Source organism: Paenibacillus glycanilyticus (genome assembly GCF_023715145.1).
Taxonomy (GTDB): Bacteria; Bacillota; Bacilli; order Paenibacillales; family Paenibacillaceae; genus Pristimantibacillus; species Pristimantibacillus glycanilyticus_A.
This window is the reverse complement of record NZ_JAMBNP010000008.1, coordinates 115,344-230,686: the sequence shown is the minus strand read 5'-3', so window position 1 is coordinate 230,686 and position 115,343 is coordinate 115,344. Positions and strand designations below refer to the sequence as shown.

Annotated in this window: 104 protein-coding genes, 1 pseudogene and 1 riboswitch (1 of these 106 only partly in view); of the genes and pseudogenes, 90 read left to right on the top strand and 15 right to left on the bottom strand. The window is 49.8% G+C overall.

All coding sequences use genetic code 11. From position 1 onward, the window contains the following. A protein-coding gene (locus M3194_RS21675) for a hypothetical protein (RefSeq protein ID WP_251656167.1) crosses the window boundary here: on the top strand, positions 1–515 show its 3' portion. Its footprint begins 619 nt before the window's first position; the window shows 515 of its 1,134 coding nt (coding positions 620–1,134); its start codon lies off the left edge, out of view; the stop codon is at positions 513–515. A 16-nt stretch (positions 516–531) separates the two neighbouring features. Continuing rightward, positions 532–2,847, top strand: coding sequence for a type IA DNA topoisomerase (locus M3194_RS21670; protein WP_251656166.1), 2,316 nt, complete (start codon positions 532–534; stop codon positions 2,845–2,847). A gap of 82 nt (positions 2,848–2,929) precedes the next feature. Here the strand turns inward: M3194_RS21670 and M3194_RS21665 are convergent, their stop codons facing one another. Next, positions 2,930–3,673: an HAD family hydrolase gene (locus tag M3194_RS21665; protein WP_251656165.1), complete on the bottom strand. Its 744-nt coding sequence runs from the start codon at positions 3,671–3,673 to the stop codon at positions 2,930–2,932. A gap of 141 nt (positions 3,674–3,814) precedes the next feature. Here M3194_RS21665 and M3194_RS21660 point away from each other — a divergent pair, with 141 nt between their 5' ends. Next, positions 3,815–3,952 carry a hypothetical protein gene (locus M3194_RS21660; RefSeq protein ID WP_251656164.1) on the top strand — a complete coding sequence of 46 codons (138 nt, stop codon included), beginning with the start codon at positions 3,815–3,817 and terminating at the stop codon, positions 3,950–3,952. Between the two features lie 128 nt (positions 3,953–4,080). Here M3194_RS21660 and M3194_RS21655 read toward each other — a convergent pair whose 3' ends face one another. Then, the gene (locus tag M3194_RS21655) at positions 4,081–4,305 is read right to left on the bottom strand and encodes a hypothetical protein (RefSeq protein WP_251656162.1); all 225 of its coding nucleotides are present in this window, start codon (positions 4,303–4,305) and stop codon (positions 4,081–4,083) included. A gap of 162 nt (positions 4,306–4,467) precedes the next feature. Between M3194_RS21655 and M3194_RS21650 the strand changes: the two genes are divergently transcribed. The 12 genes from M3194_RS21650 (at position 4,468) to M3194_RS21595 (ending at position 15,375) form a co-directional block, all read left to right on the top strand. After that, positions 4,468–5,193, top strand: a complete 726-nt coding sequence (locus M3194_RS21650) for a phosphonate ABC transporter ATP-binding protein (protein ID WP_251656161.1) — start codon at positions 4,468–4,470, stop codon at positions 5,191–5,193. Beyond that, positions 5,190–5,702: a GNAT family N-acetyltransferase gene (locus M3194_RS21645; RefSeq protein ID WP_251656160.1), complete on the top strand. Its 513-nt coding sequence runs from the start codon at positions 5,190–5,192 to the stop codon at positions 5,700–5,702. Before M3194_RS21650 ends, M3194_RS21645 begins: the two co-directional genes overlap by 4 nt. 16 nt (positions 5,703–5,718) lie before the next feature. Then, entirely contained in the window at positions 5,719–6,330 is a 612-nt protein-coding gene (locus M3194_RS21640) for a DUF3298 and DUF4163 domain-containing protein (RefSeq protein ID WP_251656159.1), read from the top strand. Positions 6,331–6,377: 47 nt separating this feature from the next. Continuing rightward, positions 6,378–6,674 (top strand): hypothetical protein, encoded by a 297-nt coding sequence (locus M3194_RS21635; protein ID WP_251656158.1) that lies wholly within the window; start codon positions 6,378–6,380, stop codon positions 6,672–6,674. A gap of 126 nt (positions 6,675–6,800) precedes the next feature. Further along, entirely contained in the window at positions 6,801–8,432 is a 1,632-nt protein-coding gene (locus M3194_RS21630; RefSeq protein WP_251656157.1) for an amino acid permease, read from the top strand. 297 nt (positions 8,433–8,729) lie between these two features. Continuing rightward, positions 8,730–9,419 carry an MOSC domain-containing protein gene (locus M3194_RS21625; RefSeq protein WP_251656156.1) on the top strand — a complete coding sequence of 230 codons (690 nt, stop codon included), beginning with the start codon at positions 8,730–8,732 and terminating at the stop codon, positions 9,417–9,419. Next, entirely contained in the window at positions 9,416–10,417 is a 1,002-nt protein-coding gene (locus M3194_RS21620) for a phosphotransferase (RefSeq protein WP_251656155.1), read from the top strand. The genes M3194_RS21625 and M3194_RS21620 overlap by 4 nt, the downstream gene beginning before the upstream one ends. A gap of 58 nt (positions 10,418–10,475) precedes the next feature. Beyond that, on the top strand, positions 10,476–11,396 hold the full coding sequence (locus tag M3194_RS21615) for a polysaccharide deacetylase family protein (RefSeq protein WP_251656153.1): 921 nt from the start codon (positions 10,476–10,478) through the stop codon (positions 11,394–11,396). A 42-nt stretch (positions 11,397–11,438) separates the two neighbouring features. Continuing rightward, positions 11,439–11,936: a YcxB family protein gene (locus tag M3194_RS21610; protein ID WP_251656152.1), complete on the top strand. Its 498-nt coding sequence runs from the start codon at positions 11,439–11,441 to the stop codon at positions 11,934–11,936. A gap of 22 nt (positions 11,937–11,958) precedes the next feature. Then, positions 11,959–12,918 (top strand): AAA family ATPase, encoded by a 960-nt coding sequence (locus tag M3194_RS21605; RefSeq protein WP_251656151.1) that lies wholly within the window; start codon positions 11,959–11,961, stop codon positions 12,916–12,918. A 10-nt stretch (positions 12,919–12,928) separates the two neighbouring features. Then, positions 12,929–14,041: a DUF58 domain-containing protein gene (locus M3194_RS21600; RefSeq protein ID WP_251656150.1), complete on the top strand. Its 1,113-nt coding sequence runs from the start codon at positions 12,929–12,931 to the stop codon at positions 14,039–14,041. Next, a complete protein-coding gene (locus tag M3194_RS21595) occupies positions 14,038–15,375 on the top strand; it encodes a DUF4129 domain-containing protein (protein WP_251656149.1) in 1,338 nt (445 codons plus the stop codon). Before M3194_RS21600 ends, M3194_RS21595 begins: the two co-directional genes overlap by 4 nt. On the opposite strand, the gene M3194_RS21590 is transcribed toward M3194_RS21595, so the two are convergent. Continuing rightward, on the bottom strand, positions 15,376–16,353 hold the full coding sequence (locus M3194_RS21590) for a YpdA family putative bacillithiol disulfide reductase (RefSeq protein WP_251656148.1): 978 nt from the start codon (positions 16,351–16,353) through the stop codon (positions 15,376–15,378). A 208-nt stretch (positions 16,354–16,561) separates the two neighbouring features. Here M3194_RS21590 and M3194_RS21585 point away from each other — a divergent pair, with 208 nt between their 5' ends. From M3194_RS21585 to M3194_RS21575, 3 genes are all read left to right on the top strand, one after another. Continuing rightward, on the top strand, positions 16,562–17,095 hold the full coding sequence (locus M3194_RS21585) for an ADP-heptose synthase (protein WP_251656147.1): 534 nt from the start codon (positions 16,562–16,564) through the stop codon (positions 17,093–17,095). A 309-nt stretch (positions 17,096–17,404) separates the two neighbouring features. Beyond that, positions 17,405–19,150, top strand: a complete 1,746-nt coding sequence (locus M3194_RS21580) for an ABC transporter ATP-binding protein (RefSeq protein ID WP_251656146.1) — start codon at positions 17,405–17,407, stop codon at positions 19,148–19,150. 18 nt (positions 19,151–19,168) lie between these two features. Further along, on the top strand, positions 19,169–20,977 hold the full coding sequence (locus M3194_RS21575) for an ABC transporter ATP-binding protein (protein ID WP_251656145.1): 1,809 nt from the start codon (positions 19,169–19,171) through the stop codon (positions 20,975–20,977). Here the strand turns inward: M3194_RS21575 and xerS are convergent. Continuing rightward, positions 20,974–22,071 carry a tyrosine recombinase XerS gene (gene xerS / locus M3194_RS21570; protein WP_251656144.1) on the bottom strand — a complete coding sequence of 366 codons (1,098 nt, stop codon included), beginning with the start codon at positions 22,069–22,071 and terminating at the stop codon, positions 20,974–20,976. The two genes, M3194_RS21575 and xerS, sit on opposite strands and share 4 nt — an antisense overlap. 288 nt (positions 22,072–22,359) lie before the next feature. On the opposite strand from xerS, the gene M3194_RS21565 reads away from it, so the two are divergent. The 12 genes from M3194_RS21565 (at position 22,360) to M3194_RS21510 (ending at position 37,580) form a co-directional block, all read left to right on the top strand. Then, positions 22,360–22,971 carry a cell wall hydrolase gene (locus tag M3194_RS21565; protein WP_251656218.1) on the top strand — a complete coding sequence of 204 codons (612 nt, stop codon included), beginning with the start codon at positions 22,360–22,362 and terminating at the stop codon, positions 22,969–22,971. Positions 22,972–23,179: 208 nt separating this feature from the next. Further along, entirely contained in the window at positions 23,180–23,854 is a 675-nt protein-coding gene (rpiA, locus tag M3194_RS21560) for a ribose-5-phosphate isomerase RpiA (protein WP_251656143.1), read from the top strand. Positions 23,855–23,886: 32 nt separating this feature from the next. Continuing rightward, entirely contained in the window at positions 23,887–24,636 is a 750-nt protein-coding gene (locus tag M3194_RS21555; RefSeq protein WP_251656142.1) for a metallophosphoesterase family protein, read from the top strand. A gap of 76 nt (positions 24,637–24,712) precedes the next feature. Next, positions 24,713–24,915, top strand: a riboswitch (cobalamin riboswitch). Between the two features lie 149 nt (positions 24,916–25,064). Next, the gene (locus M3194_RS21550) at positions 25,065–29,588 is read left to right on the top strand and encodes an S-layer homology domain-containing protein (RefSeq protein ID WP_251656141.1); all 4,524 of its coding nucleotides are present in this window, start codon (positions 25,065–25,067) and stop codon (positions 29,586–29,588) included. Between the two features lie 69 nt (positions 29,589–29,657). Then, positions 29,658–30,599 carry a DUF4430 domain-containing protein gene (locus tag M3194_RS21545; protein WP_251656140.1) on the top strand — a complete coding sequence of 314 codons (942 nt, stop codon included), beginning with the start codon at positions 29,658–29,660 and terminating at the stop codon, positions 30,597–30,599. Continuing rightward, on the top strand, positions 30,596–31,489 hold the full coding sequence (locus tag M3194_RS21540) for an energy-coupling factor transporter transmembrane component T (RefSeq protein WP_251656139.1): 894 nt from the start codon (positions 30,596–30,598) through the stop codon (positions 31,487–31,489). Before M3194_RS21545 ends, M3194_RS21540 begins: the two co-directional genes overlap by 4 nt. Next, positions 31,462–33,132 carry an ABC transporter ATP-binding protein gene (locus M3194_RS21535; RefSeq protein ID WP_251656138.1) on the top strand — a complete coding sequence of 557 codons (1,671 nt, stop codon included), beginning with the start codon at positions 31,462–31,464 and terminating at the stop codon, positions 33,130–33,132. Before M3194_RS21540 ends, M3194_RS21535 begins: the two co-directional genes overlap by 28 nt. After that, positions 33,114–33,848: an ECF transporter S component gene (locus M3194_RS21530; protein ID WP_251656137.1), complete on the top strand. Its 735-nt coding sequence runs from the start codon at positions 33,114–33,116 to the stop codon at positions 33,846–33,848. Before M3194_RS21535 ends, M3194_RS21530 begins: the two co-directional genes overlap by 19 nt. 58 nt (positions 33,849–33,906) lie before the next feature. Then, a complete protein-coding gene (locus M3194_RS21525; protein ID WP_251656136.1) occupies positions 33,907–34,518 on the top strand; it encodes a LysE family translocator in 612 nt (203 codons plus the stop codon). A 156-nt stretch (positions 34,519–34,674) separates the two neighbouring features. Next, positions 34,675–34,893: a cold-inducible protein YdjO-related protein gene (locus M3194_RS21520; protein ID WP_251656135.1), complete on the top strand. Its 219-nt coding sequence runs from the start codon at positions 34,675–34,677 to the stop codon at positions 34,891–34,893. A 78-nt stretch (positions 34,894–34,971) separates the two neighbouring features. After that, positions 34,972–36,930 carry an ATP-dependent DNA helicase gene (locus tag M3194_RS21515; RefSeq protein WP_251656134.1) on the top strand — a complete coding sequence of 653 codons (1,959 nt, stop codon included), beginning with the start codon at positions 34,972–34,974 and terminating at the stop codon, positions 36,928–36,930. Between the two features lie 194 nt (positions 36,931–37,124). Further along, positions 37,125–37,580 carry a GNAT family N-acetyltransferase gene (locus M3194_RS21510; protein WP_251656133.1) on the top strand — a complete coding sequence of 152 codons (456 nt, stop codon included), beginning with the start codon at positions 37,125–37,127 and terminating at the stop codon, positions 37,578–37,580. A gap of 67 nt (positions 37,581–37,647) precedes the next feature. On the opposite strand, the gene M3194_RS21505 is transcribed toward M3194_RS21510, so the two are convergent. Next, on the bottom strand, positions 37,648–38,526 hold the full coding sequence (locus M3194_RS21505) for a LysR family transcriptional regulator (RefSeq protein ID WP_251656132.1): 879 nt from the start codon (positions 38,524–38,526) through the stop codon (positions 37,648–37,650). A gap of 122 nt (positions 38,527–38,648) precedes the next feature. Between M3194_RS21505 and zwf the strand changes: the two genes are divergently transcribed. From zwf to fsa, 3 genes are read left to right on the top strand one after another with little or no spacing between them, the layout of a single operon-like run. Further along, entirely contained in the window at positions 38,649–40,154 is a 1,506-nt protein-coding gene (zwf, locus tag M3194_RS21500) for a glucose-6-phosphate dehydrogenase (protein ID WP_251656131.1), read from the top strand. After that, entirely contained in the window at positions 40,132–42,126 is a 1,995-nt protein-coding gene (tkt, locus tag M3194_RS21495) for a transketolase (protein ID WP_251656130.1), read from the top strand. The genes zwf and tkt overlap by 23 nt, the downstream gene beginning before the upstream one ends. Positions 42,127–42,148: 22 nt before the next feature. After that, entirely contained in the window at positions 42,149–42,817 is a 669-nt protein-coding gene (gene fsa, locus M3194_RS21490; protein WP_251656129.1) for a fructose-6-phosphate aldolase, read from the top strand. A gap of 59 nt (positions 42,818–42,876) precedes the next feature. On the opposite strand, the gene M3194_RS21485 is transcribed toward fsa, so the two are convergent. Further along, a complete protein-coding gene (locus M3194_RS21485) occupies positions 42,877–43,494 on the bottom strand; it encodes an NUDIX hydrolase (protein WP_251656128.1) in 618 nt (205 codons plus the stop codon). A gap of 109 nt (positions 43,495–43,603) precedes the next feature. On the opposite strand from M3194_RS21485, the gene M3194_RS21480 reads away from it, so the two are divergent. The 8 genes from M3194_RS21480 to rbsB all read left to right on the top strand — a co-directional run bounded on the left by M3194_RS21480 (position 43,604) and on the right by rbsB (position 50,869). Further along, positions 43,604–44,770 carry a chromate transporter gene (locus tag M3194_RS21480; RefSeq protein ID WP_251656217.1) on the top strand — a complete coding sequence of 389 codons (1,167 nt, stop codon included), beginning with the start codon at positions 43,604–43,606 and terminating at the stop codon, positions 44,768–44,770. Between the two features lie 104 nt (positions 44,771–44,874). After that, the gene (locus M3194_RS21475; RefSeq protein ID WP_251656127.1) at positions 44,875–45,117 is read left to right on the top strand and encodes a hypothetical protein; all 243 of its coding nucleotides are present in this window, start codon (positions 44,875–44,877) and stop codon (positions 45,115–45,117) included. 91 nt (positions 45,118–45,208) lie between these two features. Next, positions 45,209–46,204, top strand: a complete 996-nt coding sequence (locus M3194_RS21470) for a LacI family DNA-binding transcriptional regulator (RefSeq protein ID WP_251656126.1) — start codon at positions 45,209–45,211, stop codon at positions 46,202–46,204. Beyond that, positions 46,192–47,070 (top strand): ribokinase, encoded by an 879-nt coding sequence (gene rbsK / locus M3194_RS21465; RefSeq protein WP_251656125.1) that lies wholly within the window; start codon positions 46,192–46,194, stop codon positions 47,068–47,070. Before M3194_RS21470 ends, rbsK begins: the two co-directional genes overlap by 13 nt. A gap of 1 nt (position 47,071) precedes the next feature. After that, positions 47,072–47,470 carry a D-ribose pyranase gene (rbsD, locus tag M3194_RS21460; RefSeq protein ID WP_251656124.1) on the top strand — a complete coding sequence of 133 codons (399 nt, stop codon included), beginning with the start codon at positions 47,072–47,074 and terminating at the stop codon, positions 47,468–47,470. Positions 47,471–47,485: 15 nt separating this feature from the next. Further along, positions 47,486–48,967, top strand: a complete 1,482-nt coding sequence (locus M3194_RS21455) for a sugar ABC transporter ATP-binding protein (RefSeq protein ID WP_251656123.1) — start codon at positions 47,486–47,488, stop codon at positions 48,965–48,967. A 1-nt stretch (position 48,968) separates the two neighbouring features. After that, positions 48,969–49,937, top strand: a complete 969-nt coding sequence (gene rbsC / locus M3194_RS21450; protein WP_251656122.1) for a ribose ABC transporter permease RbsC — start codon at positions 48,969–48,971, stop codon at positions 49,935–49,937. A 14-nt stretch (positions 49,938–49,951) separates the two neighbouring features. Then, positions 49,952–50,869, top strand: coding sequence for a ribose ABC transporter substrate-binding protein RbsB (rbsB, locus tag M3194_RS21445; protein ID WP_251656121.1), 918 nt, complete (start codon positions 49,952–49,954; stop codon positions 50,867–50,869). 119 nt (positions 50,870–50,988) lie between these two features. On the opposite strand, the gene M3194_RS21440 is transcribed toward rbsB, so the two are convergent. Continuing rightward, the gene (locus M3194_RS21440) at positions 50,989–51,894 is read right to left on the bottom strand and encodes an alpha/beta hydrolase (RefSeq protein WP_251656120.1); all 906 of its coding nucleotides are present in this window, start codon (positions 51,892–51,894) and stop codon (positions 50,989–50,991) included. Positions 51,895–52,095: 201 nt separating this feature from the next. Here M3194_RS21440 and M3194_RS21435 point away from each other — a divergent pair, with 201 nt between their 5' ends. From M3194_RS21435 to M3194_RS21420, 4 genes are all read left to right on the top strand, one after another. Then, the gene (locus M3194_RS21435; RefSeq protein WP_251656119.1) at positions 52,096–52,770 is read left to right on the top strand and encodes a Crp/Fnr family transcriptional regulator; all 675 of its coding nucleotides are present in this window, start codon (positions 52,096–52,098) and stop codon (positions 52,768–52,770) included. 161 nt (positions 52,771–52,931) lie between these two features. After that, a complete protein-coding gene (locus tag M3194_RS21430; RefSeq protein WP_251656118.1) occupies positions 52,932–54,347 on the top strand; it encodes a spore germination protein in 1,416 nt (471 codons plus the stop codon). Next, a complete protein-coding gene (locus tag M3194_RS21425; protein ID WP_251656117.1) occupies positions 54,325–55,482 on the top strand; it encodes a Ger(x)C family spore germination protein in 1,158 nt (385 codons plus the stop codon). The genes M3194_RS21430 and M3194_RS21425 overlap by 23 nt, the downstream gene beginning before the upstream one ends. Continuing rightward, positions 55,479–56,564: a GerAB/ArcD/ProY family transporter gene (locus M3194_RS21420; protein WP_251656116.1), complete on the top strand. Its 1,086-nt coding sequence runs from the start codon at positions 55,479–55,481 to the stop codon at positions 56,562–56,564. The genes M3194_RS21425 and M3194_RS21420 overlap by 4 nt, the downstream gene beginning before the upstream one ends. Before the next feature lie 83 nt (positions 56,565–56,647). Here the strand turns inward: M3194_RS21420 and M3194_RS21415 are convergent, their stop codons facing one another. Genes M3194_RS21415 through M3194_RS21405 form a run of 3 tightly spaced genes read right to left on the bottom strand, consistent with a single transcriptional unit; the run spans position 56,648 to position 58,122 of the window. Then, positions 56,648–57,133, bottom strand: a complete 486-nt coding sequence (locus M3194_RS21415; protein ID WP_251656115.1) for a DinB family protein — start codon at positions 57,131–57,133, stop codon at positions 56,648–56,650. A gap of 16 nt (positions 57,134–57,149) precedes the next feature. Then, positions 57,150–57,446 (bottom strand): putative quinol monooxygenase, encoded by a 297-nt coding sequence (locus M3194_RS21410; protein WP_251656114.1) that lies wholly within the window; start codon positions 57,444–57,446, stop codon positions 57,150–57,152. A 13-nt stretch (positions 57,447–57,459) separates the two neighbouring features. Beyond that, positions 57,460–58,122 (bottom strand): type 1 glutamine amidotransferase domain-containing protein, encoded by a 663-nt coding sequence (locus M3194_RS21405; protein WP_251656113.1) that lies wholly within the window; start codon positions 58,120–58,122, stop codon positions 57,460–57,462. Between the two features lie 370 nt (positions 58,123–58,492). On the opposite strand from M3194_RS21405, the gene M3194_RS21400 reads away from it, so the two are divergent. The 10 genes from M3194_RS21400 to M3194_RS21355 all read left to right on the top strand — a co-directional run bounded on the left by M3194_RS21400 (position 58,493) and on the right by M3194_RS21355 (position 65,050). Then, entirely contained in the window at positions 58,493–59,371 is an 879-nt protein-coding gene (locus M3194_RS21400) for an amino acid ABC transporter substrate-binding protein (RefSeq protein ID WP_251656112.1), read from the top strand. A gap of 19 nt (positions 59,372–59,390) precedes the next feature. Then, positions 59,391–60,062, top strand: coding sequence for an amino acid ABC transporter permease (locus tag M3194_RS21395; protein ID WP_251656111.1), 672 nt, complete (start codon positions 59,391–59,393; stop codon positions 60,060–60,062). A 72-nt stretch (positions 60,063–60,134) separates the two neighbouring features. Then, positions 60,135–60,890 (top strand): amino acid ABC transporter ATP-binding protein, encoded by a 756-nt coding sequence (locus M3194_RS21390; protein ID WP_251656110.1) that lies wholly within the window; start codon positions 60,135–60,137, stop codon positions 60,888–60,890. 246 nt (positions 60,891–61,136) lie between these two features. After that, positions 61,137–61,586 carry a DUF1572 family protein gene (locus tag M3194_RS21385; RefSeq protein WP_251656109.1) on the top strand — a complete coding sequence of 150 codons (450 nt, stop codon included), beginning with the start codon at positions 61,137–61,139 and terminating at the stop codon, positions 61,584–61,586. Positions 61,587–61,733: 147 nt separating this feature from the next. Further along, on the top strand, positions 61,734–62,057 hold the full coding sequence (locus M3194_RS21380; RefSeq protein ID WP_251656108.1) for an NIPSNAP family protein: 324 nt from the start codon (positions 61,734–61,736) through the stop codon (positions 62,055–62,057). Positions 62,058–62,080: 23 nt separating this feature from the next. Beyond that, positions 62,081–62,626: an NAD(P)H-dependent oxidoreductase gene (locus M3194_RS21375; RefSeq protein WP_251656107.1), complete on the top strand. Its 546-nt coding sequence runs from the start codon at positions 62,081–62,083 to the stop codon at positions 62,624–62,626. Continuing rightward, positions 62,623–63,252: a DsbA family oxidoreductase gene (locus tag M3194_RS21370; protein WP_251656106.1), complete on the top strand. Its 630-nt coding sequence runs from the start codon at positions 62,623–62,625 to the stop codon at positions 63,250–63,252. The genes M3194_RS21375 and M3194_RS21370 overlap by 4 nt, the downstream gene beginning before the upstream one ends. Before the next feature lie 97 nt (positions 63,253–63,349). Continuing rightward, positions 63,350–63,973, top strand: a complete 624-nt coding sequence (gene wrbA / locus M3194_RS21365; RefSeq protein ID WP_251656105.1) for an NAD(P)H:quinone oxidoreductase — start codon at positions 63,350–63,352, stop codon at positions 63,971–63,973. Between the two features lie 26 nt (positions 63,974–63,999). Beyond that, the gene (locus M3194_RS21360) at positions 64,000–64,737 is read left to right on the top strand and encodes an SDR family NAD(P)-dependent oxidoreductase (protein ID WP_251656104.1); all 738 of its coding nucleotides are present in this window, start codon (positions 64,000–64,002) and stop codon (positions 64,735–64,737) included. Between the two features lie 58 nt (positions 64,738–64,795). Beyond that, positions 64,796–65,050: a tautomerase family protein gene (locus M3194_RS21355; protein ID WP_251656103.1), complete on the top strand. Its 255-nt coding sequence runs from the start codon at positions 64,796–64,798 to the stop codon at positions 65,048–65,050. A gap of 298 nt (positions 65,051–65,348) precedes the next feature. On the opposite strand, the gene M3194_RS21350 is transcribed toward M3194_RS21355, so the two are convergent. Continuing rightward, positions 65,349–65,837: a polysaccharide deacetylase family protein gene (locus tag M3194_RS21350; protein ID WP_251656102.1), complete on the bottom strand. Its 489-nt coding sequence runs from the start codon at positions 65,835–65,837 to the stop codon at positions 65,349–65,351. Positions 65,838–66,209: 372 nt separating this feature from the next. After that, on the bottom strand, positions 66,210–66,788 hold the full coding sequence (locus M3194_RS21345; protein ID WP_251656101.1) for a TetR/AcrR family transcriptional regulator: 579 nt from the start codon (positions 66,786–66,788) through the stop codon (positions 66,210–66,212). Between the two features lie 143 nt (positions 66,789–66,931). Between M3194_RS21345 and M3194_RS21340 the strand changes: the two genes are divergently transcribed. The 7 genes from M3194_RS21340 (at position 66,932) to M3194_RS21310 (ending at position 73,364) form a co-directional block, all read left to right on the top strand. After that, positions 66,932–67,483: a quercetin 2,3-dioxygenase gene (locus M3194_RS21340; protein WP_251656100.1), complete on the top strand. Its 552-nt coding sequence runs from the start codon at positions 66,932–66,934 to the stop codon at positions 67,481–67,483. 54 nt (positions 67,484–67,537) lie between these two features. Continuing rightward, complete coding sequence (locus M3194_RS21335) at positions 67,538–68,407, top strand: alpha/beta fold hydrolase (RefSeq protein ID WP_251656099.1); 870 nt, start codon at positions 67,538–67,540, stop codon at positions 68,405–68,407. Positions 68,408–68,772: 365 nt separating this feature from the next. Further along, positions 68,773–69,960: an MFS transporter gene (locus M3194_RS21330; RefSeq protein WP_251656098.1), complete on the top strand. Its 1,188-nt coding sequence runs from the start codon at positions 68,773–68,775 to the stop codon at positions 69,958–69,960. Positions 69,961–70,094: 134 nt separating this feature from the next. After that, the gene (locus M3194_RS21325; RefSeq protein ID WP_251656097.1) at positions 70,095–70,793 is read left to right on the top strand and encodes a DsbA family protein; all 699 of its coding nucleotides are present in this window, start codon (positions 70,095–70,097) and stop codon (positions 70,791–70,793) included. Between the two features lie 301 nt (positions 70,794–71,094). Beyond that, positions 71,095–72,042 carry a ring-cleaving dioxygenase gene (locus M3194_RS21320; protein WP_251656096.1) on the top strand — a complete coding sequence of 316 codons (948 nt, stop codon included), beginning with the start codon at positions 71,095–71,097 and terminating at the stop codon, positions 72,040–72,042. Between the two features lie 119 nt (positions 72,043–72,161). Continuing rightward, complete coding sequence (gene wrbA, locus M3194_RS21315; RefSeq protein WP_251656095.1) at positions 72,162–72,770, top strand: NAD(P)H:quinone oxidoreductase; 609 nt, start codon at positions 72,162–72,164, stop codon at positions 72,768–72,770. Between the two features lie 147 nt (positions 72,771–72,917). Then, a complete protein-coding gene (locus M3194_RS21310) occupies positions 72,918–73,364 on the top strand; it encodes a MarR family winged helix-turn-helix transcriptional regulator (RefSeq protein ID WP_251656216.1) in 447 nt (148 codons plus the stop codon). A 58-nt stretch (positions 73,365–73,422) separates the two neighbouring features. Here M3194_RS21310 and M3194_RS21305 read toward each other — a convergent pair whose 3' ends face one another. Continuing rightward, positions 73,423–75,696, bottom strand: coding sequence for a glycoside hydrolase family 127 protein (locus M3194_RS21305; protein ID WP_251656094.1), 2,274 nt, complete (start codon positions 75,694–75,696; stop codon positions 73,423–73,425). Between the two features lie 171 nt (positions 75,697–75,867). On the opposite strand from M3194_RS21305, the gene M3194_RS21300 reads away from it, so the two are divergent. The 14 genes and pseudogenes from M3194_RS21300 (at position 75,868) to M3194_RS21235 (ending at position 93,257) form a co-directional block, all read left to right on the top strand. Then, positions 75,868–76,713 carry an AraC family transcriptional regulator gene (locus M3194_RS21300; protein WP_251656093.1) on the top strand — a complete coding sequence of 282 codons (846 nt, stop codon included), beginning with the start codon at positions 75,868–75,870 and terminating at the stop codon, positions 76,711–76,713. 132 nt (positions 76,714–76,845) lie between these two features. Further along, positions 76,846–77,121, top strand: a complete 276-nt coding sequence (locus M3194_RS21295; protein WP_251656092.1) for a hypothetical protein — start codon at positions 76,846–76,848, stop codon at positions 77,119–77,121. 190 nt (positions 77,122–77,311) lie between these two features. Then, positions 77,312–78,067 carry a sensor histidine kinase gene (locus tag M3194_RS21290; RefSeq protein WP_251656091.1) on the top strand — a complete coding sequence of 252 codons (756 nt, stop codon included), beginning with the start codon at positions 77,312–77,314 and terminating at the stop codon, positions 78,065–78,067. Next, complete coding sequence (locus tag M3194_RS21285; protein WP_251656090.1) at positions 78,048–78,749, top strand: response regulator transcription factor; 702 nt, start codon at positions 78,048–78,050, stop codon at positions 78,747–78,749. Before M3194_RS21290 ends, M3194_RS21285 begins: the two co-directional genes overlap by 20 nt. Then, a complete protein-coding gene (locus M3194_RS21280) occupies positions 78,749–80,089 on the top strand; it encodes a hypothetical protein (RefSeq protein ID WP_251656089.1) in 1,341 nt (446 codons plus the stop codon). The genes M3194_RS21285 and M3194_RS21280 overlap by 1 nt, the downstream gene beginning before the upstream one ends. Positions 80,090–80,180: 91 nt before the next feature. After that, positions 80,181–81,095, top strand: coding sequence for an acetamidase/formamidase family protein (locus tag M3194_RS21275; protein ID WP_251656088.1), 915 nt, complete (start codon positions 80,181–80,183; stop codon positions 81,093–81,095). Positions 81,096–81,116: 21 nt separating this feature from the next. Further along, a complete protein-coding gene (locus M3194_RS21270) occupies positions 81,117–82,511 on the top strand; it encodes an APC family permease (RefSeq protein WP_251656087.1) in 1,395 nt (464 codons plus the stop codon). Positions 82,512–82,958: 447 nt separating this feature from the next. Further along, positions 82,959–83,942, top strand: a complete 984-nt coding sequence (locus M3194_RS21265) for an ABC transporter permease (RefSeq protein ID WP_251656086.1) — start codon at positions 82,959–82,961, stop codon at positions 83,940–83,942. 15 nt (positions 83,943–83,957) lie between these two features. Beyond that, complete coding sequence (locus M3194_RS21260; RefSeq protein WP_251656085.1) at positions 83,958–84,839, top strand: carbohydrate ABC transporter permease; 882 nt, start codon at positions 83,958–83,960, stop codon at positions 84,837–84,839. 65 nt (positions 84,840–84,904) lie between these two features. Then, positions 84,905–86,497, top strand: coding sequence for an extracellular solute-binding protein (locus M3194_RS21255; RefSeq protein WP_251656084.1), 1,593 nt, complete (start codon positions 84,905–84,907; stop codon positions 86,495–86,497). A gap of 152 nt (positions 86,498–86,649) precedes the next feature. Beyond that, the gene (locus M3194_RS21250) at positions 86,650–88,422 is read left to right on the top strand and encodes a sensor histidine kinase (protein ID WP_251656215.1); all 1,773 of its coding nucleotides are present in this window, start codon (positions 86,650–86,652) and stop codon (positions 88,420–88,422) included. After that, positions 88,370–89,110 (top strand): response regulator transcription factor, encoded by a 741-nt coding sequence (locus M3194_RS21245; RefSeq protein WP_251656083.1) that lies wholly within the window; start codon positions 88,370–88,372, stop codon positions 89,108–89,110. The genes M3194_RS21250 and M3194_RS21245 overlap by 53 nt, the downstream gene beginning before the upstream one ends. A 6-nt stretch (positions 89,111–89,116) precedes the next feature. Continuing rightward, entirely contained in the window at positions 89,117–91,447 is a 2,331-nt protein-coding gene (locus M3194_RS21240; protein ID WP_251656082.1) for a glycoside hydrolase family 95 protein, read from the top strand. Between the two features lie 268 nt (positions 91,448–91,715). Then, positions 91,716–93,257, top strand: a pseudogene (locus M3194_RS21235) (carboxylesterase/lipase family protein). Here the strand turns inward: M3194_RS21235 and M3194_RS21230 are convergent. After that, entirely contained in the window at positions 93,226–94,047 is an 822-nt protein-coding gene (locus M3194_RS21230; RefSeq protein WP_251656081.1) for a helix-turn-helix transcriptional regulator, read from the bottom strand. The pseudogene M3194_RS21235 and the gene M3194_RS21230 sit on opposite strands and share 32 nt — an antisense overlap. 190 nt (positions 94,048–94,237) lie before the next feature. Between M3194_RS21230 and M3194_RS21225 the strand changes: the two genes are divergently transcribed. The 6 genes from M3194_RS21225 (at position 94,238) to M3194_RS21200 (ending at position 102,870) form a co-directional block, all read left to right on the top strand. Beyond that, positions 94,238–95,005 carry an alpha/beta hydrolase gene (locus M3194_RS21225; protein ID WP_251656080.1) on the top strand — a complete coding sequence of 256 codons (768 nt, stop codon included), beginning with the start codon at positions 94,238–94,240 and terminating at the stop codon, positions 95,003–95,005. Positions 95,006–95,311: 306 nt separating this feature from the next. Continuing rightward, positions 95,312–96,985, top strand: a complete 1,674-nt coding sequence (locus M3194_RS21220; protein ID WP_251656214.1) for an extracellular solute-binding protein — start codon at positions 95,312–95,314, stop codon at positions 96,983–96,985. Next, positions 96,966–98,714: a sensor histidine kinase gene (locus tag M3194_RS21215; RefSeq protein WP_251656079.1), complete on the top strand. Its 1,749-nt coding sequence runs from the start codon at positions 96,966–96,968 to the stop codon at positions 98,712–98,714. Before M3194_RS21220 ends, M3194_RS21215 begins: the two co-directional genes overlap by 20 nt. Further along, positions 98,707–100,326 (top strand): response regulator, encoded by a 1,620-nt coding sequence (locus tag M3194_RS21210; RefSeq protein ID WP_251656078.1) that lies wholly within the window; start codon positions 98,707–98,709, stop codon positions 100,324–100,326. Before M3194_RS21215 ends, M3194_RS21210 begins: the two co-directional genes overlap by 8 nt. A 13-nt stretch (positions 100,327–100,339) precedes the next feature. Beyond that, a complete protein-coding gene (locus M3194_RS21205; RefSeq protein WP_251656077.1) occupies positions 100,340–101,881 on the top strand; it encodes a glycoside hydrolase family 43 protein in 1,542 nt (513 codons plus the stop codon). A gap of 74 nt (positions 101,882–101,955) precedes the next feature. Continuing rightward, positions 101,956–102,870, top strand: a complete 915-nt coding sequence (locus M3194_RS21200; protein ID WP_251656076.1) for an AraC family transcriptional regulator — start codon at positions 101,956–101,958, stop codon at positions 102,868–102,870. Positions 102,871–102,968: 98 nt separating this feature from the next. Here the strand turns inward: M3194_RS21200 and M3194_RS21195 are convergent, their stop codons facing one another. Beyond that, positions 102,969–104,129, bottom strand: a complete 1,161-nt coding sequence (locus tag M3194_RS21195) for a glycoside hydrolase family 27 protein (RefSeq protein ID WP_251656075.1) — start codon at positions 104,127–104,129, stop codon at positions 102,969–102,971. Between the two features lie 282 nt (positions 104,130–104,411). Here M3194_RS21195 and M3194_RS21190 point away from each other — a divergent pair, with 282 nt between their 5' ends. The 8 genes from M3194_RS21190 (at position 104,412) to M3194_RS21155 (ending at position 115,267) form a co-directional block, all read left to right on the top strand. Continuing rightward, entirely contained in the window at positions 104,412–105,932 is a 1,521-nt protein-coding gene (locus tag M3194_RS21190) for a glycoside hydrolase family 43 protein (protein WP_251656074.1), read from the top strand. 28 nt (positions 105,933–105,960) lie between these two features. Beyond that, a complete protein-coding gene (locus M3194_RS21185) occupies positions 105,961–106,965 on the top strand; it encodes an endo-1,4-beta-xylanase (protein WP_251656073.1) in 1,005 nt (334 codons plus the stop codon). Positions 106,966–107,129: 164 nt separating this feature from the next. Further along, on the top strand, positions 107,130–107,858 hold the full coding sequence (locus tag M3194_RS21180; protein ID WP_251656213.1) for an ABC transporter ATP-binding protein: 729 nt from the start codon (positions 107,130–107,132) through the stop codon (positions 107,856–107,858). Then, positions 107,821–108,873: an efflux RND transporter periplasmic adaptor subunit gene (locus tag M3194_RS21175; RefSeq protein WP_251656072.1), complete on the top strand. Its 1,053-nt coding sequence runs from the start codon at positions 107,821–107,823 to the stop codon at positions 108,871–108,873. Before M3194_RS21180 ends, M3194_RS21175 begins: the two co-directional genes overlap by 38 nt. A gap of 49 nt (positions 108,874–108,922) precedes the next feature. Beyond that, complete coding sequence (locus M3194_RS21170) at positions 108,923–111,793, top strand: ABC transporter permease (RefSeq protein WP_251656071.1); 2,871 nt, start codon at positions 108,923–108,925, stop codon at positions 111,791–111,793. Positions 111,794–111,796: 3 nt separating this feature from the next. Beyond that, positions 111,797–112,675, top strand: coding sequence for an ABC transporter ATP-binding protein (locus M3194_RS21165; RefSeq protein ID WP_251656070.1), 879 nt, complete (start codon positions 111,797–111,799; stop codon positions 112,673–112,675). Positions 112,676–112,745: 70 nt separating this feature from the next. Next, a complete protein-coding gene (locus tag M3194_RS21160; RefSeq protein ID WP_251656069.1) occupies positions 112,746–113,195 on the top strand; it encodes a carbohydrate binding domain-containing protein in 450 nt (149 codons plus the stop codon). Then, positions 113,138–115,267, top strand: a complete 2,130-nt coding sequence (locus M3194_RS21155) for an endo-1,4-beta-xylanase (protein ID WP_251656068.1) — start codon at positions 113,138–113,140, stop codon at positions 115,265–115,267. The genes M3194_RS21160 and M3194_RS21155 overlap by 58 nt, the downstream gene beginning before the upstream one ends. The last annotated feature ends 76 nt before the right edge of the window (positions 115,268–115,343 follow it).

Genomic DNA, 115,343 nt, shown 5'->3' with positions numbered 1-115,343 from the left:
CTTCTCCTAACAAGCTGCAGCCCCCGGTTAACCTGCAGTCCTTTGAGAAGGTAAAGCCGGTAGTAGCAAATAACGAGCTCCCGGATGAGCTGCGTTATACCGAAGTGGATAAGACGCAGCTTGTTGAGTACCTGAACAGCAGAGATTCTCTATTGGCCGAGCAGCCTTATTTGGATGCCATCATAGATGCGGCAAAAACATTTGATATACATCCTCTCTTCTTATTCGCGATAACCGGGCAGGAGCAGGCTTTTGTACCGAAGTCGAATAAACAGGCGAAGAAGATCGCCAATAATCCGTTCAATGTTTTTTATAGCTGGAAAGACTACAATACGACCATCCATGACTCTGCGCGAATTGCTTCCCAGACCGTCTTGAAGTGGAGCGCGGACAGGCCGAAGGGCAAAGACCCGATTGCCTGGATCAACCGCAAATATGCGGAGGATCAGAATTGGGCGAGTGGCGTGAGTAAAATATTTGCAACGATGAAAAGCAAAGTGGAACGTACAAGCTAGATGGAGAGGCGATTAGTTGAAGACATTAATTATTGCGGAAAAGCCGGATATGGGGCGGACGATTGCCGCGGTTGTAGAGCCTAAAGCCGCGAACAAGCGGACGTACCTGGAAGGCGACCGTTATATTATTACGTGGGCGATCGGTCATCTGGTTACATTAGCCGAGCCCGACCAGTATGATGCACGCTATAAAAGATGGAACGATCAGGATCTGCCGATCATTCCGCAAACCTTCAAGCTGTGGCCAAATGCACGGACCAAGGATCAATTGAAGACGATCGGAGAGCTTGCGAAGCGATGCGGACGTCTTGTAAATGCTTGTGACGCCGGGCGCGAGGGACAGCTTATTTTTCATCTGATCCGGCAATACTTGAAGCTCCCCCAGCCGACAGACCGTCTGTGGATCTCAGATTTGACGCCTGAGACGATCAGGAAGGGCTTTGACACCATACGAAGCGATGAGGAGTATGCTCCGCTTACGAGGGCAGCCAGAGCGCGCAGCGAGGCGGACTGGCTGATCGGGATGAACGCATCCCGCGCTTTTACAATTCGCCACAAGGCATTGCTGTCGGTCGGAAGGGTGCAAACTCCGGTGTTGGCGCTGCTGTATGACCGGCATAAAGAGATTACGGCTTTCCAATCGGATATGTATTACGTGGTGAAAGCTTTATTTGATCAGAACGGATTTCAGTATTCAGGCATATGGCAGGGGGATCGGATAACGGATAAAGCGAAAGCGGAAGCGCTGGCCGCCAAGACGCAGGGCAAGCCTGGCGTCATCAAGGACTACCAGACAGCGGAGAGCAAGGAATACCCGTTCCGTCTGCATGACCTGACGCTTCTGCAGCGGGAAGCAAACGGCCGTTACGGCTACTCTGCGAAGAAGACGCTGGATATCGCGCAGGCTTTGTACGAGAAGCATAAGGCCATCACTTATCCTCGTACGAACTCCAATTATGTGACCGAAGAGAATCTGCCTGTCATGCAAAAGGTGCTCACCATGCTTCAGGGTACGGATTCTTATCGGGAGCTGGCGAGCGGAGCAGACCGAAGCAGGGTGCATAAAGGCAATAAAGCCGTTTGTAATCCGGCGAAGGTCGAGGATCACCATGCCATTATGCCAACGCCGAAGCGTCCTTCCGGCTTAAATCCGGAGGAGCAGAATATTTATGATATGATCGTCAGACGTTTCCTGTCGCAATATTACCCGCCTGCGGTCTATAAGAATCATACGGTGCTGACAGAAGTTGAAGAAGAGATCTTCCGTACCAAAGCGAAGGAACTGCTGGAGCTTGGCTGGAAGGTAGTTCTGCAGGATCAGGGGCAGACTGCAAAGAAGACAAGCAAGAAGAAAGCCGGCGAGAAGGAAGAGGCTGACAGCGATGATGAGGAGCTTCTCACGGATAAGCCTTTCGCAATTGAACCGCGGCAAGGCGTCACTTGCGTGAAGTCGGATGCCCTGGAGAAGACGACTCAGCCTCCTAAGCCTTATACCGAAGGCACTTTGCTGAAAGCAATGGAAAGTGCCGGCAAATCGATGGAAGACGATGAGCTGCGAGAGGCGATGAAGGATACGGGGCTAGGAACACCAGCGACTCGTGCGGCAACGATTGAACGGCTGAAGCAGGTGGGTTATGTAGGGTTGACCGGCAAGAAGCTCGAGATCACCTCAAAGGGCTGTGCCGCTATCGAGTTAATTCGCGGGGCAGGCGTGGATCTTCTTGCCTCTCCGGAGATGACCGGAAGATGGGAGCAGCGTTTGCACCAGATCTCCCGCGGGGAAGCCTCGGATGATCAATTCATAATGAAGGTGAAGCAATTTGCCGCAATGATCGTGGATAAAGTCCGTCAGCAGCGTCCTGCCGCGCCAGGAACGTTCGAGGAGCGGGAAAGCGGCGGCAAGCGTGGAACGGCGAACTCTAAGCGGGGAAGCCGTACAGGGAAGACTGCAGGCGCCAGCAAGCCGGTCTCGTCGTCCTCAAGATCAGCGGCGTCAGGTACGGCGACAGCTGCGGCAACGCCTAGAACTGCGCAACGAGCTGCCAGCCCATCCACTCGGGAGCCGATTGCAGCTTGTCCGAGAACGGGCTGCAGCGGACAAATTATTGAGGGTAAACGGGGATTTGGCTGCAGTGCCTTCCGGGATGGCTGCACCTTTGTCATCTGGAAGGAGCAGCAGGGCAAAACCTTATCGATTCCAATGATTCGTTCCCTGCTGGAAAAAGGAGCGACCAGTCAGTTAACCTTCAAGCGGCCGGATGGAAACAGCACAAAGGCAAGACTTGTGTTAACCGACCGGGAGAAAGGCACCTTGACTGTAAGGGACGTATAGCCGAGCCGTCTGCGTAAATGAAAAAGGAGTAAAGCGGTAGGAACCGCTTTACTCCTTTTTCGTATGGTTTATGCCATTAATGTTATGGCAGTTGACGATTAACGTAGTCGTGAATAGCCGGCGGAACTTCAAGCAGATTGGTTAAGGTGAAGAAAGCACCCTTCGGCTTTACTTCTATATCGATGACGTTATACTGCCATTCGGATTCGGCTCTCATATGGATGGCGTGAATGCCCGCTGTCAATGCAGGAACGACATCGGTGCGGATCGAGTTGCCGATCATCCAGGTCAAGCCGCGGTCATAGCGGCCATCAGCCAGAATCTGCTCAAGCGCTTCGCTATTCTTATGGCGCCGGATATACACTCTTGTGTCAAAGTAGCGCTCCAGCTTCATTTGTTCAATCTTGCGGCGTTGAATCGTAATTTCCCCTCCGGTATAGAGATGAAGGGTATGTCCTTCGCCGGCTAGCTTGTCGAGCGTTGCCTCCATATTCGGATAAGGCTCGGTCTCATGCTCATATACGCTCAGGCCAAGCTTCCAGAGGAAATCTTGTTCCGTTCGAGACTTCTTGCGGCCCGTAAGATCGCAGTAGTAGTTATATGTATCAAGAAAAGACTGCGGAAAATGCTCGCTCTTGAATCCGAGCACAGCTACGCCCGCAATATCAATCTCTGTCTGTTTATTGCGCACAGCTTCAGCGCTTACCCCTTCGTAGCCCGCAAACCACGTTGTCATCGCGTCCACAAATTGTTCGATGACAAAGTAGAAATATTTGTTGCAGTGAATGAGGGTGTCGTCTAGGTCAAAGAAAAGGTTTTGCTTCATTTAAAGCACGGCTCCTTTGGTGAAGTTCGTCGTATGAACAATCTACCTTATTAGAAGCCCCACGTCAACGAAGGCAAAAGGGATGTTTAATTCCGGCGATTTATGCTAATCATTCACATAAAGAGCAGGGAGGTGATGAGCATGCCTTTTAATAAAGCCGAGAAAACCCAAAACCGCCAAAACAACTCCAGTTTTAAATCGGAAGCGGTTGGCCTTAAGCTGAACAAACTCGCGACCCGTCCTCCAAGCATGAATGGGATTAATAAACAACTGCCGTAATTAAAAAGGCGGAATGCAAGTCATTCTTGCATTCCGCCTATTTCCAATGCCCTGTACAGGCTTTTTCTTTCACCGCTGGACATACGCTGCTCCTTGCATTGACGGAGCAGCCGTTCACGCAGGTGAGGTTAAGCATATTTCTGCTGGGCTGCCATCAATTTATTCTTAATAAAGGCGATACGACGCCGTACATAAAAGTCCATGCTGTCACCCTTCAAATCATTTGGCGAGATCACCTCCTCTGCATGATTATCAATAATCGTTAATGTTCCGTCCGTGTAAAACTTAAAGGTAAGGTCCCGGCGCGGCCATCCTTTCTCTAAATAACGAAAGTTCTCGCAGCTTTTCTTCATGGTGATTCAGCCTCCTTCAAATGATTATTGGATTATAAAATAGGGAACGTTTGTTCTGTTTTTATTATAGCAAACATTTGTTCGTGTGGACAACTGTTTTTTGTTTCTCGTAAACTAGATTCATAGATTGTCGAAGCGTTTACAAAAAAGGGGCATGGACTAATGTTGAGAATATCAAATTTATCACAGCAAATTCCCGGCGGACCAACGATTCTGAAGAACATCAGCTTTGAAGTCCAGCCAGGACAATTCATTGCGATAAAAGGAGCCAGCGGCAGCGGCAAGTCGATGCTGCTCAAATGCTTGGCGCTTCAGCAGAAGTGGAGCAAAGGCAATTATTATTATGAAGGAGAAGACGTATTCAAGCAGGGGCTGGCAGGCAAGCTCAAAATCCGGCGCGCGGTTGCTTATCTGGAAGAGAAGCCCGTGCTTTACCAGAACAAGACCGGACTTAAAAACGTCAGCATCGGTGCCGTGACCCAAACACCGGCTTGGCGCAGATGGACAGGCATGCTGCGCAACGACGATTATATGGGCGCGATGGATACGATTGAGAAGCTGGGATTGATCGATAAAGCCCATCAGAAGGCCAGTACGTTCAGCGGCGGCGAACGTCAGCGTATTGCCATTGCCCGGGCGCTTGTCCATGGCGCGAAGGTTATTGCGGCAGACGAACCGGTAGCGGGACTTGATCCCCATACGGCGGACCGGGTATTATCCGACCTGAAGAGGCTGACCACGGAGCAGGGAGTGACGGTTATAGCCGTTCTCGATCAAGGGGATTGGGCAGAACGGTTTGCTGACCGGATCATTGGCCTGAACAACGGCGAGCTTGTGCTTGACGTGAGGGGCAGAAGACTAACCGAGCGGGAGAAAATGCTGCTGTGAGCGACATCGAGCTGCGGTTAATTCAAGAACATGAACTCGAGGAAGCGCTCCTTCTCGAGCAGCGCTGTTATGTGCCGGATGCGGCCGCAACGCGGGAAGGCTTCCGGTACCGGTACGAGCATTATCCGAATTATTTCTGGTCGGCTTGGTCCGGCGGTAAGCTGGCCGGCATTGCGAACGGCATTCGTACATCGGCCTGGTCCTGCGGAGATGAGATGAAGGGAGACCAACAGGACGAAGAGGAAGGAAATAACTTCTGTGTTCTGACGGTTGCGGTGGCCGAAGAGGCAAGGCGGCAGGGGATAGGAGAGAAGCTCCTTAAGAAGCTCGTTGCGGAATGCGATGCAGCGGGCCATGAAGCCATTCTGCTCATGTGCGAGCGGCACCTGATCCCTTTTTACGAGAAAGCCGGGTTTGCGTACATTGGAGTCGCCGCCTCCGCTCACGGCGGGATCGAGTGGCATGAAATGAGACGTACCCTGCATATAATGGAGCATCTGACCAAATAGGTAGGTGTCTTCGAATATGGCGTTTCAGTCTCCAGTCATTGTCCAATCTGCAAGAGCGGCATTCCCGAAAGCGGAGCTTTGGATTCCCTATGTAAGCGGAGGACCAAACGAGAATGCAATCAAGCGAATCAATGAATCCATTCGTAAAGCGGCTCAGCAGCTGGTAGACGAGCAGGGCTCGCTTGATGATCCTCGGGCTGAAATGAGCGGGTATTACGAGGTAAAGACGAACGAGCGGGATATCTTGAGCCTGTCGTTATTTAACTACACCTACTCGGGAGGGACGCACGGACTTACTTTGCAGGTATCGCTTACCTTTCGCGTGTCGACTGGACACGCTTACAGCCTTCCGCAACTGTTCAAGCCGGGCAGCGCTTATGTTCACCGTATTTCGGATTTGGTTAACGCCCAGATTAAAGAACGAGATATAAGCACGCTGGAGCCATTCCGCACGATCCGGCCGGATCAGGATTATTACATTGCGGACCGGTCGATTGTCATTTATTTTGCCTTATATGAACTGACGCCTTATGCTTTCGGATTCCCGTATTTTCCGATCTCGGCGTATGATCTGCAAGATATTGTGAATGAGAATGCTCCACTCGGAGCCATGGTGCCAAACAATTAGCACAGCCGGACATGCCGGGCGGAGATGCAAAAGGAGCTGATCCATGGATGGACAGGAAGAAGTGGGTTGGCGTAATTGTTCATCTGCTTCTTGGGTTCTTGTTTCCCTATGTATTGGTCGGCGGCATCGTTCTGGTCTATGGATTTATGGCACCCTCTACTGGCTCCCAGAAGGCATACGGCACGGTTATCATTCTAGTATACGCACTGCTTGTCATAGGAACAAATTTGTGGACGCTTAGAAGACTGGATTTCCGTTCAAAATGGCGTTGGCTCGTTATTCATACGATCTGCTGGGCAGCAGCTGCGATTGGATCGTTTGCGATGCTGCGTTTCACGGCATAAATCCATTGTACAAACGCATAACAGCCGGCTGATGGCCGGCATGAAAGGGCTGTCCTTGCGGGCAGTCCTTTGCTGTCTGACATGACCTCTCCCCCCGCCTCATACATTATCGTAGGGAGGGGTTCGATGATGCTGGCGGTATGGATCGGTTTGCTGCTGTTTGCTATGGTTTGTGGTTGCGCTTTGATTCTGACGGCAAGGGCACAACAGAGCATAAGGGCTTCAAAGCATATCAGCATGAGCGCTTACGGCTCTTACGCACAGTCGCAGCAGGATAAGCATGACCTGAATTTGTTCGGGCTCGCCCAGCAGCTGCGCAGGCGACTAGGAGCCGCTGCGTCATTTGGCCTTTCGTTTCAGTCACTTGGATTAATAGGCGCTGTATTTCTGCTCGCTGGTCCAGCGCTGCAGAAGGGGGGACCCTCTGTCGTCAGTATCGGATTGCCAATCCTTGCGCTGTTTGGCATCCTGGTCAGCGCATCGCTTGCCGAGATGTCTTCAGCTGTGCCCACAGCGGGCGGCGTCTACCACTGGGCCTCCGCACTTGGAACCAGAAGATGGGGATGGTATGCAGGATGGTTCCATCTGGCTGGTCATCTCGCTATGATGGCGCTTATGAACGGTGCATGCGCTTTTATTATCGATAAGCTATTGTCTGTATGGCTGGGCTATACCTCCTCCTGGCTGACGAGCGGAGTCGCCTTGTGCATGGTGACCGCCGCTCAGGCGGCTGTCCATCATTGGGGAACGGGGAAGACAGGGGCATTGCAAGAAGCGGGAATTTTCCTTCAAGCGGTTATCCTTGCCGCGATTATTGGCGGGATCTACATTACCTTCGGACGAAGCGTGTATTCGCCGGAGCTGTTATATACGTTTCAGAATATCTCTTTGGAGGGGCATGTTACGCCATGGGCATTTATAGCCGGGGTAATCGTGCTGCAGAAGCTGTTTCTCGGTATGGATGGAGCTGCCCAAGCTTCGGAGGAAACGAGCGATCCGCGCATCCGGGTTCCCTGGGCGATCTACTTCTCTTCGGTCTATACGATGATCGGAGGCTTTGTTTTATTGATGTGCCTGACGCTTGTTCTCCCGGCTATTGTCGGCACGAACTTGTTCAGCGCAGGCGACAGTCTGCTGGCCGCAGCCGCGCTGGATGGCTGGCAGGGGAATTCGATTATACTATTGATGATTGCGGCGGCCATATGGGGGAGCGGGAACAGCGAAATGCTGATTTGTTCGCGGGCGGTCTTTTGCCTCGCGAGGGATCAGGCTCTGCCCTTCAGCAAAGTGCTGTCGCAGGTAACGCGCGAGCGGCAGTCGCCGTTGGCGGCAATCCTTATTACGGCTGTGATCTCGGTAATATTATTTGGTGCAGCAAGGCTGGTCGATGGGGGAGAGGCTGGCATCTCCAGTTTGCTTGGCTTTGGTGTTTTGTGCCTGCAGCTGGCCTATGCGATTCCGATCTGGATCAAGCTGAAGCTTAGGGGGAGGCATAGGCTGCTCGCGGATGCCCCTTGGCATCTCGGCTCATACCGTACGTTTGTTGACCGGGCAGCTTTCGTCTGGTTACTCTTATCGGGTGCGCTGTCAATCTTCGCGCTTGGCATGTGGGGAGCAGCGGGTACGGCAATATTCCTTATCCTCATCATGGTGCTGGACAGGAAATACCGGAAGCAGCATCTGGCAAGACTTCAAAGCCGCTTGAAAAGGCCTAGAGGAGAAATCATCAGAATTGAGCGAAAATTCAACCTTCATTAGCCGGAAGGTTCCATTCCGGGAAATGAGGAAATAATTACGTCTTTTATTTCCCGGGGAAGCGCATGAATCTACACAAAGAAAACGTTTTCGACAAGTGTGGCTCGAATGTTACGAAAGGTGTCGAAGAGTAGTCTTGAAAGACTATTCGGATATAGCTGAAAAGCCCGTATTTATACCTGATTTCGGCTGCTTAACGCCATTAATAATAGAGCGCCAAAAGATGTTTTTGCCATCATCTCCCTACTCGGATTATAATAGAGAGAGGATAGAAATGGACAGGAGGCTAATAGAAAACAAATGTCTCGGGAAATAATGAACAGCCGTATTGTCTCGCTTAATGTAGGAACTCCCGTAGAGGCGATGCATGGCAGCAAGCCTGTTCAAACCGGAATTTTCAAATCACCGTCCGCTAGCAGGCATTACTTAAGCAAAACAGGATTATCCGGCGACGGGCAGGCGGATCTGGTCAACCATGGCGGGCCGGACAAAGCCGTATGCGTCTACTTCGACCGTCATTTCCCGTATTGGGAAGAGTGGCTGGGCAATAAGGTGAGCAGCGGTTCCTTTGGCGAGAACTGGACCGTATCTGAATGGACGGAGCATGATTTGTGCATCGGGGATGTCGTGCAGGCAGGAAATGTGGTTGTACAGGTCAGCCAGCCCAGACAGCCTTGCTTTAAGCTTGGAATCCGCCATCAGCGTCCGGAGCTCGGCGCAAAGGTTCAGCAGACCGGGATGACCGGATTTTATTTCCGCGTTCTGCAAGAAGGGGAAGTTAGCGCGGGGGAGGATTTAACGGTTGTCCAGCGGCATCCGGCAGCCATCACCCTCGCGGAGGCTAATCGCGTTATGTATCAAGGCAAGGAAGACCTGGCAGGGATGACCGCCTTACTGGCTGTGGAGGAACTGTCTGGCAGCTGGAAGCAGACGTTATCAAGCCGAATAGACCGCCTGCGGCAAGCGAAGCAGGGAGGCCATGCGGATTGAAAGAGAGCGAAATCGCCGCGCTGATTGAGCAGTATCCGTTCGAGGCGGAATGGATCATTGTGCCGGGTGACAGCGGAATGAATAACACAACAAGAATGATTCAGGCGGGCGATGAGCGTTTTGTCCTTCGGGTCTACAACAATCACCGGGATACGGACATTGTCTCGCTTGAGCATAATGTGTTGTCGGCTCTGTATCTGCAGCAGCCCGGTTTTCGGGTTCCGGTACCGGTAGCCAATCGCGCTGGAGGAACCATCTCGCGTACGCAAACGGGAGCACTTGCGGCCATGTACCGCTATATTCCGGGCGAACGTCCAAGCGCAGAGCGCAAAGAACATATTATTTCGCTAGGTGAAATATCTGCGAGGCTGTCATCCGCTCTTCAGGAATTGAAGCTCTCGCAACAGCCGATTTATGAACCGTATTATAAGCTCGAAGAGACCTATTTCACGCTGATTCACGACGAGCTTCCGGCAATTATTCAGTCATCGGAAGTATTTATGGCGAAAGCGGACAAAGCGGCGGCAGTCGTGGACCTGTTGAACAGTCTTTCAGACAAGATGAAGGCACTATGTGAGCTGCCTCACCAATGGATTCACGGTGATCTCAATTTGAGCAATACCGTCGCTGCCGGCGACTCTATTATCGGAGTGCTGGATTTCGAGTTCTGCACAATCGATGTCAGAGCAATGGAACTGGTTGTAGCAATTATTGATTTCTTCAAAGGCGAGGATTCGGATACCTGGAATTGTATCCAGTTATTCTGCGAAGGATACGGCCGTTTCGGCAGACTTACGCCTGCTGAGGCCGAAGCGCTGCCGCTTCTCCTAAAGCTGCGAGTTCTCGATGTTTTTCTCCATTTCACCAACCGGTGGAAAGAAGGTCTTGACGAGGCGGAGCTTGTAGCGGGCTTCATTGACCAGACCTACCGCATATGCGGGTGGGTGGACCAGAACGAAGAACGGCTTCTGGCGCTGTTCCGTCGCGAGCTGCTGTAAGCTTGCCGCTTCAGTCGCAATTCGTTAATGTTGCTAATTGTAGAGAGGATGTGTCGATATGAACGTCGCAGCATCACTTGGATACGGCAGTCAGGAACGGTTGTTAATTATTAATGCGGATGACTATGGCTTGTGCCAGTCAACCAATAAAGGAATTCAGCAGCTGCTTCAAGAGCATGCGGTAAGCTCGGCCACCCTAATGATGCCTTGCAAGTCCTCTCGCGAAGCGGCTCTTTGGAGTGCCAATCATCCGGAATACGATGTAGGGATCCATTTCACGTTTACAAGCGAATGGGATGCTTACCGGTGGGGACCGGTTAATAAAGGCAGTGATTCGCAATCGCTCGTAACAAGCGAAGGTTATTTCCCGAAGGATTGCCGAACCTTTGAGCTTCAGGCAGATCCGCAGCAGGTGAAGAAGGAAATGCTTGCTCAAGTGGAGGCAGCGCTTCAGCTCGGGATGAATCCGACTCATGCGGATAACCACATGGGAAGCCTGTACGGATTGGAAACGGGCAAGAACTTTCTGAAGGAAGTATTCGAGGTATGCTCTTCTTACGGCCTTCCGTTCCGGATGCCGCGCAAAGTAGCTGCAGCGAACGGTCAGATGGTTCCGCCAGAGCTGGAAGAGCAGGCCAGACAGCTTGGACTGCTGGCTCATGCCATGGGAGTCGTTGTTCTGGATTATTTGATCGGTCTGCCGTTTCCGCTTCAGCAAGGTGATACGTACGATACGGTCAAGGCCAATCTAAAGCAGCAATTAAAGCAGCTTCAGCCAGGCGTAACCGAGATGTTGTTCCATCCTTCGCTTGTGACGGATGAGCTGCTTGCCTTCCACGGGCAGCCGGAGAAGCGGGGCATGGAGTTCCAATTGTTCCGGGATCCGGAAATCCAGCAGACGTTGCGGTCCGAAGGGATCAAAGTGATCCGATGGAGAGATTTGCAGAAGGTTCAGAAGGCTGTGTACGGCAGCCCGTAAATGATGAATAGAAGACACAAGATTTATTTCGGAGGATAGACGTTGGAAACGATACAGTTTAATTACGGCCAGCATGCGGGAAGAGCGATGAAAAGCCTGTATTTTCAAACCTTGAGAATCCGGTTGACTTGGGTATTTGAGATCGTATTATTCGTGGCTTGTACCGTCTTTTCAATTGCTCTCCATTCAAGGCCACTGGCATTAATCGCTGCGATGGTCATCATCGTATCCGTATTGAATTACGTAACGCAGGTTATTGTCCACCCTAGAAGAATAAGAAAATCCAGAGATCTGAACGGTCAGTTTGAGATCAGCTTCGACGCCAATGACTTTGAGTTAAAAATGTCGGAAGGCGCGTCGAAGGTGGAGTGGGGCTTTTTCTCGAAGGTATGGGAAAACAAGCAGTATTACTTTTTGTTTCACAATAAGAGGCAGTATTGGATCGTGCCGAAAGAGGCGTTCCGGAATGCCGAGCAGGAGCAATTATTCCGCAGCATCGTCCAAAGCCATCATCAGATTGCGACTGGAGTTATCCGATAACGAATAAAAAGGAGACGCACTTATGTCATTTCAATCGATCAACCAATTAGCGGATAGGCTGAAGTCGAATATCGGCCAGGTTATTGTTGGAAAAGAAAGCGTTACCGAACTATTGTTTATCGCCTTAATTACCTCGGGCCATGTCCTTCTGGAGGATGTTCCGGGAACGGGGAAAACCTTGCTTGCCAAGTCCCTCGCGCAATCGCTGAAACTCCAATTCCGCCGGGTGCAGTTCACGCCGGATCTGCTTCCGTCCGATCTTAGCGGTATTCAGTACTACAATCAGAAGGAAGGCGGCTTCGAATTTCGTCCGGGGCCGCTCTTCACCAATCTGCTGCTCGCAGACGAGATTAACCGCGCGACGCCAAGGACACAGTCCAGTCTGCTCGAATGCATGGAGGAACGCCAGATCAGCGTAGACGGCGAGACGAAGCGGCTGGACAAGCCGTTTATGGTTATTGCAACGCAAAACCCGGTTGAGCATCAGGGAACGTTCCCGCTGCCGGAAGCCCAGCTCGATCGGTTCTTGTTCAAGATTCAGATGGGTTATCCAACAACGGAAGAGGCTCTCCAAATATTAAAGCGCTTTAATAATGCCGATCCGTTAGGCCAACTGGATGCAGTAGCGGCAGCGGCCGATATTGCCGAAGCCCAGCGCGTATACGCCGAGGTTCGGGTATCTGACGAAGTGCTGCATTATCTGCTTCAGCTGATTGAACGGACGCGAACGCGCGAAGATATCCTCGTTGGCGTAAGTCCGCGCGGCAGTCAGGCGCTTCTGAGAGCCTCGCAGGTGCAAGCGATATTGCGGGGTCGTGACTATGTGACACCGGATGACGTGAAGGCAATGGCGAAGCCGGTGCTGGCGCATCGTTTGTCCCTTCGGGGAATGCAACGGTCTCATAAGCATGCGGAAGACATCATTGAAGATATTATCCGGCAAACCGCAGTGCCTGCGGAAGCTGGAATCGCCTCCCGATAGGGGTGAGCGGATGATCATATTCTGGGTAGCGTTCGCGGCAATCCTTATCTTTTTTCTGCAGGCCAAAATCTTTCACCGGTATGCTTTGAAGCAAATTGGTTATGAACGGAAGTTTCAGAAAAGAGTCAGTTATCGAGGCGAAACCATCGAGCTGGTCGAGCAGCTGACCAATGCCAAATGGCTGCCTGTTCCGTGGATGCGGGTGGAATCACAATTATCCTCGGACTTATGGTTTCATCGTCAGGATAATCTTGAAGTAAGCAGCGGCAAGCTGTCGCAAAACCATAAAAGCTTCTTTACTCTCATGCCTTACACCAAGATTACTAGAAGACATCGCATCGTATGCACCAAAAGAGGCTGGTACAAGCTGCAATCCGTTACGATGACGGCCGGCGATCTGCTGGGCTTCCTGCATCAGACGAAGCAAATTGCTTTGAACGGCGAGCTGATCGTCTATCCGACTCCTGCAGAAGTGCCTATTCATGAGCTGCCTTCGCATAGCTGGCAGGGAGAATTGTCGGTCAGACGCTGGATTGTGGAGGATCCGTTTGTAGTTATGGGGACCCGCCAATATCGTTCCGGTGATACGTACAAAATGGTCAATTGGAAAGCAACGGCCAGAACCGGCAACCTTCAGGTGCATCAATACGATTACACAGCCGACCGCAGGCTGATGATCTATCTGAACGTGGAAGATAATGAGAGCATGTGGCGCTCGGTCAATGATGAAGATCTGATCGAGCACGGAATAGAATGGGCGGCAGGAGCGGCTCAAGCGGTTATTAACAGCGGCATGGAAGCGGGCTTCTGCACGAATATGCCGATCATTGGCGAGTTTGGCAGTACTCTCGTTGAGCCGCGCAGCGGAGGAGGGCATCTGTCGGACATATTCGAGGCGATGGCGAAGCTGGAGCTTATCCGGACAGAGCCGTTCGTCGACCTGCTTGCCAGGGAAGCCGACAGCGGTTATGCCCAGAGGGATGTTCTTGTTATCTCCAGCTTCTGGAACGAGCAGCTTGAGCTTCAGGCGGACAGACTGCGCCGGAACGGGAATGCGGTTGTTCATTGGAAGCTGACCCCGCGTGCGGATCAGCATCAGCAGCAGGCAGGTGAAGCGGTATGAGCCACAACGCGCGCAAGCTGATCACGAATCTGCTATATGGCGGAATTGAAACCTTGTTCACCCTGCCGATATGGTTCCTTGCTCTGTTCTTTACTTCAACCAAAGCTTTCTTGTTCCTATGGCTGCTGACGCTTCCGTTCGTTTATACGGCAGGGGCATTAATAAACGGCCGAGTGAAAAGCAACCGGCGCCTTTATCGCATGCTTATTGGCATTATGCTTGGAGCCGTTCATACTTGTATGTTATTTGCCGTGCTGGTGGCATTCCAGGCTAAGCAGCCGGGAGTGTTGATCGTAATACCGGCTCTTCTTGCAGCGTTTACGGCTACAAGAGGCATGAGCGCTTGGACAAAAGGTTGGACGCAGTCATTTCCGAATATGGTGATGGTAGTCAGCATTCTCGTCTATGTCGTCTTAACGATTGCCGCCCACCTTCAGGACAAGCTTCAGCCGTATTTTACCTTCCTGACGATTTGCGGCATTATCGCTCTTGTTCTTATGCTTTATGTGGTTAATGAAAGGCTGCTGACGTCTGAGACGCAATCTGGCGGAGCAATCCAATCCTCTACAACAAAGGTATTCAAACGGCAAAACCGTTTCATGCTCACAATCGTGGCTGTCCTGCTGCTTATAGCCGGTCTGTTCCGGCAGCTGCAGTCTTCCATTGAAGACTTTTTCCATGCCGTTGTGAACAAGATCATGGAATGGATGAGCGGATCAGGCGAGCCTGCAGAGGAGACACCGGCACAGCCAGCGCCACCAGAGCAGAATGGCTTGCCTCCGGTAGAGGCCCATGATCCTCCCGCATGGCTTGTATGGCTGGAGCACTCCGCCAAGTTTATCGGTATTGCGCTTCTGGTGCTTGGTATAGCCGTGCTTCTGTTTATTATTGGAAGGAAGCTGTATAAGCTTATTAGCAAAGCGCTGGGCAGAATCTGGGAACGCGCGGAAGGCATCAAAGAAGGTGCGGACGGTTATACGGATGAAGTGGAGAGTCTTGTTGACCGCGCGAAATGGAGCGTAAGGCTTGGCAAGTCGAATAAGAAGCAGAAGGAAGCCCGCTGGGAGGAATTGTCCTCGACGGGGGAGAGGATTCGTTACTTGTACCGGAGATACGTAGCTGCCGCAATTGGCCGTGGTTATGGCTATAAGCCGCATTACACCGTAAAAGAAACGACATCGGATATTGTTGCCTGGCATAACAAACCTGGGCAGCAGCAGGCAGAGGTTGATATTCTGGCCCGCCTGTATGACGAAGTCCGGTACGGAGGACGGGAGCCTAACGAAGAACTCGTCCAATCCCTGAAGAAGAGACTGGACGAGCAACGAAAGTAATTAACGCAGCGAAGTAATATGCTGGGCAATCTTATTGCCGTGGAAACGGCCGCTTTCTATAAAAATTTCATTCGCTTCATGCTTGGAGGCGACGACACCAGCCAGATAAAGGCCAGGTACGTTCGTCTCCATTGTTGTTTCATCAAAGTAAGGGAAGCCTTCTTCCTCAATCTTAACGCCTGAATTCGTGAGAAATTCACGGTCGGGATGGAAGCCCGTAAGAGCAAGCACAAAATCATTGGCGATCGTATGACGGCCTTCCGGATTTTCCACCACAACATGATGGTTATCGATCTCCACGACCCGGGATTCGAATAACATTCGAATCATGCCGCTTTCAACTTTCTTTTCTAAGCCGGGACGGACCCAAGGTTTAATACTGCGGGAATAACCGGCTCCGCGGTATATAACCGTAACCTTCGCGCCTACGCGTTCGAGCTCCAATGCCGCATCAATAGCAGAGTTGCTGCCGCCGATAATGGCAACTTCCATGCCGGTGTACGGATGGGCTTCACGGAAGAAGTGGGTGACTTTATCCTTCTGTTCGCCGGGAATGCCCAGATAATTCGGATGATCGAAATAGCCGGTTGCCACTACAACGTAACGAGCTTCATATCGTTTTTCTACTCCATAGCGGTCTGCGCTTAATAAATGGAACAGACCGTTCTCCTGACGGTCGACGCTTTGCACCGTTTCGTATGCATTTACCCGTAGTTTGTTGCGAAGCGCGGCTGTACGGTAATAATTGATAGCTTCCAGGCGGGACGGCTTATCATTAGGGGTTGTGAAAGGAATTTCTCCGATCTCCAGCCGATCCGGCGTGCTGAAGAAATGCATGTATGTAGGATACATGGAGATCGAATGGGCAATATTACTCTTCTCAATTATGACGGGATGTAGTCCAATTCTCTCGAGTTCAATGGCGGCAGCAAGGCCGCAGGGTCCAGCTCCGATAATGATGGCTTGTTCTTTGATCATGATGAGACCTCCTAAAATGAATAAACACCAACAGCCAAGTAAAAGGCGATATGTGTTTATTCATGCATCGTAAGCGATGGCTAATCTAGCAAAATTCATTGTACCGCTACCCGCGGATTTATTGCAAATTTGGCGAATGGCTATCTTGTACAGGGGTTGTATTATTGTATAATAATGTGGAACCGTGGTTAGAGAAGGAGGGGCAAATATGCGACGGCGATTTGTTATAGAAGCGGTTATGGTTGCAACGTATGGACATCTACTTATTCCGAGCCGTCCGATTGATTACGTCGTGCCTTATTCATCAATACTTGAGTTGTACGATATGAGAGATGGGGCAGAGCCAGTAATGGATGATCCGGATGATGACGCGCATGTTAAGAGCAAGATTGGCGAACTCATTACGTTTTTCGAGGATCCGCTGAACCGGAAGAAAATCGAGCGGTCCATGCAGGTGCCATGGCGTGAAAGCTCGCCGCTCATCTTAAATGACAGGATTCATTTCACGATTGTACATGCCGTTGATAATGCGCATTATGGCGAATTTTTCGATCCGATTGAGACAGAGCTGCTTCTGACGAGCTCGAAGCTGCAAATTCCGCTTCTGTCCGATCAATTCGAATTTCAAGATAAGCTGCTCGAAGCAAGAGTGCCTGTCCAGGTATACGATATCGAAGATTTCGAGTTTGCGGTGGAAGAAGGCATCTCCATTACGGATACGAGTCAATTCGGAGATTCCTGAAAAATAAATAGCTGTTCGACAAAATCAGCTATTGCACGAGAGAGAGTCCGTCTGTTACGATACGAACAGATTACACGAAATATATCCGAAGGGAAAGGGGTGTCCGGTATGCGGAATCAACAACAGGCAATGATTGTTCTGGTTCGTTATTTCCATGCATGCCGAGCAGGCCGCCTTCGCGATGAGACAGCATTAAGCGGATAACGATCTGTTTAATGACGTTTGCATCGTTTACGAGGATCCCGAGCCTAATTGCGGCTTGGGGTCTTTTTTTGTTCTTTTCAGGAGAGAGGGGAGGCATACAAGAGAGTGAAAGTGTTATTGCGGGTATTAGCGTACGTGCGGCCAAGCGCAAAATGGGCGGCAGCGGCCATTGTTATCATGCTGTTTGCTACCATCTTCGATCTCGTAGCGCCTTGGATATTGCGCGAGATCTTTGACGAAGGAATCAAGAAGGGCAATGTATCCGTTATTCTATGGCTGACCTTACTGTTGGTTGGCGTGCAGGTGTTAAAAAGCGCGGGAATGTTCCTTCAGGGCTACTCGCAGGAGCTCGTCGGACAGAACGTTGTATTCAAGCTGAGGGAGCAGTTGTATGCGCAGCTGCAACGGTTATCCTTCTCGTATTACGACAAGGCGCAGACCGGTCAGCTGATGTCGCGTATGACGGGCGATATCGAAGCGGTTAAGAACTTCGTTGGCTTTGGCGCGATGGGGCTGCTTACCGGATTATTAACCTTTGTCGGCACGATGATCTTTATGCTATGGATGCACTGGCAGGTAACGTTAATTAGTACCGTCACGATTCCGCTTATCTTGCTTGTCTTGTGGTGGTTCAGCAGAAAGGTTGGTCCCGCATGGTCCAGTATTCGGGAACAGACCGGACGCCTTACGACGACGCTTCAGGAGAACATCGCAGGCATCCGTGTCGTCAAATCCTTTGCTACGGAAGAAGTGGAGCAGCAGAAATTCGCCGAGCGGAATAAACAGAATTTCGAGACCAATATGGACCGGGCAAAGCTGGAGGCGAAAGCGTTTCCGCTCATGGGCTTGTTTGGCGGCCTGACCTTTGTACTTATGATCTGGCTGGGAGCGGTATACGTTGCGCGCGGGGAAATGACGCTTGGTACGTTCATGGCTTTCCAATGGTATACATGGGGCATTATTTGGCCGCTTAACATGCTGGGCTGGCAGATCAATATTATGCAGCAGGCAATCAAGGCGGCGCCGCGCGTGTTCGAGGTACTGGATACCCCTTGCGATATTATTTCGCCGAAAAAAGGCGTTACAACAAATAACATGCGCGGGCAGGTTTCATTCCGGGATGTCAGCTTCTTCTTCAACGACCAGGACCAAACGAAGGATAATCCGATTCTGAACAACATCTCCTTCGAGGTGAAGCAGGGTGAAGTCATTGCCGTGCTTGGCGCAACGGGCTCCGGGAAAAGCAGCTTGATTGCTCTTCTCTCCAGGTTCTACGATGTGACGGATGGTCATGTAAGGATTGACGGCACGGATGTTCGGGAATACGAACTGGATGGTCTTCGCCGCAGTGTCGGCATCGTGCCGCAGGAGACGTTCCTGTTCTCCGCCTCGATCCGCGACAATATTGCATACGGATATCCGGATGCAACCATGGAGCAAATCGAGCTTGCTGCCCAGAAAGCGCAGATCCATGATTTCATTACGACGATGCCTCATGGCTATGATACTTTAATCGGCGAACGGGGGGTTGGACTCTCCGGCGGTCAAAGACAACGCGTGGCGCTGGCAAGAGCGATTCTAATGAATCCACCAATTTTGGTGCTTGATGAAGCGACAGCCAGCGTAGATACGGCAACGGAATCTGCCATTCACGAAGCTTTGCTAGAAGTCATGAAGGGCAGAACCACCTTTATTATTGCGCAGCGTTTGTCCTCGATTCAGCATGCTGACCGCATCCTTGTTCTGGAACAAGGAAGTTTGATCGAGCAGGGTACGCATAAGGAACTAAGCGAGCGGAACGGATTCTTCCGTCAGCTGTTTGAACGGCAGAAGCTAGCTGCAGGACGTTAATGGACTGGAGGGGAATACATGAGTCAAGTGGAATGGGATGACGACAGCGAGATTGAAGAGAAACCGTTTAATCTCGTCTATATGAAGCGCCTTCTTGGTTATCTGAAGCCTTATCGCAAGACGCTTGCCTTCATCATAGGCGTTGTCCTTATCAATATGATATTAAGCCTTGCAGAGCCCTTGCTGCTTGGGTATTTGATCGATGAAGGCATAACCAAAGGGGATTTTACGGCTATTCATCTATTTGGCATTACCTTGCTTGGGATTAAGATAATCGGGTGGGGCTGCGGCTGGGTTCATACCAAATTCATTAACTTCACCGGCCAGCGTATCCTGTACGATCTCCGTCAGCAGCTGTTCAATCATCTGCAGAAGTTGTCCTTCCGGTTCTTCGACGGACGTCCGGCGGGCAAGATTATGTCCCGGATTACCAATGATACAAATGCCATTGGCGAGCTGATTAACGGCGGCCTGATTACGACGGTTATGGAAATTACGCATCTCGTCGGGATTGTGGCCATCCTTCTGTGGATGGACTGGAAGCTGGCGCTGCTATCATTCATCATGATGCCGCTGCTCTATCTCATCGTGAACCGTCTGCGTCCCCGCATTGAAGGGGCATGGACCCGTTCACGCAAGACAATGTCGGCGATTAACGGGCATTTGAACGAGACGATTCAAGGCATTCGCGTTGTGCAGGCCTTCTCCCGTCAGCATAAGAACAGCGCGCGCTTCGAAGGGATTAACTTCCGGAATAAACAGGCTTTCATGCGCGCGATTATGCTGGAATCCACGGTCTATCCGCTTGTAGAGCTGGTAGGGATGATCGGAACTTGCATCGTGATATGGTTTGGCGCCTCTCAAGTTATTGATGGTGCGCTCACAATCGGTTTTGTGATGGCCTTCATCAATTACTTGTGGCGTTTCTGGGGACCGCTTAGCGCATTGTCCAAGGTCTACAGCCAGGTGCTGTCGGCGATGGCCTCCGCGGAAAGGATCTTTGAGATTCTCGATACGGATGCCGAGGTAACCGATGCAGCCGACGCTCGCCGCATGCCGCATATTCGCGGAGAAGTAGCGTTCGAGAACGTATCGTTCCGTTACGAAGAATCCAAGCCGGATGTACTGCACGGAGTAAGCTTCAAGGTTCGTCCGGGTCAGCGGGTTGCTCTTGTAGGACCTACCGGAGCGGGCAAAAGTACAATCGTTAACCTGCTCATGCGATTCTACGATGCAACCGGCGGGAAGGTTACGATTGACGGATTGGATGTAAAAGACGTGACGCTGGAGTCTCTGCGCAGGCAGATGGGGATTGTGCTTCAGGATTCGTTTATTTTCTCGGGAACGATTGAGCAGAACCTTCGTTACGGGAATGATGAGGCAACTAGAGAGCAGATGATTCAGGCAGCGGAAAGTGTCCGGCTTGACCGGGTAGTGGCTCCGATGAGCGATGGCTATGAAACAGAGGTAGAGGAGCGCGGATCCAAGCTCTCGGTTGGCCAGCGGCAATTGCTTGCCTTCGGCAGGGTGCTGCTATCCGATCCCCGCATTCTAATTCTGGATGAAGCGACTTCCAGCGTGGATACGGAGACCGAGCAGCATATTCAGGAAGCGCTGGAGACCCTGCTGAACGGCAGAACGGCCTTTATCATCGCGCACCGCCTGTCGACGGTACGCGATGCGGATCTGATCCTTGTCGTCCAGGATGGGCGAATTGCGGAGCAAGGCTCGCATAACGAGTTAATGAAGCATGGCGGCGTTTACGCAAAGCTGGTGAATACGCAGCTTAACATGCAGGAGGCCGTGCTGTCGCAAGTGCAGGCTTAGTTGGCCGCTTCGCTCGCTTGCTTGATGCGGTCGATTGCTTCAGCCATCGTTTTATCCGTAAGATGGGCGTAGATTTGGGTCGTCTCCGGCGAGGCGTGCCCAAGCTGCTCCTGCGTCATATAGATATCGTTGCGCAAGTAATAATCGGTTGCGAACGAATGGCGAAGCTTATGTACGCTTAAGTAAGGCTTGCCGAAACGTTTCGCATATTTGATAACCATTTCCTGAATGGCGCGTTTAGTCATTCGAGAGCCTTCTTTTTTGCCGTTAGCAATGGCAAGGAAGAGGGCTTTTTCGCGTTTCGGCGCTTTGTAGTGGGTGTCCCGCAGCTGCAGATACGCAGTCAACGCCTCTACCGCTTCCTGGCGGAAATAGACAGGCGTCTTAAAGGTATCGTCATTCTTGCCCTTTCGAAAGACATAAGCAAGCTTCTTCTTTACGTCAATATCTTCCGCGTTCAGATTCACCACTTCGGATACGCGAAGGCCGGAATGCAGAATCAGGCTGATGATGCAGCTGTCTCTTGTCTGATTCAGCTTGTAGGAGTAGAGCGCTTGTTTATTGGAAGCCACGTCTTTCTCATAATCGGCATGGATGTAGGCCAGGAACTCGGAAATCTCCTCTTCCTGAAGCAGCTTGCCTTCCAGCTTGGCCGCCGTATCCTTCGGCTTACTCGTCCGCTTGATGGAAACCTTGGCCATGACGTTCCGCTTCAGCAGCGGGTAGAACTCCTCATCTTCCGCGATCTGGCTCAAATAATGAAAGAGCGAACGGAGAGAAGACAGCTTGCGGGTAATCGTTGTTCTTGTATTGCTGTGGTTGGGATTCGTCATCAGGAACATCCGGAAGCTGTCGATGCTGTCCATATGCAGCCGTTCGAGCTCAATCAACTCGACATCCTTAACCTTCTCCGCACGGGATAACCCCTCTGCAATGAGCCATCCCATAAACGTCTCATAATCTCTTATATACTCCAGCAAAGAAGAGGGAGACAGGTCCGGAAGCTTATAGTTAATAAATTTCTCCACATACCAGGGCATCATCGGCACACGCCGGTCGAGCTCCTGCCGATCCTTGATTTTGATCACATTCATTGCTGTTCACCTCGTTTCAAATCTTCCTATATTGTACCAATTCAAACGTTAATGAACAATTAGGAAGGTTAGCGGTGGGAGGAAAAAGTTAGCTTAGCAAATAAATGTAATTAATGTATTTGGGTTACTATTCGATAATTTCTATGTTAAACTCGTTTGAAACCAGCCGTTACACAACAAAATTATTCCAATTAATGATTTTATACAATTATTAATAAAATGAGAGGAGTATTAAACTTGATTAATAATCAAATTTATAAATATAGTATTTCCATTATTCTAGCATTTATGATGACGGTCGCCATGCCGCTGCAAGCCGCGAAAGCAGCAGCGCCAGCTACTTTGAGCTATGGCAGCTACGGTCCGGATGTTCCGGATTTGCAATTCCGTTTGAAGACGCTGGGATATTTCGATAATACCGCCATTACCACTTTTTATGGGAAAATGACGGAAGAGGCTGTTCGCAAGTTTCAGGCGGACTCCGGGCTGCAAGCGGACGGAGTATCGGGCGAGAAAACATGGACGGAGCTGAAGAAAAAGTCCGTAAACCAGAAAGAGCTGGATCTTCTGGCACGGATTATTTATGCGGAAGCACGCGGTGAATCCTACAAGGGCCAAGTTGCGGTTGCGGCAGTTGTGCTGAACCGGCTTGCTGCTGACGGATTTCCGAAAACGGTGAAGGGCGTTATTGAAGAAAGCGGCGCTTTCACTGCCGTTGACGACGGCCAGTATAATCTGAAGCCAAACTCAACGGCTTACAAAGCAGCGCTGGATGCGCTTGAAGGCAATGACCCAACGCAAGGCGCGTTGTATTATTTTAATCCGAAGACGGCAACTTCGCAGTGGATTTGGTCCCGCAAGCAAACCGTTCAAATCGGCAATCACATCTTTGCTGTGTAAGCAACGAAATTAGGGCTGCGTACGAAGTTTGCCCGTGATCGGCATGGTTTATGTAATAGAACAAGAAGGACGCAGGCGCATTTTCGCTCAGATGGAGCGGGGATGTGCCTTTATTTATAAGCTGCCCTATATTTCCTAACATTCATAGCTTTGTTATACTAAAAATTAAATCAATTGAACATATTCTAACCAAACTAAAGGTGATGTCATGGAATCGAAACGTATTGCAGCAGAAAAAGCAGTTGAATTTGTAAAAGAAGGCATGAAAGTAGGGCTTGGAACCGGCTCAACCGCGTATTGGGCCATTCAGGCCATCGGCCGTCGGGTGAAGGAAGAAGGGCTTAACATTCAAGCGGTCGCCACCTCTGTTCAATCGGAGCAGCTAGCCAAGGAAGTAGGCATTCCGATGATGCCTTTCGCCGATGTGGATGTGCTGGACTTGACAATTGACGGAGCGGACGAGGTTGATCCCCAGCTGCATCTGATCAAAGGAGGCGGAGGCGCTCTGCTTCGCGAGAAGATTGTGGCGGCGGCCAGCAAGCAGCTGATCATTATCGTGGATGAGAGCAAGGACGTGAAGCATCTGGGCAAATTCCCGCTGCCGGTTGAGATTGTTCCGTTTGCGTTCGAGCTGACGGTTAAGAAATTGCGCAAGCTGGGCTGCGAGCCCAAGCTGCGCAAGAACGGCGAAGAGCTGTACGTAACGGATAACGGCAACTATATCGCGGATTGCGAATTTGGCGTGATTACCGATCCGGAGGCCCTGCATGATGACCTGAACCGGATTCCGGGTGTCGTGGATAACGGGTTATTTATTCATATGGCCAATCTCGTTATCGTGGGTTCCGCGGACGGTTCCATTCGGAGCATTACAAAGGAATAAGGCCGCCATACCCGCAGGAAGGGTGGAGAAGCATGAGCAAGAAGATTGCAATGATAACGGATGTCCATGGCAATATGCCTGCGTTAAGAGCGGCCCTTCATGAGATCGATACTTTGCACAAGGTTGACTCCATCTATTGCTTGGGAGATATGATCGGCATCGGTCCGGATACGAACGAGGTTCTTCAGACGTTATTCTCTAGAGAGAATATCTCGTTTGTGTCCGGCAATCATGATGAGGCCGTACTCGCGCTTATTAAAGGCGAGCCTTATCCTGAGAGCCATTTCCACTCGAAACGGCATCATGAGTGGATAGCGGAGCGGCTGGATAAAGCATTTGTTCCGCTGCTCGAGCACATTCCCCGAATGCTCCGGGAACGCGTGGCCGGTCAGGCCATGTTGTTCACGCATTATCATATAGCTCGCGATAAGTTTAATGATCCGATCAGCAAGGACCCGTTCAGCCCGATAGTCGAGCCTAGCCTGCGCAATCTGGAGGAGCTGTTCGAAGGGTATCAGGATCCTTTTATCGGATTTGGGCATCATCATCCCGTACATTATTTCCGGAGCGACAGGCAGGTATTTGTTAATCCCGGTTCATTGGGCTGCAATGACAAGCCAACGGCAAGGTACGCGATCGTTACGGTAAGCGAGGATGGCTTTGAGGTGCAGTTGAAGGAGGCGGAATACGATAATACGGCTTTTCTTGCTTCCTATGCAAAGCTGGATGTTCCCGAGAGAGAGTTTATTTTGCGCGTCTTTCATGGGGATCAGTTGAGATAGCTTTGCGAGCAGCACTTATTTGAAAAATATAGCATGACAAAATGAAAATTATTCGTTATGATGGGCTAGCTAATTGAATATGAGATAAGTATCAGGTGCCAATGATACCTGCAGCCTATAGCTGTGGTATGGATTGGTTAAAAGGGAAGTTGGGTTAGAATCCCACGCGGTCCCGCCGCTGTAAGAGACGAGTTTATGCATATATCCACTGGGCAACCGGGAAGGGTGCATAAGCGTTGACGCTCAAGCCAGAATACCTGCCTGAAGCTTTCACACCGAAATTCTACGAGCGATAGGAGGGTGTTTATTCGTGCATGCTTATTTTGACATGTATACGTAATCAGACCCCTTAACTTGAAGAAGTTGAGGGGTTTTTGCTGTGTTTTAAATTGTAGTCTTTTGAGAGAGTTATAGAAAGGGAGTTTCAAATGAAAAAGAATAAAATACTAGTCTGGCTGCTTGTAACGGCATTGACGCTATCTGTAATTGCAATGCCGCCTCGGGTGACTTATGCCGATCCGGCTGATAACCCTGCAGGTTACGTCACGCTCGATGTAGAGAAGTTTACGCTCGGACAAGGTTATATAAAGGAACCCGTAAAGGTCCCTTTTTATGAAGGGGATAATGGTGCTGCGTTGATCAGCCGTTTTCTGGGCGAAGGGAATTACAAGCATACAGGCACGAATGATCGTGCTTTCTATCTGTCCTATGTGAAGGATAATGATCCCTCGCCGGTAATGCTTCCAACTTATATTCAAACTTTGATGGCAGAGCAAAATATGCAGTTCGGTTCAAAATCCAATGCCGATTGGCTGGGGGAATTCGATTATACTTTTATGTCCGGATGGATGTATGCGGTTAATAATACGCTTCCTCCTGTTGGATTCTCGGATTATGAGCCTCAAGATGGTGATGTCATCCGTACACAGTTCACTGTGTATGGCTTTGGCGAAGACCTGGGCAACGAGTGTGGTAGTATCCATCTTGCCAATAAGGATGCCTTAACAGAAGCTGTTGCCGAAATAAACAGTGCACCAAATAAAGAAGATTTACTGCTAAACGAAGCGATTGGCACAGCCTATGAACAGGCTTACGCCTTGCTGAAAAACATGGAAAGTACGCAAGAGGATATTGATGCGGCACTTATGGAGCTCGAAGGTGCACAAGATACGACACCTCCAACTATTACGACGAGCGGACTGACTAACAATCAGGTTGTCAGCCAACAGCAACTTGCCTTTACCATATCTGTAACAGACAATGTGCCACAGACGATTGCACCGGAAGTTAAGTTGAACGGTAACTTGTTGCAGCCATCAAGCGGCCAGTATACGGCAGACCTCAAATCAGGCTTGAATACACTTGTCATTAAAGCCATTGACAGATCGGGTAATCAAGCATCTCAAACGTACTCCGTCACATATAAAACAAGCGCAGCAGTTACGATTGGACAATATGTTGAGCGTAATCTAGCTTATATTTTGTCCACTGTTACCACCCCCGTTTTTGGGACACTTAACGGAGAATGGTCCGTATTGACTTTGGCCCGTGGTAATTATGAAGTGCCGGAAGGCTATTATAATTCCTATCACAGCAAGGTTATAGCTGCTGTTCAAGATAAACAAAATGTATTGGATCCGGATAAATATACCGAGCATTCCAGAGTAGTTCTGGCCCTGACATCTATCGGTAAGGATGTAACGAATGTAGGTGGTTATAACCAACTGGAGAAGCTGGCTGACTTCAATAAAGTAATTGCCCAAGGCATTAACGGTCCTACCTTTGCTTTGCTTGCTTTTGACAGCCATAACTATGAGATTCCAGTCGTAAAAGGAGTTGCCGTTCAGTCGACAAGAGAAAATCTAATTCAATACATACTGGACAAAGAGGTAAAGAAAGGAACGGAAAATGCAGGCGGATGGGGTTTTGGCAGTTTTACCGACGTTGATCTTACCGCTATGGCACTTCAAGCACTAGCTCCTTATTACAACAGCAATCCTGACGTCAAATCAGCTGCTGATCGTGCGGTTGCTTGGCTATCCAAATCGCAAAGCGGCATTGACGGCGGATATTCTTCAAGTGAAAGTATTGCACAGGTTATTGTTGCGCTCAGCGCATTAGGCATTGATTCCCATTCGGATCCTCATTTTGTGAAGAATGGCCAATCTCTTATCGATGCCCTCCTGCTGTATGCTCTGCCAAACGGCGGATTCAGACATACAAAGACTGGCGGCGTCAACGGAATGGCGACCGATCAAGACACCTATGCCCTTGTTGCTTATGACCGCTTCCTGAAACAGAAGCATTCCCTGTATGACATGACGGATGTTACCCTTTCTACGGATCAACCTGCGAATCCAGGGGATCTGGCATTGCCTCCAGGCAATACGCCGCAAGTATCCGTCCCGGATGATTCAGTGAATTACCGCATTCCAGTTACAGCAGCAGACGGCAGTAAACAAATCGGTATTTCAATTCCAAGCGGGAAAATATCCGATGTGAAGCTGAGCCTCCCGCTTAACACCTCCTTGCCCCAAATTGAAGCAATAAAAGGCAATAATTCTTTACTTATTTCACAAGGCACTCAAGTATCATCGGGAGATTCTGCGGGCATTCATTTGCTTACTACCTTAAATTCTAATGACATCGCCTTGAAAGCTCAGTTAAGTTCAATTATTGCCAGCGGTAAGAAACTTGATCAAGTATCCGTTGCCTTCTCTATGGGCGGAAGCGCGCGCGTGCAATTCAGCCAGTTCGTCACATTGACACTTAGAGGAATGGGCGGAAAAAGCGCGGCGTATATCGAAGGCGGCGTCGCGACTTCTATTACAAAATATGCAAACGATGCATTAGGCCTTTCAAGCGGCAAAAATGAATACGCGTATGATAACGGCACTGATCTGATTATAAAAACGAAGCATTTTACCGACTATGTTGCTTTTGCCGAAAGCACGATCGTGGTAGATGGGGGAGGCAGCAACCCTCCGCCGTCAGCGACTAAATATGTAACATTATCCGTTGATAAATTAACAATTAACAAAGGCTACACCGTTTCAAACACCAAGATTGAGCTGCTTTCCGGCGATACTGCGTGGAGCGTACTCAAACGAATATTAGACAACAGAGGATTAACGTACGAGTATGTCTTCACTCCGAAATACAACAGCGTTTATTTACAGTCTATTGACGGTGATGGTGAATTCGACCATGGCAGCGGCAGCGGCTGGATGTATAACGTTAACGGTGTTTACCCGAACATTGGAGCAAGCCTCTACGAATTGAAGGATGGAGATAAGCTTCAATGGCGTTATACAACCGATCTTGGTATCGATCTTGGGGTAGATCCGGGCGACTGGGAAACGCCTGGCGAGAACGGCAATAATAACGGTATTGGGGAAGGCAACGGTGATACAGAAGGCGGTTCTGGCGAAACAGGCACGCCTCCGAAATCGAAACTAGAGAAACTATACTCCGACGCCTCCCAGATCTCGAACTGGGCTAAGAAGGCGATTGAGCAAGCATCGGACAAAGGCTCCGTACAGGGCAGTGGCGGTAAGTTTCATCCTACAGACTTCGTTACCAGAGCGGAATTTGCAAAAATGCTCGTGTCCGTACTAGCGTTGCCAACAACGGATTCAACAGCAGGGTTTAGCGATGTTACATCAAAAGACTGGTTTGCGCCATATGTCAACGCGGTTGCACAAGCTGGATATATGAACGGGTATCAGCAGCATTTTAATCCTAATGCAAGCATTACCCGTGAAGAGATGGCCGTGACAATTGTTCGGGCGCTTGGTATCAAAGCAACAGTACCTGAAACAGCGATAAATGATTTGCAGGCTGCATCGGTATGGGCGCAGTCAGATATCGCAACGATAGTGCATACTGGCTTGATGCAAGGATCAGGCGGCAAGTTTGATCCGCATGCCAAAGTGACACGCGAGATGGCAGCCGTTGTGGCCATACGTTCTTATGATTACAAGCAATCTGCCGGCAGCAACCCGGTTGATGCCAAGCAGCTGGAAGTACAAGGCCAAATCAAGACAACAGCTGCCTTTTTGCAGAAGGCGGTAACGGACCCGGTCATAGCGAGCGTTGGGGGAGAATGGACAGTCTTGGGGTTAGCTCGTTCCGGAATACCCGTATCTGATTCCTATTTCTCCAAGTATTATTCGAACGTTGAACAGTCCGTAAAAGAAAAACAAGGCAAGCTTCACTCGGTAAAGTACACGGAATATGATCGAGTCATTCTGGCCTTAACGGCTATCGGCAAAGATGTACACAATGTGGCTGGTTATAATCTGACAAAGCCGCTTGCCGATTATGAGACAGTCATTAAGCAAGGAATCAATGGTCCAATCTTCGCATTGATTGCGCTAGACAGTAACGGTTACTCCATACCGACTGATGCCAGTGTGAAGACACAGACTACTAAGGAGCTCTTAGTTGATTTTATTCTTAGTCGCGAGATCGAAAGCGGAGGCTGGGCGCTTGGAGAGAAGCCTTCTGAAGCGGATCCCGATATTACGGCGATGGTATTGCAAGCATTTGCTCCCTATTATGCTTCCAATACGACTGTAAAAGAAGCTGTTGATCGCGGTACGGCATGGCTTTCGAAAGCACAACGGGCCGATGGCGGGTATGCAAGCGGTGGAGCCGTTAATTCAGAAAGCGCGTCTCAGGTTGTTGTTGCATTAACTGCTCTTGGCATTGATCCGCACACGGACACTCGTTTTGTGAAGAATGGGCATTCTGTCTTGAACGCTTTGCTTAGCTATTCGGCTTCAGACGGCGGATTCTATCATGTGAAATCGGGAAGTACCGGCAACGGCGGGGCTCAGCCTGGCGAAGTAGATCTGATGGCAACGGATCAAGCTTTTTATGCTCTTGTTGCTTATGACCGCTTCAAGAGCGGCATCAAACGGTTGTATGACATGACAGATGTGCAATAAGCTTGATCTTCGCAAGGGCATTCGTATGCCCTTGCTTCGTTATTTCTATATTTAGAGGTGGGAAACAGGATGAACAAGAAAATTACCGCCATGCTTATCGTCGGGGTCTTGGCGATTGCCTACTTCTGGGGAGGAAATTACGCTAACGGCCCCTCATCAGAGAAGTATATCGCAGCAGTTCCAGTTTCTACGGAAGATGCGGCAATTACCGCGTCACCAGACAGCTCGACGAACCCAGCGTTGTCGGGACAACAACCTTTCGAATCAGCTTCATCGGATCCCATATCTTCGGTTCAGGAGCAGTCTGACACCAAGGAGTACCCTCAGCCAACAGAAACGGCTAGCAGTGGCAATACTGAAGAGCAATCTCCCGAGCCCTCGAACGTGCCCAAAGCTTCACCTGCGCCATCGGCATCGGCTAAACCATCTGTCGGAGTCACCGATTCGGGCAAAGGGACAGAGACTACGCCGGCTACAAAGCCTCCCGCCGCCACACCGGAAGGGAAGGACAAATATCAGACGGACCCTGTACCGTCGGGTAAGCCCCAGCCGGTCGAGTGGCAGGACGTTGAGATCGATAAGAATAAGTCTTTAACCGTAACCTTGTCGGTATCTGCTGCAACGATACTGAATAATCTGGATAGCTTCAACGAAGATAAGCGCGAAGTTCTACCGAAGGACGGCATGATTTATAAAGCGCAGAAGGTTACCTTTTATGAAGGGGAGTCGGTATTTGACGTGCTTTTGCGGGAAATGAAGAAAAACAAGATTCATATGGAATTCGAGATGACGCCCATCTATAACAGTAACTATATAGAGGGTATTAATAATATCTACGAATTCGACTGCGGAGAGCTTAGCGGTTGGATGTATAAAGTGAACGGATGGTTCCCGAATTATGGTGCCAGCCGTTACGCGCTTAAGGACGGAGATATTGTAGAGTGGGTGTACACCTGTGATCTGGGGCGCGATGTTGGCGGATATAGCGCAGGAGTAGGAGATAAGTCATGAACCGAAATGGTTTTGCCGGCTATCACCCTCTGATTAACTTTGTATATTTTACAGCGGTGCTGCTGTTTGGCATGTTCTTCGTTCATCCCATCATGCAGGTTATATCACTTGTCAGTGCCTCTTGTTACTCCATCATGCTTCGGGGCAGGAGAGCGGTTCGTTTTCAGTTGCTGTACATGCTTCCGCTGCTGCTTGCCGCAGCCCTGTTTAATCCTGCTTTTAATCACGCAGGGGTAACGATTCTGTTCTATTTAAAAAGCGGCAACCCGATTACGCTGGAATCTATTTTGTATGGGATCTCGTCAGCTTGCATGCTTATAACGGTCCTCATCTGGTTCTCCTGCTACAATGCGGTTATGACTTCGGACAAATTTATTTATCTGTTCGGGAAGCTGATTCCAGCATTATCGCTTATCTTATCTATGGTGCTTAGATTTGTGCCTCGGTACAAGGATCAGATTAGACGGATTTCTTATGCCCAGCGAAGTATCGGCAAGGATGTATCACAAGGCAACTTGCTTCGGCGTGCAAGGAACGGGCTGACCATTCTGTCGATTATGACAACCTGGGCGCTGGAGAACGCGATCGAGACGGCTGATTCCATGAAATCCAGAGGGTATGGATTACCCAGACGTACCAGCTATTCGCTGTACCGGCTCGATAATCGGGATAAAGGTTTTATGGCAGTTATGCTCAGCCTAATTATCATTGTTGTCATTGGGGAGGTGAACGGCGAGAATACGATGCGGTTTTTCCCTTCGGTACAAACAGCTGAGGTTACGCCGTTTAGCATCCTCATCTATGCAGCTTACTTAGGTTTATGTATGATGCCGGTTATTCAACATATGATGGAGGCAATCAAGTGGAAATCTATCGCATCGAAGATGTAAGCTTTACCTTCCCTCTTCAGGCGAGGAAAGCTATATATCATATTCAGTTGACGATTCAAAGCGGCGAGTTCATCACGATTGGCGGGAAATCCGGAAGCGGGAAGAGCACTTTACTCCGCCAACTGAAGCCTATTTTGTCCCCCCATGGAGAGCGAGAAGGCAAGATCAACTTTCGTGGGCTGCCGATTGAAGGGCTGGACCAGCGTCAACAGGCATCCGAGATTGGTTTTGTACTGCAAAATCCGGACAATGGCATCGTAACGGATAAGGTTTGGCATGAACTTGCTTTTGGCCTCGAAAGCTTAGGTCTGGATCAACAGGCGATCCGGCTTCGCGTCGCGGAGACGGCAAGCTTTTTCGGCATACAGAACTGGTTCCACAAGAGTGTGACAGAGTTGTCCGGTGGACAGAAGCAGTTGCTCAATCTCGCCTCTATGATGGCCATGCATCCGACTGTGCTTCTGCTTGATGAACCTACTTCCCAGCTTGATCCTATAGCGGCAGCGGACTTCATCGAGACATTGCGGAAAATTAACCGGGAGCTTGGGACGACCATCATTATGACGGAGCATCGATTGGAAGAAGTACTGCCTGTATCGGACCGGTTTATCGTTATGGATGAAGGCAAGGTTATTGTGGACGATAACCCGCGGAAAGCCGGAGAAGCTTTATGGCATATGAACCATCCGATGTTTACAGCAGTGCCTTCGCCGATGCAAATCTACGCCGGAGTGACGCAAGACTCTTCCTATCCGGTTACCGTGAAAGAAGGACGTCAGTGGCTTGACCGCTACATTACAAATAGGTCTTTTGTGAGGGAGGAGGCAGTTACAGCCATAATATCATCGGTTAAACAGCCTGCCGTCCGGTTTAAAGATATATGGTTCAAATATGAGAAGAACGGGCCTGATGTCATTAAAGATTTGTCTTTTGAGGTTGCCGAAGGACAGTTCTACTGTCTGGTCGGGGGGAATGGTACGGGCAAGACTACGGCTTTATCGCTTGCTGGCGGGCTGTACCAGCCATACCGGGGCAAGGTGTATATTGGCGGGAAAAACGCTGCTTCCATGAGTTTCAAAGAACTGTACCAGAGTAACCTGGCCTATCTGCCTCAAAACCCGCAGCATTTGTTCGTGAAGAAGACTGTTGAACAGGATTTAGCGGAAATGCTGGTCCAATCTTCTTTAACAAGGGAGGAGAAGGCGGACAAAGTCTTCGCAATAAGCGAGTTTCTTGAGCTCCAGAATCTGCTGGGGATGCATCCTTATGATCTAAGCGGCGGAGAGCAGCAGAGAGCGGCGCTTGCCAAAGTGCTGCTGCTTGAGCCGCGCATTCTCCTCCTGGATGAGCCGACCAAAGGCCTCGACAGCTTCTTCAAGGATAAGCTGGCATCTTATTTGAAAAAGCTTAACGCCCAAGGAGTTACGATAATAATGGTATCCCATGATATTGAGTTCTGTGCCAAGTATGCGGATGTCTGCGCCATGTTCTTTGACGGGAGTATTACGACAAGCGGGCAGGCAAAGACATTCTTTGCGGGGAACAGCTTCTACACAACGGCGGCAAACCGGATGGTGCGTCATGTTTGGAAGAGCGCAGTTACGGTAGAGGACGTGATTAGGCGATGCAAGAATCACGGTTAGAGAAAACGAATAGTCGGTTCGGCAGAAGAACTCTCGTATCCGCATTCCTTATTTTTGTCATCATACCGGCCACCATTCTGTTTGGCGTATATGCACTGGACGACCGGAAATATTATTTTATCAGCCTTCTTATTATTCTTTATACAATGCTTCCGTTTGCCATGGTGTTCGAGAAGAGAAAGCCTCAAGCCCGCGAGCTTATCGTAATTGCCGTGTTGTCTGCCATTGCCGTTGCTGGAAGGGCCGCATTCTTTATGCTTCCGCAGTTTAAGCCCGTGGCCGCCATTGTTATTATCGCGGGTGTCAGCTTTGGACCGGAAGCCGGATTTCTAGTCGGAGCGACAACTGGCTTCGTATCTAACTTCTTTTTCGGTCAGGGACCGTGGACACCATGGCAAATGTTCTGCTTTGGCATCATCGGTTTTATAGCAGGTCTCCTCTTCAGGAAAGGCTGGCTTCGGAAAAAAAGGCTTTCCTTATCTGTGTTCGGAGGACTTGCGACCTTTGTAATTTACGGAGGTATTATTAACATAGGCTCGATGCTTATGTTTACTCCGACCCTATCAAGAGAGGCTTTGATTGCAACTTATGTTTCGGGCTTTTGGTTCGATCTGATTCATGCCGCGGCTACGGCGATATTTCTATTCATTCTCTCAAAACCAATGATTGAGAAGCTGGACCGTATTAAGTTGAAATATGGTCTGATAGACAGATAGAAAGAATGCTATAATGGACAATGATATACGTAAAAAAGAGAGAGCGGAGTAAATCTGCATGAGTATGTGGAGCGGGGTCCTTGTAGGTCTGTCCATTGCGGCTCCAGTTGGGCCGATTGGCGTGTTATGCATGAAAAGAACGATTAACCAGGGCAGGCCGTATGGCGTCTTATCCGGTTTGGGAGCAGCGTCTGCCGATGCGGTGTATGGCCTTATTGCTGCGGTGGGGTTCACGGCGTTAACGAACGTCCTTGTTGATCAGCAGCTATGGATCCGGTTAATCGGCGGAATATTTCTTTGTTATCTGGGTTATCAATCCATTCGAGCCCTTCCGGCCAGCGGTCATGATCCCCAATTAAACAATGGCCTGCTCAAAGCTTATTTGACGACCTTCTTCCTGACGCTGACCAATCCAATGACCATCTTATCGTTTGTTGCGATCTTTGCGGGCATTCAGCATTCGGCAGATGCAACAATAGGCGACTCACTCCTGCTCGTTCTGGGCATTTTCCTTGGTTCCGTGCTTTGGTGGCTCACGCTGGCGACACTGGTAGGCACGGTTAGAAGAGCTTTGAACCAGCGCGCAATGAGATGGATCAATGTCTTATCCGGCATTCTTCTGCTCGCTTTTGGCATCTGGTCGATCGCTTCTGCGGTCCGGCTGGGATAGTGAAGAAATTGACCAAATAGCGTGAATAATTCACCTCAATGCGAGGCGGGCTTTTTCTTCCTATTTCACCGAAGTTCCTTTGACTTAAGCGCCTCGGAAGTGATATATTAATCGAAGTTTGTTTTTTACGTGTTTTAAGGAAAGGGATGCAAAAAAGTGGCTACAAGCGAGGACATCACGAAACCGAAGTTAATACCGACGAAAATTTTGAAATGCAAAAATCCGGACTGTAAAGCGTGGGTTCGGGATGAAATGGCCGCTGAAGATCAATTGTGTCCGATGTGCAAGGGTCCTATGGCACGAAGCATGAAGCACTTGCCGGCATTGCAAAAAAAAGCAAAGCCAAAGCCGCGCAAGCCGAAATCGGAATTTTAAGCTTACAACTATGGGGGACAAGCCGGACGGCTGCGTACGAGACGCAGCCGTTTGTGCTTGTATGGAGGAACGTTATAAGTGAGCAATCATTATCCATTTGAGTTTGATCCGAAGCTTCCATTCATTCAGCAGGCAAGCGACTGGATTGCGGATGTCTTTTATGAACAGCTGCCTGAAGCGGGATTCGAGGTTCGCGATGAGCAGATCTATATGGCCTTCCAGCTTGAGAGAGCTTACGCCGAGAAACAGACGATCTTCGCGGAGGCTGGCGTAGGCACGGGGAAAACACTTGCCTATTTGCTGTATGCTATCAGCTATGCCCGTTATACAAGAAAGCCGGCCATCATCGCTTGCGCGGACGAGTCTCTGATTGAGCAGCTTGTGAAGCCGGAAGGGGATATTGCCAAGCTTGCCCGGTATCTGGAATTTACCATTGATGCACGCCTCGGGAAATCGCCCGATCAATATATTTGCTTGAATAAACTGGATGACGCCCGAGCGGCCTTTGATGAGGATGCTGAAGCGTTTGACGAGATCTTCCGCGAGCTGCCGTCCTTCGTGCATAAGCCGGAAACGATGCAAAGCTTTCATCCTTACGGCAACCGTAAAGATTACCCGTCATTAAACGACGGGCAATGGGTGAAGTTAGGCTGGGATGTATTCCAGGATTGCCTGGTTTGCGATAGAAGACATCGCTGCGGACAAACGCTGTCGCGCGATCATTACCGGAAGGCTGCCGATCTGATTATTTGCTCGCATGACTTCTATATGGAACATGTATGGACCTATGAGGCTCGCAAACGCGAGGGTCAGCTTCCGCTTCTGCCTGAGCATAGCTCGGTTGTTTTTGACGAAGGACATCTTCTGGAGACAGCGGCTCAGAAGGCGTTAACATACAAAATGAACCATGCGGTGTTCGAGAGCATTATTACGCGCCTGCTGCAAGATGAGATCCGGGAATCGCTGGCGCTGGCAGTGGAAGAAGCCATTGTGCAAAGCGATCACTTATTCGCGCTGCTTGCCCGCCATAGTAAAGCCGTTCCGGCATCGAGCCGGAAGGAATTGCTCTGGAATCCTGAGCTTGTTCGCGAAGTGAATCGCCTACAGGATGTGCTGTCGTCTATTGAAGAGGAGCTGGTTTTCGAAAGCGGCCTGTTCACGATCGACGATTACCAGCTCAAGATTGTGGAAGAGCATATCGAAATGATTCAATTCGCCTTATCCTTATTCAAACGGGAAGAGAAACCGATCAGCTGGGCTTCCGAAGACAAGGACGGGCTTACGTTGGTCATCATGCCAAGATGGGTGAAGGAAGTGCTGAAGGAGCAGGTCTTCTCGAAGAAGATGCCAATTGTGTTCTCGTCGGCAACGCTGTCCGTTGGAGGAGCTTTCGACTATATCAAGGAGAGCTTGGGCATTGAACAGGCTTTATCCTTCTCAGTACCTTCTCCATACGAATACGAGGAACAAATGCAGGTGCTTTTGCCACGCGAGTCGCAAGCCGATTTGAGCTGGGAAGACAAGATGAGTGCTGCGGATAAGCTGCTGGGGCAACAAGGCGGGCGTACGTTATTCCTGTTTCCCTCCATGGAAGAACTCGAGCAGTTCGGTAAGGAAGCAGCGGAACGTGGTCTGACTGACGGCTACCGCTTCTTGTTTGAGGGATCAGCCGAGATTAGTCATCTCATCGCTGAATTCCAAAACGATGAGACCAGCGTACTATGCGCGGTAACATTGTGGGAGGGGCTTGATATACCCGGGCCGTCGCTGTCACAGGTGATTATGTGGTCGCTGCCATTCCCGCCGAATGATCCCGTCTTTGAAGCAAGACGCAGCGATGCAGCGAATCCGTTCTCGGATGTCGACATGCCTTATATGCTGCTGCGGTTGAGACAAGGCATAGGCCGCCTGATTCGAGCACGTGAAGACCGTGGCTCCGTAGTTATCTTCGGTCAGCAGCTGAACGACGATACTGTGCGCAAGCAGGTACTAAGCGTGCTGCCGGATGGCGTTCAGGTTAGCGATATAGCGATATAGATTTACCAACCAAGAAGAGCCCGGGGCTTTTCTTGGTTTTTGTTCATTTGAACGGTATCCATGCTGTATATCGTTTGGTAAAATGCAGGAGGTTAGGCTTGGCCGAGGCGCTGGACGAGAACGGGAAGGTTATTGCGACCTAGGGATATTGAATTTAGATATTGAAATTTAGGAAAGGTGGCTCAACATTACACATGATGGAATATAAAAGAGTACCCGCGGATCATGCGGATTTTCGCGAACTAATTAAGCTGCTGGACAAAGATTTATGGAGCAGATACCCGGATACGCAGCAGTTTTTTGACGTACATAATCAGGTGAGTCTCGATGCTCGGGCAGTTGTTGCTTATCTTGACGGCAAGCCGGCGGGTTGCGGCTGCTATAAGGACAAAAGAGATGAACAGACCGTCGAAATCAAGCGGATGTTCGTAAGGGAAGAAGCAAGAGGGAGGGGCATCGCCCAGTCGATCGTCAAGGAGCTAGAGAAGTGGGCACTGGAAGAAGGAAAAGAACAGGCTCTTCTGGAAACGGGGACGAATCAGCCTGAAGCGATCTCCTTGTATAAGAAATTGGGGTTTGCGCGGATTGCGAATTATGAGCCGTATATCGGCAGCGATGAAAGTGTATGCATGGGTAAGGAGCTTCGGTAATACGCCGCTATAAAGCAACGAATAAGAGCCAAGAACACAACCGTTCTTGGCTCTTGTCTATTCATAATTATCGGAACTGCTCGATAAACCGCTTGGCGGCGCTGGAGAGCGGCATGTTCCGCATGTTCATCATGCCGATGTGGGATGGAGGAAGCGGGATGTCGAGCTGAATTTCGAACAACGAACCCTCTTCAAGCTCTTTGGCAACAAACTCCCGCGTTACATAAGAGATGCCAAGTCCCCTGCGCGCAAATTCAATCAGTAAATCTACGCTCCCCACCTCAATTTCCGGCTTGATGATATAGCCATAGCTGTTGAAAATCTCCGTGATGGCCATCCGGGCACGGCTGTTGCGGGAGAACAGAATAATGGGATACTGCAGCAGGGTGCTCAGCGACAACACTCTATGCTTCAGATCATTATATACGGCTCCCGCGACAAAGCAGTCCTGCAGCTGAATGCTTTCCTTGACTTCAAGCTGCGGATCCACGATTGGCATGCGAACGACTCCAAGATCAATTTTCCCTTCTTTCAGAAAGGTAATGACTTCCGGCGTTGTGCCATGATTTAGATGCAGCTTAATTCCGGGATATTTCTTGATGAATTCCTCAAGATAAGGGAGTAGATAATGCTTGAACAAGGAATCGCTTCCCCCGATCCTAAGCTCGCCGTTGTCCAGATTTTTAAGCGCGATCATTTTCTCCTCGGCAGAGTTGATCAGAATCTGGGACTGCTCGATGTAGGAGTACAAAATCGTCCCTTCCTGGGTCAAGGCAACACCCTTGGAATTGCGGTAAAACAGCGTCAGGCCAAAGCTTTCCTCCAATTGCTTGATGGCATGGCTTACGCTTGGCTGAGTGAGGTAAAGCATCTTCGCCGCTTGGGTCAAACTACCCGTTTTGGCTGCCCAATAAAACACTTTGTATAGTTCATAGTTATTAGTCATAGACGTGGTCAATAGCTCCTGTAAAATATATTAATTACTTGTATAGCTCCTAATCGTATTATAGTGGAATTACAGAAAATTAAACAGAAGCTTTCAAAAGTTCTGTTGGAGGGAGAGAAAACATGGAACCCGTAACGTTTGTTCTATTTGGTGCAACAGGCGATTTGGCTAAAAGAAAAATTTACCCAGCCTTATATAATTTATTCGTTGATGGAAAGCTTCCTGAGACTTTTTCTCTGATTGGTCTCGGAAGAAGGGAATGGACAGACGAGTATTTCCAGTCCAGCGTTGAACAATCGCTTCGGCAATTCTCCAGGCGCGAGATTCAAGATCCGGAACTCATGCAATCGTTTATTCATAAATTCGGCTACACGGTGCTTGATATCGGCCGTACGGAAGACTATAAGAAATTGTTGACTCGCATCGAGGCAAGGGAGAATGCGCTTGAGCTTCCGCCTAATCGACTCTTTTATTTATCGGTGGGACCCGAGTACTTCACGACCATTGCCTCGAACATCGAGGAAAGCGGACTTGGCTCTGCGGCAGGCTGGAAGCGGCTTGTGATCGAGAAGCCATTCGGTCATGATTTGCAATCGGCCCGCGATCTGAACGAGCATCTGAGCAAGTCCTTTACCGAAGACGAAATATTCCGAATTGACCATTATCTTGGCAAGCCGATGGTTCAGAACCTGGAAGTTCTGGAGCGCGCAAATCCGATCATTCAAGCTCTGTGGAGCAACCGATATATTGCCAATGTGCAAATTACGGCAAGCGAGACCGTAGGCGTCGAAGAACGCGCGGGTTATTACGATCATGTTGGCGCAGTAAGAGATATGTTCCAGAATCATATGCTTCAAATGCTGATGATGCTGGCTATTCATCTGCCGCATAACAGCAGCGCCGACGATGTAAGGAAGCATAAGAAACAAGTGATGGAGGCCCTCGTTCCGTTATCGAAATCGGAAGTAAGCGCCAATGTCATCCGCGGACAATACGGATCCGGTTCGATGGGAGGCAATCCGGTGCAAGGCTATCGCTCCGAGCCGGGCATTGCCGCTTCCTCCATGAATGACACTTACATCGCGGCGAAGCTTCAAGTGGATGATTATTTCTGGCGCGGAGTACCGTTCTATATCCGGACCGGGAAAAGGCTGCATGAGAAATCAACGCGTATTGTCGTGGAGTTTAAGGAACCCTTGCATCACAACACTCCTATCGGAGGGGCGCCTAATCTCCTTCATATTGACATCAATCCGAATGAAGGCATTATGCTCCAGCTCAATACGAAGGAAAATGGCGAACTGAAGCCGGTTCAAATCCAGCTTCACGAAAGCAGCAAGGATATTCCCGAAGCTTACGAGAACCTGATTTACGATGCGCTTGTCGGCAATCCTACCTTCTTTGCGCATTGGGATGAAGTGGAGCTCGCGTGGCAATGGGTGCAGCCGATTCTGGATGCTTTCCAGGAAAACCTGGTTCCGCTCCACTCGTATGAAGCAGGCTCCAGCGGTCCGGAGGCAGCTGACGCTTTATTGGCGCAAGACGGTTTCCACTGGTGGTTTGATTCGAAGGAAGAACAAGAACAGAAACGGAAGGAAGAAGAGTATGCTTACCAAATTGGACATTGATCAGTTATCCATTAATACGATCCGAACATTATCAATTGATGCAATCAACGCTGCGAACTCCGGTCATCCGGGGCTGCCGATGGGTGCGGCTCCGATGGCATACGCGCTATGGGGCAATCTGTTGTCCCATAATCCGGCGAACGCCAAATGGTTCAACCGCGACCGTTTTGTTTTATCTGCGGGCCATGGTTCCGCATTGCTGTACAGCCTCCTGCACCTGACGGGGTACCAGGTCTCAATTGAAGATCTGAAGCAGTTCCGCAAACTGAACAGCAAGACTCCGGGGCATCCCGAATATGGTCATACTGACGGTGTAGACGCAACAACCGGACCTCTGGGTCAAGGGATTGCGAACGCTGTGGGCATGGCGATGGCTGAAGCGCATTTGGCTGCGAAATACAATCAGGAAGGCTTCCCGGTTGTTGATCATTATACGTACGCGCTTGTGGGTGACGGCTGCCTGATGGAAGGTATTTCCTATGAGGCCATGTCGATGGCCGGCCATATGAAATTGGGCAAATTAATCGTATTGTACGATTCGAACGATATCTCGCTCGACGGCGAATTGAATCTGTCCTTCGGAGAAAATGTGCGCAAGAGAGCCGAATCCGCTCAATGGGAATACTTACGTGTAGAGGATGGTAATGATCTCGCCGCGATTACAGAAGCTATTACTAAAGCGAAGCAAAACGCTTCCCAGCCAACGATCATCGAGATTCGTACAATCATTGGCTTTGGCAGCAAAGCAGCTGGCACAAACAAAGTTCATGGCAATCCGCTCGGTAAAGAAGAAGCAATCGCAACAAAAGCGGTTTATGGCTGGAAGTATGAAGAAGAGTTCACGGTGCCAGAAGAGGTTAAAGCTCATTTTGCCGAGCTGAAGCAGCAAGGTGCCGCCAAAGAAGCGGCATGGAATGAACTTGTCGCTGCATACCACTCGAAATATCCATCGCAAGGCAGTGAATTCGAGCAGGTATTGAACGGTTCCTTGACGCTGAATGCGGAAGACATCCTTACCTTTGATACCTCTAAATCCATCTCGACGCGCGTGGCGAGCGGCGAAGCGATTAACCATTTCGTGAAGATTGATCCTTCGATCTTTGGCGGAAGCGCCGATCTGTCGCATTCGACCATGACGGATATTCGCGGAGAAGCCAAATTTGCGGTTGAATCGTATGCCGGCCGCAATGTTTACTTCGGTGTTCGTGAGCATGCTATGGGTGCAGCCGGCAACGGCATGGCTCTTCATGGCGGCGTAAAACCTTTTGTGAGCACCTTCTTCGTCTTCAGCGACTACCTGCGTCCGTCGATTCGTCTGGCTGCGCTGCAGAAGCTGCCTGTCACTTACGTGTTTACCCATGATTCCATTGCGGTTGGGGAAGATGGACCTACCCATGAACCCATCGAGCAGCTGGCGGCATTGCGCACGATTCCCGGTCTGACGGTCATTCGTCCTTCCGACGCAAACGAGACGGCAAGTGCTTGGGCTTACGCGTTGCAGCAGCAGGAAGGGCCTGTCGCTTTGATTCTGAGCAGACAAAACCTGCCGATCTATGAAGAGACTAAAGCGAACGTGGATGCCGTAGCAAAAGGCGCCTACGTCCTGACGGAGACAAACAGCCAGCCTGACGTCATCCTGATTGGTACAGGCTCCGAGGTATCCCTCGCCGTTAACGCGAAGGCAGAGCTTGAGCAAGATAACATTTCCGTACGCGTCGTGGCTATGCCAAGCCGTGAATTGTTCGACCGTCAGTCCGAAGCGTACAAGCAAAGCGTGCTGCCTGATTCCGTTACGAAGCGGATCACGATTGAAGCGGGCATCTCGCTTGGCTGGGACCGTTACGCCGGCAAGGATGGCAAAGTGTTGTCCATTGATACATTTGGCGCATCTGGCCCTGGTACGGCGGTTATGGAATACTTTGGATTTAGCACGAAAAACGTAGTAAGCTTGGCAAAAGCATTAAACAAATAATATTATTCGGAGGTTGTTCATAATGAAATTATTCATCGATACAGCAAACTTGGAAGATATTAAAAAAGCCTACAAAGTTGGCGTACTATCCGGCGTAACGACAAACCCGTCGCTTGTTGCGAAAGAAGGCGTTAAGTTCGAAGACCGTATTGCCGAAATTCTGCGCGAGGTACCTGAGGTTGAATCCGTATCTGCCGAAGTAACGCCAGATGCTCTGACAGCCGAAGAGATGATTGCGCAAGCGGACGAATTAATCAAAATCAATAACTACGATAAAAATATTACAATCAAGCTGCCAATGACGCTCGCCGGTCTGGAGGCTTGCCGTTACCTGACGAAGAAAGGCGTAAAAACAAACGTTACCCTGATCTTCACGGTTAACCAAGCGCTCCTCGCTGCACGCGCTGGCGCAACTTACGTTTCTCCGTTCCTCGGCCGCCTGGATGATATTTCCGAAGACGGCGTTCAATTGGTCGCTAAGGTAGCTGAACTGTTCCGCGTTCATAAACTGGATGCGCAAATCATCGCAGCATCCGTCCGCCACCCGGATCATGTGACACGCGTAGCCATGGCAGGCGCGCATATCGCAACTGTTCCGTTCTCGGTTATCGAGCAAATCTCGAAGCATCCGTTGACAGACCAAGGCATGGAGAAATTTGCGGCCGACTGGAAAAAGACGACTCAACTGTAATACCCTATATAAAGGAAAAACGCCGATCCATAGGTTCGGCGTTTTTCTTGTATAATCCTTTAATCCAAGATAATTTCTTTATTCGGATTGTGCAGGTACTCAAACATTAATTGGACCTGCCCCAGTGTGTTCCGCTCAACGGAAAGCTCGGGCAGCTCGTCGATTCCGAAGAATCCAACCTCGCTCGTCTCCACGCCGGCTGCAGCCGCGCCTCCTGTAATTTCGCATAAAATGAACATCTTGTAGACATGATAGGGGCTTGGCGGATGAGGATGAAATTTCTTGTCCAGCACAGCGAGCAAGCGGACCGCAGCCGTATCGTAGCCGGCTTCCTCTTTCGTTTCCTTGACGGCAATCTCCTTTGGAGAGTATCCGATATCGCTCCAGCCTCCGGGCATCGCCCATGCTCCGTCTATTTTTTCCCGCACGAGAAGGATCTTATTGCCCTTAAATACAACCGCACGGATATCGGTCTTAGGCGTGGTATACCCGTTGTCGCTTGCAAAGGCGAGGGTGATCTTCTCCTGGCTCACGGACGTATACTCTGCCAGAATCTCGATACTCATCTGCCGCAAGGCTTCATAACGCTCAATATCATATACATCGGTTGCATACGTTAACCCGGTCTGAGCAATAGCCTGCATCTGCTTGGCCCATTCTAACCATTTCAGTTCCATGACGACCATACCTGCTTTCCTAATAAACTTTAAGAGTTTGTAAAATGGATTACCTTGGCACCCTACCCTTTATTATAATAAGGGAAACAACCGGGGAGGGACAATTCATCTGAAGCCTTTATTTGAAGTACTTATCGTATCTTTTAAACTCGGGTGCACATCGTTTGGAGGGCCTACCGCACACCTTGGATATTTCCATCACGAATATGTCGAGCGCCGGCGCTGGATGGATGAGCGAAGCTATGCCGATCTGGTTGCCCTTGCCCAGTTCCTGCCAGGTCCTGCGAGCAGTCAAGTCGGAATTGGCATCGGTCTGCTTCGTGCAGGTTGGCTTGGGGGAGTTGCGGCATGGATTGGTTTCACAATGCCATCGGTTATCTTGCTGGTGTTGTTTGCTTTGCTGATGCAAGGATTTGATGTCGGAGCTTCCGGCTGGATCCATGGCTTGAAAATCGTGGCCGTCGCTATCGTTGCGCAAGCCGTGCTTGGCATGGGTCAGAAGCTTGCTCCTGACCGCAGCCGAGCTACGCTTGCTCTCCTTGCTGCGGCTATTACGATATTGTGGCAGACGGCTGCCAGTCAAATCTTAATCCTTCTGGCGGCAGGAGGAGTCGGATATTTTATGTACAGACAGCCACCTTCCGATGAGAACAGTCCTCTACTTACGGTATCCATCAGCAAGCGAGCAGGTGTGATATGCCTGGCTTTGTTCTTTGTGTTGCTAATTGGCTTGCCGATTATAAGACAGATCATTGGCGGGGAAGGATTATTAGCCATGTTCGAGAGCTTTTACCGTTCGGGTTCGCTGGTATTTGGCGGAGGTCACGTCGTGCTGCCGTTATTGGAACGGGAGGTCGTGCCCACGGGCTGGATGAGCAAGTCGGAATTCTTGGCGGGATATGGCGCGACGCAAGCCGTTCCAGGGCCGTTATTTACAATTGCAGCCTACCTGGGCGCGATGATCAGCGGCGTCAAGGGAGCGCTCGTGGGGACGGCCGCGATCTTTCTCCCTGCGTTTCTTCTCATGGCTGGAGCACTGCCGTTCTGGAATACGCTCAGGCAGAATAAGAAGGTGCAAGGCGCGCTTGTTGGCCTTAATGCAGCAGTTGTAGGCATTTTGCTCGCGGCGCTCTATAATCCGTTATGGCTGACTGCTGTTCAGAAGCCAGAAGATTTTGTGCTTGCTATACTCCTGTTTGGCATGCTTGTTTATTGGAAGCTGCCGCCATGGCTCGTGGTGCTGGCAGGAGCGGCAGGGGGATGGATGTTGTTTTAGAGCTAGATCGCATGCGGAAATAACTCAAAGGGGCGAATGATTTAATCATCCGGAAGCAGGGTATTTCGGTATATATGGATTGATTGGTTAGGAGGCGGATAAGAGTGGATAATCGCGGTCATGTTCTGTGGCTGGGAACGGCCATACTTTTTGGCATCCTTGGGGGAGCAGGTACGATATTGTGCATACTCTGGATAGCCGTAGGCACCTTGTTTTTTGATGATCCAAGCCTAACGTACGGGGGATTTCTTCTGCATGTAGGAAAATATAGTATCGTTCCCATTCTGCTGGTTGTTATAGCAGGCTACTCCGTCTATAGATACTCGCAAGCTAAAAAGAATAAATAGTTGGTTTGGAAAATGGTACATGCTTGCCAAACGGGAAGCGTTGTGCTATTTTAGATGTGTAAACGGTTCCACATTGAGGAGCGAAGACGATATGGCAACCATCAGAGACGTAGCCAAGCATGCAGGCGTATCCGTAGCGACTGTATCCCGAATGATTAACGATACGGGGTATGTGCACGAAGATACGCGAAGGAAAATTGAAACCGCTATCAGGGAACTTCATTATACGCCAAACGAGGTCGCGAGATCTTTGTATAAACGCAAGTCCCGGCTGACCGGCTTGCTCTTGCCGGACATTACCAACCCATTCTTTCCCGAGCTTGCCCGCGGGGTAGAGGATGAGATGCAGCTGCATGACTTGCGGATCATATTCGGCAACAGCGATGAGAACAAAGCGAAGGAGAAGGAATATATCCAGACTTTCGTTCAAAACAACGTGGTTGGCATCATCGCCTCGACGAGCTTTCCGGACAGTGAAATGTACCGAAAGCTGAACATTCCCGTCGTGTTTCTCGACCGGACAGCGGATAATCGCCCATCGGTTTATGCCGACGGTCGGGAAGGCGGAAGAATGGCGGCGCGGGAGATTGCGGACCGCGGCAGCCGCAGGGTGACGGTAATGAGAGGGCCTCGACATATCCGGCCTGCGCAAGACCGCTATGAAGGGGCTGTTGAAGCGCTGGGCGAACGGGGAATCATGTTTAACGTGTTCCAGACGACTTCCTTCTCCTTCACGGAAGCAGAGGCTTGGGCCAAGGAATTATTCGAACGCTATCCGGAGACCGATGGAGTTATTGCGAGCAACGACATTGTTGCGGCGGCCGTGCTTCACGAGGCTCTGCGGCTAGGCAAAAAGGTTCCTAACGACGTACAAATCATCGGTTTTGACGATATTCCGCTCAGTCGATTGCTGACGCCGTCGCTGACAACGATTCGTCAGCCGGCTTATGACATGGGCAAGGCAGCGGCAGGCCTTCTCATTCGACTGATCGAAAGCGATGCCGCAGAACCATCAACCATTCCTATGCCCGTTACGTTTGCGGAGCGGGATACAACCAGAAAGGCGGAGGACAAATGGCAAAAATAATTGTGATCGGAAGCTCGTCGATTGACCTCGTCGTTACGTCGGCGAGCCGTCCGGGAGCAGGCGAAACGGTGCTTGGAGACGACTTCAAGACCTTCCCGGGCGGCAAGGGGGCTAACCAGGCGGTAGCCGCCGCTCGTCTCGGCGCAGAAGTAACGATGATTGGACGCGTCGGAGACGATCGTTACGGCGAAGAGATTTTAAACAATTTTAGAGAGAACGGTGTTTCAGTCGATAATGTGGAACCGGTTACACATTCTTCTAGCGGAACCGCTCATATTGTGCTTGCGGAAGGCGACAATAGTATTGTTGTTGTTCCGGCGGCAAATAATGAGGTAACGCCGGAATATCTTAACCGATGCAAGGATGCGTTCGAAGGAGCGGATATCGTCATGATCCAGCAGGAAATTCCGATGGAAACCGTCGCACATGCCGGCAAGCTGTGCCGTGAGCTTGGGGTGCCGATGCTGCTGAATCCGGCTCCGGCTCGCCAAATTTCGGAAGAGACCATAGCGAATGCGGCGTATTTGACGCCAAACGAGCATGAAGTAAGGGTTCTATTCCCTGACATTAGCGTAACCGAAGCGCTGCGCCGCTATCCGAACAAGTTATTCGTCACCGAGGGCAGCCGAGGGGTGAGGTTCTTCGACGGCGAGCAAGAGGTACTCGTGCCTTCTTATCAGGTTGAAGCTGTCGATACGACAGGCGCGGGGGATACTTTTAACGCAGCATTCGCCGTCGCGATTGCCGAAGGAAAGCCGATCCAAGAAAGCGTTCGGTTCGCGAACCGTGCGGCTTCCTTGTCCGTCACGAAGTTTGGCGCGCAGGGCGGCATGCCGAAGAGGCAGGAAGTGGAGGATTTGATGTGAGATGAAGAAGCAAGGAATATTGAACAGCCATATCGCCAAAGTGCTGGCGGATCTCGGGCATACGGACATGATCGTGATCGCGGACGTTGGTCTGCCCGTGCCTGAAGGCGTGAAGAAGATCGATCTGGCGCTGACGCTTGGCACGCCAAGCTTCGAAGATACCGTAAATGCGATAGCAGCGGACATGGAGGTCGAAAAAGCCATCGTCGCTGAAGAAATAGGATCGGCTAATCGGGAAGCGCTTGATTATATAGAACGTAAATTTCAAGGCCTCGAGATTGGGCAATGCCCGCACGAGGAATTCAAACGGCTGACGCGAGAAGCCAAAGCCATCATTCGCACGGGCGAGAACAAGCCTTACGCGAATGTGATTTTACAGGCAGGCGTTTATTTCGGGTAACGAGGAGGAGCCATAATGCGCATTGAGATGAAGGGCATTCATAAAGCTTTTGGCGGCAACCAGGTGCTGTCCGGCGTCGATTTCGACCTGGCGGCCGGCGAGGTTCATGCCCTGATGGGGGAGAACGGAGCCGGCAAGTCCACCTTGATGAATATTTTGACGGGCATGCATGCCAGAGACGAAGGGACGATTCTGATCGACGGCAAGGAGACCTACTTCGCGAATCCCAAGCAAGCGGAGCGTCACGGAATAGCCTTTATCCATCAGGAGCTCCATGTGTGGCCGGAAATGACGGTACTGGAGAATATGTTTATCGGCCGGGAGCTCTCAAGCGGATGGGGGCTGTTGAAGGGTAATAAAATGAGCGCGCTTGCCGAAGAGCAGTTCCGCCGGTTATCCGTCGATATACCGCTGAACGCGCTTGCCGGTTCTTGCTCGGTTGGACAGCAGCAAATGATCGAGATTGCCAAGGCTTTGCTGGCGGATACGAAGGTAATTATCATGGACGAGCCGACCTCGGCGCTGACCGAAAGAGAAATCAGGAAGCTGTTCGAGGTGATGGAAGCGCTCAAGAAGGAAGGCGTCTCCATCGTCTATATTTCGCACCGGATGGAAGAGATCTTCGAGATTTGCGACAGGATAACCGTCATGCGGGATGGCCGAACCGTCGATACGAAGGAAATTCCGCAGACAAGCTTCGACGAGGTCGTCAGGAAAATGGTCGGGAGGGAGCTGACCGAGCGTTATCCGGCAAGAACTCCGAATCCCGGCGAAGTCGTTCTGGAAGTGAAGCATGCCACTCGAAAAGGTCTGTTCGAAGACATCAGCTTCCAGGTTCGTGCCGGCGAGATCGTAGGCTTCTCCGGCCTGATGGGAGCGGGACGCACGGAGATGATGAGAGCCTTGTTCGGTCTTGATCCGCTGGATGACGGCGAGGTTCATGTCTTCGGCAAGAAGGTCTCGATCCGAAAGCCGGTTGATGCGGTCAAGCTTGGAATTGGCTTTATAACCGAGGACAGAAAGGATGAAGGGCTGATTCTCGATTTTTCCGTCCGCGAGAATATGGTGCTTCCAAGCCTCGATAGCTTCGCGTCCAAGGGACTGCTTTCTTCCAGCCGGGAGAAGACGTTCGTCGACGCCTTGATCAAAAGGCTGCAGATCAAGACGCATTCGGCCGAAACGGCCGCGGGCAAGCTGTCGGGCGGCAACCAGCAGAAGGTTGTTATCGCCAAGTGGGTCGGCATTGGACCGCGAGTTCTCATTCTTGACGAACCGACCCGCGGGGTGGACGTTGGCGCCAAGCGCGAGATCTACCAGCTGATGAACGAACTGACGTCGCATGGCGTCGCCATCATTATGGTGTCATCGGAGCTGCCGGAGGTACTCGGCATGAGCGACCGCATTGTGGTCGTGCACGAGGGCCGCATTGCGGGAGAACGGAGCAGGGAAGAAGCAACGCAGGAAAACATTATGACGCTGGCTACAGGGGGACTGTAACATGACGACTAGAAATGATGCAAGAACGGCGGGAGGCTTCTCGCTTTCTCAAATTACGCAAAAATTAGGGCCTTTGCTCGGACTGATTCTTCTGATCGTGATCGTATCGATCATGAATCCGAGTTTCTTGGAACCGCTTAATATATTGAATCTGCTGCGGCAGGTATCGATAAACGCGCTAATCGCGTTCGGAATGACCTTCGTCATTCTCACGGGCGGCATCGATTTGTCGGTCGGTTCCATTCTTGCGCTATCCAGTGCCTTCGTCGCCAATATGATGGTATCCGGATTTGATCCCATTATCGCCATTCTTATAGGCTGTTTGGTGGGCGGAGTAATGGGGATGGTGAACGGGCTCTTGATCACGAAAGGGAACATGGCTCCGTTCATTGCTACCTTGGCAACGATGACGATATTCAGAGGCTTAACCCTCGTATATACGGATGGCAATCCGATAACGGGCCTAGGCGACAACCTTGCATTCCAGCTGTTTGGCCGCGGTTATCTGCTTGGCATACCGGTACCTGCCATCACGATGATCATTACCTTCGCGGTATTGTGGATCATCCTGCACAAGACGGCCTTCGGGCGCAGAACGTATGCGATTGGCGGCAATGAAAAGGCGACAATCGTATCCGGCATCAAGGTACCGCGCGTTAAGATCATGATTTATTCGCTGGCGGGCATGCTCTCCGCGTTGGCGGGCGCGATTCTGACCTCCCGCTTGAACTCGGCACAACCGACAGCCGGCACCTCCTACGAGCTTGACGCGATTGCCGCGGTTGTTTTGGGCGGAACCAGCTTGTCCGGCGGCCGCGGCCGCATCGTCGGCACGCTGATCGGCGCACTTATTATCGGTACGCTCAATAACGGGCTGAACTTGCTTGGCGTATCCTCATTCTACCAATTGGTCGTGAAAGGGATCGTTATTTTGATCGCCGTGCTTATTGACCGGAAGAAATCCGCATAAGGAGTGATGGACACATGAAAAAAATGTATTTGCTGCTAACGGCGCTTCTCCTCATCTTGACCACCGGATGCTCGATGGAGCCTCCTAACTGGGCTAAGCCCAAAACAGGCGGGGATTTGAAAGACATGAAGATCGGTCTCTCCATCTCCACCTTAAACAATCCTTTCTTCGTTTCGCTGAAGGATGGGGTTGTGGCCGAAGCTAAGAAACATGGCATTGAAACGCTTGTAGTCGACGCCCAGAACGATTCTGCCAAACAGAGCAACGACGTTGACGATTTGATGCAAAAAGGCGTTACTGTCCTGCTCATCAATCCGACGGATTCAGCGGCTATCTCGACCGTCGTTCAGTCGGCGAATGATCTTGGCATACCGGTAATTACGCTGGACCGCTCCGCCGACAGCGGGGATGTCGAAGCGCTTGTCGCTTCGGATAACGTGAAGGGCGGCCGGATGGCTGCAGAGTATATCGAGAAGCTGCTGGGCAAAGGCGCGAAGGTGATCGAGCTTGAAGGCGTTGCCGGCGCATCAGCCACCCGCGAGCGCGGCAAAGGTTTCCATGAAGTAGCGGATACCAACTTGAAAGTAGTCGCAAAGCAGACGGCAGATTTCGATCGCACGAAGGGACTTAACGTGATGGAGAACCTGCTCCAAGCGAATCCGGACGTGCAGGCGGTATTTGCCCATAATGACGAAATGGCGCTTGGCGCCATCGAAGCGATCCGGAGCTCCGGCAAGAATATCCCCGTTATCGGCTTCGACGGCAATGAGGATGCGTTGAAGTCCATTCAGGAGGGCAAGCTCACCGCAACCGTCGCGCAGCAGCCGGAATTGATCGGTCAGCTTGCGGTTCAAGCCGCTTACGATGTGCTGCAGGGCAAGACGGTGGAGAAAACGATCCCTGCGCCGCTGAAGCTGGTGACGAAGGAATAAACGGCATTAAGTGTAGGAAAGGCCCAGCTGCTTTAATGAAGCAGCTGGGCCTTGTTGCATATGAAAATATGGATCTCCAAAAGCATTAAGGTTTCCTTGGTCTTCAACACCAATCAAGATCACAAGGTAGTCTCATTCCAATGTTCTGACTCTGAAAATGGGAAGTGATGAATCGGATACGGATCAATCTCGCTGCTGTCTTCATTGAAATCAGCGAAACGCAATTGCTCTTGAAACCATTGCAGAACATAATTGGCGACCTCGGTGTAACCAGTCTCGGCAATGATCCAGTGGGACCGTCCAGAGAATTCAACATATTGTGTTATCGCTCCTGATTGTTGATCATAGAGCTCGTAATTTTTCTTAACCATCGCTGCCGGCACGATATGATCTTTTTCTCCTGCAATAATAAGAAGCGGCCCCCGATTGCCGTTTTTATAATTAACAGTGAGCGGACTGTCTGGGTTGAAGCCGGCTAATGCGCTTTGGAAAAAGATTTTGGTTGTTTCGGGAACCGAGTAACGATACGCTTCCTTTTGTTCCTGCAGGGGAAGGGTGTTTACAAAAGCATATTGGAATTGCGCAAAGGTTAACGCCGCGGTTTTTTTCCATGGCTTGCAGAGGATCGATGCTACCGACTTGGAAGCCGTTTTGTAAGCTCCGGCATTAATGCCTTTGGATGCAGCCGGGTCGATTGCTATACCGGCTGCGCCTAACCCGCGATCCATGAGAATCTGCGCGATCAGACCGCCAAATGAGTGTCCGATCAGGATAGGTTTGTCCGGTATTGCCCGTATTAGCTGGACATGGTGATCCACGATCTGCGCCAAGCCAAGCTTTCCAAGGTTTGCTGAAGGGCTGCTCCTGAGTTCATCCATACTGCGGTCATGGTATGGCCAGGCAGGCGCTATTGTCTCATATCCCCGATTTATAAAAAAATTCCTCATTGGCGTCCAGCAAGCCGGTGTCATAAAAGCACCATGTATAAACATAATAACGGGTTTCTTGGATGGTTTGGCGTTCATGTATGCACCTCCTAATAATTATAGCTTTTGCTATACGTGATCAATTCATAAACGAAAAATTTAGCACCCGGATAGGCCTTGCTCAATCTGTGAATGACTAACGAAAATACAAATGCATGCCAGGGAAATGTGACTATGTCACGGAATTAGCTACAGCCTTTATGGCAGTATTTTACGATAGAAATAAAGGAGCTGAAACGATTGATTCAATCTGAACATTTATCGCTTATCCTTTCCTTATTTCCCAGCATGGCAGAAATCACTGAGGAGGATTGGAATCAAGAAGGCATTAATGTACTTCAAATGGAGCCCAATTATATTATTGAAGAGGGACAATTTCTCGAATATGTCTTTATGATTCTGGAAGGCACCGTTAGAATGTATAAAATCAGTGCCAGCGGCAGGGAAATCACGTTGTACAGAATCCATGACGGAGAATGTTGTCCTCTCATGACTTCAAGTATATTGGGAGGATCCGAATATGAAGCTTCGGCTTGCGTAGAGACGGCCGGATTGGTGCTGATCATACCCGCGAAGATATTCCAGGATTGGATGGACCGTTATTCGACATTCCGACAGTATATTTTCAAATCGTTAGCCAAACGGATTATCCTATTGTCCAGCTTGCTCGACAGCATTCACTTTAAATCCATTCGCGGACGGGTAGCGGAATTTCTTGTCCAGCTGGCTGACCAAAGCGGCAACCCGGACAGTCTGCATATTACCCATGACAGCATGTCGGTGGAGCTCGGAACGGCGCGCGAGGTGGTGAGCAGAACGTTAAAGGGACTTGAGAAGGAAGCCATTATTCAGCTGTCCCGCGGGAAAATTACGATTATTAATCGGAGCGCGCTCGAAGATTATATGGAATTGTAAGCCACCCGAAAGGGCCTTTTCGGGCCCTTTCGGGTGGTTTTTTTATAAATGGATGTTATTGACATGGATGCCGCCACGATCGCCTGGAAAGGATATGCACAACTGCAATCATTTTCGCCGTGGTTTCATGATGATTGGTTTGAATAAAGGTGGTTTGTAAAATGGAGACAAGCATACCGATAGAAGTGGACGAAAGCGTCAAGCTCAATCATGATGCTTTGCTCCAAATTTTTCAGAATTGCGCGGATATCGTGTTTCGTCCCTTAAAGCTGAATGATCATCTCGAAATTCTGCTCGTATATATTGAAGAGCTGACGGACTCGAGCAAATTGGAACAAATTATTTCGGCATGCATGATTAGCCGCGATAGTACCCGGCTGACGCAGTATGACAGCGTGACTCACTTCGCAGCAGTTGTGGCAAAAGTTTTGAAGGGCTGTACGGCTATTTTCATAGACGGGAAGCCTTGTGCTTACCTGGCAGATCTAACGTCTTTCAACCAACGCGCGATTAACGAGCCTTCAAATGAAGCAGCGATCCGAGGACCGCGTGAAGGGTTTACGGAAGATTTAAAAACGAATTTAAGCATGATCCGGCGAAAAATTAGTCATCCTAATCTTAAGATCGAAAAGCATCAAGCAGGAGAACTGACCAATACGGAATTTGTTCTTGCTTATATTGAAGATAGAGTCAAGCCGGAATTGCTTCAAGAGGTTAAGAAAAGGATTCACGCGATTAAAACGAATCAATTGATGGATTCCAGTTACATAGAAGAGCTCATCGAGGACAAGACGTTGTCCCTCTTTCCTCAAATCCAGAATACGGAACGCCCGGACACGGTTTCCGCGAGTTTATTGGCAGGCAGGGTAGCTATTATTGTCGATGGGTCGCCCAACGCTTTATTGCTTCCAATGAGCTTTTGGGCAGGCCTTCAAGCGGCTGAGGATCATTATGAACGGTTTATTTACGTCTCGGCCATTCGGGTATTGCGATTGCTGCTGGCCGTTTTGTCTTGCTTGCTTCCTTCCATCTATGTCGCTCTTACGTCATTCCATCCGCAGATGATTCCGCTTAATTTGATGCTGAGCATATCGGCGTCCAGAGAGGGGATTCCGTTCCCGACCGTTGTTGAAACGCTGCTGATGGAGTTGATGTTCGAAGGGCTGCGGGAAGCCGGTCTTCGTTTGCCCAGAGCCATTGGCTCGGCAGTGAGCATCGTAGGGGCATTGGTTATTGGGGAGGCAGCCGTTCAAGCCGGATTTATCTCCGCTCCAATCGTCATGATCGTTGCGGGAACCGGAATTGCGTCATTCGCTTTTCCTAGCTACAGCGTGGCGCTGCCGTTCCGGCTTCTGCGTTTTCCGCTACTGATTTTAGGCGGTTTTCTTGGCCTGTACGGAGTTGCAATCGGGGTGATGTTTATCATGATTCACCTTGTGACGCTCAAGTCATTTGGCATGCCGTATTTAAAGCCGGTAGCACCCATCGGGAAAAACATCTGGAAGGATACGATCGTGCGAATGAATAAACGATTCGTAACGGAGCCCCAAAAAAATGAAGAAAATAAGCTCAATTAGCTGGTTGATCGTCTTGATGCTCGTCTCCGGCTGCTGGGACCGGAACGAAATTAATGATTACGCATTCTGGATTGGCACTGCTCTGGATTTGTCGGAGGATGGAAACCTTGAGAAAAGCGCGCAAATCGCAGTACCCGCCGGGTTCAAGAGCACCGGGAGGGGAGGAAGCGATCAGAGGGGGAATATCGTCGTAACCGCTAGCGGTTCCAGCGTCGTGGATTTAGAGCAGCAGGTACAAGACAAGCTCCCGCGCAGAATTTTTCTTGGACACCGTAGAGCGATTTTTATTGGCGAGAGTCTGGCGCGAAAAGGGATCGTCAGCATTATGGATCAATTTACGCGCAATACGGATACCCGGCTGCGTACTGATATCTTTGTCGTGAATAACGGAAAAGGAAGGGATGTCCTCGAGGTCAATAGTCCGTTCAATAAATTCTCTTCGATCGTGGCTGTTGACCAGGACCGGTTCTGCCGTTTAGGCGACACTGCCTTGCGAGATGTCTTGTTAGATATAGGGAGGGACGGTATTCGGCCTTCCATGCCCATGGTTGAAATAACCGCAAGGAATAAACAAGAAAAAAACCAAATTATTGAGGTCAAATCCGTTGCAATCTTTAATCAATATCTTCAGATGGTCGGAAAAGTGACCGGCAGAGAATCCTTGGAATTGTTCTGGATGAAAGGCGTGCTGAAGGATCAATTCATCACGGAGGAAACGGAGAGCGGCAACATTGCGCTATACGAATCGAACCTGAAAAAATCGATACATACTGAAATTAACGGAGATCGAATAAAAGCGCATGTGAAATTAGAGGGTATCGGAAGGGTGATCGAAAACAATACGGACATCGATATTTCCGACACCCCCCAGCGCGTTGCGTTAGAGCGAACGCTGGATACGATGAAAGCAAAGCAAATTGAAGCCACCGTTAAGAAATTGCAAGGACAGTACGGACAAGACGTGTTCGGGATTGGGGAAGAAATTCACAGAGAGCACCCGTACCAATGGAAAAAGCTTCGGAAAAACTGGGATCAATTATTTCCGTCCGTCGAGGTTACCGTTACCGTTAAATTGAAAATCGAGAACATGGGGGGGATTGGCAAGCGCATCCCTGGAATAGGAGCAAAAGAATGAAAATATCGCCGTGGCAGTTATTTTGGATGTTCACCACGTTGGAAATTTCAATGAGCATATGGCTGACCGTATCCCCAACGATAGAAATTGCAAAACAAGATGCCTGGATTTCGCTGGCTGTAGCCGGTGTCATCGGCTTACTCGTGACGTCGATCTTGGTCTTGGTCAGTCAGCGGCATTCTTCGCATACGCTAGTGGAGTTTACGCAAAGGCTGTTCGGAAAATGGGGCGGAAAGCTGATAGGTACGTTGTATATCCTGGTGTGGTTTTCGGTATCGGCTGATATCCTGCGGATATTCTCCTTATTCATCAGGCAGTATCTTTTTCATGAGACGCCACTCTGGATAATCTCGGTTCTTATGGTCGCTGCCATGGTCTATATCAACTACGCGGGGAGCGTGGAGGCCATAGCCCGTTTCAGCGAAATGGCCGGTCCCTTGCTTCTGGCGGGCATCCTTATAACGTTTTGCTTGAATTTAACCAATCTGCACCCGTCCCTTCTTTTTCCCGTATTCGCGGATTCGGGAGTTATGCCGATATTGAAGGGTTCATTGGTAAATGCTTCCTTTCTTGGAGAGTCCATGATGATTATGATGTTAACGCCTTTTATTTCAAATTCGAAAAAGATGCTTAAGCCGGTCTTGCTCGCTATTTGCGTTCCGTCCTTAATCGCTGTGGCCATAGCGTTAATGGTTATAGCGACATTCGGAACGAATATGGGATCAGCTTTGTTTTTCCCCTATTTCAGCATGGTACGATTCATTAACTATTTGGAATTCGTGCAAAATATGGACGTCTGGATTATGTTTATCTGGATATTCAGCGTATTTGTCAAGTTGGCCATTTATTTGTTCATCAATAGCTACGGAACAGCTCAATTGTTAGGGATCAAGAACTGGAAGATCATGATCGGATTTGCTGCGGTTCTCATATTCTCTAAATCGCTGCTGCCCGCGAATGTTTTCGGGATGCTCGACTACGCAAAGATATGGGTGACTTACATCTTCCCGATTTTTATCGTAGCTCTGCCGATTGTTTTTTTGCTCGTCAGCTTAATTAGAAAGCCAATGACTCCGGCATAAGCAAGCAAACCTTGAAGCAAGCTAAAACATCCCAAAGAGTGACCTTGGAAGAAAGGCCGCTCTTTGGGATTGCAAGTTGTTATTTATTTAACGCTTAAGTCAACATAGAACGGCGGATTGGTCACGCCAAGCTGGCGGGCATAGATGAACAGCTGGCCTTTGTGATGGGCCTCGTGGGCAACCAGGCGATGGAACATTTCTTCGACCGGCTCCGTGACATTAACTCCGTTGATATTAATAGTAGCCACTTTTTGAAGCTCGGTATCGTTATAAGAGGCCAGCTTTTGCTCCGTTACCTCCGTCAGCTTCTTGATAAGCTCGCGTGCTTCCGCAAGGGTTGACGGAACGGGCGGAATGTTCATATCGCGCTTTTCAATTTGGGCGAAAAAGAACTCGGGCGTCCAAGCCAGATGATGGATAAGCTCCAGCGTAGTCCAGCCGCCGTCCCATGGACGCCAATTGCCGCTTGTGTCGGGCAGTTGAGCCACGAGTTCAATGAGGCTGTTGTGATGCATTTTCCAGCCTTTCATGATTTTTTGGTTTAGGGAAGTCGTAAGTTGAGTTGTCATTATAAGTTCCTCCTAGTTATTGAATCGCTAATGGATTTACTCTGTACACTTCTCTTTGCTCTAGCCATGCTTCCGCCGATTGGCGATAATTTTTATAATGAGACGAAGCCAAATGATCTTGAAGCGCAGCTTCATCCTTCCATGTCTCGTAAAATACGAACTCATTAGGATCTTCCGGATTTTCATGCAGAACATAACTTAAGCAGCCTTCTTCTGCGCGTGACGGGGGAACGACTGCGAGCAGAAGCTCGCGAAGCTGTTGTTCGAACCCTTTGCGAGCTTTCAGGATAGCAACGATGGCAATAGTGCTCATGTGAACCTCCTTATTAACCTTCCAGCATTTCGATGAGTGCCTTAGCCGCGCTTTCAGCCGATTGCGGATTCTGGCCGGTAATGAGATTGCCGTCTACTTGAACGTTATCTGTCCAGTTAGGCGCGGCTATTACACTTGCTCCCAGCTCTCTGAACCGTGATTCCAAAAGGAACGGCATATATTTGGCAAGCCCCGTTTCGCTTTCTTCCTCATCCGTAAATACAGCTACTTTCTTGCCGCTGATCAGGGATGAGCCGTCAGACAGCTTGACTTCAACGAGGCCCGCGGGACCATGGCAGACCGCAACTACCGGTTTTCCGGCTTCGTACAACGTTGAAATCATAGATTGAAGCAGCTTGTTGCCTGGCAGGTCGAACATCGTTCCGTGGCCGCCTGGAAGGAAGATGGCATCATAGTCAGCGATATCTTTGACTTGTTCAAGCTTTACCGTAATTTCGGTGAGCGGGATCAAGTCCAGCATGTCTTGGGACGTGCCTTCCAAGCTCCGATGATCGATTGGCGCTTTACCGCCTAGTGGGCTTGCAATCGTAATTTTATAATTTTTGTTGCGGAATGCGGCATAAGGTTCGCCGAATTCTGACAGCCACATGCCCGTCCGTTCGTCTTCGCTCAATTTCTCCGCGTTCGTGAGCACCATAAGAATTTTTTTTGTCATGGGAATACCTCCAGAATCATTCTGTTATTAAAAACCTGCTAAGGCTAATATGTCATAGTAAACTCGGTCCGAACAAGGACACTTGGTTTTCTTTGCTTTCTTGGTCATGGCGTCAATTGCGAATTTATAATAACCACATGTGCTTTGCTTTAACCTCCGTTCACATGGTTTGGCTTGGCTATGTGCTAACTTTATCATTCCTTCGCCTATCCTTGTACTTCCTCTATGTTTGAGGGCAATAACGAAACGTTATGAAGAACGAAGAAATGATGGAGTCTGATTTCTGAGGAGGCACCGGTTGTTTGAAACTTGCGGGATAAACGAAGGGAAAAGCCGGCATACTATCCTCGAATAAAAGGAGGGATTTGCCATGCAAACCTGGCAGCGAGGCATTGGCGTTATGATGCTGTCCGCGGCGATTCTGCTCGCGGGAACGGCATGCGGCGCAAAAAATAATGATAACGGAACCAATACGAATGCCGGAAGTAACGCGGGCTCCGGCACGGGCAATTCGACAAGCGGCGGCAATGCGGGCTCCGCAGCCGACGATTTGCTGACGGCGGTCAAATCAGCCGGCGAGATTACGATCGGCACGGAGGGAACTTACGCGCCGTTCACCTTCCATGATAAGAGCGGCAAGCTGACGGGATTTGACGTGGAAATCGCGGAGGAGGTCGCCAAGAGGATCGGAGTCAAAGCGAAGTTCGTGGAGACCAAGTGGGATGGCATGCTCGCCGGATTGGACGCCAAGCGCTTCGATATGGTCGCGAACGAAGTCACGATCCGGGACGACCGGAAGGAGAAGTACGATTTCTCGGAGCCTTATATTCTTTCGAAGGCCGTTCTGATCGTGAAGCAGAACAATACCACCATTAAGAGTCTGGCGGATCTGAAAGGCAAGAAATCCGGTCAGTCGCTCACCAGCGATCTCGGCGATATCGCGAAAGCAAACGGCGCCGAGCTCGTCTCCGTCGACGGCTTCAACCAGGCGATTGATCTGCTCACTTCCGGCCGGATCGACGCGACCATCAACGACAAGCTGTCTTTTCTCGATTTGAAGAAAGCACGTCCCGACGTTCCGATCAAGGTGGTGGCGGAGACGGACAATGTATCGCAAAGCGGCATGCTTTTCCGCAAAGGGAACACGGGGCTTGTCGACGCCGTGAATAAGGCGCTTGAGGATATGAAGGCCGACGGCAGGTACCTGGAGATTTCCAAAACCTATTTCGGCGAGGATGTCTCGAAGTAAAAAAGGGCGGGTTGGCATCATGAACGAACAAACGAATCTGGATATTTTCACTGATTCATTCCTGCCTCTCTTGCAAGCGGGGATTGCGTTTACCGTGCCGCTCACGTTGATTTCGTTTGCGCTGGGGCTGGTACTGGCAATGCTGACGGCGCTCGCGCGGCTGTCCGAATTCTCACCGCTTGCCTGGGTGGCGGGGTTTTACGTTTGGATTATCCGAGGAACGCCTCTGCTTGTCCAGCTGTTTATAATCTTTTACGGGCTGCCGAGTCTCGGCATTCTGATTGACGCGTTTCCGGCGGCAGTCATCGGCTTCACGCTCAGCGTTGGCGCTTACGGTTCAGAGATCATCCGCGCGGCAATCGTCTCTATCCCCAAAGGGCAGTGGGAAGCGGCGTATTCGCTGGGGGAGACGAGGCTGCAGGCGCTGCGCCGCATTATTCTGCCGCAGGCAGCGCGCGTCTCGGTGCCGCCGCTGTCGAATTCGTTCATATCTTTGGTGAAGGATACGTCTCTGGCGGCAACCGTGACGGTGACGGAGCTGTTTCAGAAAGGTCAGCAAATTACGGCGGCCGTCTACGAGCCGCTCTTGATTTATTGCGAGGTCGCGCTTATCTATTTGATCTTCTGCACGGTGCTGGCGGTGCTGCAGCGGCAGCTGGAACGGTATTTCGATCGTTATTCCACCGTTTAATTTGGAGGAGCGGCATTCGAAAGGCCCTCATGCTCCGATTCCTAAACGAAATAGAAAGGAGGTTTCGTCCGCATGATCGAAGTCCGCGAGTTAACCAAATCATTCGGCGGCACGTCCGTTCTTCGCGGCATTGATTTGACATTGGAGCAAGGCCAGGTGCTAGTCGTAATCGGACCTTCGGGCTCGGGGAAATCAACGCTGCTGCGTTGTTTGAATGTGCTGGAGGTGCCTACCTCGGGTACGGTCGTGATCGGGAAGGCACGGCTGGAGTTCCGCGCGGACGCGAAGCCGCGGAAGGCGGACGTGCTTGCGCTGCGCCGCCAGTCGGGCATGGTCTTTCAGGCGTATCATTTGTTTCCGCATTTCACCGCTCTGCAGAACGTGATGGAGGGGCAAATAACGGTGCGGCGCACGCCAAAGACAGAAGCACGGGCGAAGGCGCTTCAGCTGCTCGCGAAGGTCGGATTGGCCGACCGTGCAGACGCGTACCCGCATCAACTCTCCGGCGGCCAGCAGCAACGGGTCGGCATCGCGCGGGCGATGTCGATTGACCCGGAGCTGCTGCTGTTCGACGAGCCGACGTCGGCTCTCGATCCCGAGCTCGTGCGCGAGGTGCTGAAGGTCATCCGAGAGCTGGCGGAGGAGGGACGGACGATGATGATTGTCACTCACGAGATGAAGTTCGCCCGCGAAGTCGCGGACCGCATCATCCTGCTAGACGGCGGCGTCATTGTGGAAGAAGGGCCTCCGGAGCAGATCTTCGGACAGCCCCGGGAGGAGCGAACCAGGCAGTTCCTCTCGCTGTTGTTGGAACAAGGCTCCGTGTAAGATTACATATGAAAAGCATGCAAAGACGTACAGAAGTCGCATACTATGCGGCTTTTTTTGCTGTCATCAAAGTCGCGTCAATCGCTCATGGGATAGGTATCTGAAATTGCGATGATTAATATCGCGAATTTGTATTATGCATGATAGCAAACTCGTTGTATGATTCATTTGTGACCGAAATTAAAACAGACCAGTCGTTCATGATTTCACGCCATAAATGATATAGGATGGAATGAGGTGATTTCGATGGATTTCAATGCGGTATTTCAGGACAGGTTTGATGCCATTGAGAGAAGGATCTCTTTGGTACTGAATCAGTTGGACGAGGATCAAGTTAATTGGCGGCCCAACGCGTCAAGTAACAGCATATCTAATTTAATTATTCATCTTTATGGTTACGTCAATGAGCGTATAGGCATGGGAATTAATAATAAGCCATTTTCCAGAGATCGCGATCAGGAATTTGAAGCGCAATTTACGACAATGCCTGAATTACTTGAAGCAGTTAACACGCTATTTGAAGAGCTAAGATCGGCTTTATCGAATGGAAATCGCGAGCAAACGAATTTAGAAATTTATATACAGTGTGCCGCACATCTTTCGGAACACATGGGACAGATGTTATATATCGCAAAGATAATTAAAGACGAAAAATACGTAACGACATCCGTGCCAAAAAAGAAACCAAATGATTGAGAACGAGTAATATCCGCTTTATTTTAAAATTAATAAGAAGGCGGATTTTTTTCTCTCTATTACCTACCTTTTAATAGATAGTTAAATCAAACAGCTGACGTATGACATGCCGTTTCAAAGACGAAACTTCTTTAAGGAGGTGAGCAAATGTTATATGAGTTGAGAGTATACGATGTTAACCCGGGCAAAATGGATGCCATTTTAGAACGTTTTGATAAACATGTCGTTGCCTTGTTCGAGAAGCATGGGATGACGATCAAGCATTTTTGGGTGGACGCGGATGACGCAAACAATCGCCTATTCTATGTCGTTGAGCATCCCGACATGGAAGCGCGCAATGAGAACTACGAACGATTCCGCGCCGATCCCGAGTGGATCGAGGTGAGGCGGCTTTCGGAGGTGAATGGTCCTCTGATTCAGAAACAGGAAAGCATCTTCATGCATAACGCAGCCTTTTTCAAAAACAACTAACCACTATCGAATGGAGCTATCTAATGAAAACTCTCGTAATTGTAGCGCACCCGAATTTGGAAGCATCCAACTGGAACAAAGCATGGGTCGAAGAATTAAAGAAGAACGGCGACATCACGATCCACGAGCTGTATAAGGAATATCCGAGCGAGAACATCAACGTTCAGCGCGAGCAGCAGCTCGTTGAAGCGCATGACCGTATCATTTTCCAATATCCGCTTTATTGGTACAACATGCCGCCGCTGCTCAAAAAATGGTTCGACGGCGTGTTGCTCTACAACTGGGCTTACGGTCCGGAAGCGACTGCGACAACCGGCAAAGAAATCGGCGTAGCCATCTCGACTTACGGCACGACGGAATCCTACCAGCCTACGGGATCCAACCGTTTAACGCTGGAACAAATCCTGGCGCCGATTCAAGCAAGCGCGCGCTTCATTAGCGCTGTATACTTGCCGCACTTCTCGGTTAATGACACGTCGGACGTGACGCCTGAGCGTTTGGCTCAAAGCAGTAAAGCGTACGTAGAGCACATTAAGTCGGTTAAACCGGTGGGGGAGGCAGCATTATGAAGAACGTAACGATCGACGTTTATATGGATACGGTGTGTCCGTGGTGCCGAATGGGAGATGCAAGCCTCAGAACCGCGCTGAAGGAGCTGCCGGAAGGCACGAACGCTACGGTTCGCTATCATGCGTACCAACTGAATCCCGGCATTCGCAAGGAAGGCGAGGATTACCGCAAGGTCATGATCGGCCGCTTGGGCGGAGAAGCACAATTCGAAGCTAGAATGAAGCAATATAATCAAACCGGCGCACACTTTGGCTTGAATTATAATATGGATTTGGTGAAATATACGCCAAATTCAGTGTTGTCGCACCAACTGATCGCCATTACGCCGGAGCATCTGCAATCGCAATTGCTCGAGCGATTATATACGGCTTATTTTGAAGAAGGCGTTAATCTCGGCGATGTGGACGAGCTTGTGAAAATCGCTCAAGCGAGCGGAGTTACGAGCGATCCAGCGGCACTCAAGGCGCGGCTCCTTCAAGGAGAGGGACTTGAGAAGGTGGAAGAAGGACAGAGCGACGCGCAAAAGCTTGGTATAAGAGGCGTACCTTTCTACATCATCAACGATAAGCAAGCCTTAACAGGCCTTCAATCGCCTGCTGATCTGATTAACGCATTCCAGAGGTAATAAACAGCACGCCGGTATCTTAATTTCATCATACACGTAAAGTTTGGAGCGATAATAAATGGGGATTTTTAATTGGTTTAAAAAGGAGAACACTACAATGACAACTACTAACGTGAAATTAGCCGTTATTTACTATAGCTCAAACGGGACCAACTACCAATTGGCCCAATGGGCAGCGGAAGGCGGCCGTGAGGCCGGGGCGGAAGTGAAAATCTTGAAGGTTGCAGAAACAGCACCTCAGTCCGTGGTGGACGGCCAACCGTCCTGGAAAGCGCATCTCGAGGCGACGAAGAACGTGCCGACCGCGACGATAGAGGATTTGGAGTGGGCGGATGCCATTATTTTCAGCATGCCGACCCGATTCGGGAATTTGCCGGCGCAATTGAAGCAATTCCTCGATACGACCGGCGGTCTATGGGCGCAAGGTAAAACGGTTAATAAAGTCGTTAGCGCAATGACATCCGCTACAAATCCGAATGCGGGACAAGAGCAGACGATCCTGCAGCTGTACACGTCCATGTACCACTGGGGCGCTATCGTTGCCGCACCTGGCTTCACCGACCAGGCGGTTTTCACAGCCGGAGGGAACCCGTACGGCACAAGCGTGACCGTTGGTCAAGACGGCAAAATCAAAGAGGACGCGCGCGGAGCGGCAGCGCATCAAGCTAACCGCACCGTATCGATTGCAAAAGCGTTGAAAATTGGTTTGAACAATAATTAATAATACAAACGGGGAGCGATAATAATATGAGCAATCAAGGAAAAGTATATGTCATTACCGGCGGCAGCAGCGGACTTGGCAAAGCAATGGCAGTGGAACTAGTAAAACGCGGCGCAAATGTCGTTATCAACGGACGCCGTGAACAAGCGCTGGCGGAAGCCGCGAAGGATATCGATCCAACAGGCAAGCACGTGCATATCGTAGCGGGAGACGTCGTGGAACCTAACGTCGCGCAGCGACTAATCGATGAAGCATTGGAGAAATTCGGCCGCGTCGACACGCTGATCAACAATGCGGGTATCTTCATCGCGAAGCCATTCACGGAGTACACCGAGGAAGACTTCACAAGATACATGGGCACGAACGTGGTTGGCTTCTTCCATCTGACGCAGCGCGCGCTTGTGCAAATGCTGAAACAAGGCACTGGCCACGTTATCAGCATCACGACAAGCTTAACGGATTCGCCGACGGAGCAAGTTCCTTCCGCGCTTGCAAACTTGACGAAGGGCGGTTTGAACTCCACGACGAAAGCGCTGGCGATTGAATATGCGAAACGCGGCATCCGGGTGAACGCGGTGTCACCAGGCGTTATCAAAACGCCAATGCATGCGCCAGAAACGCATGATTTTTTGGCCAAGCTGCATCCGATGGGTCGTATGGGTGAGGAACAAGAGATCGTCGAAGCAGTGCTCTACTTGGATTCGGCACAGTTTGTAACGGGTGAAATTCTTCACGTGGACGGCGGCCAAAGCGCCGGACACTAATATATTCGAGATAAATTCCGCAATCAAATCTGATCATAAATGAATGGAGGGTAATATTATGCCAATCGTAAATATTCAAGTTACGCGAGAGGGCACGACGCCTGACCGTGATTCGGTGACAGCCGAAGAGAAAGCAGCCCTCATCAAGGGCGTTAGCGAATTGCTGCTTAACGTGCTGAATAAACCGCTGGAATCGACATTCGTGGTGATCGAAGAAGTCGACACCGACAACTGGGGCTGGGGCGGACTTCCGGCACTGGAGTATCGACGGAAGCTGGCAGCGCAGAAGGCAGCCACCGAAGGTAAATCTTAAGAGTAAGCAAGACGGGCCGTTTAACATGAGAAAGCAGCATCAAATGAAGATCCGTAATTGGTTAGGGTATATTCAACCTTTGGCGGCACAATCGATTGCTGTAGGCAAAGCAAAGAAACCGGGATACCAATCGGTCAGGCTAGAGGTAGATGAAGTGTAGCTTGAGGGCTATCAGGAAGTGAAAGATATCTTGAAGAGCAATCCGATTCAACCGATGAAGGAATTCACTTGCACAATAGAAGGATATCCTTTGCCTTATACGGCAAAGGGTATCCTTTTTGCGGCTTCGTATTTGAATTTAGCGGTACTTCTTTAGCCGTTCGAGGAATTTGGTGCTTGAGAGTGATGGCGATCCTGCATTAAGGCGGAAGATTTCATCTGTCCCTTGTTTGTTGATGCCAGGTTTTGTTGTGAAGAACAGAGTAACACCCGCATTTTTCTCAATCTGCTTAACCGTAGGGCTATAGACTCCGTATGGGAACGCGATCACATCCTCTTCAACCCGAGCCTTGTATTCGGCAGTTTCATAACCGTCATCGAAAGTAATGACAACGGCATTGTCCGGCACCGTGGTTTTGTTATGCATAAAGTCCGCAAATTGCTCTACGCTGATTACATGATAACCATTATCCTTCAAAACCTTCATTAGAGCATTGAAACGACTCGGGGAAATGGTTTCGCTGCTTTCCTTCACATCACTATGATGATACATGAGTACAATAACCTTATTCTTATAATAAACAAATTGATGAGTAGTTGGTTGTGAGGGTTTGTTTGCAGCATTCATGAAACTTTTCCATGTCAGTTGATTGTAAGTAAGGAAGAATTGGCCGGTCTGCCCGCTGCCTTCCGAAGCGTCGATTTCCGCATTGCATGCGGGTGCAGTAAGCGGATTTCTTTCTACGGAGAATGATCATTCTCCTTATCCGCAAGCAAATCATATCTTATAGGAATCGATCAGTAAAGATACATTTTTTTCCGGTATGGGCTGTGTAACTTGACTTGAATTTTGATTGGCGGAAGGAAAGGGAAGATGATAGATAAAAAGGAAGAAATCTTGGCAAACAAAAAAACAAAGAAAGCTTGAGAAATCAAGCTTTCTTTGTTTTTTGCTGCGTAACGTGAAATATTTATGCGAGCAAGCTTCAAACGTCAAGCATTAAGCGTCAAGTATCGCTATGGAAGCATCCGCTATTTGATGCAGCTTCTTTTTATCCGTTGACGTTCGAACTAAGACTCTTAATCCAATAAGCGTAGTCTGCAAACTAGCTGCAAGTATCTCGGCATCCTTATCAATTGGAATCTCGCCCGAATGCTGGGCTTTTTGAATGAGATCTATGAAAACTTTCTCCGTGTAATTAAAACCTTCGGTTGTTATTTCTCGTACCTCCGGATCCCTCATAGCCAGTTCGGTTACAGAATTCACAAATAAGCAGCCTAACGGTCGATCGTCGTCTACTTCAATCAAATAATCAAACATGAAGCGAATGACTTGTTTCGCCGTAAATCCGCGCGTTATTGCTGCCAGAAGAGTTTCTCTTTTCTGTTTCTCGTACAGCTCCAACGTCTTTACAAAGAGGCTATGCTTATCGCCAAAAGTAGCATACATGCTTCTGCGATGTATACCCATATGGTCAACAAGGTCCTGAAGAGAGGTTTTTTCATAACCCTTTTCCCAGAATAAATGCATCGCTTTTAGAAGTACTTCATTTTCATCGAACTCTTTGCTTCTTGTCATCGTGTTCACCCCTTCCTTACGATTTTATCATAATGAGAACGATCGGTAAAATATAAATCACGAACAAATGACCGATAGGAAGAAATTATGAAATATTAAGATTGTTGTGGATGCGTTGACAAAACATGAAGAGAATTCTTATTATGAGAATGATCGATCTCGTTACTGCGCAGGTAAAAAATCGACAACTAGAGGGGACTGGGAAAACCATGAACAATCAAAGCAAAGCAGGAGTAATGCGTCGTAAATCCGACACTGACAATACGTACTTATTCTTAACCGACATTAATTCCATCTTGGTTAGCGGAGAAGATACAAACGGGGAATTTTGCGTGGTGCATTGTTCCGCTAATGAGAATGACGGCCCGCCGCTTCACATCCACGGAAACGAAGACGAATCTTTTTACGTGTTGGACGGAGAGCTGGAGATGATTCTTGGAGATGACACGTTTTTAGTGCAACCAGGAGAATATGTATTCGCCCCTCGCGGCATTCCACATACCTTTAAAGTGAAATCGAAAAAGGCTAGATTCTTAGTTACGGCCTATCCTGCGGGATTTGATTCCTTTGTGATGGAGCTTGGCGTTCCCTACGTGGAAGGAATGGAAGCTCAAATTTCGCCTCCTACTCCCGAGTTTTTCCAGAAGCTTGAAGAAGTCTCCAGAAAATATAATATTACGTATCCGGGTCTTTGATTTTCCTTTGCATGCCAGAAAAGGCGCTTTTATTTGAGATTGGAGAGATACGTTATGACGACGCCGAGACCCTATAAAATTTTGATCGACGGAGTAGTGCAAAGCTTTCACATCGCCGGCAGCGGGCCGGTTTGTCTGGTTCATGCAGGAGGTCCCGGGTTCAATTGGATGTATATGCGCATGCCCCTGCTTGAACAAACCATGACCGTTGTCTATATCGAGCCTATAGGAACGGGAGAGTCAGGGCTGTTCCCAGACGGGGATTACAGCATGCCGCGATACGCTTATCATGCGCATAAGATTGCTGAGCACATTGGAGCCGAGAAGCCCTACTTCTTGGGTCATTCGCATGGAGGCTTTGTGGGACTTCAATATGCTTTAGATTACCCGGATGAGATCGGGGGACTCATTCTCCATAGCAGTGCTCCATGCATGGTACCCGAACTCGGAATGGAGCAGACACGGCAAATCAAGCTTTATGCTGAGCGCTGGCCGGATCGACCGGAAGCTCAAGATGCGTTGCAGGCTTGGATGGACCTAGGATCGGGAGCCGCGCAAGACAGCGAATCGTTCCTAACCCTGTTGGGGCGGTTGTTACCCGCATTCTTCGGCAATTATTGGAACCTGCCGGAGGAGTTCAAGGAGTGGAAAGACAATTTGAATTTTTACCTAATTCCTCGAAATCCGCATACTTGGGATGTGAGGGAGGTTTTATATACGATAGATACGCCTACTCTCATTTTGGTCGGAGAGCACGATTTCAACTGCGGCCCGCGTTGGGCAGCCGAAATGGACGAGAAAATGCCTAACTCGCAGCTTTACACCTTTGAAGCAGGCGGTCATATGAGCCATGTCGAGAGCCCGAAGGAATTCACGAAAGTCGTGAATGATTTTGTCCTTCAGCCTATTCAGACCAAGAATTAATGAATGTTGAAGAGCATGAATATTCGCGCAAAATAATGAAGAAGGGCTGCCTTGGGCAGCCCTTCTTTTTGGAATATGGGATTGGAATACGCATCCAAGCATGCCAGAGGCTCACAACGATTTATTTTCACAAGTCTAATTTGTACATAGTAGTTGAATTGGAGACGGTCCATGATTGATGTGGATTGTCTATTTTTTTGAGCCAACTTACCCTGAAATTCGCATTTCTATTCAATAAAAAAATTGGAAAAGAGTTATGTGATGAAGTCACGGTGTACTTAAATATGGCAGTGATATGATCCATTCTGCCAGCTTTGAAGAAAGGCATAATTAAAAAACAATGATAAAGACTGGAAGTGAATTTCATGAGCTCTCGAGAAAGGCTCTGGACAAAAAGCTTTATACTGCTTGGACTCTCCAACTTGCTCTTATATGTCGCAATAGAGATGCTGCTGCCTACACTTCCTATATTTGCTGACGAGCGTGGAGGGAGCGGGTCGCAGATTGGAATGCTGCTTGGCATCTTTACATTCTCAGCTGTACTGTCAAGGCTTCTTATTAGCTTCGGACTAAAAAAGTTCGGCAAGCGAAAAATGCTCCTAATCGGCGTGTTGATTAGTCTGATCGGAATGGCCAGCCATTATGCAGCCAATTCGGTTTCAGCCTTGTTGACGCTGCGAGTTATCCATGGCTTTGGCTTTGGTATTGCAACCGCTCTTTACGTCACGCTTGTATCCGATGTGATTCCAGCAGCACGCCGAGGGGAAGGGATGGGCTATTTCGCAATGGGCAACGCTATCTCTTTCTCACTTGGACCGTTGTTTGGATTATGGCTCCTAGATCAATACGATTTCTCCGTATTGTTTGGCGCCGGAGTGATCATCCTTGCTATTGCTTTAGTCCTGCTGCTGCTCGTTCGAAAGACTGGGGAGCTGACGGAGGCAATTCCAGCGCCAGCCCCGCCCGCATACGGTTCAACCGTGCGCAAGCATTCCGCGTGGACGGAGATTATTGAGCCAAAGGTGCTTGTGCCGTCATTCCTTGGTTCATTTGTTGGCTTTTCATTTGGAGGACTGCTCAGCTTTGTGACCTTGTTCAGCATGGAAATCGGCATCAAGGAGACAGGTTGTTTTTTTCTTGTCGTGGCAATCAGCGAGGTGCTTATCCGATTCGTGAGCGGTCCGTTATTCGATCGGAAAGGGGCTTCGTGGGTGTTAATCCCAGCTCCGGTCTTTTGCATCGTCGGCTGCGTACTGCTGTACTATACGGACTCGCTGATGATGCTGCTTCTGGCCGGGGTATTCAGCGGGGCGGGCTTTGGAGCTTTGTTCCCTGCTCTGCAGGCTTGGGTCATTAACTTGGTGGAGCAGGAACGCCGTGGCCTCGCTTCGGCGACGTATTATAACTTCCTGGATCTTGGCATTGGGTTCGGCTCTATCCTGCTGGGGGTTGTTGTGTCACTTACAGGCTATGCCGCGATGTTCCTATTGTCGGGTATTTTGTATGCTCTATTCTTGATCGTTTATTTTATGTATTTGCTCCGCAAGCAATGAAGTTTATTGGAGCGGAGACACTCAGGTTTAAATAGTCAGTTGACAATCCCAGTGGTTGCAATTATTGTCTTAGTTGTAACAATTATAGTTACAATTAAAAACGGTTAAAATACCTTGGAGGAGAACGATGTTTGATGAAACAAAACGATCTTGCCCTTATTTACGCATGGGATGCTTATTGCGGCTGGTGTTACGGATTCTCGAAGACCCTTCAGATTTTTCATGAGAATCATCCCGAATTGCCCTTAACTGTATGGTCTGGGGGCTTGTTTGTTGGCCGGAATAAACGGCCAATAGGTTCATTCCCGCATGTTCCAGAAGCGAATAAAAGAATCAGTCAGTTAACGGGTGCAGAGTTTGGCACCTCATACCAATCACTGCTGGAGGAAGGGCATTTTGTCATGGACTCTGAGATAGCAGCTAAAGGCTTTTCCGCATTGCGTACCTTTGCACCAGAGCGTGCCTATGATTTAGCCTCTTCGATGCAGCACGCGTTTTATTATGAAGGCAAGAGCCTTAGCGATCCGGCAACATACAGAGATATTGCGATGGCTCATAACCTCGACCCTGATGGTGTTCAAGGTCAGTTTGAGTCTGCGGTTTCCACCAAAGATGCCCACGCGGATATTGCGATGCTTCAGCAGCTCGGCGTGCAGAGTTTTCCTACCTTGTTATTGCAGAAAGGTGGCGAGTATTTCGGGTTTGGCGGAGATATAATGACCGTCGAGAAGCTTGAGACTCGTTTGGTTAGAATGATTCAGGAAATAGAGAAACAGGAAACCATTGAAGCATCCACAGGAATGTCATGCGATCTAGCTTCGGGGAGCTGTTAATCCAGTTTGGTTGGAATAGTTAGGGGTGACAAATGAATAATTAAATTGCCATGCATTTATAATAAAAATAATGAAAGAGCACTGAAGATCCATTATTATTATTCGTGCCTTAATAATCATTAGTTCAGACGCAAGGCTTCTAAAAATCAACCATTGACATTTATCTTTGATCATTGTATCTTAGATTTAAGATAATTAATTTCGAGATATATAGGGGCGGTTATAATCAGTTCCTTTATATCAACAGATTCTATATCTTAGGCACGAAAGGTTAACTTCAATCATATGAGGGGGAAATTCCATGACTTTGCAAACCGCTGGAATTCACCATATTACAGCTTTTGCAGGCGACCCGCAGAGGAATGTTGATTTTTATGCAGGCGTACTTGGTTTGAGGCTTGTAAAGAAAACCATTAACTTCGATGCGCCTGATGTCTATCACTTGTATTTCGGTGATAAAGCGGGCAATCCGGGTACGATCATTACGTTCTTCCCTTCACGCGGTGCGCAAAGAGGCGAAATCGGCGGCGGACAGGTTGGTACGACCACCTATGTCGTGCCGACAGGTTCTTTGAGCTTTTGGGAGGAAAGATTAGCTCAATTCGATATTTCGTTTGTGAAGACTTCCCGGTTTTCGGAAGAGTATTTACAATTTTCCGATAATGATGGATTGAGACTTGAGATTGTCGAGCGCGAGGAAGGTGCCCTGAGTGAGTGGTCTTTCGGAGGTGTTCCGGCAGATAAAGCCATTAAAGGATTCGGCGGAGCGATTTTATTAAGCACGAATGCTAAGGAAACCATGAATGTGCTGACTAATGTCCTTGGGTTAGAAAAAGTCGGAGAAGACGGAAAGTACGCACGGTTTCAGGCTTTTGGTTCGATCGGCAACATTATTGATGTCCCTTTGCATAATATTCCGTGGGGTGCGGGCGGCGCAGGCACCGTTCATCATATTGCATGGCGTGCCAAAGACTTTGTAGAGCATCAGGAATGGCAGCATATGGCTGCTAACAACGGTTTGCGTCCTACTCCAATCATTGATCGCCAATATTTTAATGCGATTTACTTCCGCGAGAACGGCGGCATTTTGTTTGAAATTGCTACAGATCCGCCGGGATTCGCGAATGACGAAACGCAGGAGGAGCTGGGTCAGACACTAATGCTTCCTTCGTGGTACGAGCCTCACCGCGCAACCATCGAGGCGAATCTTTTGCCTATCGAAGTAAGAGAGCTCAAGAGTAAGAAATGAGGCAATAATTAAAATACAAAACATTTAAATGCCATCCCGGCATTGAATGGATAGGAGTTGCATGATAAATGGGTTTTTGGCAAAAAATTTTAGGAACTGAAAAAGAGGAGAGAAAAGAAATGGAAAACGTTAAATTGGCGGTTATCTACTACAGCATGACGGGAACAAACTACAAAATGGCACAATGGGCAGCTGAAGGGGCAAGAGAAAAGGGCGCGGAAGTAAGAATCCTAAAAGTGCCTGAGCTCGCTCCGGCGGATGCGATTGAGTCCAATCCGGCGTGGAAAGCTCATGTCGAGGAGACGAAAAATGTTCCTAACGCTACGCTAGACGATTTGGAGTGGGCAGATGCGATTATCTTTAGCGTACCTACCCGATTTGGCAGCATGCCAGGACCGTTAAAACAATTCCTGGATCAAACTGGCGGACTCTGGTTCACCGGCAAGCTCGCAAATAAAGCGGTTAGCGCAATGACTTCGGCACAAAATGCGCATGGCGGTCAAGAGCAAACGGCACTTGGCATTTACACGATTATGTATCACTGGGGCGCGATTGTGGTTGCACCGGGTTATACCGATTCTTCCCTATTTGCGGCCGGCGGAAATCCATACGGCACAAGCGTCACGGTTCAAGACGGAAAAATGGTTGAAGATGTTCAAAACGCCGTGAAGCATCAAGCGAAGCGCACGGTATCTGTTGCGGAATGGATCAAAGCAGGTCAGCAATAATCAGATTCTAAGAACGAAGAGCCTTATACACCTAGACGTGTAGAAGGCTCTTTTCGTTAGACTAAGGTTGCTTCTGTAATCTTGCGCGGTGTATATTTACGTTAGCAAAAGAGATTTGGTTTGAACATTGAGGTGAAACCCTATTCTATGAATTCTAATCAGGATTTATCTTTGAAGCTTTTTGTTGTCTTATCCAAAGCATATAAAGTGACGATGGAACGTGCAGTTAAAGATATGAAGAAGCACGGTTTGTCTGAAACGGAATTTACAGTGCTAGAGCTGCTGTATCATAAAGGCAAGTATTCCATTCAACGTATCGGAGAAAAAATACTAGTCACAAGCGGCGGCATGACCTACACGATTGATAAGCTGGAAAAGAAGGGTTATTTGAGACGTGTTGCATGCCCGGAGGACCGCAGGGTAACTTACGCTGAAATGACGGATGAAGGCGCAGAGTTATTGCGGAATATATTTCCGTCGCATGCGCAAGTCATCGAATCGCTGATGCAAGGTCTTTCCGTAGAAGAGAAAGAGCAGGCAATTGCGTTAATTAAGAAGATTGGCATCGGTGCTCAAGCCATCAAAATTGACTAATCCTATGTCAGGTAGAAAAGGAGCGTCCAATGCCGAGACGCTCTTATTTCTTTCCTTACTATTTATCTCTCGTATGCTTGATCGTCCTTAGAACGCCATAAATGCCGTTTATCTTCCCGATTGGCATGAACTTAACGGTTACGGATGTTTTGCCTGCTGTTAAAGCATGGGGAAGCTCAAACGTCTTTTCATAGAAACTTCGCTTCCAGGCGTCTGGGAAGGTCTCGGTTGCCAGAAGCGTATCGTCGATATAAATGCCAAAGCTTCTGTCCGTATGCATACGGTTAAAGGTAACAGATAACGCTGCATCCTGCTCAATTTTCATTAAATAGCTGAACCATCCGCCGTTTTCCGCCATTCTGCCGTTTAATCCTTCCCACGTACCGCCATGCGTGCGCTCGCCCTCGATTTGATGCTCCAATTCATATTGATCATTACCAACCTGCACAGAATCAATCGTAGCTTCTCTTAACTCGCGTTCCCGGATCACGGCTTCCTTATGCTGCCGTAGCTCTTCGGATTCATCATCCAGGAAGCTCCAATAAATGCCGTATCTTTCATGGTGCTGCAGATAATGGGGAGTAAAGATCAACTGTTCATCCATATCGGTATTTTTTAAAGTAAAAGCCAGTTCATTCCCATCGCGGACGACATGCTTATCAAAGCGGCTAAACCATTCTTTGACGCTCATCCCTTGAGGCACGACATAATCCTTAACAGCCATCCTTCTTGTCGCGATGTTAACGATGACCCCGGTTCTTGATTCAACCATATCTTCCTTGCCTAGCGCGGCGCTGAGAACGACGGGACCATATTGCAGGCCAATGACATGAGGAGCATCCGGCAGAGATGAGAAAGACACCTTCATTGGAATCCGAGCTTCAATGGTATCCCCATCCTGCCAGATCCGGTCAAGAACAACATACTGCTGCTGAACAGAAGCAATAACCGCTTCTCCGTTAAGCATGATGTCGACCTCTCCAGCGGCCCAATAAGGGATACGAATATGAATAGCAAGCCGTTTGGGACTATCCGTGCCTATCGTAACATGAACAAGGTCGCTATGCGGCAGCGAAGTCGTCTGCGTAACAACGGTTTGCTGCTCCGACCAATCCAGCCTGCTGCTGTAGAATTGATTAATATAAAGATTATGGTCCAAATGGAAGTAGATGCTGTCATTCAGCTTGGTAAAGCTCTCCATTCCCGTACCCGTACAGCACCAAAAGTGTTCAAAGGGCGAGCTGTAAATTTTAAAGTAGCCCGTGGCCATCGGCTGGAAATACATCGTCATGCCGGTTTCCGGATTTTGCGAGGAAAGGATGGCATTTATATACGTCCTCTCGTAAAAATCGGCGTATTTGCTGTTTTGCGTGAGCTTGAACAGTTCTTTGGTCAGCTTCAGCATATTGTAGCTGTTACAGGTTTCGCAGGTTACGTCCGAGCGTTTGCCGTCCAGCATATCCGGCTCTCCGAAATGCTCGCACTCGCTGTTGCCGCCGGTGAGATAGCTGTGATGATAGACGACCGTATCCCAGAAGTTAACCGCCGCTTCCAGGTAGCATCGCTGGCTTTCGCCTAGCGTTAAATAACGGTTCAAGGCACCGATAAACTTCGGAATCATGGTATTGGCATGCTTGCCTCTAAGGACATCCCTTCCTTCCCGAAGCGCTTCGAATAAACGGATCTCATCGAACTTGTGAGCGGCTTCCAGATGACGGCTGTTGCCGGAGAGCTTGTACAAATCATACATGCAGTCGTTCATGCCGCCGTATTCTACCGCAAGAACGGTCGCTTGAAGTTCCTCCGACCAGGAACAGGAACGTTCCGCAACCCAGTCGCCAAGGCGGCTCACAACCTCATAAGCCTGCTGCAGCTTGGTTGCCTGATAGATGGCAATTAGTCCGGCAATGATTTTGTGCATGGTGTACCAAGGAACCCACGCGGGCTTCCGATTCTCTACATTGTCAAACAAAGTCTCGGGAAAAGCGGATAAATAACCGCTGTCCTGCTGGGCTTCAGCCAGCTCTGCAACCATATATTTCAGCTTCTCGAGCAGCCCGAAATCCTGCGTTTGAGCATAGGCTTGGGATACGGCCGTTAAATAATGTCCTAACGTATGGCCGCGGATTTCGGTATTCTCCCAGCCGGGATACTTGTCTGCTTTTGGCTTAAGACCGCTTGTCTCCCTGAATCCGGCAAGCAGCCGGTCCACGTCATAACTGCGCAAATAGTCCAATTCTTTCTGAAAGGCGTTCGTTTGGTATTCACTGTACAATGTCACCCGGTCCAACCCAAAATGGTTCAAAATCGTATTGCTTGTTACAGCCTTCATGAACATCATCCTCTCGCGAATATGATAAAAGCTTATTACTAGCTGGCATGTCCGGTAAATGGCGTAAGGTTTGATTATGTGTCAAAAAGGAAGTTTATTTGAATGGGCCTAGCCGCTTTGTTTGATTTGTTCTACAATGAGGTGTAAAAAGGGCAGAAAGGATGGCGGCTCATGACCAGCTTCAGCTTCCGCGTAGATCGGCCGGTATCCCTGGTAATGACCGGGAAATTTGTCGCGCCGTCTCCGGAGTGGATGCATATGCACCGCATGCTGTACGAGTTTGAACTGTTTATCCAAACCAGAGGAACGTTATATATAGCCAAAGGCAACGAGCGTCATGTCCTGAACGAGGGGGATTTCCTGCTTATGCCGCCGGGAGCTGAGCAAGCCGGTTACCGGGAGTCGGACTGCAGCTTTTATTGGCTCCATTTTTCCGTTCAGGGTGGTTACCTGATCGAAGAACATGATCCGGGCTATGAGCCGGGAAAAGTATGGATTCCGGAGAAAGGGACACTCCGAAGTCCGGATAAATTGATCGTATTGCTCAAGCAGCTTCAGGATTCCGTCCGCAGCTACCGGGAGCAGACGCTGAATAATTATTTGACCACGGGAATATTGTGCGAACTATACAATCAGCTCTATTTCGTGCAGAACCAAACGGGCAAAAAATTAAAGCAGCAGCAGCTTTTCAATGACATTGTCGATTATATCAAATGGAATCGGAAGGAGAATTTGAAGGTCAGCCAATTGGCAGAGCATTTTGGTTATAATGCCAAGTACTTGTCCTTCTTGTTTTCTGAGATTTCGGGAATGCCTCTGAAACAATACTTACTTCAAGAAAAGATGGATGCCGCTAAATCGCTTTTGGCGGATACCAATTTAAGTATCAAAGAAATTTCTCAACAGCTTGGCTACCAGGACAGCCATCCGTTCATGCATAGCTTTAAGAGAATTACGGGATTAACTCCAACGGATTACCGCAATGCCTATGCCAACCGGCTTTTATTTTACAGATAGGCCGAAGAGGGATAGAGTAATGCAGCCGGACCGCGTGTGGTTATCGCTAGAGGAGGGAGCTCATGAAGCTGTATCATAATTTTTAAATGGTGCATCCAGTCAGGGGATCGAGGTATACCCGGATCCGGGTTCATGTATTCCATGGTCGACAACCTGACAACGAGCCAGACGAGCAGACAAATTCACGAGACAGCCTTTAGAGCCTTTGATTTCGGGCTTAGCTCCGCGATGGGCTGGATATACTTTGTGATGATCTCTCTTGTGCTCTGGATTGTGACGCTGCTGATGCCGGTAGATATGTATGACTCGACGGTGGGAGTGTCCTTCTGGCGATTCTTCCGCTCATTATTATGTACTTATTCGTGCAAAGGCATTTCGTCGAAAGCATGGAGCGAAGCGGTATCGTAGGTTAAGTATAGGGAGATAAGAGCCCACAGAAGTTTGTGCGGCTCTTTTTTATTTGTATGTTTCTCATATCTCTTAGCTGTGAAATAACTTATCAAGTATGCTTCTATTGATTATACTGCTGATAGGAGCTTGTAATCCGATAATCGGCCCCAAATCGTTACTCTTCGATGGAGGGAGGAAGGTAAGTCAGGTGTTTGTTGTCATCGTTTTTCTAGGCGTACTAGCCCCGATCATAAGCGTAGCTATTCTGCTGATGCTCCGTTTGCTCGATCACGAGCTGGATATATTGGAACTGGAGAATGTAAGGATACGGCTTGAAAAAGAGCTTCATGTCAGCAAATACAATCAATTAAACGAACAAATTCAACCCCATTTCTTATTTAACACGCTTAATGCGCTCCTGTCGCTCAGTCGACTGAATCGGCACCGGGATTTAACCGCTGGCTTGGAGCGGTTCTCTCTCTTTCTCCGCTACCGTTACCGGGACAACGAACAGAAGCATCTCGTCTCCTTCCAATCGGAACTGGAGCATACGAACAACTACTTAGCGATTCAGCAGCTTCGTTTCGGACCAAGATTGCAGATCGACTATGATATTGACAGCGAGCTGCTCTACTGTCAGGTGCCTCCGTATACCCTGCAGACGCTGGTGGAAAATGCCTTCAAGCATGGATTGGAACAACGAGTCGGCGAGAAATATTGTTTTATTGGCTTGAAGCGAGAAGGGAATTGGGTTGAATTATCCGTGGTGGATAATGGAACCGGCGAAATCGGTGATTCTCAAGGGGACGGTATTGGACTCTCTAACGTCCGTCAGCGGCTGGAGCTTGTATTCGACCTGCCGACATCGCTGACCTTGCGGAAGAACAATTGGAATCAAACAGTTGCAACGGCCAGATGGCCTTATGTTCCGGGAGATGAAGGAAATGAACATTCTAATCGTTGATGATGAATACTTGGAGCTTGAACAGATGGAATATTTAATTCGGCGGAAATACCCTCATTTTCAATGCTTTTGCGGAGAAGATGCGGTAACAGCGATGCGGGTGCTGGATTCGCATGCCATCCAGTTGGCCTTTGTTGACATCCTCCTGCCGAATGAAGACGGACTTAAGCTGTCCGAGCGTATGGTGGAACGGCAGCCGGATATGGATATCGTGATCGTATCGGCCCATCAAGACTTCAACTATGCGAAGAAGGCTATACAACTGGAGGTTCTCGATTATTTGGTAAAGCCCTTTCTGGAGAGCGAGCTGTACGACACGATTGAAAAGTGGCTCAGCAAGCATCATTACAAGGTGGGCCGTTCGCCTCATGTGCAGCATGTGCTTAAGCGAATCCAGGAAAGCTACTCCCAAAAGCTGAGTCTAAACGATATTGCGAAGGAAATTCCGATTAATCCATCTTATTTGAGCCATTGCTTCTCAGACGAGATCGGGGAAACGTTCCAGGAATACCTTCTATCCTACCGCATTAACCAGTCCAAGAAGCTGCTGGAGCAGCACCCGGATTGGAGCATGACGGTCATAGCGGAGCGGGCGGGCTTCTCCAGCCAGAATCACTTCAGCAACGCCTTCAAAAAAATTACAGGCGTTACGCCAAGCAAATTCAAGGGGCAGGGTCAGTAATGGATTGGTATGTCATTTTATTTCTAGCCATTGTATTGCTCATTGTACATATGAAGGAGATTGGCGAGCATCGGCATGTCTCTCACTATTTTCTCCCTCATCGGGAGCTTCGCTTGTCTCACGGCATTTTCCTGCTTCTCATTCACTTCGTCAGCGGGCTGCCGTTGTTCATCCCGATAGCCGTAACCTACCGGTACCACTATGCAGGCGGAGCGGTTCTTGCTTTAGCTGGAGTTGTTGTAATGGCAGCGGTTGTTAACAGACTGGAGATGAGAAGGAATGAGATCGCAAGCAGCGATAATGTTACGGAATACTTGAGAAGGCTGTTCCGCGGTAAAAGCCATATTCCGATGCTTATTGTTCTTCTGGCTGCAGTCAGCGAAGGACTGGTGCTTAATACATGGTTTGCCGGCTATTTGTTGAATAGCATGTTTGGCATTCCGCCGCTGCTTACGATTGCGCTGCTTCTCGCCTTCACATTGGTGTATGCGGGACTGGGAGGCATCAACGGGTTTCACCGGGTCGGTCTATGGCTGTTTGTGTTTTTCTTTGCCGCCTTGACGTTTATCCCCGTATCGGTATACCTGCTTAAGGGCATTGATCCGACATGGCTGCAGCTTCAAGAGCTGCATCTTTTGCAAGCAGATCCCAAGTATCTTCTTGCCGGTACGCTGGCTTATGCCGGCCTGTTCGCGGGACGGCTCATGCTGCAAATGTTAGTCTACCCCGAATACTCGCTTATCAAAAAAGAAAGAAGCCGCATGACCTTCCGGCTTGCTACAGCATGTTGGTGTGCTTTGCCCTTAGCGGGCTCTATTATTTTGCTGTATCTGCTTTCCCTGTCTCAGCCTTCCGGTGCATCTCCGATACCTCTGCCAGACATGTTGGCTGTCATCCCAAGCGAGCTTGCTTTGCCGGTACTTTACTTACTCCTGCTGCTTCTGCTCTCGTCGTTCGCTATTGGAGCCGGCGTGTCCTTGCTCGGGATGCTTCATGCGCTGCATGGCTCATGCGGGTTCTTATCAAGCACCCGGCGGATCTATGCAATGGGCGTGTTTCTGTGCGCCATACCGCTGGCTGCCGTGCCATTTATGGAGGAGGTGGTACCGGCGGGCGTTGTATTTTACGCGCATTTGTTTTTATCCGCTGCCTATCCGTTATACAAGCTGCGTAACCGCTCAGGTCTGAATGGCTATGCTCTTTCCGGAGCCATCTTGCTTGCGACCTGCGTTGGGTGTGCGGTGACTTGGTCCCTTCAATGGGTTTGGGGCTCGGCCGCTTGTGTCATGATATCTTACATATATGTACGTGTTTATGTCAGGAATATTAAAAAAATATAAAATACATGCAAAACTATCTAAAACGGATGCAAAAAACGCCCGTTTTTTTTTTATATACTTAACCCAAGACATTCATATAGGAGGTTGTTCGATGCAAACCGTCTCTAAAGAGCAATTCGTTTATTCTTTCAGTAAGGATAATTCACATGCGCTTAAGGTACCTTCCGGCTCAACGATTGTTATGGAGACCTGGGATTGTTTTCGAAATCAGATTCAATCGGAGCAGACAACCGTATCCTCCATTGATTGGGAACAGATCAATCCGGCTACCGGACCGATTTACGTGGAAGGCGCTAAGCCCGGCGATTTGCTGAAGGTCCATATCGATGCCATTGAGCTAGGTGAGCAAGGCCTTATGGCAGCCGGCCCTGGGCTCGGCGTTATGGGGCATCGTCTGGATGCGATGCAGTTCAAGCTTATTCCGATCAAGGACGGCAAAGCGATTTTTAATGACAAGCTTCATCTGCCGCTTAACCCGATGATTGGCGTTATTGGCGTGGCTCCTGAAGACGAGGCGGTTCCGTGCGGAACGCCGGGTCCACATGGCGGCAATATGGATACGAAGCTCATTACGACCGGCGCCACGCTGTACTTGCCCGTTTTCCAAGAAGGCGCGTTGTTTGGGTTAGGAGACGTGCATGCGGCTATGGGAGATGGAGAGATCGGGGTGACCGGCATTGAAATTCCGGCGAAAGTAACCGTCACGCTGGAGGTTTTAAGCGGACAATCTATTCCTTATCCGTTCTTGGAGAACGGGGAGGGGATCTCATCTATCGTATCCAAAGAAACGCTCGACGAGGCCGCGAAAAGCGCCGTAGAAATCATGATTGATGCGCTTCTGCCTCATATGGATATGTCGTTGCCGGAGCTTGTTATGCTATGCAGCGCGGCTGGTCAATCTCAAATTTCACAAATCGTAGATCCGCTGATGACCGCTCGGTTCTTCATGCCATGGAGCGTATTAGATGTATATGGAGTAAATCTGTTTAAACCTGCCAATATTTAATGACAGAATAGAGGGATGATCATGAGTTCGACGAATATAAATAGCTCTCCGTCCGTCGAGACAGAGGGTTCCGCCAATATTGAGCAATTTGGTTATAAGCAGGAGCTTAAGCGTTCGTTGTCGTTTTGGGATCTGCTGATTTACGGATTGATATTTATGGTGCCTATTGCGCCGTTTGGCATCTACGGCTATGTCGCGCAAGGTTCTTACGGGATGGTCGGATTAGCGTACTTAATTGGTATGATCGGAATGGTCTTCACGGCGCTTAGCTACGCTAGAATGTCGGAAGCTTTCCCTATCGCGGGCTCGGTATATTCGTACGCCCAAAGGGGGATTAACGAGCATGTCGGCTTTTTCTCCGGTTGGGTGATTCTGCTGGATTACATCATGATTCCATCCCTGCTGTACTTGATCAGCTCTTCGGCGCTGCATGACGTGCTGCCGGGCGTCCCGGTCTACGTGTGGCTGCTGATTTTTATCGCTTTTAATACGGTTATTAATATTTTCGGGATTGAAATTACGGCAAAGGCTAATAAAATCATTCTTGTGCTCGAGCTTCTCGTTCTAGTTGTCTTCGTGGCCGCGGCTGTCATCACTGTTGCCAAGGGTGTAAACGGCGCTTCGTTTACGATTAAGCCGTTGTACGACAAAGCCCACTTTAACTTAAGCACCGTCATGGGAGCAGTTTCCGTTGCCGTTCTAAGCTTCCTCGGCTTTGATGCGATCTCTACGCTTGCGGAAGAAACCAAAGGCGGCAAAAAAGTGGTTGGACGAGCCGTTATCTTCTCCCTGCTTATTGTAGGTATCATCTTTATTATTCAGACTTGGGTGGCCGCTCTCGTATGGCCGGATTACACGACCTTTGAGAATGCGGATGTAGCTTTTTATCAAATCGCAGAGCTCGCCGGAGGCCCTTGGCTGAAATGGACGACGATCATTGCCACGGCATTCGCCTGGGGCGTTGCCAACGCGCTTGTCGCGCAGGCTGCGATTTCGCGTATCTTGTACAGCATGGCGCGTGATAAGAAAATGCCTGGCGTACTGGGCAAAATCCATCCGACCTTCAAAACGCCTTACATCAGCATTTTGCTAGTCGGCGCTATTTCGCTGGTTGTGACGTTTATATTCACCAAGCAAATCGCTACACTGACGTCGCTGGTTAATTTCGGAGCATTAACCGCATTCCTGTTCCTGCATCTGTCGGTTATCAATTACTTTATCCGGAAGCAAAAGAGCAAGAACTATCTGAAGCATCTGATTTATCCGATTATCGGTTTTGTCATTATCGGATATGTATGGTACAGCCTGGATGCTGCTTCCAAGAAATTCGGCTTCATCTGGATGGGCATCGGGATTATCTACATGATTTATCTGAAGCTGACGAAAAAGGATTCTTCGCTTGCTGCGGATATCTAAACCCGGCTGCCTATAACTACTCAATAAAAAACAATCCTCCTTCATGATTAATGGTAAACGGGTCCCCATAGACTGGACACTTGAAAAAAGTGTTTAGGCTGTGGGGCCTTTTTTTATACGGGTAATGACATCTAAGGAGGGCATTATGAGCAAGAAATATATGCGACGTCTAGATTTAGTTTGTCCTCATCGTAAGCCTAATCCTTACAAGAGAATGGCCAAGGCAACGCAAGAACATCGAGTTGTACCAAATAAGCTGGAACGGGACTTCAAGAAGTTAACTCATTTTTTCTAAGTGTCCTTGACGTGGGGACCAGTTTAAAAGTGTGGATTGTCTTTTTTTAAGCCAAGCAAAGCAATCTTAAAAAATGACAACGCTTTCTTAAGAATGTTGGCTTTCGACCGCTTGGTCCCGGCGGGTACACTAAAAACAAAGGAGGAGCAGATATGGAGTTGGGTACTCGGGTTACGGGAACTACGGGAAAAACAGAAGCACGAGCGCAGTTTTGGAAGCGGTTTAAAAAACAAAGAACGCTGCACCTGTTCGTCGGGCTCGGCATGATATTTTTGCTGGTCTTTGCCTATACGCCGATGTTCGGCATTCTAATGGCATTCAAGCAGTATTCCATCTCGAGCGGAATCAAGGGCATTTTTACGAGCGAATGGGTGGGCTTGAAGCATTTCAAGGAATTCGTTAACGACTACCAGTTCGGAATGATCGTTCGAAATACGCTGGTATTGAGTCTTCTAAAAGTCTTTTTCGCTTTTCCTGCTCCCATATTGCTGGCCATTCTATTAAGCGAAGTTAAAAATTTGAAATTTAAGCGTTTTGTCCAAACGGTCAGCTATTTGCCCCACTTCATCTCGTGGGTTGTCGTCGCAGGCATCGCTTTCGCCTTTCTGTCGACGGATGTCGGCATGGTCAATAAGGCGCTTCTAGGACTCGGCTTAATTGACAAGCCGCTTGACGTATTAACGAATGCCAACTACTTCTGGGGATTTGCGACGGGAAGCGCCGTCTGGAAGGAAATGGGTTGGTGGACGATCATCTTCCTGGCCGCTATAGCGGGCATCAACCCGTCGCTGTACGAAGCCGCGCAGATTGACGGAGCGGGCCGCTTGGCCCGAATTCGCCATATTACGTTCCCCGGAATGAAAGGAACGATTGTAGTCGTGCTTATTCTGACGATCGGAAGCATTCTGGGCGGAGGACTGGTCGGCTCCAACTTCGAGCAGGCGTTCCTGTTCGGCAACAGCATTAACAATCCGACCTCGGAGATCGTGCAAACCTATGCGTTTAAGGTTGGATTAAGAGACGGAAGATTCTCTTATGCGGCAGCGATCGATTTGATTCAATCCGTCATTTCCGTCGTCCTGATTTTCTCCAGCAACTATATTGCCAAACGCACTTCGGGTTCAAGTCTATTCTAGGAAAGGGGAGCGGGCATGCAGCTCAGCCAGAAACAAAAAGACCGCATCATGGATGCCTTGGTTTATGCATTACTAGCCATTCTGACGTTATCGATGCTTTATCCGTTCTATTACGTTCTGATTCTTTCCTTCAATAAAGGAACCGATTCTCTTCTCGGGGGCGTTTATCTATGGCCGAGAACCTTCACCTTTGAAAACTACGTGAGGTTTTTGGATGACCCCCACTGGTATAACGCATTTTTGGTCACGATTATGAGAACGCTTGCAGGAACCGCCTTAGGCGTCCTTTTTACCTGCTTGGTCGCGTATGGGCTTTCGCACCGCGATCTGCTGTTCCGCAAAAGTTACTTCACGGTCATTATATTCGCGATGTACTTTTCCGGCGGTTTGATTCCGTATTACGTTGTTCTGCGCTCCGTGGGATTGCTGAACACGTTTGGCGTCTATGTCATTCCTTCCATGCTGAGCACGTTTTTTCTGCTCATAGCGATTTCGTTCTTTCGGGAGATTCCGAGCGAATTAAAGGAATCGGCTCACATGGACGGGGCTGGCGAGCTTGTTATTTTCTACCGGATCATTCTTCCCGTCTCGATGCCGCTGATCGCAACCATGTCGTTATTCCTCGGGGTTGGTCAATGGAACTCGTGGCTGGATTCCGCTTACTTCGTGCAGTCTGAGGGCCTGCGTACGCTTGCCTTCCGGATGATGGAGGTTATCAACAAGAGCAATGCGCCGATGGATGCCATTGCTGTTGCGAACAGCGCCTCAGCGGGCGTCACCAGCTATTCGCTTCAGGTAGCGGCCATGGTTGTCTCTATCGCGCCTATCGTATGCGTCTACCCGTTTCTCCAAAGATTTTTTATTCAAGGCATTATGCTAGGTTCCGTGAAAGGCTAATTTTATGTTGGCATGATATTAAAGCGTTTGCTTTAATATAAACATCACTTGTTGGAGGGGTTACTTTGAACAGAAACAAAGGAAAGAAGGCTCTGCTCCTATCGCTCATCCTTATGATGACGATAGCGCTGATGTCCGCATGCGGCGGCAATAACAACAATGACGGCCAAAAAGAGAATGCAGGTGCCACAAACTCATCTGGAACATCCTCGGAACCGCCCGCAAAAAACAACGAAGTGAAGGAGCTGTCCCTGTTTATCGATGCTTCCTGGTATCCGGTAAAGGAATGGAAGGGACCGGTTGCCGAGAAAATTACCGAAAAGACGGGTATTAAGCTTAACGTGACGGTCGCCACGGACGACAAGCAGCTTCCGCTGATGATCGCTTCCGGCGATCTCCCGGATCTGGTTTTTACTAACGCGAACATCGAACGGATGTCCGATTCAAAGCTTTCTTATCCTTGGAACGAGCTGATCGAGAAATACGCGCCTGACTTTAAGATCGATCCGATACGAATTGCGATCCACACGATGGATGACGGCAATTTCTATACGGTGCGCAACTCCTTCGCGACGCAGGAGGAAATGGCGCAGAACAAATACTCGGTCGGCAGCGACGGCAACCCGGGTATCGCGGTGCGCGAGGATATTCTGAAGGAGCTGGGCAATCCGCCGGTCGACACCATCGATAATTTTGTAAAGGTTTTGGGCATGGTCAAGCAAAAATACCCGGACATGGTTCCATTGATTATGGATAAGGACTGGATCGAGCAATATTTCCTGCAGCAGTTCGGAGTCGAAGGACTTCTGGACGGCTGGTACGAGCGGGACGGAAAAGTCGACTATGCGATAAGACAGCCGGAAATGCTGGAGTTTTTCAAATTCATGAACCGTCTTTACCGCGAAGGGGACATACTGGCAGAGAACTTCGCTTATACGAACGATCAGATTGACGATCAATATGCGACCAGCGGGAAGGCGTTCGCGCATAGCCATACGGTCAGCATTGCGGACATGGACAATATCAAGGTCAAAAACGCGGGCGGTTCGTATACGTTCCAAATGCTGCCTAGCGCCATCTCGAAAAATACGAAAGCGGTCAGCTCGGGACTGGGCTTCGCGGGTACGTTCATCACGAAGAAAAACAAGGATCCCGAGGCATCGATCAAATTCCTTCAATATCTCGCAAGCGACGAAGGAAAGAAATTGACGATGTTTGGCGTCGAAGGCGAGCATTGGACCTGGAATGACGAAGGTTATCCGAATTTGAAATATGATCCGTCCGATGCCGATTTCGTTAACACAAACGGAATCAAATGGTGGTACTTGTACAACGACGGCGTGACGGAAGGAATGCTGAGCTACGTGCCGGGGGCTCAGAAGACGAAAGCCTTGATGGAGAAAAAAGAGTTTACCATATACAAACCGGAGCTTGGTTTGATTCAATTGCAGCCGGATTCGGAAGAGAAGACGATCAAAACCAAGATCGACGAAATGATTAAAAACGAGAAGGTCAAAATTTATTTGGCAAAATCGGAAGAAGAAGCCGTGGCAAATTACGAAACTATGGTGAAAAACGCGGAGAAGATCGGTTTGGACCGCTTGGTGGATTGGGCAAACCAAACCTATCAGAAAAAGAAAGAGTTGTTTAAAAAATAAGACAAAGTCCGGTAGTAGCGCGGGTGCGTTACCGCCGGACTTTGTATGCTAATTGCGAGGATCGTTCCGGGACTCTAGCGGAATTCTTGTGTACGTGATACGTTAACGATATATGGATTCCTTACTTGGAGGGAAATGCCGCCGTGAGCATCATGCGCAAGATCGTGCTTGGTTACGTCATTATGATTTTTATTCCTGTAATCGCTTTCGGGTATCACTATTACACCCAAATTTACGGCAACCTGACCCAGCAATTCGTAGAGAGCAGGCAGAAGATCCTGGAGCAGGCTTACGCCAACATGAAGACGGATTTCGCCCGAATTCAATCGGTCCACCGGGTGCTGCAATACAATCCTTATCTGACCGATTATCTGGATGGCGTATACGATTCCGACGCGGACAGCGTGTACGCGCTGACCCGATATATTCTCCCTCTGTACAGCCAATCGATGTTCGCCAATCCGGAGATCGATTCTATCGTGATCTATAAGATGAAGGATCAGGTGCTGCCCATAACCAATTTGTTTCGGGACAGGTCCATGCTGGACTCGCGAATAGAGGATGCCGTCTCGCCGCTCAAAGCGGGGCAGGGGATTTGGCTGCGCGCCGATTCAAACGTGTCCGATCCGGATCTGATTTACTATCAGTACATCTACAATACGCAAATTACGGAACGGATCGGCCTCCTTGAAATTCGGGTTAGCAACAGTTTAATAAACAACTTCTATGCCGCTGCGGGCGTGGAAGAGAACTGGAGAGCTATCTTGCTGTCCGGACAAGGCAATGTGCTGACGAACGAAGCAATAGGCTTGGACAATAAAACGTTAAGTCTTCTGCAATCGGAAGAACGAGCTTTTTTCATCAACCGAACAACGATCGTCAATCAATTGAAGCTGGATCCCTTAGACGTGCGCGTCATCATCACCGGACAGGTAGGCGACGTATTCCGTTCCGTGAAGCAGAAGGAAACCGTCTTGGTGACGATCATCGTGCTGCTGCTCATCGCCCTATCCATTGCTTATTATTTGCTGGCTTCAACCATTACAAAGCGAATTCTCCGGTTGGCCCGGCATATGCGAACTCTAAACGACGATAACTTAAGGCAGCTTACGATCAAAAGCGGCAAGTTCGAAAAGGATGAAATCGGATTCCTGATTGGCGCATACAACTCCATGGTTGGACGAATGGACGAACTCATTAACAATGTTCATCGCGCCGAGCTGCGCAACAAAGAAGCGGCCTACCAGGTGCTGCAGGCACAGATTAAGCCTCATTTTCTATACAACACGCTTGAAACGATCCGAATGGTCGCGGAAGCCAACGACGACAAGGAAGTTGCCGACATTTCTTTCTGGTTCGGGAAGCTGATGCGGTACAGCTTGTCGTCAGCGCAGCAAGAAACGATTCTCGCGAAGGAAATCGAGATGGTTACCTTTTACATGAACATTCATAAAATGAGGCTTCAAAGCAGGCTGACTTACGAGATCAAGATTGAGGTTGATTCTGAACGTCTAATCTGTCCGCGTTTTCTCCTGCAGCCCCTTATTGAAAACTGCATCGTGCACGGGGCCTCAGCCGTTCTGCGTCCCGTTCATATCCGGCTGCTGGCGACGGAAACGGACGGAGAAATTACGATCGACATTTCCGACAACGGGAACGGGATCCCTCCGGAGAAGCTCCTCGAATTGCGCGAACGACTCTTGAAGCACGATGATTTCAGAAAAGCGGAGGAGCCTGTTGGCGTAGGGTTGAAAAACGTTAACGAAAGAGTGAAAGGTTACTTCGGGGGCGAATCCCGTCTGGAAATCATCAGCGAACCTGGTAAAGGTACCTGCTTGCGCATTGTCATTGTGAAAAAGGTGGTGGCGGACGTTGAAGATACTGATCGTAGACGACGAGCCTTTGATTCTGAGAGGGTTAGTTAAAATCGTAGAAGAAGTCGCGCCTGTCGGTTCTGACATTTGTTCGGCCTTCAACGCGTGGGAAGCCTTAGAGACGATGAAGCGCTTTATGCCCGACGTGACGATAACGGATATCCATATGCCGGAGAAGAACGGCTTCGAACTGATTCATGATGCCAGGCTTGAGGGATTATGCGATCGATTTATTATCCTGACCGGCTATGACGAATTCGAATATGTCCGCCAGGCTCTTCGCTCTGGTGTTGTGGATTATCTGCTGAAGCCTCTGGACAAAAAGGAGATCGCGGGACTGCTGAGCCGCGTCAAGGAGGAGCTTCCGGCCGCATCGGATACGGAGTACAGCCGGCATGCCGAACGGATTCTTGCCTATTTGCAGCTGAATTATATGAAAGATTTATCCCTCGATCATCTCGCGGAACACATGAGTCTGCATCCGAATTATATTAGCAGCCTGTTCAAGAAGGAGACGGGGGATACCTTCGTCAATTACTTGAATTCGCTGCGGATCCGGGAGGCGCAGAAGCTATTGAAAACGCAGCCGCAGCTGACGGTTTGCGCAATCAGCCAGCAGGTTGGCTTCGATACCAAGCACTACTTCGCGAAGGTGTTCAAAAAGTACGCGGGCACGACTCCCGGCGCCTATCGTGAAATTCAAGAAGAACGTATTCAATCAATTAACGGAAAGGATTGAACGCATATGCCCAAGTACAACCGCGAACACGAGGATACGCTGCTCTATCATTCTCCCGCAGGCAAATGGGAGGAAGCCTTGCCGATTGGCAACGGACGCTTGGGAGCGATGATCTTTGGTGATCCGCGCGCGGAACGCTTGCAATTAAACGAGGATTCCTTATGGCACGGGGGCCCTAGAGATCGGCATAATCCGGATGCCCTGCCCAATTTGGAGGAAATTCGCAGGCTTATCTTCGAAGGAAAGCTGCAGGAGGCCGAGCGGCTCGCTTCGATGGCCCTGACGGCAATTCCCGAGTCCCAGCGTCATTATGTTCCGCTTGGCGATTTGTTTCTTCAGTTCGAGCATGCGGCAGAGATTGAGAATTACGAGAGACGTCTTGACTTATCGGAGGCCATTGTTCATGTTTCCTATAAGGCGGGAGAAACGAATTTCGCCCGCGAAATTTTCGCAAGCTACCCGGATAAAGCGATCGTGCTGCGGCTTACGGCAGATGCTCCCGGTCAAATCTCGTTTACGGCACGAATGGGACGAGAGAGGTTCCGTTACGTGGACGAGATTCGCGCGGAGGACGGTAAGATCGTGATGAGCGGCAATAGCGGGGGAGGAGTCCGATATTGCGGCGTCCTTGCATGCAAGCCCGAGGGGGGAAGCATGCGCACGATTGGCGAGCACCTCGTCGTCTCGAATGCCGATGCCGTATTGCTGGTCGTGACCGCGTCGACGGATTTCCGCGAAGCCGACCCTGAAGCCGCGGCGCTTGGCGATGCCGGACGCGTTGCCGTAACCGCATATTCGGAGTTGCGGGCCTCGCATATCTTGGATTACCGCAGGTTGTATGATCGAACAAGACTTTGGATCGGAGCTGAGTCCGGCATAAAGGCAGTGACGGAAGAAACCTCGAAGCGTCTCGTTAACGTGAAGGCCGGAAGCCAAGATCCCGGGCTAACTGCCTTATATTTTCACTACGGCCGATATCTTCTGATCGCCTCGAGCCGGCCAGGGTCGCTGCCCGCGAATTTGCAAGGGATATGGAACAAGGATATGCTTCCGGCTTGGGACAGCAAATTCACCATCAATATCAACGCGCAAATGAATTATTGGCCGGCCGAGAGCTGTCATTTATCGGAATGTCACCTGCCTCTCTTCGAGCTGATCGAGCGCATGATTCCGAATGGCCGGCATACCGCTAAGACCATGTATGGCTGCCGCGGGAGCGCGGCTCATCACAACACGGACATTTGGGCGGACACGGCTCCTCAGGATCTGTGGCCTTCGTCGACTTACTGGCCGCTTGGTCTGGCTTGGCTGTCCCTGCATCTCTGGGAGCATTATCGATATGGGGGAGATACGGCGTTCCTGGAGCGCGTATACCCGATGATGAAGGAGACGGCTGTCTTCCTGTTGGATTATCTGGTCGAGCTTCCAAGCGGAGAACGGGTCACCTGCCCGTCCGTATCACCCGAGAATACCTACCGGCTGCCGAATGGGGAGACGGGCGTGCTGTGCTACGGGCCGTCCATGGACAGTCAAATCGCGCGCGAGCTGTTCCAGGCCTGCGCAGCCGCGGGAGAATGGCTCGGATTGGATGACGAGTTTCTGGGCGAGCTGCGTCAGGCGATCGACAAGCTTCCGCCAACCCGCATCGGGCGCTACGGCCAACTGCAGGAATGGTACGAAGATTACGAGGAAGTGGAGCTTGGGCATCGCCACATCTCGCATCTGTTCGCCTTGCACCCGGGAACCCAAATTACCCCGGATAAAACGCCTGAGCTAAGCGCTGCCGCGCGTCGAACGCTGGAGCGCCGCCTGGCGAACGGAGGAGGGCATACCGGCTGGAGCCGAGCCTGGATCATCAATTTCTGGGCAAGACTGCTGGACGCGGAAGAGGCGCATTCGAACGTAATCGCGCTCTTGTCGCACTCCACGCTGCCTAATCTGCTCGACAACCATCCCCCGTTTCAGATCGACGGCAATTTCGGCGGCACGGCAGGCATTGCGGAATTGCTCCTGCAGAGCCATGAGGATACCATCCATTTGCTGCCTGCTCTTCCGAAGGCTTGGCCGGACGGCGAAATCCGGGGGCTTCGGGCGCGCGGCGGCGTTACGGTGGATATCGTTTGGAAAGACGGGCGAATTCATCAGGCGATTCTAAGGCCGGATCGTAAAGGGACGTATCGCGTACGCTGCGATCATGCCTTACAATTGTCGGTAGAAGGATTAGCCTGCGAATCGGAGCGGTCGGATAGAAATGTACTATCGATTGAAGGGGAGGCTGGACTTGATATTGTAATCCGGGCAGCGTGTTCGGTAAATTCGTTTGTAAACGACAAATAAATGAAACAATTCTCTTCCTTTCCGTGGAAGGGGATTGTTTTTCTGTTTCATTAAAAGTTTTCTTAACCAAAAGCTATCTTAGAATACATCAATAATCGATGAGGATACGTCATTGTTTAGCCCTATTGGATATTTTATAATGACTTCAATACAAGAAGTGTAAGCGCTATCAATAGTAAGCAACGGCTGGCAAGTCATCAGCATCCTACAGGCGATGAGGGACTATCCCTCTGATTTTTTATTTCATTTCTGAAAGGAGATATGCAGCATGCTTAGAATGGTAAACGTGGAGACCGGGACCGTGCAAGGGCTGCCTGCGGCTGACCCCCGGATTACGAGCTTTAAAGGAATTCCTTTTGCCGCTCCGCCCGTAGGAGACAATCGCTGGCGTGCACCGCAGCCGGCGAAAGAGTGGGATGGCGTGCTGAAAGCGCATGAATATAAGCCGATCTCGCTGCAGGTTAGGCAGGAGCTCGACGATAACAATATATATACGCGGGAATGGGCCGTGGAACCGGACATTGCCATGGATGGGGATTGTCTCTACCTGAACGTGTGGACCCCCGCCAAACGCGCGGACGAAAAGCTGCCGGTATAAGTATGGTACTTCGGCGGCGGTCTGCAGGTTGGTCATCCGTCGGAAATGGAGTTCGACGGGGAACGAATTGCGCGAAGAGGCATCGTTGTGGTCACCATCAACTATCGTTTGAACGCGTTCGGATTTTTATGCCACCCCGAAATTACGGCCGAAGCGCCCGAAGCGCCCGCGAACTTTGGCCATCTCGACCAGCAGGCTGCCACAAGATGGGTACAACGCAACATCGGGGCTTTTGGCGGCGATCCGGACAATCTTACCATAGGCGGACAATCGGCTGGCGGCAGCAGCGTCATGAATCAGCTGACTTCACCGCAGAACAAAGACCTGTGCCAACGAGCGATTGTTCAGAGCGGATTGTTCAACAAGCTGTACCCGAATCCCGGGATGCCGCGGTTTCTTCGAACGATAGAGGAAGCCGAACGCGAAGGCATTCAGTTTTTTTCCTTTCTAGGAGCGAATTCGCTGGAGGAAGCACGAAAGCTGGATGCCGTTTATGTGAGGGATAAGATGGTCGAATATAATAAAGCCTTCTGGGGTACTGTCGTCGATCATAAATTCAGCGTTGGCAATGCGTTCGAGCTTTTCCTTCAGAACAAACGCCTGCAGGTTCCGGTTATGTTAGGCCATACGACAGACGAGTTTCTCAGCATTCCGGAGGCCGCTTCGAGAGATGAATTCCGCCGCATGGCGGTTGAAATGTTCGATCAAGACGCCAATGCGTTTCTGGAATTATGCGGGTTTTCGTCAGACATCCTGGAGGAGGTTATTAGCAAAGCATCCGTCAACGGAATCGAATATGCCATTCGGATTGCGGGCCAGGCTAATGCTGATACTGGAGCCGATATCCCTTTCTACTATTATAATTTCGAGGCCGATATTCCGGGCTGGGATAATCCCGGCGCGTTTCATTCGGTCGATCTATGGTTCTTCTTCGAGACCTTGGCCAAATGCTGGAGGCCGTTTGTGGGCAAGCATTATGACTTGGCCAGGCAGATGTGCAACTATTGGGCGAACTTCATACGTACCGGAGATCCTAACGGCAAGGATTCAACGGGTGAGGAAATGCCGATTTGGGAGCCCTATACGCCGGATGCGCCGTTTGGCATGAAGTTCGCTGGACAAGCCGAATTTGCCAGGGAAGTGCCTGATGATATCATGAAGTTTCTGGTCAAAGCTTATTTCAGACAGAATCAACGGATTCTGGCAGAATAGCCGGTACGATCTGTATGTCGCCCGAACGACTCGCGTTTAATTGAAATTTTCTCGGCGAATAACCGGTCACTTGCTTGAATTGCCGGCAGAAGTGCTCCACATTTTGATAGCCGCATTTAAACGCAACCTCGGCAATGCTTTGTGAGCTGTAAAACAAATATTCCTTGGCAAGCCGAATCCGGCTGCCGATGACGTCTTCTATGCATGAAATGCCAAATGTCTTTTTGTAGATGGTTTGCAGATAGCCCGGGCTGATCCCAAGCAATCCCGCCATTCTCGGAACCGTCCAATATTCGCCCGGGTTATTTTGGATGGCGGCGCGAAGCCTCAACAGCTCGTAATATTGCGTATCTGTGCCATCGGAGAAATAGGTTTCCAATAGCTTGTTAAATAACGTTCGAAGCAACAAATCGATGGTGGACTTTTTGTAAGCTCTTGCGAAATTGTGCTCAATAACGAGCAGCTCGAACAGCTTGTTGCAGTAGTCAGGATCTTCCAGCGAAAATGGAATGCCAAATGGCAGGCAGCTCTTTGAAACGTAAGGCTCGTCAGATTCGAATCGAATCCAGTTATTGACGTACTTAGCGCCGCAAGCCTTGTAATAGATTTTCTGATGTGCCCGGTACAGGATAGCGCTATGGGGTGGATAAGTTTTGAGCTCCCCGTTCACCCAGAACTGGGCGGGAGTTTTGGTAACGACAAGGAGCCAGCAGTGATGGCCTTGCGGAATATCAAACACGAAATTGCTTTCATGCTCAGCATCGCTTCCCACATAGTAGATATGGTTCATCCGTTCGATTCGCCCCTTTCAGCGGCCTACTATTCCAATTTTGCCGTTCACCTAGAAGATTATCTCGTTACAAACGGAAAAAAAAGAAACATTTTTAAGGAAAAAGCGTTCGAATTAAAGGATTTTGGCTAAATGAACAAAGCAGCCGCTCACTTGCAAGCCAATCAAATGAAAAGAGGGGACGACCCGCATGTATCTTGCATCGGCACCAAAGGGCTATGACCAATATAGAAATGACATTCCGCACGGAGCCATGAAGACGGTGGAATATGTATCCGGCACGGTAGGAAGCTTGCGCAAATGCATGATTTATACGCCTCCGGGATATACGAATGAGCAAAAATACAATGTCTTGTATCTCTTGCACGGGATAGGCGGAGACGAGAGCGAATGGTTTAAGCATGGCGATCCGCAGGTTATCCTGGATAACTTATATGCGGAAAACAAGCTCTCTCCCATGATTGTCGTTCTCCCTAACGGCCGGGCGATGATAAATGACAGAGCCGAAGGAGATATTTTTGCTCCTGACAAAATCAAAGCGTTCGAGACGTTTGAATCCGATTTGCTTCATGATTTGATTCCCTGCATCGAGTCGAGTTATCCGGTCCTGACCGGTTCCGAGAATCGAGCGCTAGCTGGTTTGTCCATGGGCGGGGGACAGTCCTTGAACATGGGATTCAATCATCCGGAATTTTTTGCATGGATTGGAGCGTTCTCCGCTGCCCCAAATACAAGGGAGCCCGAACAGCTGGTTCCTTATCCGGATCGAGCAGCGAAGCTTCGTCTTCTGTGGTTGTCTTGCGGAATGGACGATGAGCTGAAGCATGTCAGCGACCGAACGCATGCGTATTTGGATCAAGCCGATATCCCGCATCTGTGGCATGAGGAAAGCGGCGGGCATGATTGGCCCGTCTGGAAAAATGATTTATATCATTTTTCGCAGCTAATCTTTCAATAATTGAATAAAACAAATAACCGGGACAGACCTCTTGTCCCGGTTTGTTTTTATTCTAAGCATTTATAAGTTTATTACTTTAGTCCGACATGAGCGCTCATTCTCAACTTGAATCCAGCTCTTAGCTGCTGTACATTTCATAGTATTAACTAGTAAACAACGGGTAACGACATAAAGAGATGTGTATTGTATTATCAGGTTTCAACCCAGATAATGAATAACATACAGCTCGTCGCAGCTGCGCCCGAGTGAAAAGGGGAAATCCTGTTGCGGATACCAAGGCCAAGGATAAACATTAAAATCAAGTTTATGCTTACTTCGCTGATGCTGCTATCAGCCTTATCTGCATGCGAGAACGAAAACAATGCCATGCCGCCGAAAGAGCAGGAGAAGGTTACGCCTGCGCCGGTTATAAACACGGATCCCGCGTTCAGCCGATATGATCCGCCGATTGAACTGTCCTTCGTTCGTCAGGTTGGAGAAGGACTGGAAGGCTTAATTGCCGACCTGCCGGGAGAAACGCTGGAGGACAATAGATGGACTAGGCTGGACGAGGATATGCTGGGAATCAAAATCAAGTATGATTGGAAGGCGAAAGGAGATTTGTACGGCCAGAAGCTGGGAGCTTCCATTGCTTCGGGCAATATTCCGGATGTCGTGCAGGTGAACGCCCAGCAGCTCAGAGAGCTGAGCAATGCAGGGCTTATTCAGGACTTAACTCAGATCTATGGCAAATATGCTTCGCCATTAACGCAGAAAGTACTGAGTGAGGAAGGCGACGGTCCATTCGAAACGGCAACGATTGACGGTAAGCTGATGGGGATTCCTCAGACGAGCTCATCGATTGAAGACGCCGATTTACTATGGATCCGAACGGACTGGTTAAAGAGATTGGGATTGAAACCGCCAAAGACAATGGATGATTTATTGGCAATTTCGAAAGCGTTTACAGAGAGGGACCCGGATAGAAACGGCAAGAACGATACGTACGGGATTGCCGCGACGAAATATTTGGGAGATCCGGTTATGGGGCTGGTGGATCTAATGGCCGGATATAATGCTTTTCCGAATATATGGATCAAGGATAAGCAGGGTAAGCTTGTCTATGGAGGCATTCAGCCCGAAGTCAAAACGGCTTTAAAGGTCATTCAGGACATGTACAGCGAAGGTCAGCTTGATCCGGAATTTGCTCTGAAGGATGGGGAAAAGGCGGGGAAGATGATTACCGCCGGAAAGATCGGGATGATCTACGGCGAGCAGTGGGCATCTTTTCTGGTGCAAACAAACAGAGATATGGATCCGAATGCGGATTGGCAGGCGTACCCCATTGTTTCCGCAACGGGTCAAGCCTCAAAGGTCCCGCTTAAATTCAGCACCAATACCTTTTTCGCCATTAAAAAAGGTTATGAGCATCCAGAGGCTATTGTGAAGCTGTTTAATTTGCATTTGGAGAAGAATTGGGGGGAGTCCGCAGAGTATCAGAAGTATTACAACACGACGTACCCGGTCTGGCAATTATCGCCGGTTACCCCGTATCCGACCCGAAAAAACCTGGAGGCCTTCAGACAAATCGAAGAAGCGCGAAAGACCGGCAATTATGCCAACCTGAAGGACGAAGCCATCTATATCAAGAAAAGAATGGATGATTTCGTGGGTGGCGATAAAAACGGAGAGTCAGGCTGGGGCTGGTATAAAACCTATGGCCCGACAGGCGCGTTTTCCATTATTGATCAATACGAGAGAAACAATCAGCTGCTGTATGAGAGTTTTGTTGGTGCTCCTACGGATACCATGATTGACAAGCAGCAGATTCTAGGGGATCTGCAGGATGAGACCTACATCAACATTATTTTGGGCAGGCCAATCGACGATTTCGACCAATTCGTACAGGACTGGTACAAGCTGGGCGGCGACAAAATAACAACAGAGGTTAATCAGTGGTATGAACAACGGAGGTATTCATTTGTTAAGACTGCCCGCTAATTCTTGGCGCAATGCTTTATCTGTCCGGCTTATTATTACGAATCTCATTGTTATTTTGCCCATTATTCTGCTGGGGGTGTATTTGTATAACTGGAGTTACGCCAATGCAAGCAATGAAATATCGAAAAATACGGCAGCCCAGCTTTCTTATTATTTGGAGGATTTGGATCACCAGATCGAATGGCTGGAAATTCAGCAATATGATATTTTGCAGGACAACGACCTGAATAAACTGGCGGTTACCTGGGATTTGATGGACAATGCCGACAAGAAGGCCAGCATCGATTATCTGCTTCGCCGGTTTACTTCCATTAAAAAGAGCAGCGTTTATATTAAGGATATTTATGTTCATGTGCGGACCATTCAGAAGAGCATTTCATCAAGCAACGGCGTTGATGATTTCAACCAGCTCAGCTTTAATTATTTGCGCAGTGAGGTGGACAAAAAGGAAGCCCGCCTCATTCGTTATGACAGCTCCCTTCATTTGAGCGCAGCCAAATACGGCGGCAAGGAAGGAGCGCCGATCTACATCGTCCAAATTGAGCTGGATATGGACAAGCTGAGAGAATCGCTGCAGCAAATAAGCGTCTATCCGGAGAGCGGCTCCTTTCTGATCTCCAATAGGACCGGATATACCTTGGCCAGCAATTCCGAAACCCCGCAAGCACTGCAAAGCTATGCATTTGCGGCTCTCCAAACCAAAGAAAATACTCTCGTCACGAGAGTAGGGGACAAAAATTATCATATCGACAAGGCTTATTCCGAGCCGCTTGGATTATCCGTTGTGACTTATCTGCCTGAATCGGTCGTGAAAAAGCCTCTGAAGGGATTTACCAATTGGGCTTGGGTGTTCGCCCTTACGTCTTTTTGCGCCATCGTTATTTACGCCATTTCGACATTCAAGTTTGTTCATAAACCGCTCTTGCTGCTTGTACAAAGCTTCAGAAAGATGGAAGGAGGTGCATTGGATATTCATATTGACCATGAGAAGAAGGATGAATTCGGCTATTTGTATAACCGGTTCAACCAGATGATTAAGAAGCTGCAGACGCTGATCGATCAGGATTTCAAGCAAACGATGATGATGCAAAAAGCGGAGCTTAAGCAGCTTCAATCCCAAATCAAACCGCATTTTTTGTACAACAGCTTCTTTATTCTGAACTCATTGGCGAAGACGGGGGATTTGGAGCGCGTACAGCTCTTTACGAATATGCTGGGCGAGTATTACCGGTTCATCACGCGCAACGGAGCGGATAACGTATTCCTGGCGGAAGAAACGCGCCATTCCAGAATGTATACGGAGATTCAGACGCTGCGGTTCTCCCGAAGAATTAAGGTGGAATTCGATGAGATTCCCAAGGACATGGAGCGAATCCGGGTGCCCAGGCTCATTATCCAGCCTATCATTGAGAATGCCTACGAGCATAGTTTAGAGAAAATGACGGACGAGGGCTTTCTTCGGGTCACCTTCGACATGGATCAAGAGGAAGCCAGGATTATGGTCGAGAACAATGGCGATTCTCCGCTCAGCGACGAGCAAATCGAACATTTGCAGGAGAGAATGGACAGCCGGGGAGAGAGCGGCGAAATGACGGGCATGATCAACATTCACCGGCGCATTCAATTGACCTATGGGGAAGGCAGCGGCTTATTTCTGACCAGAAGCGATTTAAATGGCTTGAAGGTTGAAATTAGACTAAAGCTGAAAGGAGCCGGCGAAATTGCTTAGATTGCTGATCGTTGATGATGAAGACATTATTACGGACTCGTTGTACGAGGTTTTTCACGGGCTGCTGCCGGAGAAGCTGGATGTCTGCAAAGCCTATTCCGCGAAGGAAGCCTTGCAATGGATGTCGCGAACGAGAATAGATATCGTGTTAACCGATATCAGCATGCCGGGCATGAACGGTCTAGAGCTCTCCGAGGAGATCCAATCCTTCTGGCCCAGATGCAAGGTCATCTTCCTGACGGGGTTCAGCGAATTCGACTATGCCTACAAAGCGATTCAGATGCCTAAGGTCAGGTATTTGCTGAAGACGGAGGGATACGATAAGGTCACGTCGACGGTGCTGGAAGTGATGGACGAGATCGAGCATGAAAACGAAATCAGCGGGATGCTTGAGCAATCGCGGGAGCAGCTTGATCTGCTCGAACAAATGGCGCAAGGAGACTACATTCGTCACCTGCTTCAAGAAAGTGAAGAGCTTGATCGGGATGCCCGCACGCTGAGTGAAGAATTCCGAAGGATGAATATCAGCCTTAATCCGACCGTTCCTGTATGGCTGGTTAGGGGACATTTGTCGTTTCCGGAAGGTGATTCGTATATCGAGAAAAGCCATCTGCTTACCAAAGCGCGAATGGTATGCAATTCCTATCTATCCGAGAAAATGAGACAGGTTGGAATTGTCGACAAGCATGGGGATCTCTTATGGCTTCTTCAACCTTCCGATTCCGCTGATGAGAAGTTCCATCATCATTCGGTTCGTTATTTGGAGGGGACCTTGGAATTCATGCAAGAGACCTGTCTTCAATCCCTTGGGCTGCCGGTAGCCTTTATTATAAGCATTCCAACCGAGTGGAAGGTCATTAACCGGCAGTATGAAAGGCTTAGGCAGCTGCAGCTGATGAACATTGACAAGGACGCAACCGACATTATCTTAAGAGACCGGGGCGAGCAGGCGGAGGATTCCGCGGAGCAGCGGAAGGACGAAGGCCATTTATCTCCTAAAGCCGAGCTGCTTACTGCCTTCCTGGAAGCCGGCAAAGCCGAGAGGTTCCGGAAAATATTCGATGAATTAACGCAGGGAATATTGCAAGCAAACCGCCCATTGCAACGAAACATGGAAGTGTACTATTCGATTGCGCTGGTTCTGTTTTCTTATATTAGCCGGTCGGATCTCTGCAGAGAGATTCCGGATTACGGCAAGCTGATGCGTCTGGACGAGCATTCCTCCATGAAAGAGGCCATTCAATACTTGAAGCAGGTCAGCGACAAGCTCTTCCAGGCCAAAGCCTCGGAAAGCGTGATTGAGAACATTTGCGAATATATCAATGAGCATCTAAACGAAGATTTATCTCTTGTCCGTCTGGCAGACATCAATTATTTTAATCCCACGTATTTATCCCGGTTTTTCAAACAGGAACGCGGCTTGAACTTATCGGAATATATAGATAACTGCCGCCTGAGAAGAGCCAAGGAGCTGCTCAAGGAGGATCATCTGAAAATCCGGGAGGTCGCCGTCGAAGTCGGGTACGAGGCGGCGCATTCCTTTACGAGGTTTTTCAAGAAAGCTACCGGCCTAACGCCGCAGGAATACCGGGACGCGCTGACCTACACTTAAGGGGGCCGTCCTCATGAATGCTAATCATGCGAAGCTTGCCGTGTTGCTGCTAGGCTGCCTTGCAGCCGTTCTTATTCTATTAATTTCATCCCATCATTCAAATACCCCTAAGGAGGAATTTACAATGGAAGATTTACAGGTAAAGCTGACTAGTGCGACAGGAAAAGTACCGCCGCAAGGAAACCCGCTTGTTTCCCACAAGTTTGGCGCGGATCCCTACGCTCTCGTATTTGATGGACGCGTCTATCTCTATACCACAAATGACGTGCTGGAATATAGCGAAGACGGAAGCGTCAAGGATAATACGTACGGCAATATTAATAAGATTGGCGTGATTTCGTCTGCGGATCTGGTGAACTGGACGGATCATGGCGTTATCGCCGTGGCAGGTCCCGAAGGCGCGGCTAAATGGGCGACGCAATCCTGGGCACCCGCTATTGCGCACAAGGTCGTTAACGGGCAGGATAAATTCTTCCTTTATTTCGCGAATAACGCGAGCGGCATTGGCGTGCTTGAGGGGGAGAGCCCGACCGGCCCATGGAAAGATCCAATCGGCAAGGCCTTGATTCTAAGATCAACGCCGGGCGTGGAGAAGGTCACCTGGCTGTTTGATCCGGCCGTATGGGTTGACGATGACGGCAAGGCGTATATTTACTTTGGCGGAGGCGTGCCGGAAGGCAAGGATGAATGGCCGGATACCGCGCGGGTTATGCAGCTTGGGGATGATATGGTCAGCGTAGTGGGACAAGCACAGGTAATTCCTGCGCCGTTTATGTTCGAGGACGCGGGCATTAATAAATACAAGGGCACTTATTATTTTACGTATTGCTCGAATTTCTACAATGGCGTTCGTCCGGTAGGAAGTCCTCCGGCGGGCGAGATTGCGTATATGACAAGCGATCATCCGATGGGGCCTTGGACTTACCGGGGAACTATTCTGAAAAATCCCGGACATTTCTTCGGAGTTGGCGGCAACAACCATCACGTGATCTTCGAGTTTAAGAATGCTTGGTATATCGCTTACCATGCCCAGACCTTGTCTAAGGCAATGGGGGTTCCGAAGGGCTATCGCTCGACGCATCTGAATGAAGTAACGTTCCGGGATGCCGATCATTCCATTGCGGAGATAACGGCTAATTACGAAGGCGTTGCCCAGCTTGAGCCATTTCATCCTTACGAGCTTGTGACAGCGGTTACGATCGGCTGGCAGGCGGGAATCCAATCGGAATTGACCTCTGACGGCAGCCTGATTGCCGCGGATATTGACAGCGGCGATTGGATCTCGGCAGCTAAGGTTGATTTTGGGGGAGAAGGAGCCTCGCTCTTCAAGGCGTCCGTATCGGAAGTGGGATCGGCTGCGGCTATTGAGCTGCGGCTGGATTCGGCGGGCGGCAAGCTGATCGGAACCTTACAGGTTGAGGCAACGGGGGCAGAAGCGGCGGAATACCAAGCCGAGGTAAGCGGTGCCGAGGGAATACACGACTTATACCTGGTATTTAAAGGACAGCCTGACAGCAAGCTGCTCAAGCTGCACAGCTGGCAGTTCGAACAATAAGCTTGGTTTCGTGAAGACGGATCGCGGCGAGAAGCAGCCGTGATCCTTTTTGCCGAAAGGATCGGAGGTTATCAATGAAGCCGACGCGAATCTTTGATACGGGAAACAGCAGCCAATTCGTATGCACCTACAGCGGCCATAAGCCTCCTAACAGCCATAAGTGGGGACCGGGCGTACGCGATATTTATGCATTGCATTTCATTATGGGCGGAAAGGGAACGCTGGAGACGCGCAATAAGCGTTTTCCCATAACAGCAGGCAATAGCTTCATGATTTTTCCCCAAACGGAGATTTATTACTATCCGGATCCCGAGGATCCTTGGGAGTATGTATGGATCGAATTTAAAGGGGAAGAAGCGGAGCGTCTGGTAGCGATGATCGGACTTGAGCCCGATAACCCAGTAGTGCCTCGGTGTCCGGCGGATCTGAAGCCGTATTTTCCCGTGGTGCCGGGAGCGGATGCGAGGCCTTTTGAGAAAATGAGAGTAGAGGCGCAATTACGTTTGCTGCTTTCCTATTATCTGGAGTTTTATCCAAGAGAGACGAATCCGATCAATTATGTCCGGCTGGCGAAAGAATACATCATGATTAATTATTGGCGGACCACGCTTGCGGTTACGGATATTGTAAATGCCGTCAATCTGGAGCGAAGCTATCTGTTCCGCTTGTTTAAAGAAGCAGTTGGAATCTCGGTATCGGGATATGTGACGGCTTATCGTATTGAACGGGCCCGCGAGCTGATGGAGTCATCCGACTTGAGCATCAAATCGATCGCATGCTCGGTTGGCTACAAGGACCCGTTGTATTTCTCCAAAGCGTTCAAAAAAGCAACGTCGTACACGCCTTCGGAGTATATGACGCTGCATGGCCGGAAACGGGAAGCTTCAGCGGAAGAGAACGCAATTGCCGGATTCCCTGAAGTAACGGATCAGCTTCTCCAGGGGCTCCCGGCCGCAGTTCAGCTTTACCCCCAGGCAATCGATGCATAAAAATTGCCGCGCGGTCCGGGAGACAAGCTTCATGTAGATCGCCCGGTCATCAGCCTGAAGGAGGGCTTCACAAGTTTGGCAGGTTGTATGGTTCATCTTTATTTGACCAGCTTGGCTCTTACAATCAGGCAGTCGCGAGCGGGCACGACGGGCGCGAACCGCTCCTTGAACACCCCGAGCTCCTTATTCTCCCAGCAGTCGTACAGGGACAACGAGAAGCCGGAAGCATAGGGCAGTCCAATATCCCAGAATTGCAGCGAAAGCTCCCGTTGATTATCGCTGAGATTGAAGAAGCCGATAGCGACCTCGCCGTCTGCAAGGACTTTTACCAGCATAAAGACATCATCGGCATGGAACCATTGCGGCTCCGGCTTGATCCGGTAGGCTCCGCGGCTTTCGATATCCTGATTGATGGCAATCAGCTCCGGATTCAGGAGAATGTCTTTGGTTGCCTGATTAGCCGTACGGATGTCGCAGCCGATCATAAGCGGAGATCCCATTAAGGACCATAACGAGTAATGCGTCTTGTATTCATTGTCGCTGCAGCCGCCGATTTTGCTGCCAATAAACGAGTTGTTGCTGCCGCCGTACATGCCGACAACGAGCATATCCATATCGTTATGGCAGAAGGATCCGGTGTAGCATTCTTTGCCAAGCTGCGAGAGCGCAAGATTTTTGATGGAATCCCAGTGATCCTGAATATCGCCGGTTGACCGGTACATATGAGCGCCAGACTCGCGTATCCACTGATAAACATTGTCCTCGCCCCAATTGCAGGCCGAGAAGAGGATATCCCTTCCGCTGTTTTTAAGGGCCAGGCTCATTCGTTTATAGAGCAGTTCACCCGAGATATGGCGGGGCTTGAAGCAATAATCGTACTTTAAATAATCGACGCCCCATTCCGCGAATAGTTGAGCATCCTGAAATTCATGCTCGAAGCTGCCGGGAAAGCCGGCGCAGGTATGGGTGCCGACGCAGGAATACATGCCGAATTTCAAGCCTTTGGAATGAATATAATCAGCGAGAGCCTTCATTCCGCTAGGAAACTTCGCGGGATCGGCAACCAGATTTCCCTGCGGATCGCGCTGCTTCAGACTCCAGCAATCGTCGATGACGATATATTCATAGCCTGCAGCCTTGTAACCGTCCGATTCGAATCGATCGGCAACATCCCGGATCAACTGTTCGTTGATATCCCAGGTAAACGTATTCCATGAGTTCCATCCCATAGCGGGAGTAAGGCCAAGCTGTTTGTCCATTTGTTTAGTCTTCCTTTCTTGAACACCGGCGCAGCAAAAAGAGTCTGCAGCCGTGCATGAGGGGTTATTGGATTTAATCCGTATTTAAACACGAGAGAGAGGATTACGGCCATAGCCTGATGTTGCTTTTATATGGACGGTTGTTGCACCTATAAATCGGCAGGTGATAGTTCAGTAATCCGGCAGGTTGCTAGCGTGCAAGGCGGAGGCTAAACTTTCCTTGTTGCAAGAACAGCCGTTAGACAGCGAGAAGTTATTTTTTAAGTGAGAGAGGAGATGCTTATGAGCACCGCCGTTTCCGTTATTTCAAACCCTATCATTTGGTCGGATGTGCCTGATATTGATGTCATTCGTGTCGATAATGCCTTCTATATGGTTAGTACAAGCATGCATTCCATGCCTGGCTGTCCGATTATGAAATCGTATAATCTGAAGGATTGGGAGATTGTCAATTACGTGTTTGATACGTTCGAAGACAATGCTGCCCACAACCTGTCGGACGGCAGGGGCATTTACGGGAAAGGCTCATGGGCTGCCAGCCTGCGTTTCCATAACGGCACCTTCTACGTTTGCTTTTCCTGCAATGATATGCAGCAATTTTATATTTACCGGACTAACGATATTGAGCAAGGGAAATGGGAGAGGTCCGTCATTCAGGGGCTTCTGCACGATCCGGGGCTGCTCTTTGACAAAGACCGCGTCTTTGTGTTCAGCGGCAATGGCCATATTTATATAACGGAATTAACTTCGGACGCAATGGCAATTAAGCCGGGCGGAATCCGCCAGCTGTTGTTTGAAGGGGAGCGCGACGGAATAGGTCTGCGCATCGAAGGCTGCCATGCCTATAAGCTGAACGGCTATTATTACTTGTTCTTCATCGATTGGCCTAGAACCGGACATGGCCGACGCCGCGAGCTGTGCTATCGCTCGAAGGAGCTGCTGGGACCTTATGAATACAAAGTCATTTTGGACGATGACCTCGGCTATCATAACAAGGGCGTTGCGCAAGGCGGCATTGTGGATACGCCGTCCGGCGATTGGTACGCCTTCTTGTTCCAGGATCACGACGCTGTCGGGCGAATCCCTTGCGTGCTGCCCATGACTTGGCAGGATGGCTGGCCGGTCATTGGCGATGGCGGCAGCGTGCCGTTATCGTTTGAAACCGGTCTGCCCGAGTACGCAGTAAAACCCTTGGTCATCAGCGATGAATTTGATTACGACGCGAACAAGCTGGCTTTGAACTGGCAGTGGAATCATAATCCCGATAACTCGCTGTGGTCGGTTACGGCACGTCCGGGGTATTTGCGGCTTGAGACCGGAAAGTTATGCGATCGCGTCGTGCATGCGCGGAATACGTTGACCCAAAGGACGGAAGGACCGGCTTGCAGCGGAAGAACGGTGATGGAGCTGTCTCATATGAAAGCCGGAGACCATGCCGGCCTAGTTGCGCTGCAGAGCGAATACGGCACCGTTGGCGTCCAAGCCGAGGACAACGGGGAGCTCTATGTCGTCATGGGAACCAACCGCGGCGACGGCGGAATGGAGACGGTTGAGAAACGCCGCTATGAGGGAAGCCGAATTCACGTCAAGATTGATTTCGACTTCCGCGACAGCGTCGATCTTGCCTATTTCTACTATTCGGCGGACGGCGCGGATTGGATATCGATTGGCCGTCCGCTGCAGATGAAATATACGCTGGATCATTTCATGGGCTATCGGATCGGGTTATTTAATTATGCGGCCAAACAATCCGGAGGCTTTGTAGATTTTGATTATTTCCGTTATACGAAGTCGAAAGAGTAAAAAAAATCATTCGGGAGAGTGGTCAAGGATGAGTGAAGGCATGAAGACGCAAGTGGGGTTGTCGAAATCGTTTCAGGATTATTTTCTGATCGGCGCCGCCGTTAATCACCGTACGATTGTCAGCCAAAGCGAGCTGCTAAGGCAGCATTACAACAGCATCACGGCCGAGAACGAAATGAAGTTCGAAAGCCTTCATCCGGAGGAGAACGGGTATGCCTTCGAGCAGGCTGACAGAATTGCGGGCTTTGCCCGCGACAATGGCATGAAGCTTAGAGGCCATACCCTTGTATGGCATAATCAGACGCCAAGCTGGGTATTCGAGGACGGCAATGGCGGATTGGCCGGCCGGGAGCTTCTGCTTGCCAGAATGAAGAGTCACATTGAAACGGTTGTCGAGCGGTACAAAGACATCATTTATTGCTGGGATGTCGTAAACGAAGCGGTCACGGATTCCGGAGAGGAGAGCTTGCGTCCTTCCAAATGGCTGCATGGCATCGGAGAGGATTACATCGAACAGGCATTCCGGTTTGCTCATGAAGCGGATCCCAAGGCGCTGCTGTTCTATAACGACTACAATGAATGCAATCCCGGCAAGAGAGAGAAGATATACTCCCTCGCGAAGTCGCTGCTCGAGAACGGAACGCCTATTCATGGCATCGGTCTCCAGGCCCATTGGAGCCTGTATGACCCGGCATTGGATCTGATTCGAGAAGCGATCGAGCGCTATGCTTCTCTTGGGCTGAAGCTTCAGGTTACGGAGATGGATGTGTCCGTCTTCGCCTTTGATGACAAACGTACCGATCTTACGGAGCCTACGGCCGAAATGATGCGGCTGCAGGAAGAGAGATTCAAGCAATTTTTCGATCTGTTCCGCGAATATAAGGACGTGCTGACGAGCGTCACGTTCTGGGGCGCGGCGGATGATTATACGTGGCTGGATCATTTTCCGGTGAGAGGCAGAAAGAATTGGCCGCTTCTCTTTGACACAAACCAGCAACCTAAGACAGTCATTCAACTGCTGATGGGTCAATAATAGCAAAGAGCATACTCCCTCGGAGTGTGCTCTTTTTCTTTGTAGTAATTCTATAGCTTGGCAGGTGTTCTACCAAAACACGACAGGTTGTTGGCTCTTTCTGTTAGCACTACACTTTTTAAGGAAGGAAGAAACTGCAGGGTTAGGGGGGAACAAGCTTGGCTATGAAGGCAGAACAGACAGATAGCAGCGAAGAGATCCTGCTCAGAGCTATAGGCATTAAACGGGTATTCGGAAAAGGAAATGCCGGGATTACGGCCTTGTCCGACATCCATCTCGATATTCCCGCCGGTACGATGGTCGCGCTGAAAGGACGTTCAGGCTCCGGTAAAACGACGCTATTAAATATTCTGAGCGCGCTCGACGAGCCGACCGAAGGCCAGGTTTATGTTCGGGGGAAAGAAGTGACCGGATTATCGGCGAAAGAGAGAAACGCCTTGCGCCGGAAGGAAATAGGTCTGGTCTTTCAATCGTTTGGGCTGATTCCTCTGATGTCCGCCTTCGAGAACGTGGAGTTTGGGCTGAGAATCGCGGGAGCGCAGGTGAAGGGGAACCGCGAAGCTGCCGAACGTGCGCTTGAACGCGTAGGCATGCGCGAGCGGATGAAGCATCGTCCGACCGAATTGTCCGGGGGAGAGCAGCAGCGCGTGGCCATAGCCCGGGCAATTGCGCATGAACCCGTGCTTTTGATCGCTGACGAGCCCACCGCGGAATTAGACAGCCGAATGGGATTGCAGGTCATGCGGGTGTTCAGGGATCTGGTGAACCGCTCCGGAATGACGATCCTGCTCACGACGCATGACCCCGGCATTATGGAACTCGTTGATCATGTCATTGCATTGGAGGATGGAAAAATTGTATCTAAAACAACAAATGATACGCCTCTTATCTAGCAGGGTAACGAAACATGCGGCTGTCTTTGCGATAACCGCCATTGCGCTGGCAGGCTGCTCCCTGCTGCCCCGCGAGGAAGCCGTGCTGCAGCCGCCGCTTATTCAGCCGGTACAGGAAAAGCTCGATCTTGTCGAGGTTGCCCGCGGCAGCATCCAGACTTCGCTCAAGGGGACGGCGACCTTTATCTCGTCGAATGTGAAGACGCTTTCCTTCACCGAATCCGGAGGGCAAATAAAATCCGTTAGCGTTGCTCTTGGAGAGCAGGTGAAGGCCGGCGATTTGCTGGCCGAACTGGAGACCGACGATCTTGAATTGCAGGTGCGCCTTCAAAGGCTGAATGTTGAACGTGTGCAGCTCTTGTACAGCGAAGCCGTCCGTGACGGAGCGTCGGGAACGGAGAAAAGGTTGAAAGAAATTGATCTTGAACGCGAGCAGCTGTCACTCCAAGCGATGGAGAGCAGACTTAAACAATCCCAGTTGTTCTCGCCGATTGCCGGAACGGTTATTTTCGTCGATTCGATCAAGACAGGCGACCGGGTGAATGCCTATCAGACGATCGTTACCATTGCGGATCCTTCCAGCATGCAGCTGACCTATACGGCTTCCGAGGCCAAGGATGTTCTTGGCGTGGAAGCGGGGATGCCGGTCAAACTGAAGTACAAGGGAAAGGAATATGCCGGCAAAGTGCTGCAATCCCCATCGAATGCTCCGGTCACGACGGATGAGGCGAAAGCAAGCAGCAATGCCGTGACGATCGTCATGGCGATCGGTAATCCGCCAAGCGACATTCAAATCGGCCATAGCGCGGACATGATCATTGAGCTTCAGAAGCGGGAAAATGTTATCGTGCTTCCTCGCAAGGCGATCCGTTCCTATATGGGAAGGTCGTATGTCCAGGTTACGGACGGGGAGCGCAAGAAAGAAGTCGATGTCGAGGTTGGACTGACTACTCCAACCGAGGTTGAAATCGCGAAGGGCCTGGAGGAAGGGCAGAAGGTCATTCTGAACAACTAACCGTACAATGGAGCGCCCGATTGACAAGGCGCAAGAATGAGGTGCAAGCATGGCATTATGGACAATGATTCTCCGCAAGATGGCCAATAACAAGTGGCTGCAGCTGAACCTCTGGTTTGGTCTGACCGTATGCGTCGCCTTGTTCAGCTCGATGCCGCTTTATTCGGATGCCATCCTACAGAGGACTTTGCAGAAGGAGCTTCAGGGGATACAGAGCAAAAACGCCGTATATCCGGGTTATGTGAGGATCAGCACATCCGTATCGTCCGCCAAGACGGACGAGAAAACGGTCGAAGCGATTAAACGCGCAGACCGGTATGTTCAATCGATCCCCGAGCGGATGGGGCTGGAGGCGCTGTCCTACTATCAACAGCGGTTCACCCAGAAAATGAAGGTATACGGTGCTGACGCGTCCGAGCAGGAAAAGAAGACGCAGAAGACAACAGGCGGCTTCAAATCCCTCTCCGATCTGGAGAAGCGGGTTCGCTTAATTGACGGCCGAATGCCCGTTGACCGTACGGACGGCTTGTATGAGGCAGTCGTGACGCAGAAGTTTCTGAATTCCGTCAAACGGGATCTGGGGGAAGTGCTTCTTGCGGAAACGGCGGATCACCAGTTGTTCAGGGTTATTCCGGTTGGCCTTATCGATACCGATCCGGCCGCAGATCCGTATTTGCCATTTGTGGCGACCGAGGAGTCCGAAGGGTTTATCATTCCCTTCCAGCAATTCGAAAGGGAGTTTATTTCGAAGGACGGCAAGGTAAGAGTGTCCGATCTGGAATGGCGGTATGCTCTGGATTACGAACAAATGAGCATCGATAATATCGAAGCTTTTTCCGAAGCCAACCGGGCGATCCGAAGCTATTTCCGCGGAAGGCTTGGTTCGGCGGAGGTGAACATACCCGCTAACGAAACCGTCGCTTCTTATCAGGGCAAGCAAGAAAAGCTGGACGTGATGATGCTGTCCTTGTATTCCCCGGTTATGCTTATGCTTGCTTTCTATTTGTACATGGCGGCAAATCTCGTTATAGAGAGGCAGAAAACGGAGATATCGGTGCTCCGGAGCCGGGGAGCCAGCCGGCTGCAGATCATGACGGCCTATACGCTGGAAAGCTTCATGCTTGGATTAGGGGCGCTGGCGGCCGGTCCTTTTGTTGGCGTCGCGTTTACGAAGGTGCTGGGGGCATCGAATGGCTTTCTTGAATTTGTGCAGCGCTCGGCTCTTGAGGTGAGCTTAACGAGCAGTGCTTACAAAATCGCGGCCGCCGCAGTAGCAGGAGCTATTGTCCTTATCTTGATACCGGCATTTCTGGCGACCCGCGTATCCATCGTAAACCATAAGCAGCAGGCGGCAAGACTAACCAGAATGTCGTTTTGGCATAAGACGGGAATTGATTTCTTGCTCGTGGGTCTAGCTCTTTATCTACTCTACAATTTCAATAAACGGCAGGAGGATTTGAAGCGTCTCGCCCTGGATTCCGATGCTCTGCAGGTCGATCCTCTGCTGTTTTTGATGCCCGCTTTGTTTGCGCTTGGAGCCGGACTGCTGGTGCTGAGAATCTATCCGTGGTTTATCCGGCTTGTTTATTGGGCCGGGCGCAGATGGTGGCCGCCGGCGCTCTACAATACGCTCATTCAAATCAGCCGCTCATCCGGGCAGTATTTGACCATCAAGGTGTTTTTGGTGCTGACGGTGTCAACCGGATTGTTCAGCGCCAACGCGGCACGGACCATCAACGATAACATGGAAAGCAAAATTCAGTATAGCATTGGCGCGGACATGACCTTGACTAGCCGCTGGGAAAGCGATGCGCCTCCTCCAATCCAGCAAGGGGCCGGGCCGCAGGCGCAGACTGGGCTGGATGCGGGAGATAAGCGCGTCCAATACACGGAGCCGCCGTTCCAGCCGTTCCGGGAGCTTGACGGCGCTCAGGCAACGGCAAAGGTATTCCGGAAGGAAGGGGCCAGATTCAGCGCGGGCAGCACGAAAAAAATAAACGGCGCAGCAACGCTTTTTGGCATTGATACGATGGATTTTGGCCAAACCGCCTGGATGAAGGACGGTCTTCTGGACTACCCGATCAACAGCTATTTGAACCTTATGGCGACGAATCCGAAGGCGGTTTTGATATCGCGTTCTCTTGCCGATGCCGCGAAGGTAAAGCCGGGGGATCCGATAAGCCTTTACTGGGACGGTCTCGACGAAGCCTTGTTTACCGTCTACGGAATTATCGATTACTGGCCGGGCTGGAGCCCTCTTCCGGTCGCCGCCGATGGGGAAGAGAAGCCTTCAAAGCCCATTCTTATCGTCGGTCATCTCGGCACGCTTCAAAACCGGCTGGCGGTCGAGCCGTATGAAGTCTGGCTTAAACTGAAGGACGGCGTTTCAAGCCAGGCTATCTATGACCAGCTGACCGCATCCAACATCAATGTCACCGGTATTAAGGATGCGAAGCAGGAGCTGATCGCTTCCAAAAACGATCCGTTCCGCTTGGCCATTAACGGGGTTATGACGCTTGGCTTCGTGATCTCCATGCTGATCAGCTTCTTTGGCTTCCTGTTGTTCTGGGTGCTTGCCTTATCCGGCCGAACGCTGCAATACGGGGTGTTGCAGGCGATGGGGATTCCGTTCCCGCAAATTATTGGCATGCTGTTAAGCGAGCAGCTGCTGACTTCCGGCGCAGCGGTGTTGATGGGCGTGGTAATCGGCAATCTGATCAGCGAGCTGTTCGTTCCGTTGTTCGAAATGTCGTTTGCAACGGCGGAGCAGGTTCCGCCATTCGAAATTATTTATAAGCTTGGCGATTATTTGCAGCTTTACGGCATAGTAGGCCTCACTCTCGCAACGGGCCTGCTCATACTTGGCTACCGGCTGTCGAGGACGCGGATTGCTCAGGCGCTGAAGCTCGGGGAGGAGTAAACGATGATCAGATGCGAGGAGCTTGTCAAAATCTACAAAACGGCCGACCTGGAGGTTGTTGCCCTGCAAGGGCTCGATATGCTGGTGGAGGACGGCGAGCTGATGGCGATTATTGGAAATTCCGGCAGCGGGAAATCAACCTTGCTTAATATGCTGGGCGGTCTTGATAAACCGTCCGCGGGCAGGTTGTTTGTGGACGGCAAGGATTTATTGGCGTTTGGCGAAAAGGAGCTGGTGAATTACAAGCGGGAGACGGTTGGATTTGTCTGGCAGAATAATGCGCGCAACCTCATTCCCTATCTATCGGCCTTGGAAAATGTGGAGCTTCCCATCTTATTGAAGGGCAAACGCCGCAGGATGCGCGCTGCCTTGCTGCTGGAATCGGTGGGACTTGGCCATCGCATGAAAAACAAGCTCAGCGAGCTGTCCGGCGGCGAGCAGCAGAGGGTGGCGATTGCCATCGCCTTGGCTAATGAGCCCAAGCTGCTCCTGGCGGATGAACCAACCGGCTCTCTGGATACAAAAACCTCTGACCAAGTGCTCGATCTGTTCCGGACCCTTAACCGCACGTTTGGCATTACGATCGTTATTGTCACTCATGATCCGCTTCTTGCCCGCAAGGTTGACCGGGTCGTGCAGATCCGGGACGGCAAAACCTCTGCGGAGATGATCCGCAGAGAGTCATATGCCGACGAGCTGGCGCAGCTTGACGCCGAGCATTTGCTGGCAGAGCAGCAGAGCCATATCGAATACGCGGTTCTCGACAAGGCGGGACGCCTTCAGATCCCCGCAGGCTATCTGGATGCGGAAGGCTTCAAGGACAGCAATAAAGTACGCGTTGAAATGGAGGAAGGGCGAATTATCCTCTATCCGCAAGGCTGACCATGCCATGATCCGCCCCAAGGGGCGGTTTAATGGAATATACAAAATAGGCGAAAGGCGAGGTGTATGGATGAAGAACCAAGGTTTGAAGCGCTCTCTTTCAGGCGTGCTGGCCATTGCTTTGATGCTGGCGTCATTGTCGCTAAGCATCCTGCCGAAACAGGCAGATGCGGAAGCAAGCGCAGTAAAATTGGCAACGGATTTTGAGGATGGCACGGTCCAAGGCTGGCATGGACGCGGAGGCAATGAAGTGCTTTCGGCTGCGGGAGCCGCGGCCCACACAGGGACATACGGTCTTCAGGTAACGGGAAGATCGCAAAGCTGGAATGGTCCGCAGCTTGATGTAACGTCCATCATGACGGAAGGGAAAATCTACGCGCTAACCGCCTGGGTTAAAGTCTCTCCGTCTATTTTGAAGCATCCTCCAGCCCAACGCTGGACTTCTATGTGGATGATTTTTCTATGGAACAGCTTCCTGATCCGGAACCGATTGTTATTCAGCAGGATATTCCGTCCCTGAAGGATGTATTTGCCGATGATTTCAAGCTGGGAACAGCGGTATTGGTTAATGAAATCGAAGATGCGAACGGGCCGGATGCGCAATTGGTCAAGAAGCATTTCAACAGCTTGACTGCCGGCAATGAGCTGAAGTGGGATGCTACGGAGCCGCAGGAGGGACAGTTCAACTTCACGCGCTCGGACAAGATTGTCGATTTTGCCGTGCAGAACGGTATTGCCATGCGCGGTCACACGCTAATCTGGCATTCTCAAACCCCGAATTGGGTCTTCTACGACGAGAATGGCAACCTTGCAAGCAAAGAATTGCTGTTTGCAAGGATGAAGCGTCATATTGATAACGTCATTGGCCGTTATAAAGGCAAAATCTATGCTTGGGACGTCGTAAATGAAGTGCTTGAGCCGGGAGATAAACAGCCTGGCGGTCTCCGCAACAGCTTGTGGTACAAGATCGCGGGAGAAGAATTCATTGAGAAGGCATTCGAGTACGCGCATGAAGCAGATCCAGACGCGAAGCTGTTTATCAATGATTACAATACGAATATACCGGACAAGCGGCAGGATCTGCATGACTTAATCAAACGTCTGAAGGATAAAGGCATTCCTGTTGACGGCGTTGGCCATCAGACGCATATCGGCATTGAATATCCGCAGGTTCAAGAGCTTGATGATATGATCCAGGCTTTTACGGATTTGAACATTGAGCAGCAGGTAACCGAGCTGGATATGAGCGTCTATACCAATGACAATGATGCTTACGAGTCCTTCCCGCTGGAGCTTCAAATCAAGCAGGCAAAACGGTATAAGGAAATTTTCGATGTATTCAAGAAGCATGCGGATCAGTTGACCGCCGTTATTTTCTGGGGCAAGGACGATTTGAATACTTGGCTGCGCACCTTCCCGGTCGACCGCAATAACTGGCCTCTGCTGTTTGACGAAAGGCTGCAGGCGAAATATGCCTATTGGGCATTAGTAGATCCAAGCAAGCTTCCGGTAGAGATTCAGCATACGGCGGCAGCTAGCTCCAGCGCCTCTATTGACGGCAAACTGGAGGATGCATGGAGCAAGGCGTCATACGTCTCCATAATGAATGAAGGAACGGCTGTTGCGAGGTTCAAGTCGTTATGGGATGCTCACCATCTTTACCTTACGGTTGATGTAACGGATTCAAGCACGAACGGCAATGATGCGGTTGAGGTATTTATCGATGGCAATAACGGCAAAACAACGGCGTATGAAGCGGATGACAGGAGGTATACTTTCCGCCGGAGCGGCGCTAATCCTGGCAAGCCTGCAGCATATAAAGCGGTCAAGCTTGCGGACGGATACCGAATCGAAGCGTCCATTCCGGTTGACGCGGTTTCTCTAAACGATAAGCTTGGATTTGATGTACGCATTGTTAACAAAGCTGACAGTACATTAACGAAAGTTTCCTGGAACGATAGAACAAACTCCCAAGATACGGACACATCCAAGTTTGGCGTGCTTACCATGGCAGAGGGACCCCAATTATCGAAGGCTTCAGAAGGTACGCCTATTGTTGACGGGACAATTGATGCCATATGGAGCAAAGGAACTGTATTATCAACGGATCGCTGGGTACAAGGGACAAGCGGAGCAACGGCAAAGGTGAGAACGTTGTGGGATGCCGGACGTTTATATGTGCTCGCGGAAGTATCGGATAAGCTGCTGTCCAAAAAGAGCGCAAATGTGTGGGAGCAGGATTCGGTTGAACTATTTGTCGATCAGAACCAGGCGGCGACCGCCGGCTATCAAGCAGATGATGGACAATACCGGATTAACTTTGACAACGAGCAAAGCGTGAATCCAGGCTCCTTGAGCGGAAATCTGGTATCCGCGGTGAAGCATACGGCCAACGGGTATGTGGTAGAAGCCTCAATTAAATGGAATGGCACTCCACCGGCAGCCGGAGACATCATTGGTTTTGACGTTCAAGTAAACAATGATGAAGACGGCGACGGGGATCGTGACAGTGTCGCGATCTGGAATGACCGTTCGGGACTGTCTTATACGAATACCTCCGGTTTTGGGCTGCTGAAGCTTGCAGGCAAATAGCATTGAGTAAAATGCCATGCACAATAGAAAGGAACCCTTCTAGTGTTAGAAGGGTTCCTTTCTTCGCATTGCAAGC

Excerpts from the sequence above, each read along its gene's own strand:
- M3194_RS21185 (WP_251656073.1), top strand. The coding sequence starts at position 105,961 with ATGAGTGAAGGCATGAAGACGCAAGTGGGGTTGTCGAAATCGTTTCAG.
- wrbA (WP_251656105.1), top strand. The coding sequence starts at position 63,350 with ATGACAACTACTAACGTGAAATTAGCCGTTATTTACTATAGCTCAAAC.
- wrbA (WP_251656095.1), top strand. The coding sequence starts at position 72,162 with ATGGAAAACGTTAAATTGGCGGTTATCTACTACAGCATGACGGGAACA.
- rbsD (WP_251656124.1), top strand. The coding sequence starts at position 47,072 with ATGAAGAAGCAAGGAATATTGAACAGCCATATCGCCAAAGTGCTGGCG.
- rbsC (WP_251656122.1), top strand. The coding sequence starts at position 48,969 with ATGACGACTAGAAATGATGCAAGAACGGCGGGAGGCTTCTCGCTTTCT.
- M3194_RS21505 (WP_251656132.1), bottom strand. The coding sequence starts at position 38,526 with ATGACTAATAACTATGAACTATACAAAGTGTTTTATTGGGCAGCCAAA.
- M3194_RS21385 (WP_251656109.1), top strand. The coding sequence starts at position 61,137 with ATGGATTTCAATGCGGTATTTCAGGACAGGTTTGATGCCATTGAGAGA.
- M3194_RS21305 (WP_251656094.1), bottom strand. The coding sequence starts at position 75,696 with ATGAAGGCTGTAACAAGCAATACGATTTTGAACCATTTTGGGTTGGAC.
- M3194_RS21605 (WP_251656151.1), top strand. The coding sequence starts at position 11,959 with ATGTCATTTCAATCGATCAACCAATTAGCGGATAGGCTGAAGTCGAAT.
- M3194_RS21380 (WP_251656108.1), top strand. The coding sequence starts at position 61,734 with ATGTTATATGAGTTGAGAGTATACGATGTTAACCCGGGCAAAATGGAT.
- M3194_RS21425 (WP_251656117.1), top strand. The coding sequence starts at position 54,325 with ATGAAGAAAATAAGCTCAATTAGCTGGTTGATCGTCTTGATGCTCGTC.
- M3194_RS21270 (WP_251656087.1), top strand. The coding sequence starts at position 81,117 with ATGAGTTCGACGAATATAAATAGCTCTCCGTCCGTCGAGACAGAGGGT.
- M3194_RS21595 (WP_251656149.1), top strand. The coding sequence starts at position 14,038 with ATGAGCCACAACGCGCGCAAGCTGATCACGAATCTGCTATATGGCGGA.
- M3194_RS21455 (WP_251656123.1), top strand. The coding sequence starts at position 47,486 with ATGCGCATTGAGATGAAGGGCATTCATAAAGCTTTTGGCGGCAACCAG.
- M3194_RS21370 (WP_251656106.1), top strand. The coding sequence starts at position 62,623 with ATGAAGAACGTAACGATCGACGTTTATATGGATACGGTGTGTCCGTGG.
- M3194_RS21250 (WP_251656215.1), top strand. The coding sequence starts at position 86,650 with ATGCGCAAGATCGTGCTTGGTTACGTCATTATGATTTTTATTCCTGTA.
- M3194_RS21225 (WP_251656080.1), top strand. The coding sequence starts at position 94,238 with ATGTATCTTGCATCGGCACCAAAGGGCTATGACCAATATAGAAATGAC.
- M3194_RS21400 (WP_251656112.1), top strand. The coding sequence starts at position 58,493 with ATGCAAACCTGGCAGCGAGGCATTGGCGTTATGATGCTGTCCGCGGCG.
- M3194_RS21625 (WP_251656156.1), top strand. The coding sequence starts at position 8,730 with ATGTCTCGGGAAATAATGAACAGCCGTATTGTCTCGCTTAATGTAGGA.
- M3194_RS21395 (WP_251656111.1), top strand. The coding sequence starts at position 59,391 with ATGAACGAACAAACGAATCTGGATATTTTCACTGATTCATTCCTGCCT.
- xerS (WP_251656144.1), bottom strand. The coding sequence starts at position 22,071 with ATGAATGTGATCAAAATCAAGGATCGGCAGGAGCTCGACCGGCGTGTG.
- fsa (WP_251656129.1), top strand. The coding sequence starts at position 42,149 with ATGAAATTATTCATCGATACAGCAAACTTGGAAGATATTAAAAAAGCC.
- M3194_RS21575 (WP_251656145.1), top strand. The coding sequence starts at position 19,169 with ATGAGTCAAGTGGAATGGGATGACGACAGCGAGATTGAAGAGAAACCG.
- M3194_RS21405 (WP_251656113.1), bottom strand. The coding sequence starts at position 58,122 with ATGACAAAAAAAATTCTTATGGTGCTCACGAACGCGGAGAAATTGAGC.
- M3194_RS21170 (WP_251656071.1), top strand. The coding sequence starts at position 108,923 with ATGGCATTATGGACAATGATTCTCCGCAAGATGGCCAATAACAAGTGG.
- M3194_RS21470 (WP_251656126.1), top strand. The coding sequence starts at position 45,209 with ATGGCAACCATCAGAGACGTAGCCAAGCATGCAGGCGTATCCGTAGCG.
- M3194_RS21355 (WP_251656103.1), top strand. The coding sequence starts at position 64,796 with ATGCCAATCGTAAATATTCAAGTTACGCGAGAGGGCACGACGCCTGAC.
- M3194_RS21220 (WP_251656214.1), top strand. The coding sequence starts at position 95,312 with ATGCTTACTTCGCTGATGCTGCTATCAGCCTTATCTGCATGCGAGAAC.
- M3194_RS21265 (WP_251656086.1), top strand. The coding sequence starts at position 82,959 with ATGGAGTTGGGTACTCGGGTTACGGGAACTACGGGAAAAACAGAAGCA.
- M3194_RS21360 (WP_251656104.1), top strand. The coding sequence starts at position 64,000 with ATGAGCAATCAAGGAAAAGTATATGTCATTACCGGCGGCAGCAGCGGA.
- M3194_RS21660 (WP_251656164.1), top strand. The coding sequence starts at position 3,815 with ATGCCTTTTAATAAAGCCGAGAAAACCCAAAACCGCCAAAACAACTCC.
- M3194_RS21410 (WP_251656114.1), bottom strand. The coding sequence starts at position 57,446 with ATGAGCACTATTGCCATCGTTGCTATCCTGAAAGCTCGCAAAGGGTTC.
- M3194_RS21165 (WP_251656070.1), top strand. The coding sequence starts at position 111,797 with ATGATCAGATGCGAGGAGCTTGTCAAAATCTACAAAACGGCCGACCTG.
- M3194_RS21240 (WP_251656082.1), top strand. The coding sequence starts at position 89,117 with ATGCCCAAGTACAACCGCGAACACGAGGATACGCTGCTCTATCATTCT.
- M3194_RS21540 (WP_251656139.1), top strand. The coding sequence starts at position 30,596 with ATGAACCGAAATGGTTTTGCCGGCTATCACCCTCTGATTAACTTTGTA.
- M3194_RS21565 (WP_251656218.1), top strand. The coding sequence starts at position 22,360 with ATGATGACGGTCGCCATGCCGCTGCAAGCCGCGAAAGCAGCAGCGCCA.
- M3194_RS21650 (WP_251656161.1), top strand. The coding sequence starts at position 4,468 with ATGTTGAGAATATCAAATTTATCACAGCAAATTCCCGGCGGACCAACG.
- M3194_RS21260 (WP_251656085.1), top strand. The coding sequence starts at position 83,958 with ATGCAGCTCAGCCAGAAACAAAAAGACCGCATCATGGATGCCTTGGTT.
- M3194_RS21320 (WP_251656096.1), top strand. The coding sequence starts at position 71,095 with ATGACTTTGCAAACCGCTGGAATTCACCATATTACAGCTTTTGCAGGC.
- M3194_RS21300 (WP_251656093.1), top strand. The coding sequence starts at position 75,868 with ATGACCAGCTTCAGCTTCCGCGTAGATCGGCCGGTATCCCTGGTAATG.
- M3194_RS21615 (WP_251656153.1), top strand. The coding sequence starts at position 10,476 with ATGAACGTCGCAGCATCACTTGGATACGGCAGTCAGGAACGGTTGTTA.
- M3194_RS21440 (WP_251656120.1), bottom strand. The coding sequence starts at position 51,894 with ATGAACGCCAAACCATCCAAGAAACCCGTTATTATGTTTATACATGGT.
- M3194_RS21555 (WP_251656142.1), top strand. The coding sequence starts at position 23,887 with ATGAGCAAGAAGATTGCAATGATAACGGATGTCCATGGCAATATGCCT.
- M3194_RS21510 (WP_251656133.1), top strand. The coding sequence starts at position 37,125 with ATGATGGAATATAAAAGAGTACCCGCGGATCATGCGGATTTTCGCGAA.
- M3194_RS21160 (WP_251656069.1), top strand. The coding sequence starts at position 112,746 with ATGAAGAACCAAGGTTTGAAGCGCTCTCTTTCAGGCGTGCTGGCCATT.
- M3194_RS21335 (WP_251656099.1), top strand. The coding sequence starts at position 67,538 with ATGACGACGCCGAGACCCTATAAAATTTTGATCGACGGAGTAGTGCAA.
- M3194_RS21665 (WP_251656165.1), bottom strand. The coding sequence starts at position 3,673 with ATGAAGCAAAACCTTTTCTTTGACCTAGACGACACCCTCATTCACTGC.
- M3194_RS21230 (WP_251656081.1), bottom strand. The coding sequence starts at position 94,047 with ATGAACCATATCTACTATGTGGGAAGCGATGCTGAGCATGAAAGCAAT.
- M3194_RS21340 (WP_251656100.1), top strand. The coding sequence starts at position 66,932 with ATGAGAATGATCGATCTCGTTACTGCGCAGGTAAAAAATCGACAACTA.
- M3194_RS21375 (WP_251656107.1), top strand. The coding sequence starts at position 62,081 with ATGAAAACTCTCGTAATTGTAGCGCACCCGAATTTGGAAGCATCCAAC.
- M3194_RS21205 (WP_251656077.1), top strand. The coding sequence starts at position 100,340 with ATGAATGCTAATCATGCGAAGCTTGCCGTGTTGCTGCTAGGCTGCCTT.
- M3194_RS21525 (WP_251656136.1), top strand. The coding sequence starts at position 33,907 with ATGAGTATGTGGAGCGGGGTCCTTGTAGGTCTGTCCATTGCGGCTCCA.
- M3194_RS21640 (WP_251656159.1), top strand. The coding sequence starts at position 5,719 with ATGGCGTTTCAGTCTCCAGTCATTGTCCAATCTGCAAGAGCGGCATTC.
- M3194_RS21420 (WP_251656116.1), top strand. The coding sequence starts at position 55,479 with ATGAAAATATCGCCGTGGCAGTTATTTTGGATGTTCACCACGTTGGAA.
- M3194_RS21635 (WP_251656158.1), top strand. The coding sequence starts at position 6,378 with ATGGACAGGAAGAAGTGGGTTGGCGTAATTGTTCATCTGCTTCTTGGG.
- M3194_RS21350 (WP_251656102.1), bottom strand. The coding sequence starts at position 65,837 with ATGAATGCTGCAAACAAACCCTCACAACCAACTACTCATCAATTTGTT.
- M3194_RS21295 (WP_251656092.1), top strand. The coding sequence starts at position 76,846 with ATGTATTCCATGGTCGACAACCTGACAACGAGCCAGACGAGCAGACAA.
- M3194_RS21415 (WP_251656115.1), bottom strand. The coding sequence starts at position 57,133 with ATGACAACTCAACTTACGACTTCCCTAAACCAAAAAATCATGAAAGGC.
- M3194_RS21310 (WP_251656216.1), top strand. The coding sequence starts at position 72,918 with ATGAATTCTAATCAGGATTTATCTTTGAAGCTTTTTGTTGTCTTATCC.
- rpiA (WP_251656143.1), top strand. The coding sequence starts at position 23,180 with ATGGAATCGAAACGTATTGCAGCAGAAAAAGCAGTTGAATTTGTAAAA.
- M3194_RS21155 (WP_251656068.1), top strand. The coding sequence starts at position 113,138 with ATGGAACAGCTTCCTGATCCGGAACCGATTGTTATTCAGCAGGATATT.
- rbsB (WP_251656121.1), top strand. The coding sequence starts at position 49,952 with ATGAAAAAAATGTATTTGCTGCTAACGGCGCTTCTCCTCATCTTGACC.
- M3194_RS21630 (WP_251656157.1), top strand. The coding sequence starts at position 6,801 with ATGATGCTGGCGGTATGGATCGGTTTGCTGCTGTTTGCTATGGTTTGT.
- M3194_RS21285 (WP_251656090.1), top strand. The coding sequence starts at position 78,048 with ATGAACATTCTAATCGTTGATGATGAATACTTGGAGCTTGAACAGATG.
- M3194_RS21590 (WP_251656148.1), bottom strand. The coding sequence starts at position 16,353 with ATGATCAAAGAACAAGCCATCATTATCGGAGCTGGACCCTGCGGCCTT.
- tkt (WP_251656130.1), top strand. The coding sequence starts at position 40,132 with ATGCTTACCAAATTGGACATTGATCAGTTATCCATTAATACGATCCGA.
- M3194_RS21275 (WP_251656088.1), top strand. The coding sequence starts at position 80,181 with ATGCAAACCGTCTCTAAAGAGCAATTCGTTTATTCTTTCAGTAAGGAT.
- M3194_RS21550 (WP_251656141.1), top strand. The coding sequence starts at position 25,065 with ATGAAAAAGAATAAAATACTAGTCTGGCTGCTTGTAACGGCATTGACG.
- M3194_RS21585 (WP_251656147.1), top strand. The coding sequence starts at position 16,562 with ATGCGACGGCGATTTGTTATAGAAGCGGTTATGGTTGCAACGTATGGA.
- zwf (WP_251656131.1), top strand. The coding sequence starts at position 38,649 with ATGGAACCCGTAACGTTTGTTCTATTTGGTGCAACAGGCGATTTGGCT.
- M3194_RS21600 (WP_251656150.1), top strand. The coding sequence starts at position 12,929 with ATGATCATATTCTGGGTAGCGTTCGCGGCAATCCTTATCTTTTTTCTG.
- M3194_RS21180 (WP_251656213.1), top strand. The coding sequence starts at position 107,130 with ATGAAGGCAGAACAGACAGATAGCAGCGAAGAGATCCTGCTCAGAGCT.
- M3194_RS21530 (WP_251656137.1), top strand. The coding sequence starts at position 33,114 with ATGCAAGAATCACGGTTAGAGAAAACGAATAGTCGGTTCGGCAGAAGA.
- rbsK (WP_251656125.1), top strand. The coding sequence starts at position 46,192 with ATGGCAAAAATAATTGTGATCGGAAGCTCGTCGATTGACCTCGTCGTT.
- M3194_RS21195 (WP_251656075.1), bottom strand. The coding sequence starts at position 104,129 with ATGGACAAACAGCTTGGCCTTACTCCCGCTATGGGATGGAACTCATGG.
- M3194_RS21345 (WP_251656101.1), bottom strand. The coding sequence starts at position 66,788 with ATGACAAGAAGCAAAGAGTTCGATGAAAATGAAGTACTTCTAAAAGCG.
- M3194_RS21430 (WP_251656118.1), top strand. The coding sequence starts at position 52,932 with ATGGAGACAAGCATACCGATAGAAGTGGACGAAAGCGTCAAGCTCAAT.
- M3194_RS21280 (WP_251656089.1), top strand. The coding sequence starts at position 78,749 with ATGGATTGGTATGTCATTTTATTTCTAGCCATTGTATTGCTCATTGTA.
- M3194_RS21390 (WP_251656110.1), top strand. The coding sequence starts at position 60,135 with ATGATCGAAGTCCGCGAGTTAACCAAATCATTCGGCGGCACGTCCGTT.
- M3194_RS21655 (WP_251656162.1), bottom strand. The coding sequence starts at position 4,305 with ATGAAGAAAAGCTGCGAGAACTTTCGTTATTTAGAGAAAGGATGGCCG.
- M3194_RS21325 (WP_251656097.1), top strand. The coding sequence starts at position 70,095 with ATGAAACAAAACGATCTTGCCCTTATTTACGCATGGGATGCTTATTGC.
- M3194_RS21190 (WP_251656074.1), top strand. The coding sequence starts at position 104,412 with ATGAGCACCGCCGTTTCCGTTATTTCAAACCCTATCATTTGGTCGGAT.
- M3194_RS21485 (WP_251656128.1), bottom strand. The coding sequence starts at position 43,494 with ATGGAACTGAAATGGTTAGAATGGGCCAAGCAGATGCAGGCTATTGCT.
- M3194_RS21330 (WP_251656098.1), top strand. The coding sequence starts at position 68,773 with ATGAGCTCTCGAGAAAGGCTCTGGACAAAAAGCTTTATACTGCTTGGA.
- M3194_RS21200 (WP_251656076.1), top strand. The coding sequence starts at position 101,956 with ATGAAGCCGACGCGAATCTTTGATACGGGAAACAGCAGCCAATTCGTA.
- M3194_RS21545 (WP_251656140.1), top strand. The coding sequence starts at position 29,658 with ATGAACAAGAAAATTACCGCCATGCTTATCGTCGGGGTCTTGGCGATT.